The sequence below is a fragment of the Winogradskyella ludwigii genome (assembly GCF_013403985.1).
Lineage (GTDB): Bacteria > Bacteroidota > Bacteroidia > Flavobacteriales > Flavobacteriaceae > Winogradskyella > Winogradskyella ludwigii.
The window spans coordinates 57672-173014 of record NZ_JABFDF010000004.1 but is presented as its reverse complement, the minus strand read 5'-3'; the positions used below and the strand labels follow the sequence as shown (position 1 = coordinate 173014).

Annotated in this window: 99 protein-coding genes (2 of these 99 cut by a window edge); 43 read left to right on the top strand and 56 right to left on the bottom strand. The window is 31.7% G+C overall.

Translation table 11 applies throughout. From position 1 onward, the window contains the following. The 4 genes from HM981_RS11260 to HM981_RS11245 all read right to left on the bottom strand — a co-directional run. Positions 1–1156: the 5' portion of an HlyD family secretion protein gene (locus tag HM981_RS11260; RefSeq protein WP_179338903.1), read on the bottom strand. Its footprint begins 194 nt before the window's first position; the window shows 1156 of its 1350 coding nt (coding positions 1–1156); it begins with the start codon at positions 1154–1156; its stop codon lies beyond the left edge, outside the window. Positions 1157–1172: 16 nt separating this feature from the next. Further along, positions 1173–2831 (bottom strand): peptidase domain-containing ABC transporter, encoded by a 1659-nt coding sequence (locus HM981_RS11255; RefSeq protein ID WP_179338902.1) that lies wholly within the window; start codon positions 2829–2831, stop codon positions 1173–1175. Between the two features lie 5 nt (positions 2832–2836). Beyond that, entirely contained in the window at positions 2837–3511 is a 675-nt protein-coding gene (locus tag HM981_RS11250; protein WP_179338901.1) for a TetR/AcrR family transcriptional regulator, read from the bottom strand. 260 nt (positions 3512–3771) lie between these two features. Next, on the bottom strand, positions 3772–4362 hold the full coding sequence (locus HM981_RS11245; RefSeq protein ID WP_179338900.1) for a hypothetical protein: 591 nt from the start codon (positions 4360–4362) through the stop codon (positions 3772–3774). 297 nt (positions 4363–4659) lie between these two features. On the opposite strand from HM981_RS11245, the gene HM981_RS11240 reads away from it, so the two are divergent. From HM981_RS11240 to HM981_RS11230, 3 genes are all read left to right on the top strand, one after another. After that, complete coding sequence (locus HM981_RS11240) at positions 4660–5064, top strand: DUF2721 domain-containing protein (protein WP_179338899.1); 405 nt, start codon at positions 4660–4662, stop codon at positions 5062–5064. Positions 5065–5147: 83 nt separating this feature from the next. Next, positions 5148–5741, top strand: a complete 594-nt coding sequence (locus tag HM981_RS11235; RefSeq protein WP_179338898.1) for an RNA polymerase sigma factor — start codon at positions 5148–5150, stop codon at positions 5739–5741. 196 nt (positions 5742–5937) lie between these two features. After that, a complete protein-coding gene (locus HM981_RS11230) occupies positions 5938–6750 on the top strand; it encodes a mechanosensitive ion channel family protein (protein ID WP_179338897.1) in 813 nt (270 codons plus the stop codon). Between the two features lie 114 nt (positions 6751–6864). Here the strand turns inward: HM981_RS11230 and HM981_RS11225 are convergent, their stop codons facing one another. After that, positions 6865–7887, bottom strand: coding sequence for a formimidoylglutamase (locus HM981_RS11225; protein WP_179338896.1), 1023 nt, complete (start codon positions 7885–7887; stop codon positions 6865–6867). A 110-nt stretch (positions 7888–7997) separates the two neighbouring features. On the opposite strand from HM981_RS11225, the gene HM981_RS11220 reads away from it, so the two are divergent. Beyond that, positions 7998–8885 carry a chromosome partitioning protein ParA gene (locus HM981_RS11220; RefSeq protein WP_179338895.1) on the top strand — a complete coding sequence of 296 codons (888 nt, stop codon included), beginning with the start codon at positions 7998–8000 and terminating at the stop codon, positions 8883–8885. 59 nt (positions 8886–8944) lie between these two features. Here the strand turns inward: HM981_RS11220 and hutI are convergent, their stop codons facing one another. The 3 genes from hutI to fumC all read right to left on the bottom strand — a co-directional run bounded on the left by hutI (position 8945) and on the right by fumC (position 13169). Beyond that, on the bottom strand, positions 8945–10180 hold the full coding sequence (hutI, locus tag HM981_RS11215) for an imidazolonepropionase (RefSeq protein ID WP_179338894.1): 1236 nt from the start codon (positions 10178–10180) through the stop codon (positions 8945–8947). A gap of 98 nt (positions 10181–10278) precedes the next feature. Continuing rightward, the gene (locus HM981_RS11210) at positions 10279–11694 is read right to left on the bottom strand and encodes a T9SS type A sorting domain-containing protein (RefSeq protein ID WP_179338893.1); all 1416 of its coding nucleotides are present in this window, start codon (positions 11692–11694) and stop codon (positions 10279–10281) included. Positions 11695–11771: 77 nt separating this feature from the next. Then, a complete protein-coding gene (gene fumC, locus HM981_RS11205) occupies positions 11772–13169 on the bottom strand; it encodes a class II fumarate hydratase (RefSeq protein WP_179338892.1) in 1398 nt (465 codons plus the stop codon). A gap of 449 nt (positions 13170–13618) precedes the next feature. On the opposite strand from fumC, the gene HM981_RS11200 reads away from it, so the two are divergent. The 5 genes from HM981_RS11200 (at position 13619) to HM981_RS11180 (ending at position 18773) form a co-directional block, all read left to right on the top strand. Beyond that, positions 13619–14323, top strand: a complete 705-nt coding sequence (locus HM981_RS11200) for an esterase family protein (protein ID WP_179338891.1) — start codon at positions 13619–13621, stop codon at positions 14321–14323. 121 nt (positions 14324–14444) lie between these two features. Continuing rightward, positions 14445–15527: an ATP-grasp domain-containing protein gene (locus HM981_RS11195; RefSeq protein ID WP_179338890.1), complete on the top strand. Its 1083-nt coding sequence runs from the start codon at positions 14445–14447 to the stop codon at positions 15525–15527. 60 nt (positions 15528–15587) lie between these two features. Further along, positions 15588–16682, top strand: a complete 1095-nt coding sequence (locus HM981_RS11190) for a carboxylate-amine ligase (protein WP_179338889.1) — start codon at positions 15588–15590, stop codon at positions 16680–16682. 63 nt (positions 16683–16745) lie between these two features. Further along, entirely contained in the window at positions 16746–17564 is an 819-nt protein-coding gene (locus HM981_RS11185) for a type 1 glutamine amidotransferase (RefSeq protein WP_179338888.1), read from the top strand. A 6-nt stretch (positions 17565–17570) separates the two neighbouring features. Further along, on the top strand, positions 17571–18773 hold the full coding sequence (locus HM981_RS11180) for a hypothetical protein (protein ID WP_179338887.1): 1203 nt from the start codon (positions 17571–17573) through the stop codon (positions 18771–18773). A 102-nt stretch (positions 18774–18875) separates the two neighbouring features. On the opposite strand, the gene HM981_RS11175 is transcribed toward HM981_RS11180, so the two are convergent. The 6 genes from HM981_RS11175 to HM981_RS11150 all read right to left on the bottom strand — a co-directional run bounded on the left by HM981_RS11175 (position 18876) and on the right by HM981_RS11150 (position 25104). Beyond that, on the bottom strand, positions 18876–19640 hold the full coding sequence (locus HM981_RS11175) for an RDD family protein (protein ID WP_179338886.1): 765 nt from the start codon (positions 19638–19640) through the stop codon (positions 18876–18878). Between the two features lie 14 nt (positions 19641–19654). Then, the gene (locus tag HM981_RS11170; RefSeq protein ID WP_179338885.1) at positions 19655–20263 is read right to left on the bottom strand and encodes a hypothetical protein; all 609 of its coding nucleotides are present in this window, start codon (positions 20261–20263) and stop codon (positions 19655–19657) included. 51 nt (positions 20264–20314) lie between these two features. Next, the gene (locus tag HM981_RS11165; RefSeq protein ID WP_179338884.1) at positions 20315–21514 is read right to left on the bottom strand and encodes an ATP-grasp domain-containing protein; all 1200 of its coding nucleotides are present in this window, start codon (positions 21512–21514) and stop codon (positions 20315–20317) included. A gap of 146 nt (positions 21515–21660) precedes the next feature. Then, a complete protein-coding gene (locus HM981_RS11160; protein ID WP_179338883.1) occupies positions 21661–23073 on the bottom strand; it encodes a leucyl aminopeptidase family protein in 1413 nt (470 codons plus the stop codon). Positions 23074–23075: 2 nt separating this feature from the next. Next, the gene (locus HM981_RS11155) at positions 23076–23876 is read right to left on the bottom strand and encodes an alpha/beta hydrolase (protein ID WP_179338882.1); all 801 of its coding nucleotides are present in this window, start codon (positions 23874–23876) and stop codon (positions 23076–23078) included. A 187-nt stretch (positions 23877–24063) separates the two neighbouring features. Continuing rightward, the gene (locus HM981_RS11150; RefSeq protein ID WP_179338881.1) at positions 24064–25104 is read right to left on the bottom strand and encodes a hypothetical protein; all 1041 of its coding nucleotides are present in this window, start codon (positions 25102–25104) and stop codon (positions 24064–24066) included. Positions 25105–25264: 160 nt separating this feature from the next. On the opposite strand from HM981_RS11150, the gene HM981_RS11145 reads away from it, so the two are divergent. Together HM981_RS11145 and HM981_RS11140 are read left to right on the top strand one after the other, a co-directional pair. Further along, a complete protein-coding gene (locus HM981_RS11145; protein ID WP_179338880.1) occupies positions 25265–27661 on the top strand; it encodes a DUF2339 domain-containing protein in 2397 nt (798 codons plus the stop codon). Next, positions 27645–28886: a DUF3999 family protein gene (locus HM981_RS11140; protein ID WP_218846412.1), complete on the top strand. Its 1242-nt coding sequence runs from the start codon at positions 27645–27647 to the stop codon at positions 28884–28886. The genes HM981_RS11145 and HM981_RS11140 overlap by 17 nt, the downstream gene beginning before the upstream one ends. 2 nt (positions 28887–28888) lie before the next feature. Here HM981_RS11140 and HM981_RS11135 read toward each other — a convergent pair whose 3' ends face one another. Both HM981_RS11135 and HM981_RS11130 read right to left on the bottom strand, forming a co-directional pair. Beyond that, complete coding sequence (locus tag HM981_RS11135) at positions 28889–29566, bottom strand: ABC transporter ATP-binding protein (RefSeq protein ID WP_179338879.1); 678 nt, start codon at positions 29564–29566, stop codon at positions 28889–28891. 40 nt (positions 29567–29606) lie between these two features. Beyond that, positions 29607–32048 carry a DUF5916 domain-containing protein gene (locus tag HM981_RS11130; RefSeq protein WP_179338878.1) on the bottom strand — a complete coding sequence of 814 codons (2442 nt, stop codon included), beginning with the start codon at positions 32046–32048 and terminating at the stop codon, positions 29607–29609. A gap of 220 nt (positions 32049–32268) precedes the next feature. On the opposite strand from HM981_RS11130, the gene HM981_RS11125 reads away from it, so the two are divergent. Continuing rightward, the gene (locus HM981_RS11125; RefSeq protein ID WP_179338877.1) at positions 32269–32547 is read left to right on the top strand and encodes a hypothetical protein; all 279 of its coding nucleotides are present in this window, start codon (positions 32269–32271) and stop codon (positions 32545–32547) included. A 46-nt stretch (positions 32548–32593) separates the two neighbouring features. On the opposite strand, the gene HM981_RS11120 is transcribed toward HM981_RS11125, so the two are convergent. The 9 genes from HM981_RS11120 to HM981_RS11080 form a co-directional block, all read right to left on the bottom strand. Further along, a complete protein-coding gene (locus HM981_RS11120) occupies positions 32594–33166 on the bottom strand; it encodes a type 1 periplasmic binding fold superfamily protein (RefSeq protein ID WP_179338876.1) in 573 nt (190 codons plus the stop codon). Positions 33167–33179: 13 nt separating this feature from the next. Then, positions 33180–35576 carry a TonB-dependent receptor gene (locus HM981_RS11115; protein WP_179338875.1) on the bottom strand — a complete coding sequence of 799 codons (2397 nt, stop codon included), beginning with the start codon at positions 35574–35576 and terminating at the stop codon, positions 33180–33182. A 39-nt stretch (positions 35577–35615) separates the two neighbouring features. Further along, positions 35616–35957: a hypothetical protein gene (locus tag HM981_RS11110; protein WP_179338874.1), complete on the bottom strand. Its 342-nt coding sequence runs from the start codon at positions 35955–35957 to the stop codon at positions 35616–35618. After that, entirely contained in the window at positions 35954–36448 is a 495-nt protein-coding gene (locus HM981_RS11105; RefSeq protein ID WP_179338873.1) for a DUF6787 family protein, read from the bottom strand. Before HM981_RS11105 ends, HM981_RS11110 begins: the two co-directional genes overlap by 4 nt. A gap of 49 nt (positions 36449–36497) precedes the next feature. After that, positions 36498–36935 carry a DUF6146 family protein gene (locus HM981_RS11100; protein WP_179338872.1) on the bottom strand — a complete coding sequence of 146 codons (438 nt, stop codon included), beginning with the start codon at positions 36933–36935 and terminating at the stop codon, positions 36498–36500. A 297-nt stretch (positions 36936–37232) separates the two neighbouring features. Then, on the bottom strand, positions 37233–37868 hold the full coding sequence (locus HM981_RS11095; protein ID WP_179338871.1) for a DUF937 domain-containing protein: 636 nt from the start codon (positions 37866–37868) through the stop codon (positions 37233–37235). 106 nt (positions 37869–37974) lie between these two features. After that, positions 37975–38925: a D-2-hydroxyacid dehydrogenase gene (locus HM981_RS11090; protein WP_179338870.1), complete on the bottom strand. Its 951-nt coding sequence runs from the start codon at positions 38923–38925 to the stop codon at positions 37975–37977. A 130-nt stretch (positions 38926–39055) separates the two neighbouring features. Continuing rightward, entirely contained in the window at positions 39056–40117 is a 1062-nt protein-coding gene (gene serC, locus HM981_RS11085) for a 3-phosphoserine/phosphohydroxythreonine transaminase (protein ID WP_179338869.1), read from the bottom strand. Between the two features lie 296 nt (positions 40118–40413). Then, the gene (locus tag HM981_RS11080; protein WP_179338868.1) at positions 40414–41475 is read right to left on the bottom strand and encodes an aldehyde dehydrogenase family protein; all 1062 of its coding nucleotides are present in this window, start codon (positions 41473–41475) and stop codon (positions 40414–40416) included. 82 nt (positions 41476–41557) lie between these two features. Here HM981_RS11080 and HM981_RS11075 point away from each other — a divergent pair, with 82 nt between their 5' ends. The 5 genes from HM981_RS11075 (at position 41558) to HM981_RS11055 (ending at position 45180) form a co-directional block, all read left to right on the top strand. Then, on the top strand, positions 41558–41914 hold the full coding sequence (locus tag HM981_RS11075; protein ID WP_179338867.1) for a 4Fe-4S dicluster domain-containing protein: 357 nt from the start codon (positions 41558–41560) through the stop codon (positions 41912–41914). Positions 41915–42134: 220 nt separating this feature from the next. Beyond that, the gene (locus HM981_RS11070) at positions 42135–42806 is read left to right on the top strand and encodes a phosphoglycolate phosphatase (protein ID WP_179338866.1); all 672 of its coding nucleotides are present in this window, start codon (positions 42135–42137) and stop codon (positions 42804–42806) included. A 1-nt stretch (position 42807) separates the two neighbouring features. After that, a complete protein-coding gene (locus HM981_RS11065; protein WP_179338865.1) occupies positions 42808–44241 on the top strand; it encodes an FAD-dependent oxidoreductase in 1434 nt (477 codons plus the stop codon). A gap of 56 nt (positions 44242–44297) precedes the next feature. Next, entirely contained in the window at positions 44298–44675 is a 378-nt protein-coding gene (locus tag HM981_RS11060) for a hypothetical protein (protein ID WP_179338864.1), read from the top strand. A 175-nt stretch (positions 44676–44850) separates the two neighbouring features. Continuing rightward, a complete protein-coding gene (locus tag HM981_RS11055; RefSeq protein ID WP_179338863.1) occupies positions 44851–45180 on the top strand; it encodes a hypothetical protein in 330 nt (109 codons plus the stop codon). Between the two features lie 117 nt (positions 45181–45297). Here HM981_RS11055 and HM981_RS11050 read toward each other — a convergent pair whose 3' ends face one another. Further along, positions 45298–46179, bottom strand: coding sequence for an NAD(P)-dependent oxidoreductase (locus tag HM981_RS11050; RefSeq protein WP_179338862.1), 882 nt, complete (start codon positions 46177–46179; stop codon positions 45298–45300). 338 nt (positions 46180–46517) lie between these two features. Here HM981_RS11050 and ychF point away from each other — a divergent pair, with 338 nt between their 5' ends. The 7 genes from ychF (at position 46518) to HM981_RS11015 (ending at position 55681) form a co-directional block, all read left to right on the top strand. Continuing rightward, on the top strand, positions 46518–47612 hold the full coding sequence (ychF, locus tag HM981_RS11045; protein ID WP_179338861.1) for a redox-regulated ATPase YchF: 1095 nt from the start codon (positions 46518–46520) through the stop codon (positions 47610–47612). A gap of 9 nt (positions 47613–47621) precedes the next feature. Beyond that, on the top strand, positions 47622–49034 hold the full coding sequence (locus HM981_RS11040) for a glycosyltransferase family 39 protein (RefSeq protein WP_179338860.1): 1413 nt from the start codon (positions 47622–47624) through the stop codon (positions 49032–49034). A gap of 29 nt (positions 49035–49063) precedes the next feature. Next, positions 49064–49537: an SRPBCC family protein gene (locus HM981_RS11035; protein WP_179338859.1), complete on the top strand. Its 474-nt coding sequence runs from the start codon at positions 49064–49066 to the stop codon at positions 49535–49537. A gap of 47 nt (positions 49538–49584) precedes the next feature. Next, positions 49585–50481: a DMT family transporter gene (locus HM981_RS11030; protein WP_179338858.1), complete on the top strand. Its 897-nt coding sequence runs from the start codon at positions 49585–49587 to the stop codon at positions 50479–50481. Between the two features lie 212 nt (positions 50482–50693). Further along, entirely contained in the window at positions 50694–52553 is a 1860-nt protein-coding gene (locus HM981_RS11025; RefSeq protein WP_179338857.1) for a DNA topoisomerase IV subunit B, read from the top strand. Further along, positions 52550–53020 carry a hypothetical protein gene (locus tag HM981_RS11020; RefSeq protein ID WP_179338856.1) on the top strand — a complete coding sequence of 157 codons (471 nt, stop codon included), beginning with the start codon at positions 52550–52552 and terminating at the stop codon, positions 53018–53020. Before HM981_RS11025 ends, HM981_RS11020 begins: the two co-directional genes overlap by 4 nt. A 6-nt stretch (positions 53021–53026) precedes the next feature. Continuing rightward, on the top strand, positions 53027–55681 hold the full coding sequence (locus HM981_RS11015; protein ID WP_179338855.1) for a DNA gyrase/topoisomerase IV subunit A: 2655 nt from the start codon (positions 53027–53029) through the stop codon (positions 55679–55681). A gap of 323 nt (positions 55682–56004) precedes the next feature. Here HM981_RS11015 and HM981_RS11010 read toward each other — a convergent pair whose 3' ends face one another. Genes HM981_RS11010 through HM981_RS11000 form a run of 3 tightly spaced genes read right to left on the bottom strand, consistent with a single transcriptional unit; the run spans position 56005 to position 57664 of the window. Then, complete coding sequence (locus HM981_RS11010) at positions 56005–56832, bottom strand: sialate O-acetylesterase (RefSeq protein ID WP_179338854.1); 828 nt, start codon at positions 56830–56832, stop codon at positions 56005–56007. Positions 56833–56850: 18 nt separating this feature from the next. Next, the gene (locus HM981_RS11005; protein WP_179338853.1) at positions 56851–57237 is read right to left on the bottom strand and encodes a hypothetical protein; all 387 of its coding nucleotides are present in this window, start codon (positions 57235–57237) and stop codon (positions 56851–56853) included. 40 nt (positions 57238–57277) lie between these two features. Then, the gene (locus tag HM981_RS11000) at positions 57278–57664 is read right to left on the bottom strand and encodes a helix-turn-helix domain-containing protein (protein ID WP_179338852.1); all 387 of its coding nucleotides are present in this window, start codon (positions 57662–57664) and stop codon (positions 57278–57280) included. Between the two features lie 303 nt (positions 57665–57967). On the opposite strand from HM981_RS11000, the gene HM981_RS10995 reads away from it, so the two are divergent. The 3 genes from HM981_RS10995 (at position 57968) to HM981_RS10985 (ending at position 60249) form a co-directional block, all read left to right on the top strand. Beyond that, entirely contained in the window at positions 57968–59110 is a 1143-nt protein-coding gene (locus HM981_RS10995) for a M14 family zinc carboxypeptidase (RefSeq protein WP_179338851.1), read from the top strand. Positions 59111–59184: 74 nt separating this feature from the next. Further along, complete coding sequence (locus tag HM981_RS10990) at positions 59185–59664, top strand: Lrp/AsnC family transcriptional regulator (protein WP_179338850.1); 480 nt, start codon at positions 59185–59187, stop codon at positions 59662–59664. A gap of 72 nt (positions 59665–59736) precedes the next feature. Continuing rightward, positions 59737–60249, top strand: coding sequence for a DinB family protein (locus tag HM981_RS10985; protein WP_179338849.1), 513 nt, complete (start codon positions 59737–59739; stop codon positions 60247–60249). Here the strand turns inward: HM981_RS10985 and aroB are convergent. Further along, the gene (gene aroB / locus HM981_RS10980; RefSeq protein WP_179338848.1) at positions 60246–61316 is read right to left on the bottom strand and encodes a 3-dehydroquinate synthase; all 1071 of its coding nucleotides are present in this window, start codon (positions 61314–61316) and stop codon (positions 60246–60248) included. The genes HM981_RS10985 and aroB overlap by 4 nt on opposite strands. A 100-nt stretch (positions 61317–61416) precedes the next feature. Between aroB and HM981_RS10975 the strand changes: the two genes are divergently transcribed. Continuing rightward, on the top strand, positions 61417–62589 hold the full coding sequence (locus HM981_RS10975) for a proline dehydrogenase family protein (RefSeq protein ID WP_179338847.1): 1173 nt from the start codon (positions 61417–61419) through the stop codon (positions 62587–62589). Between the two features lie 108 nt (positions 62590–62697). Here HM981_RS10975 and HM981_RS10970 read toward each other — a convergent pair whose 3' ends face one another. From HM981_RS10970 to HM981_RS10955, 4 genes are read right to left on the bottom strand one after another with little or no spacing between them, the layout of a single operon-like run. Continuing rightward, complete coding sequence (locus HM981_RS10970; protein ID WP_179338846.1) at positions 62698–65073, bottom strand: GumC family protein; 2376 nt, start codon at positions 65071–65073, stop codon at positions 62698–62700. A gap of 19 nt (positions 65074–65092) precedes the next feature. Next, a complete protein-coding gene (locus HM981_RS10965; RefSeq protein ID WP_179338845.1) occupies positions 65093–65869 on the bottom strand; it encodes a polysaccharide biosynthesis/export family protein in 777 nt (258 codons plus the stop codon). Positions 65870–65905: 36 nt separating this feature from the next. Next, on the bottom strand, positions 65906–67801 hold the full coding sequence (locus tag HM981_RS10960; protein WP_179338844.1) for a polysaccharide biosynthesis protein: 1896 nt from the start codon (positions 67799–67801) through the stop codon (positions 65906–65908). Continuing rightward, complete coding sequence (locus HM981_RS10955; protein WP_179338843.1) at positions 67795–68922, bottom strand: DegT/DnrJ/EryC1/StrS family aminotransferase; 1128 nt, start codon at positions 68920–68922, stop codon at positions 67795–67797. Before HM981_RS10955 ends, HM981_RS10960 begins: the two co-directional genes overlap by 7 nt. Before the next feature lie 408 nt (positions 68923–69330). On the opposite strand from HM981_RS10955, the gene HM981_RS10950 reads away from it, so the two are divergent. Both HM981_RS10950 and HM981_RS10945 read left to right on the top strand, forming a co-directional pair. Further along, positions 69331–70281, top strand: coding sequence for a glycosyltransferase family 2 protein (locus tag HM981_RS10950; RefSeq protein ID WP_179338842.1), 951 nt, complete (start codon positions 69331–69333; stop codon positions 70279–70281). 66 nt (positions 70282–70347) lie between these two features. Next, the gene (locus HM981_RS10945) at positions 70348–70698 is read left to right on the top strand and encodes a hypothetical protein (RefSeq protein ID WP_179338841.1); all 351 of its coding nucleotides are present in this window, start codon (positions 70348–70350) and stop codon (positions 70696–70698) included. 109 nt (positions 70699–70807) lie between these two features. On the opposite strand, the gene HM981_RS10940 is transcribed toward HM981_RS10945, so the two are convergent. Continuing rightward, positions 70808–71806, bottom strand: a complete 999-nt coding sequence (locus tag HM981_RS10940) for an endonuclease/exonuclease/phosphatase family protein (protein ID WP_179338840.1) — start codon at positions 71804–71806, stop codon at positions 70808–70810. A 321-nt stretch (positions 71807–72127) separates the two neighbouring features. On the opposite strand from HM981_RS10940, the gene HM981_RS10935 reads away from it, so the two are divergent. Together HM981_RS10935 and HM981_RS10930 are read left to right on the top strand one after the other, a co-directional pair. Continuing rightward, complete coding sequence (locus HM981_RS10935) at positions 72128–73099, top strand: ATP-grasp domain-containing protein (RefSeq protein WP_179338839.1); 972 nt, start codon at positions 72128–72130, stop codon at positions 73097–73099. Continuing rightward, positions 73083–73739, top strand: a complete 657-nt coding sequence (locus HM981_RS10930; protein WP_179338838.1) for an HAD family hydrolase — start codon at positions 73083–73085, stop codon at positions 73737–73739. The genes HM981_RS10935 and HM981_RS10930 overlap by 17 nt, the downstream gene beginning before the upstream one ends. A 19-nt stretch (positions 73740–73758) precedes the next feature. Here HM981_RS10930 and HM981_RS10925 read toward each other — a convergent pair whose 3' ends face one another. From HM981_RS10925 to murJ, 12 genes are all read right to left on the bottom strand, one after another. Further along, positions 73759–74373 carry a sugar transferase gene (locus HM981_RS10925; RefSeq protein WP_179338837.1) on the bottom strand — a complete coding sequence of 205 codons (615 nt, stop codon included), beginning with the start codon at positions 74371–74373 and terminating at the stop codon, positions 73759–73761. Positions 74374–74377: 4 nt separating this feature from the next. Further along, positions 74378–75514, bottom strand: coding sequence for a glycosyltransferase family 4 protein (locus tag HM981_RS10920; protein WP_179338836.1), 1137 nt, complete (start codon positions 75512–75514; stop codon positions 74378–74380). Between the two features lie 5 nt (positions 75515–75519). Then, a complete protein-coding gene (gene asnB / locus HM981_RS10915; RefSeq protein WP_179338835.1) occupies positions 75520–77424 on the bottom strand; it encodes an asparagine synthase (glutamine-hydrolyzing) in 1905 nt (634 codons plus the stop codon). A gap of 26 nt (positions 77425–77450) precedes the next feature. Next, positions 77451–78596 carry a glycosyltransferase gene (locus tag HM981_RS10910; RefSeq protein ID WP_179338834.1) on the bottom strand — a complete coding sequence of 382 codons (1146 nt, stop codon included), beginning with the start codon at positions 78594–78596 and terminating at the stop codon, positions 77451–77453. 1 nt (position 78597) lies between these two features. Next, entirely contained in the window at positions 78598–79689 is a 1092-nt protein-coding gene (locus HM981_RS10905; protein WP_179338833.1) for a glycosyltransferase, read from the bottom strand. A gap of 2 nt (positions 79690–79691) precedes the next feature. Further along, entirely contained in the window at positions 79692–80606 is a 915-nt protein-coding gene (locus tag HM981_RS10900) for a hypothetical protein (protein ID WP_179338832.1), read from the bottom strand. A gap of 2 nt (positions 80607–80608) precedes the next feature. Beyond that, positions 80609–82042, bottom strand: a complete 1434-nt coding sequence (locus HM981_RS10895) for an MBOAT family O-acyltransferase (protein WP_179338831.1) — start codon at positions 82040–82042, stop codon at positions 80609–80611. Between the two features lies 1 nt (position 82043). Then, complete coding sequence (locus HM981_RS10890) at positions 82044–83030, bottom strand: hypothetical protein (RefSeq protein ID WP_179338830.1); 987 nt, start codon at positions 83028–83030, stop codon at positions 82044–82046. Between the two features lie 8 nt (positions 83031–83038). Further along, entirely contained in the window at positions 83039–84472 is a 1434-nt protein-coding gene (locus tag HM981_RS10885) for an MBOAT family O-acyltransferase (protein WP_179338829.1), read from the bottom strand. 209 nt (positions 84473–84681) lie between these two features. Next, the gene (locus HM981_RS10880; protein WP_179338828.1) at positions 84682–85911 is read right to left on the bottom strand and encodes an O-antigen ligase family protein; all 1230 of its coding nucleotides are present in this window, start codon (positions 85909–85911) and stop codon (positions 84682–84684) included. Positions 85912–85914: 3 nt separating this feature from the next. Continuing rightward, entirely contained in the window at positions 85915–86976 is a 1062-nt protein-coding gene (locus HM981_RS10875; protein ID WP_179338827.1) for a glycosyltransferase family 4 protein, read from the bottom strand. Next, entirely contained in the window at positions 86976–88244 is a 1269-nt protein-coding gene (murJ, locus tag HM981_RS10870) for a murein biosynthesis integral membrane protein MurJ (RefSeq protein WP_246286221.1), read from the bottom strand. The genes HM981_RS10875 and murJ overlap by 1 nt, the downstream gene beginning before the upstream one ends. A 592-nt stretch (positions 88245–88836) precedes the next feature. Between murJ and HM981_RS10865 the strand changes: the two genes are divergently transcribed. Next, positions 88837–94473, top strand: a complete 5637-nt coding sequence (locus tag HM981_RS10865; protein ID WP_179338825.1) for a T9SS type A sorting domain-containing protein — start codon at positions 88837–88839, stop codon at positions 94471–94473. Positions 94474–94614: 141 nt separating this feature from the next. Here HM981_RS10865 and asnB (HM981_RS10860) read toward each other — a convergent pair whose 3' ends face one another. From asnB (HM981_RS10860) to porX, 9 genes are all read right to left on the bottom strand, one after another. Then, positions 94615–96420 carry an asparagine synthase (glutamine-hydrolyzing) gene (asnB, locus tag HM981_RS10860; protein ID WP_179338824.1) on the bottom strand — a complete coding sequence of 602 codons (1806 nt, stop codon included), beginning with the start codon at positions 96418–96420 and terminating at the stop codon, positions 94615–94617. Positions 96421–96607: 187 nt separating this feature from the next. Then, a complete protein-coding gene (locus tag HM981_RS10855) occupies positions 96608–97987 on the bottom strand; it encodes a nucleotide sugar dehydrogenase (protein WP_179338823.1) in 1380 nt (459 codons plus the stop codon). Between the two features lie 159 nt (positions 97988–98146). Beyond that, positions 98147–99166: an NAD-dependent epimerase gene (locus HM981_RS10850; protein ID WP_179338822.1), complete on the bottom strand. Its 1020-nt coding sequence runs from the start codon at positions 99164–99166 to the stop codon at positions 98147–98149. 89 nt (positions 99167–99255) lie between these two features. After that, positions 99256–99633, bottom strand: coding sequence for a hypothetical protein (locus HM981_RS10845; protein WP_179338821.1), 378 nt, complete (start codon positions 99631–99633; stop codon positions 99256–99258). Positions 99634–99673: 40 nt separating this feature from the next. Next, a complete protein-coding gene (locus HM981_RS10840; protein ID WP_179338820.1) occupies positions 99674–100867 on the bottom strand; it encodes an alanine dehydrogenase in 1194 nt (397 codons plus the stop codon). Between the two features lie 106 nt (positions 100868–100973). Beyond that, positions 100974–101507 (bottom strand): hypothetical protein, encoded by a 534-nt coding sequence (locus HM981_RS10835; protein ID WP_246286220.1) that lies wholly within the window; start codon positions 101505–101507, stop codon positions 100974–100976. After that, positions 101470–101616, bottom strand: coding sequence for a hypothetical protein (locus HM981_RS10830; protein ID WP_179338819.1), 147 nt, complete (start codon positions 101614–101616; stop codon positions 101470–101472). The genes HM981_RS10835 and HM981_RS10830 overlap by 38 nt, the downstream gene beginning before the upstream one ends. A 158-nt stretch (positions 101617–101774) precedes the next feature. After that, a complete protein-coding gene (tsaE, locus tag HM981_RS10825; RefSeq protein ID WP_317167175.1) occupies positions 101775–102239 on the bottom strand; it encodes a tRNA (adenosine(37)-N6)-threonylcarbamoyltransferase complex ATPase subunit type 1 TsaE in 465 nt (154 codons plus the stop codon). 339 nt (positions 102240–102578) lie between these two features. Further along, positions 102579–104126: a T9SS response regulator signal transducer PorX gene (gene porX / locus HM981_RS10820; RefSeq protein WP_179338817.1), complete on the bottom strand. Its 1548-nt coding sequence runs from the start codon at positions 104124–104126 to the stop codon at positions 102579–102581. Between the two features lie 41 nt (positions 104127–104167). Between porX and HM981_RS10815 the strand changes: the two genes are divergently transcribed. The 10 genes from HM981_RS10815 to HM981_RS10770 all read left to right on the top strand — a co-directional run. Then, positions 104168–105397 (top strand): HD domain-containing protein, encoded by a 1230-nt coding sequence (locus HM981_RS10815; protein ID WP_179338816.1) that lies wholly within the window; start codon positions 104168–104170, stop codon positions 105395–105397. A gap of 51 nt (positions 105398–105448) precedes the next feature. Further along, positions 105449–106477 carry a UDP-3-O-(3-hydroxymyristoyl)glucosamine N-acyltransferase gene (lpxD, locus tag HM981_RS10810; protein ID WP_179338815.1) on the top strand — a complete coding sequence of 343 codons (1029 nt, stop codon included), beginning with the start codon at positions 105449–105451 and terminating at the stop codon, positions 106475–106477. Next, positions 106464–107870: a bifunctional UDP-3-O-[3-hydroxymyristoyl] N-acetylglucosamine deacetylase/3-hydroxyacyl-ACP dehydratase gene (locus tag HM981_RS10805; protein WP_179338814.1), complete on the top strand. Its 1407-nt coding sequence runs from the start codon at positions 106464–106466 to the stop codon at positions 107868–107870. The genes lpxD and HM981_RS10805 overlap by 14 nt, the downstream gene beginning before the upstream one ends. A gap of 325 nt (positions 107871–108195) precedes the next feature. Next, positions 108196–108981: an acyl-ACP--UDP-N-acetylglucosamine O-acyltransferase gene (gene lpxA, locus HM981_RS10800; protein ID WP_179338813.1), complete on the top strand. Its 786-nt coding sequence runs from the start codon at positions 108196–108198 to the stop codon at positions 108979–108981. Between the two features lie 109 nt (positions 108982–109090). Next, positions 109091–109657, top strand: a complete 567-nt coding sequence (efp, locus tag HM981_RS10795; protein ID WP_179338812.1) for an elongation factor P — start codon at positions 109091–109093, stop codon at positions 109655–109657. Positions 109658–109734: 77 nt separating this feature from the next. Then, positions 109735–110670, top strand: a complete 936-nt coding sequence (locus HM981_RS10790) for a UDP-3-O-(3-hydroxymyristoyl)glucosamine N-acyltransferase (RefSeq protein ID WP_179338811.1) — start codon at positions 109735–109737, stop codon at positions 110668–110670. 134 nt (positions 110671–110804) lie between these two features. Beyond that, positions 110805–111677, top strand: a complete 873-nt coding sequence (gene sucD, locus HM981_RS10785) for a succinate--CoA ligase subunit alpha (RefSeq protein ID WP_179338810.1) — start codon at positions 110805–110807, stop codon at positions 111675–111677. A 217-nt stretch (positions 111678–111894) separates the two neighbouring features. After that, positions 111895–112641, top strand: coding sequence for a 3-oxoacyl-[acyl-carrier-protein] reductase (fabG, locus tag HM981_RS10780; RefSeq protein WP_179338809.1), 747 nt, complete (start codon positions 111895–111897; stop codon positions 112639–112641). 28 nt (positions 112642–112669) lie between these two features. After that, a complete protein-coding gene (locus HM981_RS10775; RefSeq protein WP_179338808.1) occupies positions 112670–114703 on the top strand; it encodes a VWA domain-containing protein in 2034 nt (677 codons plus the stop codon). A 7-nt stretch (positions 114704–114710) separates the two neighbouring features. Further along, a protein-coding gene (locus tag HM981_RS10770; RefSeq protein WP_179338807.1) for a prohibitin family protein crosses the window boundary here: on the top strand, positions 114711–115343 show its 5' portion. It continues 180 nt past the right edge of the window; the window shows 633 of its 813 coding nt (coding positions 1–633); it begins with the start codon at positions 114711–114713; the stop codon falls past the right edge of the window.

Sequence of the window (115343 nt, the reverse complement as noted above, 5' to 3'; positions counted from 1 at the left end):
CGTTAGGACTAATAAAATTCTCAACAGCAACAATCTTAGCACCATAGGTTCCGTAAGTGATATCTGGCCAACCACTAAATACAATTGCTGGCCAACCATCGAACTGTACGCGTACTTTTTCGCCAATGTTTATTAATGGTAAATCTATAGGTTCTACAAAGGTTTCTACAGCTAAATCTACTTGAGCAGGCATCATACCAACTAAGGCTTCTCCTTCTTTAAACGTTTGCCCAACACCACCTCTAATAGCTTTATTTATATAACCATCAAAAGGTGCTTTAATATATTGTAAATCGCTTCGCATTTGATAATTAGAATATTGATTATCTAATTTTGAAACTTGCGCTTCTGTATCAAATTGCCTCGATTGCGCTGTGTATTTATCACTTTGCGCTTTTGAGATTTTATCTGCATAAGCTGCATTAACTCTAGAAATTTCTACCTGAGCGTTTATAATTTCGTTTTTACTAGATAACAATTTATTTTGTTGCGATATTAATTTAGCTTCAGTTTCTTGTAGTTTTAAGCGTTTATCTTCTACATCTTTTGTAGCCTTAAAACCTTCTTCTTGCAAGGTTACTGTTCTATCAAACTGAAGTTTTGCAATTTTTTTATTGGTAATAGCCGCTTCTAAATCAATACTATCACTTTGCACTTTGTAACGTGACTGAATGAGTTTGTTTCTTGCTTGTTCTAATTTTAAGCCACGTTCATTAGACAAAGCACCTATTTGACGGTTTAGCGCTTTTACTTTTTCGCCATAAGAACCAACAGATTGTGCTTTGGCATCACGTTGTTGCGCTGTACGTTCTACTAAATTTGGGTCAAAATATTCGCTCTTAATTTCTGAAACTTTCATTATAGTATCGCCTTTGGCCACAAAATCACCTTCGCGAACAAACCATTGTTCAATACGACCAGGAATTGGTGATTGTATGGTTTGTGGTCTTTGGTCTGGTGTTAAGGTGGTTACATTACCACGACTTGTGATATTCTGCGTCCAGGGCAAGAATAAAACGATAATACCAATGATGGTAAAGACCAATAATAAGCGATTAAAACTCTTATAATAACGGTTGTGAAATACGCGTTTTCCGGATTTGGATTCGTTAAGGTTTACCGATTTATGTAATTGATTATTAGATATATTTAACATAGTAGTCTTGTCTTTTTTAAATAATTTCGCCGTCTTTTAATGTTACCACTTGCGTGCAACTCTGCGACCATTCGTTTGCTCTACTCACTACAACTAAAGCCCAAGGATTAGCCTCGTCAGTTAAAAATGAAATGATTCTTTTGACCTCTCTTTCAGCAAAATAATCTAATGGATCTTCTAAAATGAGGACTTTTGGTTTGCCTACAATAGCTCTTGCTAAAATTATTTTTTTAGCTATGGTGAAAGAAATTTGTTTTCCTTCTGGATATAAAATAGTGTTTAAACCATGAGCACTTTCTTTTACAAACTGATAAAGTCCAGCAATATCAATAGCCCACATTAATTGGTCGTCTGAGATATCTTTGTTTCCAAAAGTGATATTTTCTCTAATTGTGCCTTCAAAAGGTGTTTCATCAACTAAAGACATGCCTAAATTTGCTCTGTAATGATTAAGATTTATATTATTGAGCATAAATTTATCGAGATACACTTTACCTTTAGAAGGTTCTAAAATACCACCAATTAAACGCAATAAACTCGATTTTCCAGACCCGCTTTCACCTCTAATTAAAAGTCTGCTTTTAGGTTTAATAGTTAGCGAAACATTTTTAATAATATGCGCTTCTCTACCTGGCACATTAAACGAAACGTTGTCTAATTCTATGCTAAAGTCCTCTTTAAACTCAGGTTTTTCACCCTGTTGGTTTTCTAACTCTTTATCTACTATTTGTCCCATTTTTTCTAAAGACGTCAATACATCGTAAAAGGATTCTAAACCTAAAATTAATTTCTCTACAGAAGTAATTACGAGTAAAATAATAATCTCTGCAGCAACAAACTGACCAATATTCATTTCTTGATTTAAAACGAGTAGTCCACCAATAAGTAAAAGTCCAGCAGTAACTATGACTTTAAAACCAATCATTTGTATAAATTGAATTACCAACACATTAAAGTGGCTTTCTCTTGCTTTTAAATACTCGTTAACCAATTCGTCATTTTTATCAATGGCTAAACTTGTTTTTCCAGAAAGTTTAAAGCTTATAACGGCTCTTGCAACCTCTTGTATCCAATGTGCCACTTTATATTTATGTTTAGATTCCATAAGACTCGTTTGCATTCCCTTTTGAGCTGTAAACTTAAAAACGATGTAAATTAATAGGAGTAATAAAAATCCAAAAGCAATAAAAAACGGATGGTAAAATGATAGTAGAATGAGGGCAAAAACAATTTGAAGTAAAGCAGCTGGAATATCTACTAATATTTTTGATAAGCCTTTTTGAATATTTAAAGTATCGAAAAATCGATTGGCTAATTCTGGAGGATAATTATCGCGTAATTCGTCCATTTTTATTTTAGGAAAACGATACGTAAATTCAAAAGACGCTCTGGTAAAAATACGTTGTTGGATAGTTTCTATAATTCGCATTTGCATCAGTTGCAGAATACCAACAAACGTGACACCTGTAGTCACTAAAATTACTAAAACAATCCAAGAGGTACTCACTTGAGCACTTTGAAGTAGGTTAATAATGGCTTGAATTCCTAAAGGTAATGTTAGTGCTAGTATTCCGGAAAAAATGGCATAATAGATAACTTGCATTAAGTCTCGTTTCTCTAATTTTAAAAGGCCAACAAGACGTTGCCATGGAGACATGATTTCTTTTTTATTCATAATATTTACTTACTAATAGCATTTATGGTGAGTTCTTTAAAAAAATCTGTAGGAGTAACATGGTCATTACAATCTGTGATTGATATGAAGTGTTCCTTTAAAAAATGTTGATGCAGTGCTCCCTCGACAACTGTACTGGCAAGACTTGAAGCAAATTTATAATTAGGATTAATAGCAATAATCATATCACGTAAACGCTGAATCATACGTTTATAAATTATAAAATAGCCGTCTTTGTTTTCACTGTCTACTTCTTTTGTTAAGTACGATTTAGAGTTTTCATTAATAATAATTTTATTGAGCACTATTTCGTTAATATGTGAAAAGGTGACGTCTTCTTCAATACTTTTTGTGATAACCTCTATAGCTTTTAATAATTTATCTTTTGGATCTGGCATATTAAATGTTGCAAATACCATTTGATATTCTATCCAAGCCCAATACCAAGAGGTGAGGTATAATAGTAACTTATGCTTACTTTCAAAATAACGGTAAATAGAACTTTCATTAGAACCGATTTTTACGCCTAATTTCTTAAAAGTGAAACTGTCAAAACCTATGTCATCTATTAAAAGAATACTGTTTTCAATAATACGTTTCCCTAATTTTGAAGATTCTGGATCTTTAAGATAGATTTTATCTGGTACAGAAATTTTTAGGTTCGAAAGTAAATTTATCATATTTGAATAATTTGATTGCAAATATAATAGTAATACTATTAAAAATGAATTATTAACAAAAATTTAATGGTTAATCCTATTAAATAAAGAGGGCACAATTCCATATTATATAGTTAGAAAGATGGGAACGCTAAATTTTAAAGAGAAATGCTTAGACGACTTAACTGTTAAAAGAAACCTAGGAAAGGGTTGAAGTCGTTTAACTAAATATTTAGGGTATGTAAAGCGATAAAGAAGTCATTGGTTTCAGTGATTGAGGATCACAATTCCCTAATTAAATCTTCAATGCGCATACGTTTGCTGTAATCATATTCATTAACATCTTTTACAAAACAATAGGCGCTAATCTCACCAGATTTTACTTTTTCGGCGAGTTCTTCAACTTTAAAAGGACCAAATTGTTTGGATTGTTCTATGTAATAGAACTCGTGATCATAGATAATAGTACTCACTTTCTTTTTATACTTTTCTCTTAAAAAGGTATTGATGTCTTCAATAGAATTTAGTTCGTCTTTGTACGTTGTAGTATTAATATAAAGCGCAAACTCTTCTTTTGCTTGGTTATTGAGTACCAAGATATCATCATCTTTAAAATAAGCTTCTACAGTTATGGAACCATCTTCGGTTTCGATCGTAAATGTATTTTGAATATTAATGTTCCAAGACGTTATAATTTCATTGTCTTTGGTAGATATTTCAAGAACATTATCTGCTTTAAACGTGTAAACCGATTTTTTATTAGAAATACCATTCACCAAAACCCATTGCTGATTTATTAAAAGCGCGTCATGATGATGCTCAAAATTAAAAGGCTTTAAATTAGGAATAGTGTTGTGAAGGTAATCGTTCATTCAGCGGTTTTTCAATCAGTTGTATGTGTAAAGCTGTTGCTAATATAACGTAAGGTTTAGGGTTTTAATTATCTAAAGTTAATAATTTTCTAATTGTTTTAAAATTTATTTTTGTTATTATTCTTGTAATAACTCCTCATAGGAATAAGGTAAGATAAGTTCTGATTTTCAGATGGTGTTTAAATGATGAAAAGAAGGGATAAAATTTAGATTAAAAATATATGACTTGAACGCTTTAAAATGTTCGCTTTTCTTATGTCTAGTCGTTTAATTCTTTAATTTTGCACAAACTCTAATATGGAAGAATTAACTCTAACAACACCAGCACTTCTGTTTTCGGCGATATCTTTAATTATGTTGGCATATACTAACCGATTTTTAGCCTATGCTGCTATAATTCGGAATTTAAGAGATCAATATCTAGAGCGTCAAGATAATTCTATTCTTAAGCAAATTAAGAATTTAAGATTGCGCGTAAAATTAACTAGGTACATGCAAATTTCTGGTATTAGTAGTTTGTTGTTTTGTGTTGTAACCATGTTTTTAATTTATGTGAATTTTAATATTATTGCCGTTTGGGCCTTTGGATTAGGCTTGGTTTTACTCATCGTGTCTTTATTATTTCTTATCTGGGAAATACAAATATCTGCACGCTCATTACAACACCATTTAGGCGATATAGAAGATCATTTAAATAAATAATTATTTTTTAATAAATATTGTGACCTATTCAAATGTTTAGTGTCTTAAAACTGAAAACCAATTAATAAAGCTTAAAAATTACCTTGACAAAAGACGCTATTCATAACCTAACCGATGAAGCGCTTGTAGAAGCAATCGTAAAAACTAACGACACTATGTTGTTCGAGGTTTTGTATGATAGATATTCAAGCATGGTTTATAACAAATGTTATGGCTTTGCAAATGGAGTGGATGAAGCTAAGGATTTAACTCAAGATGTATTTTTAAAAGTATTTATCAAATTAGCGAGTTTTAAAGGCAAATCTAAATTTTCCACATGGTTATATGCATTTACGTATAATCATTGTGTAAATTATGTGACCAGAAATACGGCTAAGAAGTTTGAAAAAAAATCTATAAGTTCTGAGATTGTTGATATAGAGAATATAGGAGAAGATATAGATTCTACTGTAGAGTTTGAAAACATGAGAGTAGAGCACTTGAAGAAAGTAATGGAGTTGATTTCTCCAGACGAGAAAATGATTTTATTACTAAAATACCAAGATAATTTATCAATAAAAGAATTAGCTGAAGCTTTAGAATTAGGAGAAAGCGCAGTTAAAATGCGATTAAAAAGAGCAAAAGAAAAACTAGTACTTAAGTACACAAATTATACGAAAGATGGAAAATCCATTTAAACAAATAGACCAGCCTTTAAAGGAAGTTCCAGCGGAACTGAAGAGCAGAGTTATGCATGATATTGCTATGGCTAAGTTATTTATGGAGTTAGCTGAGCTGTTTTCGTATAATCTAAGTTATATAATTGAAAGTGTAAGTAGTAAAAGAAAAAAGTAAACCAATATTTATAAAACCCTAAAATAAACCTTATTATAAATGGAAGATTCTAAAGAATTTATAACAGATATTATGTCATCATCTTGGCCAGTTTTATTAAAAATTGTGTTTGGTTTTATTGGTATAATCGTAGCGTTATATCTTATCAAAGTGATCGTTAAAATAATTATAAAGCTTTTAAATTTAGCCAAAATTTATAAGCTAGACGCTAAGCTAAACGATATAGAAATAATAGAAGGTAAAAAATTGAAAATCGATTCAATTAAAATTATTTCAACCTTTATTAAATACATTTTATATGTTCTTTTAGTAATGATAGCTTCTGAGACATTAGGCTTAGAGATCATATCAAATCAAATTAGTGATTTAATTTCTTATGCACCAAAGTTAATTTCTGCTGTATTAGTATTTGTTTTTGGTTTGCTTTTTGCAAATTTTGTAAAAAATGGTTTAAAGTCATTATTTGAATCCATGGATATGTCTGGTGGAAAAGCCATCAGCCAAGTAGTGTTTTTCTTATTGCTAACATTTATTTCTGTTACAGCTTTAAATCAAGCAGGGATAGATACAGAGATCATTACTAATAATATTAATATGATTATTGCTGCTTTTTTACTTGCATTCGCTATCGCGTTTGGGTTAGGAGCAAGGGAAGTAGTAGGTAAATTATTGAATACATTCTATGCTCGTAAGATTTATGAAGTAGGACAAAAGATTGTTTTTAATGATGAAATATATACAGTAGAAGCTGTACAAAGTATTTCAGTGATACTAAAAAATTCAAAAGGAAAACTTATTGTTCCTATTAAAGATATCGTAGAAAATCAAGTACAAATGCAGGATCAGCTATAATGTTAGGGTTATAGATTTATGGTTAAATAAAGTTTGATACTGCATGTACTTGATGTATTTAAAACCCTTTTCAATTTGATAAGGGTTTTTTTGTTGTTTAGAATAAATAACGGATTATTTATTCATATTTGATCTCATAAAATCTGTAATTAAATACGTGATTAGTTTTCCTATTTTAGTTTCAGTTCCTTTGGTTGGTGCAGCTTCACAAATGTGAAGGTATGAAGCATTGGGATGCTTACCAAAGTAATTTACAAATTGTCTAGCTTTTTTTACACTAAAACCACTAGGTGTCTTAGCGCTACTTGGTATATTTTTAATAGCATCGCAATCTATTTCAATTCCAAAGTGTCTATTAGAAACATGGTCTAAGGCTATTTTCATTTCAGATTTAAAAACAAGTTCATTTCTAACTTCAATAGCTTCGTAAGTATTAAACTTAATAGATTTTACTTTTTTAATCTTTTGAAATAACGCTTCAGATGTATAATTTTCATGTAAACCGAAGATAAAATAATACTTTAAAAAACCTTCAGCATAAGCGTAACTAAAACCATTTCCGCTATGTCTGCCTTCTTCTCTTCTAAAATCAGAATGTGCATCGAAGTTTACTACGTTAATTCTTTCGTTATTTGCTAAAGCACAACCTTTAATATTTCCGTAGGCATTATTATGTCCACCTCCAATAATTATCGGGATTTTACCTGCTTTTACAATTAAAGAAACTAAGTGCGTAACATCTTTATCAATTGTACCTACGATTTCTCTAACTTTAGAAATTTGTTTATTTTTTGATAAATCGAAGTTCTTTATGGTATTACGTTGCTTTTCATACTCTAAATGACCTAAAACTAAAACACGTTTAGCAGGTGTTAAATTGTTGCTTTGTATATTTAACAAAACTTTTAGAGTGGCATCCCAAGCCTTGTTTGTACCTGTGTTTCCGTAGTTTGCAGTAACTCCAATGTCTTCATTAACACCTATAATTACATAATCAACGTCTAAATTAACAATATCATCGTATATGTTAATGAGGTTGGGCAATAACTGAATATGCTCACCAAATTTAGTTTCACCTTTTCGTTTCTTTAGAAGATGTTGTTTTTCTTTTTCTGTAAATAAAATAAGATGCTCCATTTGGATAAATAATTACAATAATAAATTTAAAAGTACAGTTTTATTTAATTACTTTGACCTCAAATAGGCATTAATAAACTAGAATTAACAATACTAAATATTAAACATTTATGGAAGGTTCACAAAACTCAAACACAGGATTAAAAGTAGGCTTAGGCATACTAGTCGTATTATTTTTAGGAACAGCGTTCTACACTTCTAAGCTTTATAGCGAAAAGCAAGAGAATGAAAAAACTTTGATGAGTGAAAAGCAACAAGTCATGTCTGATCTTAATAATATGGCCAAAGATTATGATGAAGCTATAGCAGAAAGTGACGTTAAGAATCAAGATTTAGTAATGGCGAGAGCGCGTATCCAAGGTTTAATGGATTCTTTAAAAGTTTCTCAGAATAGCGTTGGTAATTTGTGGAGTTATAAAAAGAAATATATGGCTATGCAAGAGGAAATGGATGTGCTGTTAACAGAAAATGATCGTCTTAAAGGGGAAAATCAATATTTGGCAACATCTTTAGATAGTACACAAATTCAGTTGGCTGAACGTACCATGTTTACAGATTCACTTCTTGTACAAAATACACAACTAACTACAGTTGTTAAAGATGCAGCAGCATTGCAGACTGTTGGATTATTAGGTATGGGTGTAATAGAAAGAAGTAGTGGTAAGCAAATACCAACAGAACGTGCAAAACGAAGTGATAAAATTAAAGTATGCTTTACAGTTGCTAAAAATATGCTTGCTGAAGGTGGTGATAAAGAATTATATGTTCAAGTAATCGATCCTAAAAATAATGTCTTAGGCGCTAATGCACAAATTGCATTTGATGATCAAGTCTTAAACTACAGTTTAATTAGTAGATTTAATTACGAGAATAGAAACTTAAATATCTGTGAATATATTAATGAATTGGAAGATTCTAATTTTGAAAAAGGACGTTATAAAATTAATGTTTTTAATGATAAAGCATTAATCTCTTCTTCAGAGTTTGAATTGAAATAAGAAAATTAATACGTTAATTTATAAAGAAAATCCAGAAGTTCGCTTCTGGATTTTCTTGTTTATAATAATCGGCCGTTTATAATAACTTGCTCAACAGGGTTATGAGCAAAGGCGTATGGAATTTCACTATAATGATCCATTGGTTTGGTTATAATGAGATTTGCTTTTTTTCCTCGAGTAATACTTCCATACATATTACTAATTCCCATGGCATAAGCACCATTTACAGTAGCTGCGTTTATAGCTTCTTCTGGAGTTAACCTTAATTTTACGCAAGCAGCGCTAACTACAAAATTCATATTTCCACTAGGTGAAGATCCAGGATTATAATCTGTAGCGATTGCTAAAGGTAAACCTGCATCAATAATTTTACGAGCTTGTGTATATGGAATACTTAAAAAATAAGAGCAACCTGGCAAAGCAACAGCAATGGTGTCACTTCCTTTTAATGCTTCAATGTCATCGTCATTTAGTTCTTCTAAATGATCTACAGATAAAGCATTGTGTTTTACGCCAAGTGCAATACCGCCTAGAATATTAAATTGGTTAACATGAATTTTTGGTCGTAAATTAAATTTTTCTCCAGCTTCTAATATCGCTTCAGTATCTTTTATGTCAAAATAACCTTCTTCACAAAACACATCAATATAATTTGTGATGTGTAACGCTGCCGCTTTAGGAATCAATTCTTCTGTGATATAGTTTATATAGTCTTCCTTTTTTGTTTTGAATTCTTCAGGAATAGCATGAGCGGCTAATAATGTTGGAATGATTATCGCTAAACTTTCCTGTTTCATACGTTTTATAACACGAAGCATTTTTAATTCTGCTTCAACGGTTAACCCATAGCCTGTTTTTATTTCTACAGCACCAGTTCCCATGGCTATAAGTTGGTTCAGTCGTTTTATGGATTGTTCAAATAGTTCCTCTTCCGAGGTCTCTTGAAGTGTTTTAGCGGAATTTAAAATACCACCACCTTTGTTGGCAATTTCAGCATAAGAAAGGCCATTTATTCTGTCTACAAATTCAGAAGTTCGATCACCTGCATATACAATATGAGTATGAGAATCACACCAAGAAGGTAAAACTAATTTACCAGTTGCATCAATTATGGTTTCTGCATCAAAGCCCTCGCAGTCATTCATATCTCCAAATTCAATTATAGTGTCATTCTCTATATAGAGGTAAGCATTTTCTATAATTGGTAATTTTTTCATATCACTACCTTTAATAATAGTGGTATTGTAATCATGCACTTGAATGAGCTGTTTAATATTGGTAATTAGTAGAGACATATTGGTTGTTGTTTTTGTAAAGATTGCTATTTTTTTGAACAAAAAAAAACGCTAGTAACAATTTACTAGCGTTTTTATATATTTTGTAGTGTGAAATTTTATTCTTTTATGAATTTGGAAGTCACTTCATTATTTATTTTAATAGTATAAATACCAGTTGCTAATTCTGAAACATCTAGAGTCTCACCATTAGTTAAGGTTTGTTTTATGATGCTTTTACCAATAGCATCATATACAGCAACGTTAATTGAGGCTAAATTATAACCTTCTATACGTAAAACATCTGAAGCTGGGTTTGGATATATGCTTAAAGTTGTTAACTCAGTATTGGTAATGCTTAATACATTAAGTCTGTTGTCTATCCAATCTACGGTATCACTAGAATTACCTACAATAGCGATATCAATATCTGAATCTCCATCAAAATCTGCAGCAGTAATATCTTGCATTTGATAATTATTTTCAATTATTAATTGCGCTGTAGTGCTTGGAGATGCATTTGCCGCACCTTTGAACCAAATAATCGCATTATCTGCAGCTCCAAAATCAGTTAAGATAAAATCGTTTAAACCATCTTCATCAATATCAGTAATGAGCATTGCTCCAGGATGATCGATAATACTAGCATCTGAAATTGTATTAGCCGTAGAGGTACCGTTTTTTACTTTATTGAACCATTCTACGTCTCCAGAGCTGTAGTCTAATTTAACTACATCCATTGTACCATCATTATTTACATCAGCAAAGGCAATAGCTAATATTAAATTAGCGCCGCTATCAACAGTCTGTGTATCTTTAATCCATGATACAGTAGTAGCAGGATCTGGATCACTACCATCATATTGGTTATAGTAGATCTCTATGGCTCCGTCATTATAATATCCAACTAATACATCTAGATCTCCATCCGCATCAAAATCCGCAATATCAACATAATAAGGACCGTTAAGAATAGTGTTCTCTACATCAGGTTGTGCAACGAAATTACCAGAACCATCACCAGAATACCATTGTGTTCTATTGTTATCGTAAGCTGCTACAACTAAATCTACATGGCCGTCATTATTGATGTCTCCAGAAACAACTTGTCCTGGTCCTGCAATAGCACCATCAATTATCGTTTCTGTATACATATAAGAGGCATCCATACTTGTTGCACTTAAATAATATACTAACTTACTTTGTGTAGATGCTGTTGCAATAATATCAAAGGCTCCATCTTCATTAACATCAGCAAGAATTAAACCATCTACATTTTCCATAGTTGTAGAGACTATTATTTCTATAGGGAAGTTTCCACTACCATCATTAAGGTAACATTTAATAAAAGGGGCTGTAGAATCATAAGTTGCCATTACGATATCTATATCACCATCTCCGTCAATATCACCAGAATCGATTTCGTAAGGCTCTTCACCAGTGTTTGGATCTATGTTATTTAATACCCAATCTTGAGCGTAGTTTAAATTGCTAATTGCAACAATAATTAAAAATGCGAGTAGTTTTTTTTTCATAATGTTTTGATTTATATGCTAATATACTAAAAAATCGACAAAACATGTATTTCGTCGATTTTTTAGTCATTTCAGCGTTATTTTAAGTTTCCAACCATATTTTCTGGTTTTACCCATTCGTCATAATCCTCTGCAGAAACATAACCTAAGTTTACAGCTTCTTCTTTTAAAGTGGTTCCATTTTTATGTGCCGTATTTGCAATTTCAGCAGCTTTATAATAACCAATTTTAGTGTTTAAAGCCGTTACTAACATTAATGAGTTGTTTAATAACTCTTTAATGACTTGGTGATTAGGTTCTATTCCAATGACACAGTGCTCTTCAAAACTAACACAAGCATCACCAATTAATTGTGCTGACTGTAAAATGTTTGCAGCCATCATTGGCTTAAATACATTAAGCTCATAGTGACCTTGAGTACCACCAACAGAAATAGCAACATCGTTACCCATTACTTGTGCACAAACCATAGTCAGTGCTTCACATTGCGTAGGATTTACTTTTCCAGGCATAATTGAACTTCCTGGCTCATTTGCAGGAATTATAATTTCACCTATTCCAGAACGAGGACCAGAAGCCATCATTCTAACATCATTAGCAATTTTATTTAAAGATACCGCTAATTGTTTTAAAGCACCATGAGTTTCAACTATGGCATCGTGAGCCGCTAAAGCTTCAAATTTATTTTCTGCAGTTATAAAAGGTAATTCAGTGAATTCAGCGATGTATTTAGCAACAAGCACATCGTAACCTTTAGGTGTGTTCATTCCTGTACCAACAGCTGTTCCTCCTAAAGCTAATTCGCTTAAGTGCGCTAACGTATTTTGTAAAGCTTTTAAGCCGTGATCTAATTGAGATACATAACCAGAAAATTCTTGTCCTAAGGTTAAAGGTGTAGCATCCATTAAGTGTGTACGACCAATTTTTACAACATCTTTAAATTCTAATGCTTTTTTATGTAATGCATTACGTAACTTAATGACTCCCGGAATCGTTGTTTCTGCAACTTTTTTGTAAGCTGCAATATGCATTCCTGTAGGAAACGTATCGTTAGATGATTGAGATTTATTGACATCATCATTGGGTTGAATTGTTTTTTCTCCTTCACCAATAACTTTACCTGCAATTTGATGCGCTCTGTTAGCAACAACCTCATTCACGTTCATGTTACTTTGTGTACCAGAACCTGTTTGCCAAATCACTAAAGGAAATTGGTCATCGTATTTTTTTTCTAAAATTTCATCGCAGGCCTGAGCTATTAAATCACGTTTTTCTTTAGATAAAACGTCTAAATCACAATTAGCGTAAGCAGCTGCTTTTTTTAAGTATGCAAAACCATAAACAATCTCTAAAGGCATTGATGCCGGAGCTCCAATTTTAAAATTATTACGAGAGCGTTCTGTTTGCGCTCCCCAAAGTTTGTCGGCAGGTACTTTAACCTCACCCATTGTGTCTTTTTCTATTCTGTAATTCATGAGTATTGTATTTTATGTACTACAAATTTAAAGGTTTTGTTAGTCTAATAGGATATTAAAGAGGGATTTATTTGAACAGTTTTTTATTTAAAGAATTACTAAGTTTTAATCTTCATTTTTGAGCATTGTAGATTGTATTGTTTTTAAGAATATGATAAATAATAGTCTATTTTTATACTTATTCATTAAAAAGCAACAGAACGACGACGCGTGTTAGTTTAAATAATATAAAATAACGATATTTAAAGACAGTATTGCTTTGATTTGTAGGTGTTAGTGCGACTATAAAACTTAAGCAAATTGATGTAAACAGTGTAATTTTTTTTAACTTATTTTTTAATTAACTGACTAAAAATTAAGCAATTGGATTATTCGTCTTTAAATACGAATCCTCTAATTTTTGAGGTGTTATGATTGCTTTTACGCTGTAAAATTATAGATAAAAATACATGAAAGAAGAACATTTTAAATGGTACTCACCAACACTAAGCATGGATATTGAAATGCTTGTCTTTGGGCATGCAGGCTATCCTGTAGTTCTGTTTCCTACAACTAACGGAAAGCATAACGAATGCAGAGATATGCAACTTATAGAATCTGTAAGATGGTTTGTAGAGCAAGGTTTGGTACAAATATATTGTCCAGACAGTATTAACGAATTAAGTTGGTATAATAAAGGTATTCATCCTGCAAACCGTGCTAAAAATCATGCTTGGTATGATGAGTTTATAATGAACGAAGTTGTCAATAAAATCTGTGATGAAAAAGGCCTGCAAAAAGTAGCTGTAGCAGGACCGAGTTTTGGAGGTTATCATGCGGCAAATTTTGCATTTAAACATCCAGAGCGTGTAAGCCATATGTTTAGTATGAGTGGTGCATTTGATATTAAATCTTTTGTCGGAGATCATTACGATGATAATGTGTTTTATAATAATCCAGTAGATTTTTTACCAGGAGCTAATCATCCAGATCTATGGAACATGAAAATAGTTCTTGGAGTAGGAGAGTGGGATATTTGTCTAGAGGCTAACAAAAATCTAGCTAGCATTTTAACAGAAAAAAACATACCTTTCTGGTATGATGAACATAAGTGGGCAGAACACGATTGGCCATTATGGAACAAAATGTTTCCACATTACTTATCAAAACTATAAAATTAATTAAACCATAAAATTTACTTTCAAATGAAACAAACATGCTAAAAATATAAATGGTCAAATGACTGATTGATAATTAATAGCATGTGCTAATTAAAATAACAATAAACACAAACACATGAAAAAAATAGGCATTTTATTCGGTCAAGAAAATACCTTCCCTTGGGCATTTATTGATAGAGTTAACGAAAAAATTAAGGAGCAAGGCATCAAAGATATGATTGCAGAAGCGGTCTCTATTGATACTGTAGAACAAGCAAAATCTGATGAATATGTTGTAATAATTGACCGAATATCTCAAGATGTTCCTTTTTACAGAGCGTATTTAAAAAATGCTGCAATTACAGGAACAGCTGTAATTAATAATCCGTTTTGGTGGAGTGCAGACGAAAAGTTTTTTAATAATGCACTCGCTGAATCTATTGGAGTTCCAGTGCCTAAAACGTTTATTTTACCATCATCTCATCGTCCACCAGATACAGATGCCAATTCTTTTAGAAACATGAAATTTCCATTTGATTGGGAGAAAATGTTTTCTACTATTGGTTTTCCTGCATATATGAAACCACATGATGGTGGTGGTTGGAAAAGTGTTTATCGTGTAGAGAGTCCGGAAGATTTATGGGCAAAGCATGGCGAAACTGAGCATCTGGTGATGATGCTTCAGGAAGAAATTAATTTTACGCATTATTTTAGATGTTATGCTTTAGGTACTGACCAGATTCATATTATGCAATATGAACCTAGAAATCCTCATCACCTGCGTTATGTTATTGACGGACCACCTGTTGACCAAAAATTATTAGATTTAGTTGAATCTTATTGTATTAAATTAAACACCGCTTTAGGTTACGATTTTAATACGGTTGAATTTGCCGTGAGAGATGGTATTCCTTACGCTATTGATTTTTGTAATCCTGCACCAGATGCCGATATTAATTCTGTAGGACAAGAAAACTTTGATTGGATTGTAGAAAACGCTGCTAATATGGCACTAGAAAAAGCAAAACAATATAAGAAAGGTCAAATGAACCTGACCTGGGGAAGTTTTGTTAGAGATCAAATTGAAAGTCCAAAAGCACCAAAAAAGAAAACTGTTGCTAAAAAAGCACCTGTAAAAAAAGCCGTTACAAAGAAAACCGTTGCTAAAAAAACAACAGCTAAAAAGCCGATAGTAAAGAAGAAAGCAGCAAAAAAATAGATATTTCAAATACCTGACTGTTTTTTTAATAGTCAGGTTTAATCTAATCACCTCACTTATATGAAGTTTACTTTAGGTATTGAAGAAGAATATCAAATTATAGATCCTGTTTCGCGTGAATTAATTTCACACGATCAACAAATTGTATCTGAAGCTGCTAAGGTTCTCAATGATCAAGTTAAGGCAGAAATGCATCAAGCTGTTGTAGAAGTTGGTACTAATATTTGCCAAGATATTACTGACGCAAGAGAACAGATTACACATTTACGAAAATCAATCTCAGGTATTGCTAATGATTTGGGTTTTAAAATAGGTGCAGCAGGTACGCATCCATTTTCAAAATGGGAACATCAACTTATTACACCGAATCCACGTTATGATGAAATTATAACAGAATTACAAGACACAGCACGTTCTAACTTAATTTTTGGGTTGCACGTGCACGTTGGTATGGAAGATAAAGAAATGGCCATACATCTTGTAAATGCTATGCGTTATTTTTTACCGCATTTGTATGCTTTATCTACAAACTCACCATTTTGGGAAGGTAGAAATACAGGATTTAAATCTTTTAGGTCTAAAGTTTTTGATAAATTTCCTAGAACCGGAATTCCTAGTATTTTCGATAATTATGCGCAATACGAGAATTACGTTAAGATTCTTGTAAAAACAAATTGTATAGACAATCCAAAGAAAATATGGTGGGATATTAGAGTACATCCCTTTTTTCCAACTTTAGAGGTGCGTATTTGTGACGTGCCATTAACGGTTAATGAAACCATTTGTATCACAGCAATAATACAAGCTTTGGTGGCTAAGTTATATGATTTAAGAACTCATAATCTTAACTTTATGAATTATCATCGTGCTTTAATTAACGAGAATAAATGGAGAGCAGGACGTTACGGTATTGATGGTAAAATGATTGATTTTGGAAAAGAAGCTGAAGTAGAAACGAAGTTGTTAATGTTAGAATTGCTAGATTTTATTGATGATGTCGTTGATGATTTAGGATCACGTAAAGAAATAGAATACATTCACGAAATTCTTAAAAACGGTACAGGAGCAGATAGGCAATTAGAAATTTTTAAACAAACTAAGGACCTTACTAAAGTCGTTGATTATATTACAGAACAGACTATTTTAGGATTATAAAAACCTATTTAATATATTATCACTTAAGTTTATCTTAAGCGAAGTCGAAAGGCGAAGATTATTATGACAAAAAATAAATTGAAATTAGCCATTTTAGACATGAACAATGACCAACCTAATCAAGGGTTACGTTGTATCAAAGAAATTGTTAGCACCTTTAATACTGATGTTGATTACCAAATTTTTAACGTTAGAGCCAATAATGAATTGCCTGATATGTCATTCGATATCTTTATTTCAAGTGGTGGACCAGGAAGTCCATTAGATGAAGGTACATGGAGAAAGCCTTATTTAAAGTTGATGCAAAATCTTTGGGATCATAATAAAACAACATTTGGAGCCAAGAAGTCGGTATTCTTTATTTGTTATTCGTTTCAAGTTATTTGCGATTATTTTCAATTAGGCGAATTAAAACCAAGGCGTAGTACTTCTTTCGGGATTCTGCGTGTGCATAAAACAAAAGCAGGTAAAAAAGATTTAATTTTAGAAGGACTTAATGATCCGTTTTTTGCTGTAGATTCTCGCGATTGGCAATTAATTCAACCAGATTTAAAAGTGTTTAAAAAGCATGGTGCAAAAATATTAAGCAAAGAAAAAATTAGAACACATGTAGAATTAGAACGTGCTATTATGGCTGTTCGTTTTTCTAATGAGTTTGTTGGTACACAATTTCATCCTGAAGCAGAACCAGTGAGTATGGAAGCGTATTTTGGCGAGGAAGAAAATAAAAAGAAGGTTATTGATAGTTTTGGTGAAGAAAAGTATGCTCAAATGATGGATCGTATGGATGATCCTGAAAAGATTGAATTAACATACAATACCATTCTACCCAAGTTTATTAAGAATGCAATTATTCAAATTAAGGAACCTGTAATGTCATAAATTATCATGATTAAAAAAATAAGAGACGTCTATAATACCAATTTTTCAGAAGAAAAATATACTGCGTTTTTAAAGGACATTGATACTTCTTTTGATTATAAGGTGAAGTTTAAAATTGCAGAAACACCAGTTTTTTTGCCTAAAGCATTAAAAATGAAATTGGTTGAAGCTTGTAGCGATGTCATGAAGGTTATTAATCAACCTAATTTTAAGGAATTAACCAATGGTGCTTTTTTTGATAAGAATACCATTGTACCAAATGAAGATGAACACTCTAAGTTTATTCAATTAGATTTTGGGATATGTAAAGATGATGTGGGGAATTTAACACCAAAGTTAATTGAGCTTCAGGGCTTTCCTTCGTTATATTATTTTCAAGAATTTTTAGGTGGTAAATACAAAGAACATTTTGGAAATGTAATTCCTAAGGGTTTTTCTCAGCATTTAAACGGTATGACCTCAGATAATTATTTAGGTTTACTCCAACAAGAAATTGTTGGAGATACAGATCCTAAACAGGTTATTTTATTAGAAATTGAACCAGAATTACAAGCAACAGCTATAGATTTTTATGCAACAGCAGCAAAACTTGGTATAAAAGTGCTTTGTATTACCGATTTAATGAAAAGAGGAAAAACGCTCTTTTATAATGATGACAATGGAAGTGAAGTTGAAGTCTTAAAAATATACAATCGTATTATTTTTGATGAGCTACACCAACGTACAGATCTTAAAACTGAATTTAGCTTTCAAGATGAGATTGATGCGGAATGGATTGGTCACCCAAACTGGTTTTACAGAATTAGTAAATACACCATGCCTTTATTAAAAGGAGATTACGTACCAAAATCCTATTATTTAAATGCATTAGAAATCATTCCAGAAGATTTAGAAAATTACGTTTTAAAACCGTTGTATTCTTTCGCTGGAGCAGGAGTAGAGATTCATGTCACAAAAGATATGATTGATAAGGTTACAAATAAAGCCAACTACTTATTACAAGAAAAAGTGGCTTATGCACCTGTGATAGAAACCATGGATGATCCTGCAAAATGTGAAATTAGAATGATGCTACTTCACAATTCTAAAACGAACAAAACAGAAATCGTGAGTAACTTAATGCGATTAAGTAAAGGCGAAATGGTAGGAGTAAAGTACAATAAGGATAAAACTTGGGTTGGAGGAAGTACTGGTTTTTTTGAGGAATAAATGTTTAGTTGCCATTGTTGATGTTTTCGAGCCACAAGTTATTGTTATATTGATGATTAAGCATATTAACAGTGGTAAGGTTACTATTCGAATAAAGATTAACTATTCTTTAGAAAGGTTTATCAATTCCCATTCACCATTTGGTTGCTTAGTTAAGTATGCACCAACACTGACATCATTATTGTTTCCTAGAACTTTAATTTCTAATTGAGCCTCGCCATAGCCATTACTAATATTTATACTGCCAGTTGGCATCATGCCGTAACCTGTTATTCCTCCTGTTTCCTCTAATATTTTTTCATTTTGTTCTATGTTTTGAACGGCCACTTTATAAGCATCAGAATTTTTCATTGCAGAACCTGTAAATAAAACCATAAAGGTTATAAAAACGATTCCAATGGCAATTAAAGCAAGGACTCGAGGTGTTTTACTAGGTTTGTTAGGATTTTGAACTACGATAGTTTTAGCAACTTTGTCGCCTAATCGTTTTTTCTCATTACTTGCCGCTAGAACAATAAACTCAACAGGCCAAATGATTAGAAACAAATTACGAAATAAAAGTTTTCCAAAAGAAGGCACATGTTCAGGATTGGCCTCATCTCTTACCATGATTCCCATAATCCATTTCCCAATACTAATGCCTTTTATGGCATCTTTTCCAAAATAGACAACAAAACCAGGAAGCAAAACCACTAGCATCGTTGCTGTGATGGTAGTAAAATCGGGTTCATTTAAAAAATCTGATCCAAGTGCCAAAAATGCAATTGAAACGATTAAAAAACTCATCGCAAAATGATCAATCATATACGCTGCGATTCTTCTTTTTCTACTTGCTAATGCAAATTGGTTATTCGTTTCTGTGTTCATTCTATAATTGTCTTTTATTTCTGTCTAATTAAAAACTCTGTTTCACTACGTGATTTTAATTTTCCAAATAGTGATATTGATATTATTCCAAGTAATATAATATAACCTATAATATTTTTGAAAACACCTAAATTTGCTATGGCTAGGACTATACTGGTAATACTTCTTCCTCCTCCAATAATTTCGTATTCAGTACCATTTTCAATTTGAATGGCTAAATATAAAGACCAAATAAATAATACGGTCATAAATAATAAGGCGAAAAATTGAGGTTTAGCATATCTCAATACACTTGGAAATTCAGAGCTATATTTAAAATGGGGAATATCTTGTTTCAGGAAATCAAAAATTTCTTTTTTTGTGTTTTTATCTTTTATAATTAGTTCATCTTCTGAGCCATTACCAAAATATATTTTAATTTCATTCTTTCCGTCTTGATTCTGAATACTCGTGATATATGAATATGGAATACTAAAGAGGCGATTTAAAAATGCGAGATCAGACGAATCTGAATTCAGTTTATTTAATTCATCTGGTTTTGGGTTTCCTTTATAAATACAGTTGTCTTTTACTAAAATTAATTTATTGGTTTTAGAATCACTTAATTTCCAAAATTTCAGCATATTATTTTCCAATTTTAGATAAAGATCTATTAAAAAAGATTGATTTAAAAATTATTCAGATTTATCAGGTGCAGGTAAACTCGCATGAAACTCTTGTCCAATACGTTCTGTATATTGATCTAATAATTCTAAAACACGTTCACTTGAGTCAGAAACTACAATTAGTCCAATATGCCAAGGTTTGTCCATTCTCCAAGCAATTTCTTTATCTGAAAAACTTGAGGTGTCAGGATGTTCAAAACGGCTTAGCGACACCACGATTCCTGCATATTGATTGTTTATTTTTGGAAGCTTATAGACTGTTTTTCTTAGGTTGGCAGTTTCCACTTTTGCCCATTCTCCCCAAAGATTTACTCCAGAGGCATATTCTACCATTTCGGCTAAATTAGCTCCCCCAACTCTAGAGGAAGTTTCTAAAAAGAATAATTCTCCTGTGGCTTTCGATTGTATAAACTCTGTATGTGATGCTCCAAATTGCATTCCGAAGGCATTCATCACTTCAGCATTCATTTTTTGTAAGCCTTTTTCAATTTTAGATCCAATTTTAGAACTCGCAGATCTAAAAATTCCACCTCCATGAGCGACTTCAAAGGGAGTGTCTAGGTATTTACTTACTCTAGAGAAAACCACTTTACCATCAACGTTTAAACCATCTACATGATATACATCTCCTGGTGCAAATTGCTCTACTAAATAATTATCGCGTTCATCACCTAATTCATTCACAACTTGCCATAATTCATCTTTACTATGAATCTTTTTAATCCCAGTTGCAGAGGCTTCCATTCTTGGTTTTATTAACCAAGGTGGACTTACGCGATCTGCATAATCGTTAATTGTATCGTTATTAAATAAATCGGTAAATTCTGGGACATTAACACCCTCTTCTAAAGCTTTCATGCGCATGGCAAGCTTATCTCTAAAATAATGTGCTGTGGTTCTTCCCATACCTGGCATTCTAAAATGCTCACGGAGTAGTGCTACTTTTTCTACATCAAAATCATCTAGTGCTACAAAACGATCAAATTTTATAGTTCTAAATTTATAAGCAATACCTTTTGCAACATCTTCTTGATTCCATTCTTCTATATAGTAAGTATCATCAATAAATTCCCATGGCCAAGCATCATGCTCCAGCTTTTTCTTGGTTAATAAATAGACGTTGTTACCTTCTGCTTTTACACTTTTCAGAAAATCTTCACCTTTAAAATAGGTAGATACGCAGAGGAAATTAAGCGGTTGCTTTGGCATGGTTGGTTTTTGTAAATTATACTAGAATGTCAATTTGAACGCGGTCAAAAATCTCTTAAAATGAATGATTAAAGCATTTTAACAGCGCTCAACGTGACAGTTGTTCTTAACTTAAATATTGAAGAATCAATTTACAAAACTCAATTTTATTTTGAAGCTTTTTTCTTAATAAATTCAGTAATTAATTGAATGCCATAACCTGAGGCACTTTTCATTTTAGCATAAGGCGATGCGCCAAAAGAAACACCTGCAATATCTAAATGCATCCAGTTTTTATGATCTTCAATAAACGATTCTAAAAACTGAGCAGCATTGGTGGCTCCTGTTAAAGGCGAACCACTAAAATTTCTTAAGTCTGCAATATCGCTATGCAAATCACTTTTGTATTCGTCAAACATTGGTAATTGCCAAACGCGCTCATGCACTTTGTAACCAATTTCAGACATGTCGCATGCCATTTCTGTATTGTGTGTAAACATTCCAGCAGCTTCGTAACCTAACGTTCTTACCACACTTCCTGTTAAAGTCGCTAAATCAATTAAATATTCTGGTTTTATGTTTTTTACAGCATAACTTAAGCCATCTGCTAAAACCAAACGGCCTTCTGCATCTGTGTCAATAATTTCAATAGTTTTCCCAGAGTAAGAGTTAATCACATCTCCTGGTCTGTAACTTTTTGCATCCACAGCATTTTCTGCAGAACAAACAATACCAACAATATTAATATTAAGTTTTAATTTTGCAGCTAATTCTACCACACCCAAAACCACAGCAGCTCCTCCCATATCACTTTTCATGTAATGTAAGTTGGTCGATGGTTTAATAGATAATCCGCCAGAATCAAAAGTAATTCCTTTACCAACTAAAGCGATATCTACTTTTTTATCTGTTTTTGGTGTGTACTCCGTAATGATTACTACAGGTTTATTTACACTGCCTTTTCCAACCGATAAAACGGCATCAAAACCTTGTTTTTTAAGTTCTTTATGTTTTAAAACGGTACATTTATAATCGGCTTTTTTTGCTGATTTTTCTGCCCATTTCCCTAAGAATTCAGGGGTTTTAATATTTGGTGGAGCATCAACTAATCCTTTAATTTTATTGATGGTTTTTCCTGTATGTTTTCCTTCGTCTATTATACTTGTAATGTTTTTAGACGTGGTAATAGCAACCGAAGTTTTACAGGGTTTTTCTTTTTTAGATTTGAATTCACCAATTTCATATTGTGCCATTTCTAGACCAATAACTGCTTTTTTTATCTCGTCTTCTGTTAAATCTTCAGCATAAACTTGAATAGATGTATCCCAATATTTTTGTGTCTCAAAGGCTAGCTTTTGAAAGGTGTTTTCTAACTGTGCACTATGCTTTTCTTCGCCCAATCCTACAAGATAAATTCTGTTGCCAGCTTTACCATAAAGTTGTTGATAGGTGGAAAAACTACCATCAAAATCGGGTTTTGCAATTGGTAAGAAATCTTTGATAGCCTCTAGTTGATCTTTTCTACAAGGTAGAATAAAATCTTTTGTTGTATCTAATGTTTTACTGTGCTTGTACGTCATAATTAAGATTTAAAATAAAGCCATTTTACGGCTTTCGGAAATTCTTCTCGCCAATGTGCTTCAGCATGATTTCCGTGTTCGTTAATTGAAAAATGAAAATCGATATGATACCCTTTTATCATTTTTTCTTTAATAATACTTCCTAGTCGTTGTGCGTTAGGTAAATGCTCTACACTTTCTTTTCCGCCAGAATATAAATATATTTTAGATTCTTCTAAAGGTTGAAAAGTTTTAGTGTTTTTAAAAATTTTATTAGAAATCCATAAGCTTGGAGAGAAAATCATCATTTTACCAAAAACTTTTGGGTTTTTAAGTCCTGCATGAAGACTAATTAAACCTCCCATTGAGCTGCCTCCAATTCCTGTATTTTCAAAATCGGTTAAAGTTCTGTAATGGCTATTGATGTATGGAATCAATTTTTCGATCATAAACTGGATGTAGAAATTACCTTTTCCTTCCCCAAAACGTGGATGGAAATAAGGTAAATATTCACTGATGCGTTCTTCATTTCCATGATCTACAGCAATAATTATAAGGTCGCCAAAACCTTCTTTTGCGAGTTGCGCCATAGATTTATCAATAGCCCAATCTCCATAAGGAGCAGAAGGGTTAAATAAATTTTGGCCATCTTGTAAGTATAGTACAGGATAGCGCTTATCTGTTTCGTAATAATTATGTGGTAATAATGCAGAGATTTTTCTGGTTGCATTAAGATGTGGAATTTCGTAAGCTTCTTCTAAAACTTCTATTATAGGTTCGAACTCCGTCACTGTCATAAATTTAAATTTAGGTGCTGAATTCATTTTATCATTTTCAAAAATCTAAGAAATGAGTAAAATTTGATGATATTTAAACCGTTCTATAACTGCTTCCAAAGCTTCAGAAATAGCTCATTTTTACTTGAAAATATAGTTTAAATGAATTCTAAGCGAAAATACTATTTTATGGCAAGTGACGCCCTAAAAAGTTGAACAGATATCAACAAAGATTTTAGAATTTAATTCCGAATTTAAAACCTAGAGCAAAATTAAATTGCTTCCTATCATCGCTACCTTCTAAATAATCTTCATCTAAAATAATAAAATGAGAATCATCATCATAATTGCTTAAGTAATCTGTTTCAGGATTAAATTGTGCATTGGGATTTGTAATGTGTTTGTTTCTAAATCCAATACCAGAATATAGATCTATAAATAAATGCTTACCAATTGGAAAATTTAGACCGTATTTTAAGTTGAAAATATCAACTGACTTATGTACGGCAATAGGTTCGCTAATAACATAATTAATATCTTGATTAGATCTGTAATAATTAATGTTTTTACTATAAAGTTGTCTAATAAAACGGGCTTCAAGACCGATATATTCGTTTATTTTAGGGTTATCAGTAATGCTTATTAGATTATAATATTTGAGTTCAAATCTAAAGGAACGTCCTTTATTTTTAGCTTGACTTAATGCTGAATTTACTCTTAACTTTTCAGTATAAATTGATGCATACTCTGCACTAATGCTAAAATTTTTAATAAGGAAATATTCTGCACCAAGAGATATCATAGGTTGCGAGAATACATCTATGGCAAGTAACGGAGATGTATAAATAAATGTGGTATGTTGATTAATAGGCATTTTTGTGCCTTTAAAAATTTTGAATTCACTAGTTGTTGAGTCAATTTCAAAATGCATATTCCGTTTATAGGTGAATCGTCTTTGGTTGGTTAGATCTATTAGAAACCCAAGACCTAAAGCAGAAGGGAAGAAGAGGTTGCCATATATGGTACCTGAAACTTTTCGTCTAAATTTAAAATCTGTAGAAATACTGTCATTTATTAATGTAAAGCTTAAGGAATCCTTTGAGCGCTCTGGACGTAATTTTGCTCTTCCCTCATTTAAAGGTGTCGTGCTATTTTTATATACGACTATAGTATTTTCTGGAGCGTAAACATTTACTTTAGTTCGTTTTCCATTAAAAAGGGTAGCACACGAATTGAGCATTAAAGCTACTAAAACAACAATGATAATATTTTTCAAAAGTGATGATAACAATGGTTATTTTAAAGATGAGAAATGTACAAAAGGGTTGCGTTAATTTTTAAGATTAAAATTTTCAAATCCCTATATAGTTGACCATTCTAAATATATAAAGTATTTTAGCCTAGTCTTTGTTAAAAGATGACCAAATCTACTGTATATGGCACCAAATGATGAGCTTATCAATAAACTAATTGAAAAATTAGAACTTCTTTTTAAAAAGCAAGCTGAGTTTTCGTCTGAAATTAATAGCCTTAAAGACGAATTGTACCGTTTACAGTCTGGTACAATTCAAGAAAAACCTATAGAGGTTAAACAGGAAATAACACAACAACCATTGCCAATACAAGCTAAAGAAATCTCTGAAGAGATTTTACCTGTTGTAGAAGATGGTGTAAATAAAGAAACAGCTCCTGTTTTAGAAACTGAACATAAATCTGATTTTGTTACAGCAGAGACACCAAAAGAAGTTATAGAGGAGCCAAAACAAAAATCGAGTTTAGAAAAATTTATTGGAGAAAACTTATTAAATAAAATAGGAATCCTTATTACTATTATTGGTGTTGCCATTGGCGCAAAATATTCGATTGAAAATGATTTAATAAGTCCGCTTACTCGAATTGTTTTGGGTTATTTAACTGCGATTGGTTTATTAGGATTTGGAATTAAACTCAAAGAAAAATACGAATCTTATAGTGCCGTATTAGTCAGTGGTTCTATTGTTATTTTATACTTTATTACCTTTTTTGCTTACAGTTTTTATGGTTTAATTGAGCAGATTCCCACATTTGCTTTGATGGTAATTTTTACAACTTTTACAGTTGTTGCAGCGATAAGTTATAATAAACAAATTATTGCACATCTTGGTTTGGTTGGCGCTTACGCAGTACCATTTTTGTTGAGTAGTGGCTCAGGTCAGGTAGAAGTATTATTTGGTTATATGGCCATAATTAATATTGGAATTTTAGTGCTTTCCTTTAAAAAATATTGGAAATCCCTTTATTATTCAGCCTTCATATTTACTTGGCTCATTTTTGGATCGTGGTACTTTTTTGAATATTATGAAGACGAACATTTTAGTCTGGCATTGAGTTTTCTGAGTATTTTCTTCTTTATATTTTATATCACATTTTTAGCCTATAAAATGTTGAAAAAAGAAATTTTTAAAACGAGCGATGTTGTTTTATTGCTTCTTAATTCCTTCTTGTTCTATGGTTTTGGTTTAGCAATTTTAGAGCATCATGATTATGGAACGCATTTATTAGGTTTGTTTACCCTTGGTAATGCAGTGATTCATTTTATAGTGAGCGTTATATTTTACAAGAAAAAATTAGGAGATAAAAACCTGTTTTATTTAGCTTCAGCAATGGTGTTGGTGTTTATTACCATTACAATTCCTGTGCAATTAAATGGTAATTGGGTGACGCTTTTATGGGTAAGTGAAGCGGCTTTATTATTTTGGTTGGGAAGAACAAAAGGTATTAAAGTTTACGAAAAACTATCGTATCCATTGATGCTGTTAGCTTTTGTGAGTCTTCTAGATGACTGGTCTGATGGTTATAGCTTATATTATACTATTGATGCTGAAAATAATGTAAGCTCTATTTTTAATGTCTACTTTTTAACTTCAATGTTATTTGTAGTTGCATTTGGTATTATAGTTTGGCTCTCTAGAAAAGAAAATTATGTCTCTGCTTTAAAGCCAAATTCTATTTGGAACCGTTTATTCACTTACGCCATTCCAGCAATTTTATTGTTTAGTGGTTATTATGCGTTTAGATTAGAAATTGAAATGTATTGGGATCAGATATTTTATAATTCTCAATTGATAATTCCTACAGAAGACAATTATGATGAAACGTTTAGTAATTATGATTTAATAGACTTTAAAATTATTTGGGTTCTTAATTATTCTTTATTGTTTACGACATTGTTATCTATGATTAATTTCAAGATTATTAAACATAAATTATTTGAGAAAATCGCTTTAGGATTAACCGTTATTAGCATTTTTGTATTCTTAACACAAGGTTTGCTTATTATAAGTGAATTAAGAGAAAGCTACTTAAACCCTTCAGAATATTTTGCAGAGAATAGTTTCTATTTGTGGATTCGCTATGTGTCTTTTCTATTCTTAGCAGGTGCTTTATATACGTGTTATAAGGTTATTAAACGCGACGACATAGTTAAAGGGTTTAAAATTGCTTACGATATTGTATTACACGTCTCAATTATTTGGGTTTTAAGTAGCGAACTTATTCATTGGATGGACATGTCAGATTCTTCACAGTCTTATAAACTAGGTTTAAGCATACTTTGGGGAGTGTATTCGTTCTTGTTAATTGCATTTGGGATTTGGAAAAATAAAGTATATCTGAGAATTGGCGGTATGGCTTTCTTTGGTATTACCTTAATAAAACTATTCTTTTACGATATTGTACATCTTAATACCATTGCAAAAACAATTGTATTTGTATCGCTAGGTCTGCTGCTTTTAATCATTTCATTTTTATATAATAAATACAAAAATCATATTACAGATGATGTTAACAACTAGGCTATTTATAGGTTTTCTTATAGGTTGTAGCACTTTATGCTCTGCTCAAATAGAGCATTATAATTACAAAAGAGCATTAAAGAATGTCAATGAAGGTTGGCACCAACTCAGCATACCGGATGCTGTTTTTGGAAAAGTAAAATACGATTTATCAGACTTTAGAATTTACGGAGTAACAGCAGAAAAAGATACCATTGAAGCACCTTATTTATTGAAAATTCTTTCAGAAAAAACAATTAATAAAACGATTGATTTTGATATTATAAATAGAGCAAAAGGTAGTAACGGTTATTATTTTACATTTCAGTTGAATGCTGATGCTGTAGTAAATCAAATCAATTTAAATTTTAAAGAACAAAATTTTGATTGGAAAGTAGAATTGCAAGGCAGTCAAAATCAGCAAGAATGGTTTACAATACTTGAAGATTACAGGATTTTGTCAATTAAAAACGAAACAACTAATTTTAAATTTACCAAGCTGTCGTTTCCCGATGCGAAATATCGATTTTTTAGACTTGTTGTAAAACAAGCTGAACAACCACAACTAGTTTCTGCTCAGTTGTCTAAATATGAAACGTCTGGCGGAAGTTATATTAACCACACTATAAAAACGATTGAGACCAAAGAGGATAAAAACAGCAAGACCACAGCGATTAATTTAGAGTTAGAACAATCTGTGTCTATAAGTAATTTAGCTATTAACGTCAATGATACGTTTGACTATTACAGACCTATTAAAATTGAATTTAAAAATGATAGCGTTAAAACAGAAAAAGGTTGGAAATATTATTACAGAACAATTACTGATGGGACATTAAATTCTCTAGAAGCTAATAGTTTTAGTTTTGATAATACTATTGCGAAGCATTTGAGGTTAACGATATATAATGGGGATAATCAGCCATTATCTATTGAAGATGTATCTGTAAAAGGTTATAAGTATCAATTAATTGGACGATTTACAGAATCAGCAGACTATATGTTGGTTTATGGTAATCCTTCAGCAGTGCGACCAAATTACGATATTGCTAAATTCACCTCTAAAATCCCAAAATTATTAAAAGACTTAAGTTTAGGTGACGAAGTAACAATCGTAAAAAAGGAAAAAATTAAAGCAAAACCACTATTTGAAAATGCGTATTGGCTTTGGGCTATGATTGGAGTTATTATTTTGCTTCTTGGTGGTTTTACATTAAAGATGTTGAAGAAACCATTACCAGAGTAAGTTTATTGGTTAACAATCTTCCCATCGACCATAGTTAGTTTTCTGTGAGCCATATTAGCCAATTCTTGGTTGTGCGTTACAATTACAAATGTTTGATTAAATTCTTCACTCAATTTAAAGAATAGATTGTGTAATTGATCTGCAGATTCACTATCTAAATTTCCTGATGGTTCATCTGCAAAAATAATATTAGGTTTATTAATTAATGCTCGAGCCACTGCAACACGTTGCTGCTCTCCACCAGACATGCTGTTTGGTTTATGATGTATACGGTCTTTTAGACCTAAATAATCTAATAATTCTATAGCGCGTTTTTCGGCATCTGCTTTTGGTGTATTATTAATAAAGGCAGGAATGCAAACATTTTCTAAGGCAGAAAATTCTGGTAATAATTGATGAAATTGAAATATAAAACCAATATTCTTATTTCTAAATTTAGCTAAGGCTTTTTCATTTAAGGTTTTTATAGACTGGCCGTTTATTATTAATTCTGTTTCAGATTTATAATCGGGTTTATCTAACGTACCTAAAATTTGAAGTAATGTCGTTTTACCAGCACCAGAGGCACCAACAATAGATATTACTTCACCTTCTAAAATAGTTAAATCTACACCTTTTAAGACCTGAAGATCTTTGTAGGCTTTCTTAATTTGCTTTGCGGAAATAACAGTTTTACTCATATGCTGTGAAAATAATACTTAATGCCTAAATCTACACTATTTAAGAGGTCGTTTTATTGCTTCCAAAGAGAGATTTAATACCATTAAAGTCAATAAAATACTGAACACGTACAGAAAATGTATGCTGACTAGGTTGATCAAATAAGTTATCTAAACTTTGCGAATAGTTATTTTCTGCCATTTCGTTAAGATTAAATAATTGATTTCTATACAATGCTGTTAAGAAACTGCCTGGAGCAAATTGCCATGAGTAACTTAAATCAATATTCCATGTGCTAAAATTAATATCAGGATCGTCCTCAATAGTTTCTGTAGTATAACCAGAGTCTGTTGTTAAACGTCCCGAATCTAATAATGTAAATAAATTATTGTCATAATTTACAGTATCCCAATAATGTCTAAAACTTAAGGCTATAGAATTATAAGGGTTAAAGGCGTAGTTCGCAGATAAGCTATTGGTTACAACTTGTCTGTTGCGCTCTCCAAAAACAGCTTGGTTGTCTACTTCTGTGGCATAACCTCGGCCACCATTTGTGAAATCATAGTATAATTGATAGATCAGTAATAATTTATCATTAAGACGTACACGAGGTTCAACGTTAATATCATAAGAAAATAAGTCTCTTCCGTTTTCAAATAAAGCATCTGCATTCACACTAAAATCTAATGCAAATTTTCGGTTGTAATTAGAAGAAATCCAACCACCTGTGCTTACAGCATTTTCATAAATAAATGGTCTACCATCTCTAGATTCAAAGTAATCTTTTTGTTCTCCTGGTTCTATATTTAATCTAAAACCAAAACCGTCCAATTGTTTTGTAGTAGCTCTATATGTCGCACCAAAATTGGTTTGCGAAAACACACTAGGTTCTACTAATCTGTTATAATTAAAGAAAGCATTGATTCTGTAGCTGTTTAAATTACCACTAGGTTCAAAGGTTTCATAAGAAATGTCCGAGCTAAAATTGTTGTAGTTATTTCTTAATAATAGCCCTAAATCATTGATGTTAAAATTTGTATCTGCAAAATTGTGCTCTATACTATAACGTAAATTTCCATGAATTTTGGCTAGTTTTAGGTAGCTACTAAATCCTGTTTCGTTAGTTGTGTTTTGGTAATTTACATTACTCATTTTTAAGTCTGTAGCAACACTATACGTATTACGCTTGTTAATTATGTTAGCGACTAAAGCAGTAGCATTGGCATCTCTAAAATTACCTTCTCTAAGCACATTAGTATTAATTAAACTCACAGAAGAATTACCATTAAATTGTTGGTCTACAACTAATATATTATAATTAGTAAACGGTTCTACTATCTCAGTGCGTTGGTCTCCAGTGATTGTATTTTTTATTTTAGCAGTTGTTTTTTCTGTGATGGCATTAAAGAAACCAACACCTAATCCGCTTTTGGTTCTTCCTGAAACTTTAAGTGCATTTAATACTTTAACCTCATTTGGAATATTTACGTCTTCATTTTCATTGAGACTCACATTACCACTTGGTCTGTTTCCAATACGTCTAGAAAAAAACAAGCCTCCTTTTGAAAATAAATCGACTCCTTCCGTGAAAAATTGGCGTTGTTCTGAGAAAGTTTGTTCAAAAGGCCCCAGGTTTAAAACCACATTATCAAATCCGGCTTGACTAAAATCTGGAACTAAAGTGGCATCTAATGTAAAATTATCGGTAAGTCCATATTTAACATCCAGTCCAAATTTTAAATCTGTATCTGTTTTTCCGTCATAATCATTAACTATTCCTGTAGTAAAAGGGTAGAGGTTAAGCCTTACAGGAGGTTTTATATTTTTTAGACCTTTAACTTCAGCATGATATAATCCAGAATAACCTTGCGTTGGATCTATAGGATTCCAAGTGTAACGGGATCTAGATCGTCTAAATTCTCTATGAAATTGAACTCCCCAAGTTGGTTCTTCTTGATCTGCGAAACGCAACGTTCTATAAGGAATTTTCATTTCTACAACCCAACCATCGTCCATTATTTTAACAGCACTGTCCCAAACAGCATTCCACCCAAAATCTTCTCCAATAGTTGGGTTTTGAATTGCATCTGCTTGCTGACCAGAACTAAAAACATAAAAGGCAGTGTCGTTTTGGGCATCATTATTAGGGTTTAAAACTAAAATAAAATAATCTGTTTGTCCAAAATTATCTCTACTAGTCAGTTGTTTCATGATTTTGGTAGGATCGTCATAAAGATAAGCGGAAACGTAAATGGCCTTATCATCATAAGTCATTTTTACTTCTGTACGCTGATCCTGTGGTGCTACTTTACCAATTTCTGGTCTGTTAGAAACAAAACCTGTGGCAATCTCTGCATTTTTCCAAATAGTATCATCTAGGATACCATCTATTTTTGGAGCAAGTTCTGTACGCTGAATATTTAAAGGTTTTTTATCTTGAGAAAAGGCAATGGTAATAGAGCAAAGCAAGCTAAGCAAAAGACATATAGAACGTGTGTTCATAATTAGTTTTGGTCGTTTAAAATAGGGTATAGATGCAATTATTTAGCGGTTATGACATCTGTATGTTTACAAAGCTAAGTTCTCATGTTCAGCAAAACTCTTAATTAAACGTTAAAAAATGAAGTTTGAAGTCTCGCTATGAAGCGGAAATACAAAAGTGACAGTGTTAATTTTTTTGGAATAATTATTGCTTTAAATAAAGTAGTAATTAATACATTATATGAATAAATACAAAAAATTAGGAATAGGTATTCTTTTTGATGCCTTAGGTTTAGTCTCATTTATAATTCCTGGAATTGGTGAGTTTTCAGATGTTGTTTGGGCACCAATTTCAGCTTGGTTAATGACACGTCTATATGCAGGAAAGGCTGGGAAAATTGCAGGAGTTATTACTTTTGTCGAAGAAGCTTTACCTGGTTTTGATGTGATACCAACATTTACAATGATGTGGTTTTATACTTACGTTATTAAAAAAGTGACACCAGAAATAAAAGCATAAAAAAAGCACTCAAATTGAGTGCTTTTTTTAATTTTAAAAAGATACTTTAGTTAACATCATATGTAAACGTCACATTAGCATCTATAGATCCATTTGCATTAGTTACGTCTCCGTTACTTACACCGTCTCCAGTTTTGTTTGGCTCATGTATTAATTGAACAACTAATGTATTACCTGTTGAAACAGAACCAGAATTAAATGTCGTAGCTACACCAATTGGGTTGCCATCACTATCCAGGTCAGTATAAGTTACAGTACTACCAGCATTATTTGTAGTATATATATAAAACACTTGGTGATCTAAAGCTTCTTCTAAAACTTCTAAGGTAATATCTTCAGCAGGACTTTCAAGTTCGTTTAAAAATTGAATTTCACCAACATATTCTGTGTTAGCTAAAATACTTCCTTCAATAGTATAAACAGGTTCATCAGGTCCTTCTCCATCCAAATCTTGACTTTGAAGTACTACAATATCACCACTAGTTGCTGTTAATTCTAAACGAACGGTTGTAATTACTTCTTCTTCATTTACAACTTCTGGTGTGTCGTCATCAGATGAACAAGATACTAAAGCAGATAAACTTAATATAGATAAAAATAGGTATTTAATTGTTTTCATGTTTTTGATTTTTTTAATAGTTATATTGTAATTGTAACATTATATTTCTTCCCATGTCATCAGCAAAATAACGAAGGCGGTTTAAGTAAGCTCTGTAGTTAGTGTCTAATAAATTGTTCACGCTAAGAGCAATATTTAGATTGGTTTTAGCTGAAGTTTCTAAGGTAACTTCAGAATAAAAGTTTAACAATTGATAAGCACTTGGAGGTGTACTTACATCCACTAAAACTGTTTCGTCTATAGCTGCAATGTACGTTTCAAAGTTATTATCTGGATATCTGGTTTGTTCAAAAGTCCAATCACTTGTCAATGACGCTGAAAATTGTTTCCAATCATTAGTGTAAGTTATACTGTTTCGAGTATTAAAAGCAGGTATATTTATAAGCGGTCTATCATTTTCAATATCATTTCCTACGGTGTAAGAAGATTTATTTGAAAAATTAAAATGCGCATTATAATTATAGTTTGCACTTAAATCGATACCGTATAACTCGGCATTAGTTTGTAAATATTCCCAAACAGGAAAAGCACCTCTTATGGTTTGCTCTATACCTGTTGGTTCTATATACATATAATCATTAATGTGATTATAAAAAGCTTCTGCTGTTAAGTTAAATTGAGTTGAATTATAGTTATAACTTGCAGAAACTCTATTAGAAGTTTCTTTAGTTAAATTTAAATCACCCAGCTCTATTCTTGCGGCAGAGTGGTGTAAGCCATCACTAAATAATTCTGAAGGATTTGGTGGTCTACTAGATAAGCTATAGTTTCCGATAAAACTATTATGCTCATTAAGTTGATAGTTAAATCCTGCAGAAACAGAAAAATTATGATAATCAAACACAGGGTTTACTAGTAATTGTGTTCCTAAATCATCAATAATAAGATCCGAAAAATCTTCATCATAACCACGTTCTTCCCAACGTGATGTAAAATAAAATTTCTTAGCATCAATACGATTGAAATCATAACGCAAACCAAAATCTAAAGTCATTTTAGAATTTAAATTATGTTCTGCTGTAGCATAAATACCAAAATCATACTTGTCATAATCCGGAATTAAGCGTCTTACACCAGTATCTGGATTGGCAAAATTATTTTGATATCTGCCCATAATTCCAAACTTCAATTTATAGTCAGAAAAGGCATCTAGCACAATATCTGAAGATAGGGTATGGGTTTGAAGCTTGAGATCTAAAGCGGCTTTATCTCTATCATCGCCTACACGAATATCATATTCAAAACGTTGATTATTTTGGTAATCGTATTGCAAATTTACTTTTCCAAAATTATTAAAACGTTTGTAATACATGACCTTAGCAAGTTGATGCGTTACATCTTGTTTAGGTGCGTTTATATCATAACTAAAATCTTCTATTACTAAAGGTTCTAAACTATTGATAGCGCTTACTAAATCTTCAATGTTACCAATATGAGAAGCTTTAAGAATACCTATTTCATTATTGAGATAACTATAAAAAACTTCAAATCCAGACTCAAAATTTTGCTTTCCACCACGAAAAGTAAAACCTTTAGAATTAGATCCAGTATTGGTTAATACATAATCTGGAGTTTCAAAATCACCATTTTGTTTTAGTGACGCTTGTACAGATGCAAACCAACCTTTTTTAGTGTACTTACTTAATTTTGTATTAGCCGAATAGCCTCTACCATTAGATTGACCACTCAATGTTGTTTTTCCAAATAATGTATCTTTTAAAAATACACGAGCGGGATTTACAACAACAACTCCTCCTATGGCATCACCTCCATAGGCGAGTGCTCCAGCACCTTTTATAACAGAGATTTGAGATGCTGCATTAACATCAATGTTAGGTGCATGCTCAATTCCCCAATCTTGGTCTTGTAGTCTTACATTATTATTTAACATAATTAATCTACTACTGTGCATACCGTTAATCATAGGTTTAACGATAGAACTCCCCGTATTAATAGAAGAAACTCCAGCAACCTCCTTCAACGCATCTCCAATACTTAAAGCAGAATACTTTTTTAGAGTAAGCTCCTTAAGTACGGTTTCTTGGGCTGTTTTGGTTTCCTTTTTATCAACATGTGCTGTGACTGAAACTTCCATGAGTTCCTCAATGTGATGTTCTATTAAAATGGTTTTAAAAGTATCACCAATGATTTCAAAACTCACTGTTTTAGTTTCACAATTGGCATGAGAAATAGTTAATGTTAAAGTTCCTGCACATAAATTTTCAATTTTGAATTTACCATCCAAATCCGAAAAAGCATAGCTATCATTTTCTTTTTGATAGATAGTTGCAGATTCGATAGCTGACCCATCATGAAAATCTTTTAATTCGCTTAAAAAGGTGTAAGTGCAATTTTGACCATAGCTAAAGCTGGATATAGCTATAACTAGACCAATAATTAATCGTTTCATTAAGAATAGATTTATTAATGTAATTAGAAAATTAAAACTCTAACTTACTTGAGGCGGACCTCTAACAAACCTTGTTAATTGCTGATAATTTTTAAAAGAAATATAATGCGTAGAAAATGTCTTGGTCGTTTTGTTACGAGCTATTGTATCATAGTCATAGACAACCAAGAACTGTGTGTTTGTGAGTTTAAATTTATAAAAATCACAAGCGTAATCAGATTCGTGAAAGTGAGTATTATGCTCATTATCAGAGTCACAAACTTTATGAGAATGATGTGTAAAAGCATGTGAAAATTTTACAGCAGAAGGAAATAGCACAGCGAGCACTAGCACTAATGCTAATGTTTTAAATAAAGATGTAATTGCTGTTTTTATATTCAATCTAAAAAACGTTTAAGTCCAAATCTCCTTAGCATTTTCTTCTCAAATTCCCAGAAAAATTTGAATTGACCAAAAAGCCATCCAAAGCTAACTAAAAGGATTTGATAAAAAATAAGACCAATGATAATGAATAAAAACCAGTAGAGAACAGGATTTAAGTTTTCTTTAGTAATTCCTATAAGTTTTATTATTGGTCGTCCAACAAACAAAGAAGATGAGCCTGTGAAGGCAAATACCATAAATACACGGATCATTTCCCATTTATAGTCTAAAATCCATTTCTTTTCTAGTTTTTTAAAAGTGAATAAAACGAATTTGAGCAGACCAGCAAATATGACGATTGAAATTATTATAGTAACTAATAAACCATAATCTTTTACAATAGCATTTGCAATTTTAAAAGCTGAATATCCCAGAATAAGCAAACCAAAAAAGGGAAATAACAACTGCCAATTGTGTTGAATTTCCCATTGTTTTTTAAATTTTTCCATAACACATTTAACGTGCTGCAAAATTAGTGAATAAAGATGTATTAATTCTTTAAATTCTTGCTGTAAAAGAGGAAAGCTTTTGTTTGTATTTTAATTGAAAATATACAAAGTAATTATAGAGCTTGTAATTAACGTCATATCCATAATCTGAATTAGTATCATAATCAATACGGATTTCATAAAGATTAGGATCGTATGTTAAAGGTTGAAGATTTCTTTGATTCCATCCTTGCACAAGTATAGCATTCCTAGATTCTAACCATTCTTGAGAATAATAGCCTTCTGGTCGTGCTGTGCTCATTAGCCAAGAATTAAAGCCTGGTTCTATGATAATAATTTCATAATCGGTTTCGTCACTACTAATAGAAACAGTGTCGCCTTGTGTAAAGCTGTAGTCGTTATCATTATTAATTGTAGGTGTATTATTGTAAGATTTACAACTCGCAATTAAAATGAGGATGATAATAAAAGGGATTGTCTTTTTCATGTAATTGTTTTTTAGTTCTATATATTGTTTATTTACTAATCATTCTTTAGATTAAATACTATTAAACATATACGTTTCAAAAGTATTAAAGGTATTAAAAAAATGTTGTTACCAAATTAAGCTTATATGGTTTTAACACTTCAAAGTAACCACTTGTTTTAAGATTATAAAATAAGGAATACGTAAACTTACCTTTTGAATGCGTGAAGCCGTTCTTTTTGAAAGTTTATACATTTTATAAAAAAAAAAGCAGCTCGCTATTAACGAACTGCTTATATCTATATAAAAATGGAATTATTATTTTCCGAAGATTCCTCCTAAAAGACCACCAATTCCTCCAGAACTTTTGCTATCTCCTCCTAGTACCATACCAGCAACATCGTCTATAACGCTTCCGTCACCATCTGCATCTAATATTTTTTCTAAGAAATTTTGTTCATTTGCACTATCATTTCCACCAAGTAAACCTCCTAAAAGACCGCTAATGTCAGATTGAGAACTCACGTTGTTTTGACTTGCTTGTTTTCCTAAAACACCCATTAATATTGGAGCTGCTACTTTAAGAATATTTGCTACAGAACCCGCATCTAAACCAGATTTTTGACCAATAACTTGTTCTACACCTTGCTGCTTACTTCCTAATACGTGACCAAGAATTTTTGATCCGTCATTTTTTACGCTTTCATCTACACCACCATCAAATAAACCACCAAGGTTGTCAAGTATACTTCCGCTATTCCCGCTTAAAGCACCCATAAGTCCTGCTGCACCTTCTGGTGTAGAGGCGTTACGTTGCATTGCTTTCATTAATACAGGTAACGCCATAGTTAATACGCTACTTGTTTTAGCTTCATCAGTTCCTGTAGAACCAGATACTCCACTAATAATATTCTTTCCTAAATCGCTGTTTAATAAGTCTAATATTCCTGCCATTTTTTTTATTTAATTAAAGGTTAATAAATTGAAACATTTCAAGTTACAAAAAAAGTCCCACAATAGTAGGACTCATTTTTTGTTGTTTGGTCACATAATTTTAAAATTATCCTAAAATAGATATAATTTGTTGTGCTAATTCTGTTCCAATTCTGTCTTGCGCTTCATTAGTTGCAGCACCAATATGTGGTGTTAATGATAATGCAGAATTCATTAATAACTGAATTTCTGGTTTTGGTTCTTTTTCAAAAACATCTAATGCAGCTCCTGTAACTTTTCCGCTTTCTATAGCATTTACAAGTGCAATTTCGTTTATAACTCCACCACGTGCAGCATTTGCGATAATTACACCATCTTTCATTAAATTGAATTCTGCTTCGTCAATAACGTAATCTTTTTGTGCTGGTACGTGAAGTGTTAAAAAGTCGGATTGTTTTAAAACCTCTTCTTTAGAAATTGTTTTGATTTCAAAATTTACTTTCTGACCATCAAAGAAATCCAATTCTAAATCTGCTTTTTCTAAAAAGGGATCGAAAGCAATAACTTTCATTCCTGCACCTAAAGCCACTTTTGCCGTCGCTTGGCCAATACGTCCAAAACCTAAAACACCTAAAGTTTTTCCTTTTAACTCAATACCTTTTGCGTAAGATTTTTTTAAACCTTTAAAGTTAGCATCACCTTCTAATGGCATATCACGATTAGAGTTGTGTAAAAAACGTGCTAAGCCATAAAAATGACCAAATACTAATTCTGCCACTGAATGTGAAGAAGCTGCAGGAGTATTAATAACGTTTAAACCTTTACTTCTTGCGTATTCAACATCGATATTATCCATGCCAACTCCACCACGACCAATAATCTTTAGGTTAGGGCAGTTGTCTATTAAATCTTTTCTTACTGTTGTTGCACTTCTTACTAATAACACAGAAATATCTTTCTCGTTAATGTAGTTTTCTAATTGTTCTTGTGCTACTGTGGTTGTAATTACTTCGTAACCTGCAGCTTCTAAAGCGTTAATTCCACTTTGAGAAACTCCATCGTTTGCTAATACTTTCATTATATGTTTTTAAAGTTTAAAAGATTAACCATCTTTCAATAGTTAATCTTTAAATTATAATTATTTTTAATTGGAGTTGGTAATGGCTTTGATGAACCATTTAAAAGGTAACGACCTACTACAAATTTTATTATGCTTTGCTTTCTAATTCGCTCATGATTTCAACCAATGCTTTTACACTATCTAAAGACAACGCATTATACATAGATGCTCTATAACCACCAACACTTCTGTGACCGTTAATACCATTAATACCAGCTTCTGTACACATAGCATCAAAAGTTTCTTTTAGATTTTCGTTTTCTAATGTGAATGTAGCATTCATTATAGAACGATCTTCTTTTGCTGCGTAACCTTTAAATAATGGGTTTAAATCTATTTCAGAATAAATTAAACTCGCTTTCTTTTCATTGATTTCTTCGATAGCTTTTATACCACCTAAGTTTTTTAACCATTCCATAGTTAACATAGATACGTAAACCGCAAACACAGGAGGCGTATTAAACATACTTCCTTTGCTAATGTGCGTTTTGTAATCCATCATAGAAGGGATTTTACGAGATACTTTCCCTAAAATATCTTCTTTAATCACAACTAAAGTTGTTCCTGCAGGTCCCATGTTTTTTTGAGCTCCAGCGTAGATTAAATCAAATTGAGAAAAATCTAACTGACGTGAAAAAATATCACTACTCATATCGCAAACCGTTGGAATCGATGTTTTTGGGAAACTTTTCATTTGAGTTCCAAAAATAGTGTTGTTAGAAGTACAATGAAAATAATCGTAATCTTCAGGGATATCGTAACCTTTTGGAATATAATTGTAATTAGCACTTTTTGAAGAACCAACTTCATAAATGTCATCGTAGATTTTACCTTCTTTAATAGCTTTATCTGCCCAAGTTCCCGAGTTTAAGTAACCAGCTCTTTTTTCTAAAAGATTTAAAGCTACCATTAAAAACTGAGTGCTTGCGCCACCTTGAAGGAATAAGGCTTTATAACCTTTTCCTTCTAATCCTAGTAATTCTAAGGCTAAGGATCTTGCATTTTCCATTACATCTACAAATGGCTTACTACGATGTGAGATTTCTAAAAGAGATAACCCATCATCAAAGTTTAAAACTGCTGCTGCTGCTTGCTCCATTACTGATTTTGGTAATACGCATGGACCTGCACTAAAATTATGTATTTTCATGAAAATTATGTTTATTTTTTCTGTTCTTATGACTGCGTTTAGTGTAAAACCAGAAATTTATTTTATTAATTTTAAAACCGATACAAAGGTGCTAATTTCTAATTTATTATGTATTACGAATTCAATAATTTTTAAGCTATATTTTTATAGATTCTACCTCAGTATTCTGTTTTAACAACAGATTTTTTATAATACACTTTAACTTTGTCTTTTTTTACTAATTCTGTAATTAAGAAAATTTGTAATAACTCGAGATAAAAATCGTATAAGTTTTAGCTTTAATTTGAATAAGTAACTTAGACTAAGTTCACTAAGAAGTCTATCGTATCTACATCGTCTGCATAATCCCAAAGATTCGGTTTTTGAGTCTGTCCAAAATCTATTTCTGTATCGCTAAAACCTTTAGCAACCACACATTGTATGTTGTTGGCTTCAGTTTCTAGTTTAGACTGTAATTCAGAGATGCTTTGATATTTTTCGTAAAATAGCGTTGCAATAGGCGAGGAGTAGCTTTCGTCTTCTTTAATCATAAGAAAACCATTTTCTAACATTTCAAACTCACTCATTAAATAGACCGCTTTATTATAATCGTAATTATTGGCGTATTTAGATTCGTTTATAATAGGATGCCATTTGTAAACCGCATTAAAAAAGGCATCAAAATTATAGTCTTCAGGAATAAAGAATTTAGAGACGTTTCTGCAACCTAAACCATAGTAAATGAAAATATCATCAGATAAAGCTGCTAATTGCTCGTCGGTTTCATTGCCTGTAAGTATGGCAACGGAATTTCTGTTTTTTCTAATAATTGACGGTTTATTTTTAAAATAGAATTCAAAATAACGCGCTGTATTATCACTTCCTGTGGCAATAACAGCATTAAAATTGTCTAGTTTTCCTTCCGTGAATTTTATTTTTCCTTTAAGACCTGGTTCCACAACCTCTAAGTATTTTGCTAAAAAAGGCAACAAATGTTTATCATTAGAAGACTGCTTAACTAGTACGTTATGACCTGAAATAAGCACACATAAAAAATCGTGAAAACCAACCAAAGGAATGTTTCCTGCCATAATTATGGCAACAGTCTGAGGATTAGTATTATTAATCTTATAATTTGATAACCATTGGTTAATGTTGTTTTCTGTCAGTGATTTAGACCAGTTTTCTAAAGTGAAAAATACATTTTCATTTGTAAACCAACCATTATGTTCTTGAGCTAGTTTTAGTTGGTGTTTAAAACCATCAAAAAATAAATCATTAGCTTCTATAGTAGCATCTTTACTGATTTTTTTTTGTTGAAATTGATTTAAAAAGTGACCTAATTTTACAAATGCGTTAATTCTTTGTTGTAAATCCATATATGGTTTGGTTATACGATGTTTTGGCTTTATTTTTGCACTTGCAAATTTACGGAAAGTAAAAAGAAAAAGATAAAATACTATGGCAATTATAATCACAGACGAATGTATAAATTGTGGAGCATGTGAGCCAGAATGTCCAAATACCGCTATTTACGAAGGTGCTGATGATTGGCGCTATGCTGATGGTACAAGCTTAGACGGTAAAGTTGTTTTACCAAATGGTAAAGAAGTAGATTCTGATGAAACACAAGAACCTATTAGTGACGAAGTTTACTATATAGCACCAGATAAATGTACAGAATGTATGGGCTTTCATGAAGAACCTCAATGTGCAGCGGTTTGTCCAGTAGATTGTTGTGTTCCGGATGAGGATCATGTTGAAACTAAAGAACAATTACTAGGAAAACAGCGTTTTATGCATCCTGAAGGCCACTAAAAAGCTTTATACAGTTATAATATTTGAAAATCCTGAGTCTTTGGCTTGGGATTTTTTTGTTTAAAATAAAAAAATAGAATTTAAATTAAAATAAACAGAAAATACCCCTTATTTACATTACAATAATTCAAAAAAAAGAAGGGTGTTAAGGTCTCAAAATTATCATAATTGCTTACTATTTGATTAAAACTTCCGCATCTTTGCATTAAAATTGAGCATCGTGAATTTTAAAGACAAAGAACTGATTATATTCGACTTCGATGGAACGCTAATTAATAGTATTCCAGACTTAACGTTGGCTGTAAACAAAATGTTAGCACACTATAATTTATCTCCATTAACCGTTGATCAAGTAACTCCTTTTATTGGTAATGGAGCAAAACCTTTGGTAAGACGCTCTTTAGAGCATTACATGCCTAAACAAGATATATCTGTAGATTTATTTGATGAAGCTTTTGACCTGTATTTAACGGCTTATAAATCCGAAACATGTAAAGATACTTTTATGTATCCTGGTGTATTAGAAACATTAAATTATTTAGATAAAGCAGGTTATAAAATGGCGATTTGCACCAATAAACCATTTGGTTTTATTGAGCCTATTCTAGATAAATTAGAGATCAAAACATTTTTTAAATGTTGGATTGGAGAAGACTCTTTATCAGAAAAAAAACCTAATGCAGCTCCGCTTTTTTATTTAGTTGAAACGCTTCATGCTACTATAGAAAAAAGCATCATGATTGGAGATTCTAAAAATGATATTCTTGCTGCTCAAAATGCAGATATGGAAAGTGTTGGTGTGAGTTATGGTTACAATTACAACGAAAATATTTCGGATTACAATCCTACACAAGTAGTCGATCATTTTTCAGATCTACAAGGCTTATTTTAATATGAGTAAAATTTACAACGTTGGTATTATTGGAGGTGGAGTATCTGGTGTGGTTACAGCCTTAGAAATGGTTAAATATGGTATAGACTCTATTTTGTTTGAACAAGAAGAAAGTGTAGTTAATGGTCCGCCGTTTTGTCATTTACACGCTGGAGGTAATTTGTATCCCGATATTTCCGATGAGCAATGCAGAGTGCTCATGAAGCAATCCATAGATATGGCACGCTTATTTCCGCAATCTATAGACGAAAGACCTACTTTTATTAGTGTACCTAAATCGGAAAATTACGAAGTCAATCAAATTACAGATCGGCTAGAAATGTTAGTGGCTTATTACAAGGAATTAATAGCTGAAGATGCTTTAAACGAAATTCTAGGTGATCCAAGTTCATATTATAAAACCTATAACAAAGCCGATTTAATAACGTTAGAAAATAACCCAACGGTTAAGCATCCAAATACAGCAGATGAATGGATGACCAATGCCATTCAATTAATTGATTACAAAAAATTAAAAACACCAATTATTTTAGTTCAAGAGTACGGATGGAATTTGTTTAGGTTAGCAGCTCAAGCACAACTCGCTTTGCAGAGAACTGAAAAATGCCAACTGAAACTAAATACTAGTGTAACCACGATAAAAGATGTTCGCTATCAAAATTTAGAACACAATTGGGAAATACACACCAATAGCGATGTATATAAAGTTAATTATTTGGTGAATTCATCAGGTTATAAGACAGGCGTTATTGATGCCTCTTTAGATATTACTGCAGAACGCCTAATTGAATTTAAAGCCGCTTATGTGTCTAAATGGCAACCTATTTTAGGATTAATACCAGAACTTATTTTTCATGGCATGCGTGGTACACCTCATGGTATGATGCAACTCACTCCTTATTGCGATAATTATTATCAGATTCATGGAATGACGGAAGGGATTACATTATTCAAAAACGGATTAATACAGTCTAAAAGCAATGAATCTCAACCTGAATTTGAAGCTGCTATTAATAAAAAATTAAATAGTGGTTGGGAACCAGGAGATATTGAGACACGAACGGAAAGTGCCATCGATTATGTGACTAAGTTTGTACCATCGTTTAAATCTGCAACCGTTGGTGGACCTCCATTTTATGGAGCGCAACAAATTCATGGAGACGATCCGAGCTTAAGAGTGGGAGAGGTTAGTTTTCCTAGTGCATCTTATGCACGAAGTGAGATTATTAAAGCCTCATCTGCTTTAACTGTGGCAAATCAAATTATAAATAACATTCAGGAAGCGCATAATATGCCTTCAATTTTAGAGAAAATTAATCAAAATGTAGTGTTAGATAGTATTTCTAAAAATGAAATTGATAAATTGGCTAGTGCATTAGCTATTCAGCGCGGCTATCCTGAAGCACTTTCTCGATTGGTTATAGAGAAAGCTTAATTACAATAGCTAAGCGCTTAATCGAAAATTTAGTATCATTATATTTAAATAAATTTATGACATATCAAGATGTTTTTACGGAGTTCTGGAAACAGGTTACAGAAAGTATAGACGAAGGGACTTTTGCAAAATTAACCATGGCTAAAACCATTGGTAAACCTGAATTAAAAAATATTTTTCTGAGACCTATCTATGTAGATGACGACTTTAGAGTGATGCTGAAATACAGTTTTAGACCAAGAGAGACGGAAGATGTCGAGGAAGAAATGGATTTGGAAGATGCTTTAGTGATTATAGAATCACATTTAAAAACGGCTTTTTTATCGGTTATATTATTTAGCACTACAAAAGATGTGGTGTTTAAAGTGAATAAAAAAGGTATTGGTACAATTACGGAAGGTACACCAACCTTTAAAAACATAATACAAGCATAACGAGGTCTATTCAGTTTATATAAGACGCTATATTTTTATTTTGTAAATAAATAGCTTCCGTTTATCACTATAAACTAAAGAACAACTAACTTTGCCAATGCTTACTGAAGACGTTTCAGTACGGTTTGGTTTTAGATCTTAAAACAGACCATTATCACTTAAGTTACTTTACACTATGGAACAAAAAGAGTTTTTAGAAAAAAATATATTTACAGGTTTAGAAAATATTAATGATGGCTTTGATAAGGTAGATACATTCTATTTTTCAGAATCAGATTTTGCAACCGTTTTAGAACGTGCAGAATATTTTGGTCTTAGTATTTATACTATCCAAGCCCGATTAGAAGGTGAAGTTTTTGGTGCTTCAGGACATGAAAAAGCGAAAAAGAAAGCTACAGATGCCAAATGGTATACCAAAACATTTGCAGATTTTAAGAAAGGCCAAGAAGGCTTAGCGTATACTGCAACTTACAAAGTGTCTAAAAAACTTTTAGAGCGCGAGTAAAAAAATAGAATTAGTTTGCTAATTATCACATAAAAAAAATCCTAAGCCAAAAGCTTAGGATTTTTTTATATAAATAGTATTCTGCGTATTTTGTGTTATCTTAAAAGAAGAGATGACTTATTTCTTAAGAGATACAAAATAATCAAAGATTTCAGGAACGTTACCACTTCCCATATCTTCACTTACAGCAGCCTTAAGGTTGCCAGAAGTTGCTTCAGCAATATCCGAAGTTGTACCAAGATCATTCATCATTTGCACAAAATAACCTAAATCTTTATTAGCATTTGCAATAGAGAAACCTAAATCACTTACGTTATCTACAGCGTAGTTTTTACAGAATTTCATGAAAGGCGAATTTGATGGTCCAGAAGACATAATATCAAATAATTGTTGTTTATCTACACCTGCAAGTTCCGCCGCAGCGAAAGCTTGAGACATAGCAACAACAGTTGTCATTCCCATAAAATTATTAATAAGCTTAGTTGTGTGTCCAGCACCAAGAGCACCAAGATAGAATACATTTTCACCTTGCTCATCAAGAACTGGTTTTACTTTTGCGTAGGTTTCTTCATTACCAGCAGCCATAATATTAAGTAGTCCATCTTTTGCATGCGCAGGAGTACGTCCAAGTGGAGCGTCAATCATTCCAGCACCTTTTTCAGCTAAAGCTTTTCCTATTTTAATTGTAGATGCAGGAATAGATGTTCCAAAATCAATTAAAACAGCACCTTCTTTAATACCAGCTAAGACTCCGTCTTCACCGTAAACAATCTTTTCAACAACAGCAGAAGTTGTAAGACAAAACATTACGATATCGCTCTTTTCAGCTAATTCTTTTGGAGAAGCCGCTTCAGTAGCATTACCACGTGCAATAACTTTTGCAACTTCGTCCTTGTTAAGGTCCATAACGGTTAGTTCGAATCCTCTTTTTTGTAGATTTTCAACCATGTTTCCGCCCATAAGGCCAAGTCCGATAAATCCAATAGTTGGTTTTTTCATATTTAATTTTAGATTATAAACACAAAGATATGCATCTGTTAGCTAAAATAAATGACTGAGCAAAAAAAAGTGAAATCCCTAAAAATTGAATAAAAAAGTCTTAATTTTTTAAAAAAAGTAAAAATTATTGCGGAATAATGACTTTATAAAACGAAAAAATGTAATTCCGTATTTTGGAAATTTGAAAAGCCACAAACTACACCAACTGTAATTTCTGTTTGCTGATATAAATTATTATTCCTAAAACTTTTAAATAAACTATTCCACAAATAACTTACATTTGCACTCGCAAAAAAGAGATTTCCGTTGTATAGGAAACCACTAAATAAATTTACTCAATGAAAGCTGGAATTGTAGGATTACCAAACGTAGGAAAATCAACCTTATTTAACTGTTTATCTAACGCTAAAGCGCAAAGTGCTAACTTTCCGTTTTGTACTATAGAACCTAATATTGGTGTGGTAAATGTACCAGACCCAAGATTAGAGAAATTAGAAGAATTGGTAAATCCAGAACGTGTTTTGCCAGCAACTGTAGAGATTGTAGATATAGCAGGTTTAGTAAAAGGAGCTTCTAAAGGGGAAGGTTTAGGAAATCAGTTTTTAGCTAACATTAGAGAAACCGATGCTATTTTACATGTATTGCGTTGTTTTGATGATCCAAATATTATTCATGTTGATGGTTCTGTAGATCCTATTAGAGATAAGGAAACCATTGATATGGAATTGCAGTTAAAAGATTTAGATACTGTAGATAAGAAATTAGATAAAGTAAAGCGTGCTGCAAAAACGGGTAATAAAGAAGCACAGAAAGAAGAAGCAGTGCTTTTAAAAATAAAAGCAGGCTTGGAAGCAGGTGTTTCTGTTAGAGCTTTAGAATTTTCAGAAGAAGATTACGAAGATTTCGTGGTGCCTTCTCAGTTTATTACAGATAAGCCGGTAATGTATGTGTGTAACGTAGATGAAGCGGCTGCAAATACAGGAAATGCTTATGTAGATAAAGTTAAAGAAGCGGTTAAAGACGAAAATGCAGAGGTTCTAGTATTAGCTGTTGGTACAGAAGCAGATATTAACGAATTAGACGATTACGAAGAGCGCCAAATGTTCTTAGCAGATATCGGATTAGAGGAGCCAGGTTCGGCAAAATTAATTAGATCAGCTTACAAACTGTTAAAGCAACAAACCTATTTTACAGCTGGTGTAAAAGAAGTAAGAGCTTGGACGGTAAATATTGGTGCAACCGGACCACAAGCAGCAGGAGTGATTCATACCGATTTTGAAAAAGGATTTATTAGAGCAGAAGTTATTGCTTATAATGATTTTGTAGAATACGGAAGTGAAGCTAAAGTAAAAGAAGCTGGTAAAATGAAAGTAGAAGGGAAGAATTACATTGTTAAAGATGGTGATGTTATGCATTTCTTGTTTAATGTGTAACTTGCATAAATGATTGAATTTTTAAAAAGAATAAGCTTTAAGCAGATTTTATTTTTTTTGGTGTGTGTTTTAGTAGTTGAATTTTTACTACTAAGACACACACCTTTTTTTTGGGATGGTATTAGTAAATCGCGTCGTGCCAATTGGATTTATAATAATGGGCTTTCAGAATTTATATTGCCAACAGATAATAATTCGGGCCATCCACCATTATGGATTGGTTTATTAGCTAGCTTTTGGACGGTTTTTCAGAAAACACTTTGGTCGTCACGATTGTTGTTGCTTATCGTAAATATTGGAGTGGTGTGGCAAATTGTACTGTTCTGTAAGCAGAATTTTGTAAAATCAGTCGCTGCAGTTGCGGTGCTTTTGGTGTGTTTAGAGCCTACTTTTGTTGCGCAAACGACCAACTTAAACAACGATATGCTATTGTTGTTTTTTACACTACTGAGTTTTAATGCGCTAATGAAATCAAAACCAGCACTTTTTGCTTTGGCATTAATAGGTTTGGTGTTTGCTAACCTTAGAGGTCTGCATGTGATTTTGGCTATTGCCATAATTCATGGAATTTACACGCGACTTAAATTAATAGAAAACAATAAGAGAATTTATTTTGGGTATGCAGTAGCTTTAGTGAGTTTTGCTGTGTTTTGTTATTTTCAATATGATAAACTCGGTTGGTTTATTGTCAGTAAAAATCAAAATTACAATGCACACAGACAATCTGTTGGATTAAAGCAAATTGCTATAAATACTATTGTGTATGCTAAATGCTTTTTAGAATACGGACGCTTTATTATCGCGATTATTTTATTGCCATTACTCGTAAAATACCTAAAAGATAAAACCAATAGAAATCCTAAGATCGACAGGGTTGCAATTGCCTTTTTTGTTTTAGCCTTTGTCTATTTTATAGGTATGGTACCTTTTTCTAATCCGTTTAGCGATCGGTATTTTATGACCTGTTATTTATTGGCAACCCTATTGCTCATTAATTTGTTAGCGCATTTTAAGGTGGCTAAACAGCCTATGATTTATGGAGTAGTGCTATTGATGTTTCTTTCTGGTCATTTTTGGATTTATCCTGCGACAATATCACAATCTTGGGACAGTTCTTTAGCCTATTTAAATAGTTATACCGTTGAGGAACAAATGGAACAGTATATAGATTCCCAAGGAATAAAGCGTTCTGAGATCGGAACTAGAATTAGGTTAAATGAACGCGGAGACTCAGAATTTAGAGCCTTATCAGATACAGAGCATTATACGAGTTTTAATTTAAAAACCAATAGTTATATACTGCTTTCAAATATTGAAAACCAAACTAAAGATGACGAGTTGAATTTGATCACTAATCATTGGAAACTGGTAAAACGGTATTCGCAATTAGGCGTCTTTATGTCGTTGTATAAAAAGGACTAAACCATTGTGATTTTTTAATTTATTGAAGTATGGCAACCATAGAAATTAAAACAATTATCAAAGCAGATATTAAAACCTGTTTCGATTTGTCTCGAAATATTGATTTCCATAAAGATTCAATGATACATTCTAATGAAAGTGCTGTTGCCGGAAAAACTTCAGGATTAATAGAATTAGGTGAATCTGTGACTTGGGAAGCTAAACACTTCGGGATTACTCAACGTCTCACTTCAAAAATTACTAAATTTGAAAGTCCACATTATTTTGCAGATGAAATGACGTCTGGTGCTTTTAAGTCTTTTAAACACGAGCATATTTTTAAATCTGAAGAAGGTAAAACGATAATGATTGATAAATTTCAATTTCAATCACCTTTAGGGATTTTCGGTAAACTAGCTAATAGTTTATTTCTAAAACGTTATATGAAAAATCTGTTAACGACTAGAAATGAGTATCTCAGAATAAAAGCCGAAGAGGTTACAACGCTTGAGCATCGTAATTAATCTATTACACATTTCTAACTACGAAAAATCCACTGTAATTTTACGAAATGAAATCAAAGCAAACTTTTGTTTATGGTATTTTAATTGGTGTTTTAGGAATTATTTTGTTTTCCTCAAAAGCAGTGATGGTAAAATTAGCCTATCGTTATAACATAGATGCCATTAGTGTTTTATTGTTAAGAATGCTATTTTCATTTCCCTTTTATATCGTCATAGCCTATTTATACCGAAAAGAAAAAAAAGAAACTACAGTACCTAAAGATTATGCTTGGATCGCGTTTTTTGGAATTGTAGGTTACTATTTGGCAAGCTATTTCGATTTTGTAGGTTTAACATATATAAAAGCAAGTTTAGAGCGAATTATTCTTTTTGTATATCCAACTATCGTGCTGTTGTTTAATAAGTTATTTCTTAAGAAAGCCATAACTAAAGTTCAGAAATTAGCAATATTAATTACGTATGTTGGCATTATAATCACCTTTGGGAGCGAGGTTTCGGTTTCTGGTAAAGAGGCTTATTTAGGAGGGTTCTTTGTGTTGTTAAGTGCCATAACTTATGCGTCTTATTTAGTAGGTAGTGGTTGGTTGATTCCAAAATTTGGAGTCATGCGATTTACAGCTTATGCGATGTTGGTATCTTGTGTTTGTGTTTTTATACATTTCGGTATTTTTTCTGATGTAAATATTTTCAACTTTCCTACGCAAGTCTATGTTTTGGGTTTGTGTATTGCCGTTTTTGCGACTGTTATTCCGTCGTTTTTAGTATCAATTTCTATAAAATTAATCAGTTCGTCTAACTTTGCAGTAGTTGCAGGAGTTGGTCCTATTTCAACAATTATTCTAGCTGTAATTTTTCTGAATGAAAGTTTATCGTTTCTTCAAATTATAGGAACTGTCGTTGTTATTTTAGGAATTCTTTTGGTTTCAAAAAGTAAAAAAAAATAATTCATTTTATTAATAAGAAAATTTGGTGTCATCTTTCCAAAATAATAGCAACAAATTGGTGTCAAAAGTGTCAATTTCTGTCAGTTTAGGGTTAATTTTCGACTTCAACTTCAATTTCTCATAACTTGTTAATTACTTTACGCCAACGATATTTCATTTTTTACGCTATAGTCTTATATTAGCGTTCCATCAATAAATTCGTCCTAAATACTATGGCAGAACAGTCAAATTATACTGAAGATAATATACGCTCACTCGATTGGAAAGAACATATCCGAATGCGACCAGGTATGTATATCGGTAAGTTGGGTGATGGCTCGTCTCCAGATGATGGTATTTATATTTTACTTAAAGAAGTTTTAGATAATTCTATTGACGAGTACGTCATGGGAGCAGGTAAAACTATTGAAATTTCCATTCAAGGTGAACGTGTTATTGTTCGCGATTACGGTCGTGGTATTCCTTTAGGAAAAGTGGTAGATGTAGTTTCTAAGATGAATACAGGTGGAAAGTATGATTCTAAAGCCTTTAAAAAATCAGTAGGATTAAATGGTGTTGGTACTAAAGCTGTAAATGCTTTGTCGTCTTATTTTAGAGTAGAATCTACAAGAGATGGACGGTCTGCTTCAGCAGAGTTTGCACAAGGAAATCTTACCAATCAAGATTTATTAGACGATACATCACGACGAAAAGGAACTAAGGTTAGTTTTATTCCAGATGAAATCATATTTAAAAAATATAAGTACAGAAGCGAGTATATCGTTAAGATGCTTAAGAATTATGTCTATCTAAATCCTGGATTAACCATTGTTTTTAATGGTGAAAAATACTACAGTGAAAACGGTTTAAAGGATTTATTATCTGAAAATATTAATGAAGCAGATATGCTTTATCCTATTATTCATCTTAAAGGTGAAGATATAGAAATTGCTATTACACATAGTAAAACGCAGTATAGTGAAGAATATCATTCGTTTGTAAACGGTCAGAATACTACACAAGGTGGAACACATTTAGCAGCGTACAGAGAATCTATAGTGAAAACCATAAGAGAATTTTATGGTAAGAGTTACGAAGCTTCAGATATAAGAAAGTCTGTGGTTACTGCTATTGCGATTAAAGTTATGGAGCCTGTCTTTGAGAGTCAGACTAAAACCAAATTAGGATCTACTGATATGGGAGGCGAACTGCCAACCGTGAGAACCTATATTAACGATTTTGTAAAGAAGTATCTTGATAACTTCTTGCATAAGAATCCAGATTCTGCAGAGAAAATTCAACGTAAGATTCTGCAAGCCGAACGTGAGCGTAAAGAGTTATCAGGAATTCGGAAATTAGCAAAAGACAGAGCGAAGAAGGCGAGTCTACATAATAAGAAATTACGCGATTGTCGTGTGCATTTTGGAGATATTAAAAATGAACGCTATTTAGATACAACGTTGTTTATTACAGAGGGAGATTCGGCATCAGGAAGTATTACAAAATCTCGGGATGTTAATACGCAAGCTGTTTTTAGTTTAAAGGGGAAGCCTTTAAACTGTTATGGTTTAAGTAAGAAGATTGTTTATGAGAATGAAGAATTCAACTTGCTACAAGCGGCTTTAAATATAGAAGAATCGCTTGAGGATTTGCGTTATAACAATGTTGTAATTGCAACTGATGCCGATGTCGATGGTATGCATATTCGTTTATTGTTAATTACATTTTTCTTACAATTCTTTCCGGAAGTCATCAAAGATGGTCATTTATATATTTTACAAACCCCATTATTTAGAGTCCGAAATAAAAAAGAAACCATCTATTGTTATTCTGAGCAAGAACGACGTGATGCGATGGAAAAATTAAAACCAAAACCAGAGATTACTCGATTTAAAGGTTTGGGTGAAATTTCGCCAGATGAATTTGTTCACTTTATTGGTGAAGATATTCGTTTAGATCCTGTAATGCTAGATAAGGATATGTCTATTGAAGAATTATTATCCTTCTATATGGGGAAAAACACACCAACACGTCAAGAATTTATAATTGACAATCTTAAAGTTGAATTAGATGTTATTGAAGATACAGTATGAGAACAGATAATAGAGAAATAAAAAACACTATAATTTCTATCTATTTTATATTAATAATCTTGGCGATCTTATTGGCAACGGTTTTTAAATCTTATAATTTAGTTGAAGGTAGCACACTCTATGCGCTAATAGGTTTAGTTGTCGCTGTAGTTATTGTTCATTTTATTGCAAGATTTTTTGAGTATGATAGCGACGGGTCAAACGTGATTATTACAAATAGTGGATTAATTCTTACTGATGTTTTTAATTATAGAGAAACTAAAGTTGAAGTTGCAAGAGAGCAATTATCAGGTTACAAGATTACAAATTATTTTTTCTATAGAAACTTAGTCGTTTATGTTAAACATAGCAACGGAAAAGTTACAAAGGAAAATTTCAATGTCACGCTTTTAAAACGTAAAAAGATAAAGTATGTAAGGCAGTCTTTGAAGAAGATTATAAAGGAAAATAAAAGCATAAAGTTGTAAAGATAGATGGCAGAAGAACATGACGAGTTGTTAAATGAAGACAATGGTAACCAAGAAACAATTACTAAGGTTACCGGAATGTATAAAGAATGGTTCTTAGATTACGCATCTTATGTAATCTTAGAGCGTGCTGTACCTGCTATTGAAGATGGTTTTAAACCTGTTCAGCGTCGTATCATGCATTCTATGAAAGATTTAGATGATGGTCGCTATAATAAAGTAGCAAACATTGTTGGTCATACCATGCAGTATCATCCGCATGGAGATGCAAGTATTGCAGATGCTATGGTACAAATTGGTCAAAAAGATTTGCTGATAGATACGCAGGGAAACTGGGGAAATATATTAACAGGAGATCGTGCTGCAGCTTCTCGTTATATTGAAGCGCGTCTGTCTAAATTTGCAATGGATGTTGTTTATAATCCTAAGATTACAGAATGGCAATCTTCTTATGATGGTAGACGAAAAGAGCCTATAAATTTGCCAGTGATGTTTCCTTTGCTATTGGCGCAAGGTGGAGAAGGAATTGCAGTAGGTTTGTCTACAAAAATATTACCACACAATTTTATTGAACTGATAGATGCTTCTGTAAAACACCTCAAAGGGAAACGTTTTACCATATTGCCAGATTTCCCAACAGCTGGTATTGCAGACTTTACTAATTATAATGATGGTCTTCGAGGTGGGAAAGTTAGAGTTAGAGCTTTAATCTCTCAGCGCGATAAAAATAGTTTGGTAATTACTGAGATTCCGTTCGCTACAACCACGACGTCACTTATAGATTCAATACTTAAAGCCAATGATAAAGGCAAAATAAAAATTAAGAAAATTGAAGATAATACAGCTGCTAAAGTCGAAATATTAATTCATTTACCTTCTGGCTTATCTCCAGATAAAACAATTGATGCGCTTTATGCCTTTACAAGTTGTGAAACTTCAATTTCACCATTAGGTTGTGTAATTGAGGATAACAAGCCATACTTTGTTGGTGTAACAGAAATGTTACGTCGCTCAACAGATAATACTGTCCAACTTTTAAAAAGTGAATTAGAAATAAAACTTGGTGAGTTTCAAGAACAATGGCATTTTGCGTCTTTAGAGCGTATTTTTATTGAAAAAAGAATTTATCGCGATATTGAAGAAGAAGAAACTTGGGATGGAGTTATTAGTGCTATTGATAAAGGGCTTCAGCCACACATAAAACATTTAAAACGTGCTATCACAGTTGAAGATATTACACGCTTAACAGAGATTAGAATTAAGCGTATCTCTAAGTTTGATATCGATAAAGCACAACAAAAGATAGACGCTTTAGAAGATCAGATAGCTGAAGTAAAACATCACTTAGCAAATCTAATCGATTATGCTATAGCGTTTTTCGAAAGATTAAAACGTGATTACGGAGAGGGGAAAGAACGTAAAACCGAAATTAGAATCTTTGAAGATGTAGATGCTACTAAGGTTGTCATTAGAAATACAAAACTCTATGTTAATAGAGAAGAAGGATTTATTGGTACGTCGTTAAGACGAGATGAATATGTTTGTGATTGCAGTGATATTGATGATATTATTGTGTTTACAAATCAAGGCACTATGATGGTGACTAAAGTAGATTCTAAAACCTTTATAGGTAAAAATATTATCCATGTGGCTGTTTTTAAGAAAAGAGACAAGCGTACAGTGTATAATATGATATATCGTGATGGAAAAGTTGGTCCTTCTTATGTAAAACGATTTGCTGTTACTAGTATGACGCGAGATCGTGAGTACGATTTAACTAATGGGAACAAAGGTTCTGCGTTATGGTATTTCTCTGCAAATCCTAATGGAGAGGCAGAAGTCGTGTCTATTCTATTGCGTCAAGTAGGAAGTGTTAAGAAGTTGAAATGGGATTTAGATTTTGCTGAAGTTCTTATAAAAGGTAGAGCTTCAAAAGGTAATCGTGTGACAAAGTATGCGATTAAACGTATCGAATTAAAAGAAAGAGGTGTCTCAACTTTAAAACCTCGTAGAATTTGGTTCGATGATACTGTTCAACGTTTAAATGTTGATGAAAGAGGTGAGTTAATTGGTGAGTTTAAAGGTGAAGATCGCTTACTAATTATTAATCAGTCTGGTATTGTAAAAACGATCATTCCGGAATTAACTACGCATTTTGATAGTGATATGATTGTCATGGAAAAATGGATTCCAAAAAAACCTATTTCAGCCATTTATTATGATGGTGAAAAAGAACGGTATTATGTAAAGCGTTTTTTAATTGAGCAAGAAGGTAAGGAAGAAGATTTTATTTCGGATCATCCAAATTCTCAATTAGAGATTGTTTCCACGGATTGGAGGCCAATTGCAGATGTAGAATTTACTAAAGAGCGTGGTAAAGACCGTAAGCCTAACATGGAAGTTAATCTTGAAGAGTTTATTTCGGTAAAAGGTATTAGTGCACTAGGAAATCAGTTAACTAAAGATAAAATAAACCAAATAAATCTATTGGATTCTTTGCCTTATGAAGCGTCAGAAGATACTCCTGCTGATGAGATGGAGGTTGTAGATGAAGAATTAATTGCGTCATCAAATAATACGTCATTGTCAGATTCGGATTCAGATAAAAAGGAAGATGATAAGTCAGGAATGGATGACAAGGGTCAAGCGACGCTTTTTTAATCTTTTTTGTTATTATAAATTGTATTTAGCAATACTTTTCTCTATTTGTGTTTTATAATAAGAATTACTTAATAGATTATTATCTGCTAGGTTTTGGCTATTTAAATGCGAATTTTTAAATTCCATATTATGTATTTCGACCAATCTATTCTGTAATAGTTGGAAAGCACATTAGTAGCAGTGTTTTAATAGTTAATTGTCTATTCTTTAATTCGGGTATAGAAAATAGGCTTTTAGTAAAGATGGATTTCTGGTAACAGTGGGTTTTTAGTTTAGCAGAATAAAAACAGCGATCTATAGTTTTTACGTTTAGTGTGTTATGGTTATTTTGCTTGCCCCTTTTGTGTGATTATTTTATTTATGGTGTTTCCGAAATCATCGCCAAGTTTTAATAAACCTAATGAAGAATAATGTACACTATCTCTAAATTTTTCGAGCGTGTTGGTTTTTATCAAATAAGTGTTTGGGACTGATTCATTTATTCTATGCTGCGCATTCTGTACAGTTTGTACGTATTTGTATTGTTCAGATTTTGGATTTATTTCACCAATTATAACAGGTAAGTTTGGATCGTTAAAATCTCTTCGTATGTTTCTTATTAAAAGTTTAAGGTGAGTTCCGTAAGGCTTCGCGGTGGAGTTGGAGGCGGTGTCTGTTTCTCCTTGCATCCAGAGAAAAGCTAGATTTGTAGTGTTGTGGTTTTTTAATGTGGTGTTTGAGAATTCTAGAAATTTCCCATAGATATTACCGAAATCAGTAGGTCTTTCAATCTTAGATTCAACAGTTGGTAGCCATTCATTTATGGAAGAGCCACCTATGGCGTATTTAATAAGTATAAAATTGGTGTCTGGAAATTCTTTATTCAACCGTCTTGCTAAGCCTACTTCAGGGCCAAAATTATAAGGTAATTGATGTAGGTCAGTGTCTGCGCTATAGTCAAATAAACTAATATTTTCGGGTAGATTAAAGTTGTTGAGTTGTTTAATCTCTCCAAGGCCAACCATGTTAGATTGTCCTGCCATTAGAATCACCTGATACTCTTTGCTGTGGTCTAATTCTTGGTTGTAGATGAGTTTTTGCTGGTTAAAGTCGCAACTAGTAAAAAGCAAAAGAGTAATTATGAGGTGTGCGACTAGCTTGCTTTTTGTCATCTGGTTATTTTGAATTCATTAGTCTATTCTTTTCGCAACTCCTTTTTCTATGTGTAAAGGTCTATTAGGACGTTTTACAGCGAGTTTATATTCAAAAGCATATGAATCCTTGGTTGTAGATAATATCTTCATGTGAATAGCGTCTTTTTCAGAATTGCTAATTGGATGTAGCTTTTTAAGAATGAACTCGCAATCGTTAATCCAGCGAATGGTTGAAGAATCCGCTTTTTCTTCGTGATAATCTATATTAAATTCTTCTGTGCGTTTGAATCGTGATGTTGTTTCAACGCCATCTATGTTATAGGTGAATTCAAAAGTCCCTGTTTTAAAATCGGAACATTCGCGCTCTATTGAGTAGCAGCTCGTTAATAGAATGAGTAAAAAAATAGAAAGAAATGGTTTCATGGTGATTTTTCTGTAAAGATAATAAATAGAACCATGAAACTTAAGGCTTATAACTCTTAAAAGTGCCGTCTTTGTAGAATATAACTATTTTTTCAATTTCAGAATTTGAGTCAGAATCTGAGTCCGGAATTGGGACTTGTGGTTGAGTTGTTTTTTCTGGAGCATTAGAGTTTGGTGATTCTGAAATTTTAAGTTGTGCTTGGTGTGGAAAAGTTCCTTTTCCATTCATTAGCCAATACAATTCTACTTCAGGATAGGAGTGTAGTACTTTCATAACAAAGTCTAAACTAGGTTTGTTTCTTCCGCTTAAAACATGCGATATACTAGAACGTTGTACTCCGATTTTTTCTGCAAAACCAGAGGCTGATTCTCCATAAAAATCGATCACCTTTTGTAAACGTTCCGTGAAATTGACTGAGTTGATCATTGTAAACTTATACTTTGTGAATGTAACGTTACAAAAGTAAACAATAGTATGTTTGTATTGCTATTGTCTGCTAATATATTTTTAGTTATGTTAAATTATTAGTTTGATAAATGATGTTATTTACCTGAATAATAACATATTATGTTTGTTTTTTAATTTGTATTGTGAAATTACTCTTGTGTTCAGTCTATTCTTGAGTTTTGCGAGTTCGCTTTGTTTACTTTTGTAACAAATTGTTTAGAATTATTTGTTTACAAATGTAAAAAATCAAATGATTACATTTGTAAACTTAAAATAAGTGGTATGACATTAGAGTTTTTAAATAGAATATTTCCTGAGGTAAAAACAGCAGAATTACATGGTCGTTATATCACCAATGCTCATATAGAAAAGTGCTTCGATAAATTATCAAAACCCATAATTTCAACCGTTGGACTCTCTGTTGAGAAACGACCAATTTATAGTTTTACATTTGGTAATGGACCCATCAAAATTTTATTATGGTCTCAAATGCATGGCAACGAATCGACATCAACAAAGGCGCTTTTTGATTGTTTTAATTGGTTTGAAACCGATCATGAGATCTCAAAACATATTTTAGAACAATGTACTTTAGTTGTGGTTCCTATTTTAAATCCAGATGGTGCTCAGCGTTACACGCGTATTAATGCTAACGATGTTGATCTTAATAGAGATGCACAAGATTTATCGCAGCCCGAAAGTCATGTGCTACGACAATTATATAATGATTTTAAGCCTGATTACTGTTTTAATCTTCATGGGCAACGTACTATATTCAGTGCAGGAAACACAAATAACGTTGCGACGCTATCATTTTTATCTCCAGCTCAGGATCCAGAACGGCTGTTAACATCGAATAGAAAAGCAGCTATGGTTATTATTTCTGAAATTAATGAACTTTTGCAGGCAGAGATTCCAAACGGAATTGGACGTTACGATGATGGTTTTAATCTCAATTGTGTTGGAGATACGTTTCAAAATTTTGGTGTGCCTACAGTATTATATGAAGCTGGTCATTATAAAGATGATTACGAAAGGGAAGAAGTGAGGCGTTTTATGTTTATAGCTATTCTAAAAGGCATAGATGCTGTTGTGAAGACGATTTCTATTGATAAGTATAACGCTTACTTTGATATTCCTGAAAACGCAAAATGTTTCAATGATATTATTATAAGGAATGCAAAATGTAATCATTTAGAGGAAGTGGTGGATATTGCCATTCAATATAGGGAAGTATTAGTTGAAAATCACTTACATTTTATTCCGGTTATAGCTGAATTAAGCAAATTACCAGACAAATTTGGACATAAAGAAATAGAGGCTAACGGATTTTTGGTAGAGGAAATAGAAGGTTCTGACTTGGTTGTGGGTTCCGAAATCGATTTCGTGATGTTAAATACTGAAAGAATATCATTAAAACCTTAAGATAATTCAGTTTTAATGCAGAATTGTTATTTTAATTGTCTTATTTTTGCGGTTACTTTAAATATGAAGCAATTATGGCAAAGTTCAAATTAGACGAAGTTGATCACCAAATACTCGATATGCTTATCGACAATACGCGTATTCCTTTTACAGATATCGCAAAGAAATTATTAATATCAGCAGGTACAGTTCATGTGCGTGTTAAAAAAATGGAAGAAGCAGGGATTATTAAAGGATCTTCTCTAACATTAGATTATCAAAAACTCGATTATTCATTTATAGCTTATGTAGGTGTTTTTCTAAATAATACATCTCAGACGAAATTTGTTTTAGAACGAATTACTGAAATCCCTTATGTGACAGTTGCTCACATCACTACAGGTAAATTCAATATTTTCTGTAAAATAAGAGCAAAGAATACCATGCATGCAAAAGAAATTATTTTTATGCTAGATGATATTGATGGGGTTTACCGAACCGAAACGATGATTTCGTTAGAAGAGAGTCTTAACGATAAAAAACGATTGATGCATACCATTTTTAATGAGTTGTAATTCAATTAAATAATATTATAAAAAGCCCTTAGTACTTAACTTGGGGCTTTTTTATTGAAAATTCACATATATATGAAATCTATAACTGCAGCAGAGTATAACGCGTATTATCAACCTTATATTGATAATGTGAATTACGATTTAAGTATTGTTGAAGGTTTAAAACAAAACCAAGACGTTGTGGTATCTTTTTATTCAAACATTCCGGAAGAAAAGCATGATTATGCTTATGCTGTTGGAAAATGGACTGTTAAGGATGTTTTACTTCATATTATTGATACAGAACGTGTTTTTGCTTACAGAGCATTACGAATTGCTAGGCGAGACAATACGCCTTTAGCAGGTTATGAGCAGGATGATTATGTGTTAAACGCATTTGCAGAAAATAGAACAATGAAAAGTCTAATAGCAGAGTATAAGTCTGTAAGACAAGCGACTATTACGCTTTTTGAATCATTTAGTCCAGATACATTACTTTTAATTGGTGAAGCATCAGGTTTTCCTATTTCAGTTAGAGCAATTGGTTATGTTATTGTTGGTCATGAAAATCATCATAGTAAAATTATAAGCGAACGCTATCTTTAGTTCGCGTAATAATCAAAGGCCTCTGAGATAAGCTCATTGCTAACTACACAATCAATTTTTGGTTTTCCAATAGCTTCAAGAAGTACAAATTTTACAACTCCGTGACTGTTTTTCTTATCGTATTTTAATAAATCTATAATGTGTTTTTGATCTGCTTTAGTGATTTCAACTTTAGAGAATGTCTTTAAAATTCCCTCGTTTATTGTTTCTAATTCACTGTCGCTTAATCCGCAGATTTCAGTAGATAAATAGGTTTCAAGTATCATACCAATGGCAACAGCTTCGCCATGAAGAAGTGGAGTCTTATCTGCGTTTTCTAAAAAGTAACTTTCTATAGCATGACCTAAGGTATGTCCGAAATTTAAAATTTTTCTAAGCCCTTGTTCTTTTGGGTCAGACATTACAATATTGTTTTTAATTACAATAGAATCGTAAATTAATTGATCTAAATCCTCAAGGTTTAACTCTTCAAGGTGAGTTAAAGTATTCCAATAAGCTTTGTCGTATATTAGTCCGTGTTTCAGCATCTCAGCAAATCCTGAAACCATTTCGTTTTGCGGAAGCGTATCTAGATAAGAGGTGTCAATTCCAACTATAGCCCCTTCATTAATAACTCCGATTTGATTTTTTAAAACGCCTAAATCAACTCCAGTTTTTCCTCCAACAGAAGCATCTACCATGGCTAATAATGACGTCGGAATATTGATATAAGCAATACCTCTCATATATGTGCTTGCTACAAAACCACCTAAATCAGTAACAACTCCGCCACCTAAATTAATTAATAAACTTTTTCGGTCGGCGTTATATTCTGATAATGCTTCCCAAACTCCAGAGCAAATATCTATGGTTTTGTGTTCTTCTCCATTAGGCATTTCCATCACTTCAATAGTGATATCTTCAGATTCTAAACGCTCTAAAAATTTAGGTAAACAATAATCGTGAGTGTTAGTGTCCACAAAAATGAAAATAGAGGATGGTTTTGACGTTTTTATATAATTGTTTAGTTCGGTGTAAACTTCAGAATTAAAGTGAACTACGGCATTTTTTGTTGTTATAGAATCCATAATAGAAATTAGATGCAAAATTAAGATGTGAAAATACTTCCTTTTTAGAAAAAAAGTAAACCTATTAATAAATATATTTGCAAAATATATTATTCAACTAATGACAAATCGTTCACTCTTTGATAACACAAGTACAGCGTTTACGTTAAAATCTGATTCAGAATTAGATCGTGCTTATTTTTTGTTTAAAATGATTTCTTCAGAGCCTTTAGTTAGGATTGGTACAATAGCCACAAACTTTGCATTAAAAGCGCATTTGCCAGTAGAAAAACTGATACGCGCTACTGTGTTTGACCATTTTTGTGGTGGTGTTAATGAGGAAGATTGCTTGCCTGTAATAGATAAACTATATACTGAAGGAGTAAGCTCTGTTTTGGATTATTCGGTAGAAGGAAAAGCAGAAGAAAATCAATTTGATAATGCTTTAGAAAAAATATTAAAAATCATTCAGTTTTGTGATGATAGAGAAGCGATGCCAATTGTTGTGTTTAAACCTTCTGGTTTTGGCCGTTTTCTCTTGTATCAGAAAAAGACTCAAGGCATAGAATTGTCTCAAGAAGAAACTGAGGAATGGAATAGAATAGTAGGAAGATTTGATGCGGTTTGTAAGAAAGCTAAAGAGAAAGATGTTGAAGTTCTTATAGATGGTGAGGAGAGTTGGATGCAGGATGCTGCTGATGATTTGGTAGAAGAGATGATGCGTCGCTATAATAAAGAGGTAACTGTTGTTTATAATACATTACAATTGTATCGTTGGGATCGTTTTGATTATTTAAAAGATTTACACAAACGTGCTAAATCAGATGGTTTTAAGATTGGTATGAAAATAGTTCGTGGTGCTTATATGGAAAAAGAGCGCGATAGAGCTTTAGAAAAAGGATACGATTCTCCGATCTGTGAAAATAAAAAAGCTACTGACGATAATTTTAATACAACACTGAATTATATACTCAAAAATTTAAAAGACATCTCTGTTTTTATAGGAACCCATAATGAAGCGAGTTGCTATTTAGCGATGGAACTCATGGAGGAACACTCTGTGGAAAAACAAGATAATAATGTGTGGTTTGGACAACTTTACGGAATGAGTGATCACATAAGTTTTAATCTGGCTGCTCAAGGCTATAATGTTGCCAAGTATATTCCTTTTGGTCCTGTAAAAGATGTGATGCCTTATTTAATTAGAAGAGCAGAGGAGAATACTTCTGTTGCTGGGCAAACCACAAGGGAATTAGCTTTATTAAAAACAGAAAGAGAGCGTCGTAAACATTAATCTCTTTAATTTAGTTTTAGCAAAAGATAAAGCCACTGCGTATGTAGTGGCTTTATCTTTTTTATTTTCTTGTATTTATAATTTTAGAAAAACGAGAAAGGTTTAGTATTAGGATTTACCAAATTGATACCATTTTTTGTTTTTCTGAGGATTGTTTCCATAACCGTAGCCATAACCATAGCTACCATAGCCTTTTTTACCAAGGACAACTCCGTTTAGTAACATGGTCATTTTAGGTAATCTTTTCTCTGTGTATAAGGGTTGTGCCACATGTTGTAATAACCTACTGTCTATTTTATCTACACTTACTACATAAATAAACATATCTGCTAATCTAGAAATAAGTAGTGTATCACTTACAATACCCACAGCAGAGGTGTCCACAATAATATAGTCATACTTGGTTTCAAAATATGTAAATAATTCTTCAACTCTATCATCCATTAATAGTTCAGAAGGATTTGGAGGTATTGTACCTGAAGGAATTATATCTAAAAATTCATTTTCCGGATGCTTAAGCACAACATCTATTGGTTTTATAGATTTATCTGCAATAAAATCTGAAAGTCCTTGTGTTGGTTTTTCTTTAATCTCGAGGTATTCGAGGGTTTTTGGAACTCTAATATCGGTTTCTATTAAAAGCACCGATTTTCCTGAATAAGCAATAGACATTGCTAAATTTATGCTTGTATGTGATTTTCCTTCTTGTGGAATTGTAGAGGTAACAAATAATTTCTTAGAACGTCCTTTGATGTCTCTTAACATGAAATCTAAATTAGATTTTATAATTCTAAACGATTCTGCTTTAGGCGAATAATCGACCTTTTTTACAAGTTTATGTTTTTTAGAACTCTTAGGAATATCACCTAAATATGGAATATCTAAGATATCTACTAAATCTTGCTTTCTATAAATTTTTGTGTTTATTAAATCAGAAATGTATATAAATGCAATTGGTATACCCATTCCAAATAATAATGCAGCAATGTAGACTATCATTTTATTTGGCGCTGTTGGCACATGTGAAGAGAATGCACGATCTACAATTTTAGCGTTAGGTGCATACATACCCAATCTAATTGCAGATTCTTCTCGTTTTTCTAACAGGTAGAGGTAAAGGGACTCCTTAATATCTTGTTGCCTTTTTATATCTCTAAATTTTCTTTCTTTTGTAGGTGCTGAGTAAAGTCTACCTTGAATTCTTGAGTTTTCTCTAGTTAGATTATTTAAGGTTAACTGAGAGGTTTGCTTCATGCTAGCGATAGAAGTCTGAAGATTCACTTTTAATGATGAAATCTGATTATTTAATTGAATAACAACCGGATTTTGTTCACTTGAATTTTTTAAGATTCTATCACGTTGTGCAACTAATTCATTATGATTTTTTATAACTAAAGCAGTATTAGAATCACCGATGACATTGGCTGGTAATAAATCACTGCTTCTGTTTTGACTTTTTATTTCTTCATCTAAAAAAGATAGCATTTCAATTTCATTAGATGTAGACGATATTTGTGATTGTAATTGTTGTCCGCTTTGAAGGTTGAGATCTGCTTGAGAGCTTAAAGCTGTTAAATTATTTTTTTGCTGCAATTCTTCAGCCGTATAATCTACCTTTTCTAATTCAATTGAAACTTGTTTAAGTCTATTATTAATAAAATCAGAGGTTGTTTTTACAACAGCTTCTTTATCTAACAGAACATCTGTATTGTACTCTGCAATAAGTTGATTAAGAATATCAACAGCCTTATAAGAATTAGTTTCTGTTAAGTCTAATTTAAGAACACTTGAACCAGGCTCTGTAGTGACTTTGATACTTCGTTGGTAGCTATTTACTACACGACTCACTGGTGATATTAGTATTTTTAAATTACTACCAATTGTTGGAGAGTAATCGCCAACATTTGGAGTTAATATCATATCTCCGAAGCTTGTTTTAATTCGTTCTCCAAAATTATAAGATTTACCTTCCTGGTCATTTCTATCGATTAATGATTTCCCTTCGTTTTTAAAAGCTAAAAATTGAGTAGGGGATTTTACTTTAATGTACAATATGGTATCTACATGATGTATAACAGAGTCACTTGCAAAAAAGCTTAATTTTACAGGCGGATTACGATAAATTTCTTTCTGTTTTATACTTCCTTCTGTAAAACATGAAATATTTAGATTTAGTTGTTTTACTACATTCTCTATTAATGTTCTAGATTGAAGTGTTTCAATTTCATCCTTTATCTTATTGGTGCCATCAGTAAAAAGACCTTCGCTAGAAACATCTCCAGCTGTGGTTAATTTTTTAGATTCTTTTTCATCTATTATTTTTATAGTGGCACTTGCGCTATACTTATAGGTGGTGTAACGTAGGTATGTGAAACCAAGAAATACTGAAACGACAATACAGAAAAGTAATATTTTCCAGTGAGAGAGAAATAATTCTAAACTCTGTCTGATTTCATGAGAGGTTGAAATGGGTTTGGATGCCATAAACTTATATAATTAAAAGCTATTTTATAATAAATATTGCTAAAATGGTCGTTAACGTACCAATTGCAGAGAGCAAAACGCCATTATTCTGGTTGTAACTAGACGATCTAACCTTTGCATTATTGGGTTCAACGTAGATGATGTCATTTTGTTGTAAATAATACAAGTCTGAATTTACTGTATTTATAGAGGTTAAATCAATATTAGCAAATTTCTTTTTCCCATCCACTTCTCTAATTAATTTTACAGTTTTACGTTGTCCGTAAATGGTTAAATCATTAGCATAGCCTAGTGCTTCAACAAGAGAAACCCTTTCGTCTTGCATGGTAAAAGTTCCTGGTGAGGATACTTCTCCGATAACGGTTATGGTAAAATTCACCAATCTAATGTTTACAATTGGATTATTAGCCATGGTTTTTATGCGATCAACAAGAAACGTGGTTAGCTCTGTCCGTGTTAAACCTGCTACTTTTATGGTTCCTAGGACAGGAAATTCAATATTTCCGTCATAATCTATTAAGTATGATTGTTGTTGTAATGTTCCTTGAGCATTTATTAAATCGTTAGTGCTATTTGATACCAAAGGTAGATTAAATGGTCTAACGGTGTCAGGATCTGTAGCTGATATGTTTATGGTTAAAATATCGTCTGGTTTATATTTTAATTGAACAGGATCGGATACTAATTGAGCTTCTTCTAAGGTTTCGTCTTGAAAGTAAACAATAGATTTTCTTGACACACAAGATGTAGTGGTTGCAATCGTTAATATAGCAATGATTAAAGTGCGTATTTTCATGTGATTCGTTGTTATAGGTTGATTTAATGAAAACCTTTATTTCTTTTTATCTAAAACTTCGTAAGTGGAGTTGTTAGAAATATATTCAGGTATTAAATGTTTTATCGAAGATACTATTTCTAGTGGTTGTGTTAAAGAGTTAATGGCTGTAAGTTTATTGATCTGTCTTTCAACATTAACAATATCTACATGTCTAGATTTTGCAATCATAATCTTATCATGATACGTTTTCTTTGTGTTCTCACCATCTGCTAATAGTTCTTCATATATTTTTTCACCAGGTCTTAGTCCTGTGATTTTAATATCAATATCTTCAGGATAGCGTAAACCAGAGAGAATAATCATATTGGTGGCTAGATTAAATATTTTAATAGGTTCTCCCATGTCAAAAACAAAGATTTCGCCACCATTACCCATGGCAGCAGCTTCAATAACTAGCTGACACGCTTCTGGTATGGTCATAAAATATCGTGTAATTTCTCTATGTGTAACAGTCAAAGGACCACCTTTTTCTATTTGTTTTTTAAATAGTGGAATTACAGAACCATTAGATCCTAAAACATTACCAAATCTTGTGGTTATAAATTTGGTGCTACCTTTTCCTTTAAGACAAGTGACATATAGTTCTGCAATACGTTTAGTTGCACCCATTACGTTTGTTGGGTTTACCGCTTTATCTGTGGAGATAAATACAAATTTATCTACTCCATGTTTTACTGCAATATCTGCGACATTTTTTGTGCCACCTATATTAACGTTAACCGCTTCAAAAGGATTGTTTTCCATTAAGGGCACATGTTTGTATGCTGCAGCATGAAAGACAATTTTAGGTTTGTATTGGTTAAATATTTGATCTATTCGCGTTCTGTTTCTTACATCTGAAACAATCGCATCTATGTTTTCTAAACCTTGTTGCCTAAATTCTTGCTGAATATCATACAGCGCAGATTCAGCATTATCTATAAGTATTAGTTTTTTGTACTTATATAAGCTGACTTTTCTGCAAATTTCACTTCCAATTGAGCCTGCCGCACCAGTAATTAAAATAACTTCATTATCGTATTGATCTTCTAAATCTGGATTTTTTATATTAATAGGGTCTCTACCTAAAAGATCTTCAATTTTAACCTCTTTAATTTGTCCGACACTTAAATCTCCATCAATCCAACTTTGTACAGGAGGTACAATCTTTACTTTGAGACCTAAAGCAAAAAGATTGCCTGTAATTTGAAGTAATCTGGTTGGGTCTATATTTTGAATTGAAATAATAACGTCTTCAACATTATACTTTTTAATAAATTCAGCATCAATAGACTCTAATTTATAAACTTTTAAGAGATTTATTTTTTTTCCTATTTTTCGTTCGTCATCATCAATAAAAGCAACTATACTTAAACCACTTTTAGTATCATTTTGAATGGCATCATAGGTGAGCATTCCCGAATTTCCAGCACCAAATATCAAAACATTAGATAATGATTGAAAATCTTGGGTTATATGATTGTATATGGATTTTATAAATAATTTGGCACCTATAAGGAATAAGATGTTTAGTAATAAGTGTATATAAATAATTGAGCCAGGTAAATTGAATAGGCTGTATTCTCCTATATATTTTCTGCTAAAAAAAGTGCAACAGATAAGAATAGTCGCTAAAATATTGGCACCAATAATAATATTTACAATATCTCTGAAACCCGTAAAACGGACTACACCTTTATGAGCTCCAACTGCAATTAGACTAACTAAAGCAACACCAAAAACGTATGGTGTTTGTAGAAAAAGTTCTCTGACATCAAACTCAATTTGGAAGTTAAATCTAATTAAGTATGCCATGAAAAATGTGGCCACAACAATTAATCCATCAAATAATAAGACCAACCATTTTGAGGCATATTTCTCAGAAATTTTATTTAGAAAATTAACTAACATGTTACAAAATACGAATTTATACTTGAAACAACTCTTTCTAGTTCATTATCAGTTAGGTTAGAGCCGCTAGGTAAGCATAAACCCTTCTCAAATAACTCATCAGAAACACCGTTAAGATAGCTCGGGTATTTTGAAAAAACGGGCTGTTGGTGCATTGGTTTCCATAATGGTCTTGATTCAATATTTTCTTTTTCTAATGCTAATCTTAAAGCTTCTCGTGTTTGTTCAGAATCTAAAAGTATACAGGATAGCCAACGGTTAGAAAAATGACCTTCTGGTTCTTGTAGAAATGTGATGTTTTCAATATGTTTAAAAGCATTGACGTAGAACTCATGATTTGAGCGACGTTTTGCTACGTGGCTATCTAAAATTGTCATTTGGCCACGACCAATTCCTGCAACGATATTAGACATTCTGTAATTATAACCAATTTCAGAATGTAAATAATGAGGTGCATTATCTCTTGCTTGCGTTGCTAAAAATACAGCTTTGTCTTTGCGTTCTTTAGTTTTGGTAACTAAAGCTCCGCCTCCAGAAGTGGTAATAATTTTATTGCCATTAAAAGATAAGATTGAAAGATCACCAAAAGTTCCGCAGTTTATACCTTTGTAGTAACTGCCTAATGATTCTGCACTATCTTCTACAACAGGAATATCATATTTTAAAGCAACAGCGTTAATTTCATCTACTTTGTATGGCATACCATATAAGTGTACTGGAATTATAGCCTTAGGTTTGTTTCCTTTAGAAATTCTATCTTTAATAGCTATTTCTAATTGTATAGGACACATATTCCAAGTATCTCTTTCACTATCTACAAAAACAGGTGTTGCTCCTTGGTAAACGATAGGGTTTGCAGAAGCAGAGAATGTTTTACTTTGACAAATAACTTCATCTCCGCGACCAACGCCTAATAAAATTAAACTTAAGTGCAGGGCAGACGTGCCAGATACCAGTGCTGCAACATGTCTGTCTTCTTTTAGGTAAGATTGTAAATCGCTTTCGAAGCCATTTACGTTTGGTCCTAAGGGCGCAACCCAATTAGAATCGAATGCTTCTTTTATGTAATTGAGTTCATTACCACTCATGTGTGGTGATGATAACCATATTTTAGATTTCATAGGTAAAATTGTTAAGTAATTATCAGTATTACTATTCAATTTCATGTCAATAGTTAGGTCTGGGACACGATTAAAATATAGGTTAAATATCCGTTATTCTGTTGAGAATCTATGGAATAAAACGACAAACAGCAAATAATGACGTTCTGAATAATAATCATTAGATAAACGGTAGTTTTTATCACTTTAGGGTTTAATTGTAAGATATCATTGCAAATGTAAAATGGATATATTTCACTTCGTTTTAGATGAATTAATGTTGGTTTTAATTTACGGATTATTGTTATGACCTAAATATTGGTTTTATATCGTTTCTATGTAAAGGATTGTTTCAACAATATTATATTTATACACTTTTAATGATATCATCTCATTTTAGACTAAGGCTTATTATTAATAGAAATTATTATGAATTTTAAGGATTTAATGCCGTTTTATAAAAAGCAGAAACCTGGGTTGTATACTTATAAATTCACGGTGTTTACTCCTGTTTTTAATTGTGAAAAATCTATTCTTAAAGTGCATGAATCTTTACTGAATCAGACTTATAAGGATTTTGAGTGGCTTGTAATAAACGACGCATCTACTGATAATTCACATGACGTTATTACCAAATTAATTGAAACCTCTCCGCTTAAAATTCATTATGTAAACAATTTAGAGAATAAGCATAAAATGAGTTGCTTTATTCAGGCTATAGGACTAGCACAAGGAGAATTTTTATTGCCATTTGATGGTGATGATGAATGTTATCCGTATACACTTGAAGTATTTAATAATGAATATGAGAACATTTTAGAAGAATTGAAACCTAAAGTTGCTGCAGTAACGGGGCTTTGCGATGATCAGTATGGTGAACTTATTGGTGAACCATTTCCTGAAAATCCTCTATTTTGCAATACGTTTGAAGCCAAGTTAAAAAATCAAATTATCGGAGAAAAATGGGGTTTTACAAAAACAGATGTTTTAAAAGATATTATTGTAAACCCAAATATGTTACAGAAAGGTTTTATGCCTGAAAATCTTATCTGGAACACTGTAGCGAGAAATGGTTTTTTAACCAAATGTATTAATAAGAGTCTTCGTATTTATAATGTTGGTGTAGAAGGTTCTATAATGAATACTGCTATGACATCAAAGAGCGCTTTTGGTGCTGTGCTTAATGGTTTAGCACAGATTAATTGGTTTTTTAAAGGTTATTTTTTAAAGTCTCCGGTTTTATTTTTGAAAACACTATATGTTACGCTTCGTTCTTCAAAATATTTGGATTACCCGTTAAAAGATTATTTGAAAGCTGTAGATTCTTACTTGATTAAGTTTATAATTTTAATAGTTTGGCCATTTAGGAAAATCATGTAATAAATTCCTGTAAGAGCGGTTGTTTATTGTCGTATATTAATTTCATTGAAGAATGGTAAATAGAACTTGAAGAAAGCCGCGATAAATATTAAAACTGAAACTTGGAATGAAATAATCTCTAAATTGAAAAGTAGAGGTTGGATTGTAACTGCAAAATATTATGGTTTTGATGCAGGAATTGACGATGACTTTTTAATTCTACGAAAAGGATTAAAAAAAATAACATTTGGTTGGACTAACTGGTTTGAAGGTGAAATAAAGTGTAGTAATGAACTTTTTGAATATTTGAAAACCGAATTTAACATCGAATTTGAATTTGGAAAACCGACTTGTTTAGATTCGTTTGTAATTTTAACATATAGACTTCAATCTCTTCCTTTGTTTATAATTAAAAAATTAGATTTATTAAAAGACTAAGCAATACAAGATTCCTACATTGTTTTTAAACAAAAGCTTGTGTTCTGTTTAAAAATATTTTTTTATATAGTTCTGTTTAACTTATTTAAATATAGGTTTTTAAATGTTTTTATTTAATTCTAAACTTCATGACGATAGGTTCGTGGTCCGATAAATTTAAATCATAATTAAAGTGATTCAATACACTAATTTTATCACTATTAAGAAAATAATCTAAACGCAACGGATAATTAAATAGGGAGTATGTTTCTCCAAAACCGTTACCATTACTTAAGTAAGAGTCATTTAGCCCTTTTTCTAATATTCTGTAAGTTTGGCTATATGGTGTCGCATTAAAGTCTCCACAAATAATTACTTTTTTCATGGATTTGTTAGCATGATTTTTAATGAGTTTGGCTTGTTCTATCTGTTTTTTAATTTTAGTATTTAAACCTTTCCAATACGAATAATCGTTGTATTTGTTGGCTAAAATGTGTGGAGCAACAACAAAAGACTGTAGGTGTGCGTTGTAAACCCTTATGGTGTCTGCTTTTATTATGATATCAGCATAAATGGCATTATTCTTTGAATTAGGGAAGTCTATATAGCCTTTATTTATAATTGGATATTTTGAATAAATGGTAAGTAATGATTTCTCTATGTTTTCTCTGTAACCTAGAAAATGATAAGGATAGCCTGTTATTTCCCGACCTTCTTTATATGAGGATTCTTGAAAAACGACGATATCTGCACTTACAGAATCAATGAATTTTATAATCTCAGTAGTTGCATTTTTATTTGGATTATCTGCTAAAGGTTGCAGAAACGCTCTTACGTTATAAGTTAGAATACTAATAGCATCCTTATTTTCTAGTTTTGTGACTTTTGAAAATTGAAAAAAGAAATTATAACAAAGTAAAAAGATAAATACACCAATACTATAGATGTATTTTCTTTTAAATAAGCCGTAAATCGCTAAAAGAAGATTCAGTACAAACAGGAGCGGCATTATTACACTAAAAAAAACAGATAGCATTCCTAAGTTCACATAAGAGCTTATTATGCCTAGAACCATCGCTACAATGCAACTAATTGATAATTTGTCTATTCTGCTGAATTTAGATTTCATTTAAATAATTAGTAATTGTTTGATTTTTAGAACTTTATTTTTAGTTGAAGAATGAAATAAATAGATATGTCATTTGTGTAAATTCTGAATTAAGAAGTAAACATAATACTTTTTTAATAAATTGAAAATAGACTATTTAAGCTAAACCTAGAGTATTTATTCTTCATTCTAATGACATGCTTTTCTTAAAATCCATAACTGTAATATTGTGATTTTACAACCCAATTATATGTTTTATATCGTTACTATATTATGGATTGTTTTAACAATGTTATATTTATAACTTTTTAAGTTGTCTTTGACAAAAACTAAACTAGAAGCATGAATATATTAATAACTTCTGCAGGAAGACGAGTTTCTCTTGTAAGGTCATTTCAAAAGGAGCTGAAAAATATATACCCAAAAGGTAAAGTATTTGCTACAGACGCTAGTCCTGTATTATCAGCAGCTTGTCAAATTGCAGATGGTTTTTTCAAAGTCGCACGATTAGATGATCCTAATTATATTAACGATTTAATAGGTTTCTGTAAAACTTACGACATCAAATTAGTAATTCCAACAATTGATACTGAACTTCTTGAACTCGCAAAAAATAAAGAACGTTTTCAATCTGAAGGCATTATTGTTGTTATTTCTTCGGTAGATTTTGTGTCTAAATGTAGAGATAAACGCGTCATTCATGAGTTCTTTAAAAATCATAATGTAAACGTTGCTAAAGAGTACGCTAAGGATAATTATAAATTACCACTATTTATTAAGCCCATGGATGGCAGTAGAAGTGTAGATACTTATTTGATAAAATCAGAAGATGATTTAACAGATTACCATTTTAGTAATGATAAATTAATGTTCTTAGAGTATTTAGATCATGACCATTATGATGAATTTACTTGTGATTTATATTTTAGCAAAGACCATAAATTAAAGTGCGCAGTACCACGAAAACGATTAGAAGTTAGAGATGGTGAAGTTTATAAAGCCTTGACTTCTAATAATGCTTTGGTGCCTTATATAAAGAAAAACTTGAAGTTTATTGATGGAGCAGTAGGATGCTTAACAGCTCAGTTTTTTGTTCATAAAAGTGATAATGAAAAAATTTATGCCATAGAAATTAATCCACGATTTGGTGGTGGCTATCCATTATCTTATTTGTCTGGAGCTAATTATTCTAAATGGATTATAGAAGAATATGCTTTAGGAAATACCATTGAAGAGCAATTTGATACTTGGGAAAGTGATTTGTTAATGATTCGTTATGATGATGAAATTTTAGTACATGGATATAAAGGTTAATGAAAATACCGTTATTGTCTTTGACTTAGACGATACATTATATAACGAGTTAGACTATTTAAAATCGGCTTACAAGGCTATCGCTAAATCTTTAGAACCGAACAATTGGAAACCTTTATATTCAAAGATGTTTTCGTTGTATAGATGTAAAATTAACGTTTTTGGATTTCTTGCAGATACTTATAAAACAGAAATTGGTCCATTAGTAGATATGTATAGAAATCACCAACCAGATATTTTCTTGTTTGATGGTGTTATTGCTGTTTTTGATGCTATAAAAGCTAAAAACGGTAAAATAGGAATTGTTACAGATGGTAGATCTAAAACCCAAAGAGCCAAACTTAAAAGTTTAAATATTCTAAGCTATTTAGATACAATTATAGTTTCTGAAGAAATAGGTACTGAAAAACCAAGTGAAGTCAATTTTAAAGCTATTGAAAAAGCATTACCAGCAACTGAGTATTACTATATTGCAGACAACTTAAAAAAGGATTTTGTGGCACCAAATGTTTTAGGCTGGAAAAGTGTAGCTTTAATAGATAATGGTAAGAATATACATTTTGAATCTCATGCGTATATGAATCCTGAAAATTCAGCTCAATATTTTATTATAGACTTCAACGATTTTAATATTATTTAATAGTCTGAAATTAGTAGAGTTATTCTTTAGTACCAATAAATTCAGGCATGTCTAGAGTTTCTGAACTGCTAATATCCTTTCTATTAATTACTTTGTCTATTGTTTTTAGAAAAATTTTAAGATCTAAAGCAAAAGATTGATTCTTTACGTAATACACATCAAATTCAAATTTTTGTTCCCAACTAATGGTATTTCTACCGTTTACCTGAGCCCAACCAGTAATACCTGGAATAACGTCGTGTCTTCTGTATTGTCTTTTATTATATCGTTCTAGGTATTCTGGTAATAAAGGTCGCGGACCAATTAAGCTCATATCGCCTTTTAGAATATTTATAAGTTGTGGTAACTCGTCTAAAGAAAGTTTTCTGCAAAAGTTGCCAATCTTAGTCACACGCTCTGATGCAGGTAATAAATCCCCATCTTTATCAGTTTTGTCTGTCATCGTTTTAAACTTAATAATGGTAAAAATTCTACCATTTTTACCCGTTCGAGCCTGGTAGAAAAACGGTTTTCCATTATTGAGTATAAATAGACAGATGATTAGAACTATAAATAGTGGCGAAATAATTAAGAGTCCAAAAAATGCGACTAAAAAATCAAAAATCCGTTTTATAAAATTGCCGTATAGTTTCATTTCGTTAAATTTTAAGAACACTTTTTATTAATTGTACTAAATCATTATTTATAATATTAACATCAAAACGTTCTTCTGCATATTTTCTACTGTTTGTTCCCATGTCTTTTATTTTATCAGGATGTGTAATAAAATATTCCATAGGTTTAACTAAAGCTTCTAAATTTTGAGGTTCAATTAAAAAGCCATTTTCACCTACTTTTACAGCTTCTCTGCAACCAACAGAATCAGTTGTAATAATTGGATTACCGCAAGCACAGGCTTCTAGCGTTGTTCTAGGTAAACCTTCTCTATAGTAACTTGGCAATACGAAGATGTCATTTTTGTGCAAGTGTTCTTCTATATTATTTTGTTTTCCATGAAAAACAATAATACCTTCTTTGTGCATTTCATTAAGTTCATCTTCACTAATAGCAGAAGGAGAAGTTTCAGGTGCACCAATTAAATTAAAGACGGCTTTAGGATATTTCGCTTTTAATAATTTTGCGGCTTGCATGTAAAGTGCAATGCCTTTTTCTTCAATTAATCTAGCGACTAATAGAAAGCTTACTTTATCTGAAGCATGCTTCTCTTTAAATGTAAATTGATTGAGATTAACACCAGATCCGCTTACAAAATCTACACGTTGTTGTTTAGAAATTACTTTTCGGTCTAAGAATAATTGATAATCATCTTTGTTTTGAAATACAATGATTTTATTCTTTCTAATGGAAAGTTTATACAATATTTCATTAAAACGTTGTAACGTTCGCGCTTTTGCAGAGAGACCAGTAAATGCATAACCAAGTCCTGTAATTAGAGAAATAACTGGTATTTTACAACTGTTAGCAGCCATAGATCCGTAAATCACTGGTTTTACAGTGTATGGAAATACTAAATCAATCTTGTTGTCTTTCATTATAGACTTTAATTCTTTAATAGATTTTAAATCATTTAAAGGATTTAGTCCTGTGCGTTGCAAATTAAACTCAATAGGAATCGCTCCCATAGCTTTAATTATTTCAGTATCACTTTCTGTATATTCTGGTGCTGCAGTAAAGACTTCAAAGTTGTTAGCGATTAAACTTTTAATAAAATCACCTCTAAAACGTATTAAAGAGCCAGCAAAAGATGCAATAAGTAATATTCTTTTTTTATCCATCTTTTTTAGTTTTGTTTCAGGAAATTATATTTATACCATTTTTGGAAACAGTAATAAGACCACACTCTAAACGTGCTATCTTTTTTACTATCTAAATGGTCTTTTACTAATTTGGTAATAACTTCAGTGTTAAATATGCCTTGAGATTTAAGTAATTGAGGTTCAATATAACTTTCTAATTCTTTTCCTAGGCTTTGTCTTAACCAATCTCCAGTTGGGCTTCCAAAACCGCTTTTTCCTTTTTCTAAAAACTCTGCAGGAAACTGATCTCTAAAAGCTTCTTTTAAGATATACTTTTTGTTCCAGCCTTTCATTAAATAATTCTCGGGTAAGGTATTGGTAAATTCCCATAACTCTCTGTTTAAGAAAGGAGCTCTACATTCTAACGAGGTCATCATGCTCGTCCTATCTACTTTTGCTAACATACCTCCTTCTAAACTTAACACTTTATCTACAAGTCTAAAATCTGTGAGCGTTTCTATTTTTTGTTTTCCTAAAACAGCTTTGTATTCTTGGAAAATATCAGCATCGAAATAATCTGGAGACATAATTTCAGCTAATTGATGACTTGTATTCGCTAAAGAAATTATATTCCAATAAAACTCACCGTTGTAGTCTATAGAATTTAAGAGTTTATTAATTTGAAATTTTTTACCACGCGTATCATCTTTATTAATTAGATACTTATTACTCAATTTTGAAATACTTTTATGAAGCCCTTTAGGAACAACACTTGTGTATTTTTTATTCATTTTACCAATGTAATACTTGTTGTAACCACCAAATACTTCATCTCCACCATCTCCCGTTAAAGCAACGGTTACATGCTCTCTAGTTTTCTCGGATAATAGGTGAGTAGGTAAGGCTGCTGTATCTGAGAAAGGTTCATCGAAATTGACTAAAATTTCATGTATGTTATTTTTAAGATCGTTTTCATCAATAATAAACTCATGATGATTGCTGTTTAGCATTTTTGCAACGACTCTAGATTTATCAGTCTCGTCGTAAGATGCTTTTTTAAACCCAATAGAAAATGTATCTATTTTTTTGTCTGTGGTTTGCGCTAAACACAACGAAATTATAGAAGAATCAACACCTCCAGATAAAAAAGTTCCTAAACCAACATCTGCAATAGATCTGCTATCTACACTTTTATAAACGAGATCCTTTGTTTTTGACTTGGCATCATCAAAAGAAATGTTGATTGCCTTTGGTTTTGGTTCGGTATTTATTTTATGAATTGTAGTACTGTGTGAAGCTAAATCATATGCAATATAATGATTGGCTTGTAACTTAAAAATGTTGTCGTAAATAGTATGTGGTGCAGGAATATATGTGAGTCTAAAATAAAGATTTAACCCTTTTTTTGAAATGTTAGGAGTAAAATCGATGGTGTTTATAATGGATTTTAATTCTGAAGCCCAAATAAATTCTGTATCAGTATGTGTATAGTAAAGTGGTTTTTCTCCAAAGAAATCACGAGCAATAAATAGCTTGTTAATTTTTTTGTCGTAGATACTAAATCCGTACATACCATCTAGCCACTGAAAGGATTCTGTACCATATTTCTCATAGGCTTTTAAGATAACTTCGGTATCACTAGAAGTTTTAAAAGTAACACCTTCTGCTTCTAATTTTGATTTTAGGACTTTATAATTATAGATTTCGCCATTAAAAACAATAACGATTTGTTTATCGTCCGAAAATATAGGTTGCTTACCTGAAGATAAATCAATAATAGATAATCTTCTCATTCCCATACCAACCGTAAATTGGTCAGTTTCTTCAGAAAATAAACCGTCCTGATCTGGTCCTCTATGAATAATGAGATTATTCATTGTATTAAGGACAGCTGTTATATCGTCTTTATTTCTATTGGTTTTGGTTATGATACCGTTTATTCCACACATAATTTAATTCGTTTTGGATAAAAGATTTAGGCTGTAGTTTTTATAATATCTAAATATTCTTTTAAGATATTATTTTTTTCAAAGTCTTTTATTCGTCTTTGACCATTTGTTTTACATGCTTCAATAAAAGTGTTATTATTTACAAAATAACCAATACCTTTTGTCATAAGGTCGGTATTTTTTATTGGAACTAAAATTCCGTAATCGGTTATCATTATATCTTCTTTTGGTGAGGATAACTCCATAATTTCACTCGGACCAGACTGACAATTAGTAGTTAAAATTGGTAAGCCGCACGCCATGGCTTCTAACACCACATTTGGAAACCCTTCATGATTAGAACCAAAAATAAATAAATTTGCAGCTTTTAAATATTTGTAAGGGTTTGGATCAAATCCCATTAAAAACACCTGATCACTAATATTAAGTTTTTCAATGAGTTGTTCTAATTGATCTTGCATATCACCGACACCAAAAATATATAATCTTACTAAGGGATTCTGTAATTGATGAATGGCTTCTATGAGCATAATATGGTTTTTACCAATATCTAATCTACCAAGTGTGATTATATTAAATTTTTCATCATCAAAAAATGAATCTATTGGTTCTATACTATCAATTTTAGCTAAATCGATAGGATTATGAACAACACGCATGATGCTAGAAGGCACTTTGAAATTTTCGATTAAATCTTCAGCATTTCCTTTGGAATTTCCAATAACAATATCCGATTTTTTATATAATAATTTAATCAAGGTTTTATTGAAGTTAGACTGAAAACCCTTGTAGCTATATTGTAGAGTAGGGAAGGCTAGTTCGTTTGTTATAATTTTAAAAGGATGCTTTGTTAATTTACTAGCAATAATATTTATAAAATTAGGTCTAGTAAGAAGGCTTACACTATGTGTGATTTCTAGCTTCTTTAATAATTTTGAATACTTATAAGCAAGATATGGTATTTTCAAAGCTTTTAATATACCATTCTCAAAACCATCAGACTTTTCAATATAATGTATTGGTAAGCCTTCTGGTAATTCGTATTTTATTAATGTATTCATTAAAATTAAATGCACATCAATATTATTTTTTACGCAATAATCTAGTATATATGAAGCTTGTCTTTCTGCTCCACCTCCTGATAACGAGTATATGAATAGTCCTAATTTCATCTTATTTCAATCTTTTTTGGTGAACTTTAATGAATAGGTCTTCGTATTTAGGTAAAATAATTTCACTGCTATACCTACTACTTACTGATGTACTAACATCTACAGGATTATAAGTGTAATTAGAATTAATTTTTTCTAGCTCTGCTACAAACTCTTTTACATCGGTAACTATTTTACCATTTACATCTGTGTATATAATTTCATTTATTCCTCCTGGTGCATCAATGGCAAGTACAGGTGTACCAACCATACAACTTTCAATTATAGCATTTGGAAATCCTTCTGTATAGGAACCTTGAAGGTATAAATCGCTTTCAGATAAATATTTAGAAACTTCTTTAGTGAAGGGAATATAGGTGATTTTATCGCTTAAATTACAACGCTCTATTTGATCGAAGATGTCCTTTTCTAGAACTCCTTTTCCAATTATAGTATAATGAAAATCGAAACTAACTTGTGATAGAGCTTCAATAATTCTATGATGCCCTTTCTGTGGATCTAATCTTGCAACTGTGATAAAACGAATAGGATTATTTCTAGTTTGTCTTTCTTTAACTTGAAAATTAGAAGTAATAGGATTATTAATAACAACGAGTTTATCCGCTTTTATATTGAAATTTTTATGAAAGTCATCCAGCATATCTTGAGATTGACAAATTACTTTATCAAAAAAAGCGAATCGCTTATCGACTAAAAAAGCTAAAGGTGACTTTTTTTCTTCTCTCTCGTAGTTGGCTAATACGCTTAAAACATTAACCTCTCTGGCAATAAATGCCGTTTTAGGAAATAAAACAGACATAAAACCAGTAACTGTGTTAAGGTGTTCTATAGCACTTACAAGAATATCTGGTTTAGATGTTTTGATATATTTAAATAATGAAACGAGGCTTTTTGAAACTTTTGGTTTTTCTAAATAAACAACATTGATATTTTTTATATCATAGGAAGCATCCTTAGAATAACCTATAATGAGTAACGTTGAATTAAACCTTGTAGAATCTATGTTTTCTGCTACATATGACATAACGCGCTCTGCACCACCTGGTAATAGGTTGGGAAGTGCGAATGTGATATTAATTTTATTTGATGCCATAGTTAATTATTTTTTCTAAGGTAACCTTCAACTTGTTTTGCAGCTCTTTTATGACCATAACACGTCCAGTGACCATCATAATCAAACGTCCAAGTACTATCATTACTAGAATCTAGCAGTAATGTATTAAACCCAATATTTTGACACATTTTTATAATATAGTCACTAGAATTGGGATGAAAAACCAAAGTTTTATTTTGAACAGCGTAATTAGCTTTTACAAAATCTAATAGTTTTGAGACTTCCGTCTTGTATTCAGGCTTATTAGAAATTTCAATCGTATTTAATATAGGTTCAGCTTCTTCATTATTTATATTTAACGGAAACCTATTATAGAGATAGTATAATAGTTTCCAGTTATATAATATTTTTTTTAAGCCAGGTGCTTTCATTTCACCATATTCTATAGTATTAGTTTCTATATTTAATTGGGTAATGTCTTTCATTAATTTGACTTGCGTAATACTTTCGTAAAAATCGTCGTCAGTAACATAAATCAATGAATTTATGGGCTTTAAGGAGTCCATTTGTTTACTAATTTCCATAGCTTCAATCATCGAGATGCCAGAACGGCCAACTTCCATAAAGTTGTAGTCTTTTATGTTAGAACTTAGAAACGCAGATTGATGACACTCATTGGGATTCATGAAGTTTTCTATAAAAGAATCTCCAATAATCATAATAAGGTTGTCGTAGCTTTTTGGTAATTCGCCAGGCCATCCCAATTTATTTATAGTCCACTGATGATCGCCACCTTTCCAGTAACCATCTTGGTTTGGAAAATATTTTTGAATACCATGATCATCAATAGTTCTTTGAGGTATGTCTGATGTCGCATGTGTTAACCTCACAACGACTTCTCCAACAACTATTGTTATTAGTAAAAACACGATTATATTTATTAATAGTTTTTTCATAATTAAAACTGAAAATATATAAATTGTTGTTCTTCACCTGTAAAACTAAACATCAATACAATGAGTAATATATAAAAAGCCCAACGTACTGGTTTTTTCATAAAGTCTACTTTTTCAATGGCATATTCGCCACTTCGTCCCAGCCATTCTGTAATAATAAAAAACAGCACTAACGATAATATGGTAATCGGTAATACTTCAATCTTAGAGAACATAGATGGTGTAAACATGTGTTGTAGATAAGACAACGCGTGAGCTACAGAATCTGCTCTAAAAAACACCCAAGCAATTAATGTAATAAAGAATGTAAATGCTATTTGTCCAAATTCTTTTAGACTTGGAAAATATTTTCCTTCTGCTACTAAATCAGTGTTTACTCTATTCTTTTTGGCTAATAATAAAGGTAAAAAGTAGAGTGCGTTTAACGCTCCCCAAATTACAAAGGTCCAATTGGCTCCATGCCAAAATCCGCTGACGATAAAAATAATAAAGGTGTTTCTAATTTTCATTTTAAGACCACCTCTGCTTCCTCCTAAAGGAATATAAAGGTAATCTCTAAACCATGTAGAAAGCGAAATGTGCCAACGTCTCCAAAATTCTGCTATATCTCTAGAGAAATAGGGGAATGCAAAGTTTCTTTTTAAATTAAAACCAAATAATCTTGAGATACCAATAGCAATATCCGAGTACCCAGAAAAATCTCCATAAATCTGAAAAGCAAAGAAGAACGCACCGAGTAGGAGAGTGCTCCCATTATATTCCGTGTGATTATTAAATATAATGTTGGCATATTTAGCACAATTATCTGCAATAACAATTTTTTTGAATAATCCCCAAAGTACTTGTCGTAAACCATCAACGGCATTTCTATAATCGAACTTTCGTTCAATAGAAAATTGTGGTAATAAATTGGTTGCTCTTTCTATTGGGCCAGCTACTAATTGAGGAAAAAAGCTTACAAATGCCATAAAACCTACAAAATCTTTAGTCGGTTCTAGCTTTTTATTATAAACATCAATAGTATAACTTAAGGTTTGAAACGTGTAGAAACTAATACCTACTGGAAGTACAATATTTAAGGTATTGATGCTTAATTGTGAGCCAAAAAATGAAAATGAGTCTATTAAACTATTTACAAAGAAGTTGTAATATTTAAAGAAACCTAAAAAACCAAGATTTACACAAATGCTTATCCATAATAAAATCTTTCTGTTTTTTGGTTTTTCGTTTTTTCCTAATGCAATACCTATTGAATAATCTACTAAAGAGCTAAATAGTATTAACGCAAGAAATCTCCAATCCCACCAACCATAAAACACATAACTTGCAATTGCTATTAGCAGGTTTTGAGTCTTAATGTTTTTACCACCAATAAGCCAATAGAGCCCGAAAACTATTGGAAGAAATATAAAAAATTCTAAGGAATTAAATAGCATACTATTGCTTTAGTGGTTGTTTCTTGTTAATTTGTTTAAAGATATCTGTAAGCTGTAAACTTGCTTTTTTAGCACCTTTATAGTTAGCATGGTGGTAATCTGCAAAATCTTGATCTTTGTAAATGTATTGATCACTTTTAAAGCTGTTAAGATCAAAAAACGGCACTTTTTCTTCTGTTAAATAAGATGTAAAATAGGTTGCTTCATCATCAGTTTCTGTTAATTCAATCCTTGTTGGTGGATACGCTGTTCTAACACATATTAATTCTGCATTATGAGACTTTACGAGGTCTTTTATTTTGTTGAAATAGTTATTAAATCGGTCTTTGCTAAACGTAGAGGTTTCAAAATTTTCAATAGGTTGAAAATTAGAAATATCATCATCACTTACTATTTGCGTATCGTACAAATAACCTTTGATCCAAGTATCTTCATTTCTAACTAATTTGTTGTTAGAAAATAGACTAGCCAAATCTTGCTTTATATAATTATTGAACTTAAAAACAGGAATGCTATAGTTTAAAATCCCAGTAGTTCCGTAACCATCATATACTAAATTCAATTTTCTTTCAGTAGAATTAAAGAATGATGAATTAGAAAATGTTTGAAAGTAATCGTAAGACGTATCTGAAGCTTCAAAAAACATATCTATAACGACATATTTAGGGGATTGGTAATCAAAAATTTCTTGTAAAGAATAATACGTCTCTGCAATATCTTGTGCAGAGGTAGCCATATTATAAGAGTTTGTATGTAATACAGAATCTATAATTTTTGGATTAAAAGCAGCATAACATCTACTAGTACCAATAATTATAAGGTCTAAAGAATTTTTGTTTTTATGAATAGCTTCCCATTTAAGATAATTTCTATTTGTTTTATTCTGTACAGATTTATACGTAGGATATTCATAGATACCAGCGATTATAGCATTTACTATAATAAAAGCTAATAGACCTAAGGCAAACTGTTTTAAGAATTTTTTCATATTTTAATTTAAAACTGAAAATAAATAAATGCTTGTTCTTCTCCTGCAAATAGGAACATGAGCATAATTAACACTAAATAAAAAGACCATCTTAAAGGTTTATTTATTTTATCTATTCGTTCCAACGCATATTGTCCGTGTCTTCCAAGCCATTCTATGGTTATAAAAACGGCAACTAAAAATAAAACCGTATAAGGTATAAGTGCGGGTTTTGAAAACAATGAGAAGTTTAGCATGTCTCTTAAATAACTAAAGGCATGACTAACGGAATCTGCTCTGAAAAATACCCAAGCGACTAAGGTTATAAAAAAGGTCGCTAGCATTTGTAGGGTTTCTCTAAAACTTGGAAGCATTTTGTTTTGTGCAACTACATCTGTATTTACTCTGTTTTTGTTAGTTAGTAATAATGGTAAAAAATAAAGCGCATTTAAGCCTCCCCAAATTATAAAAGTCCAATTGGCTCCATGCCAAAACCCACTGACAAGAAATATGATAAAAACGTTTCGGATTTTTTTATTTAAACTTCCACGACTTCCACCTAAAGGAATATAAATATAGTCTCTAAACCACGTTGATAAAGACATATGCCAACGTCTCCAAAATTCTGCAATATCACGAGAGAAGTAAGGGAAAGCAAAATTTTGTTTTAAGTTAAACCCAAAGAATCTAGAAATACCAATAGCAATATCTGAGTAACCAGAGAAATCACCATAAATCTGAAAGGCAAATAAGAAAGCTCCTAAAAGCAGTGTGCTACCAGAATAGTCGTCTGAGTTATTAAATATAATGTTGGCATACTTTGCACAGTTATCTGCAATAACAACTTTTTTAAACAAACCCCAAATTACCTGACGCATGCCATCTACTGCATTAGCATAATGAAATTCTCGTTTTTTATAAAATTGAGGTAATAAATTGGTTGCTCTTTCAATAGGACCTGCAACTAATTGAGGAAAGAAGCTTACAAAAGCAAAAAAGGCGACTATATCGTTAGTAGGCTCTAAGCGTTTGTTATAAACATCTATGGTATAGCTTAAGGTTTGAAATGTGTAAAAACTTATACCAACAGGAAGCACAATATTTAGTGTATTGATACTTAATTCTGATCCAAAAAATGAAAACGAATCTACAAAGCTTTCAATAAAGAAATTATAGTATTTAAAGAAACCTAGAAAACCAATGTTAATACAGATACTAGTCCATAATAAGATTTTACGTTTATGTTGTTTCGTTTCTTTACTAAGTAAAACACCAATGCCGTAATCTACAAACGAACTAAAAATAATTAGAGAGAGGAATCTCCAGTCCCACCAGCCATAAAACACATAACTAGCAATGACTATCAGTAGGTTTTGTAACTTTAGTTTTTTGCCTAAAACAAACCAATAGAGTATAAAAACTATGGGCAGGAATACAAAAAACTCTAGCGAATTAAAAAGCATATATACTTAAGTTTTAGCCGTTTTATATGACATTACATACTTTCGGAGAGTAAATATGTTATATAATAATTGAAACATCAAAATTAATCTTTGAATTGGTACTTTAATACTTTTATCGGCATGATTAATTTAGGCGCGCTGCTTATTGTTAAAGCTGATATTAAAAGAATTAAGTGTAATACAAGGTTTGAGATAGTACTACTTTTAGATTAAGTAGAGACTTCCTCTTCAAGTTCTTTGACTTCGTCTGATTTTTTCTTTGGGTTAAAATCTAAAAGGTAGCCTAGGTAAACAAACAAGGCCATTAAGTAGGGCTGATTAATTATACTCTGTAAGCTTAACATAAATATGCATAGTGCAATTAAAACAGGAAGTACAAAATACCGAACATGTGGAGGACTAGATATGGCTCTGAGGAAATATTTTCCTAACATAAATAAAAAGAATAAGAGAACAAATATTCCAGCATCTGCCCAAACACCTAAAACCGTATTATGCGCATGATGAGAGTTTGCAAAATCTAATCCGTTACCAAATAAAGGATTTTTAAATATATAGTACAATAGTTCATTGACTAATTGGCTTCTTCCAGAGTCGTCTACTTTATCAAAATTAAATGATAACATGTTAACAATATTATTTATTTTATCCCGTTGTTGTCCAACCAAATTTAGGTTTGCTGTAATATGGTTTAGGTTTAATAGAACAACATAAAAAACGGGTAATAATATAATACCAAATATGATTCTAATACCACTGAAAAACTTATAATTAAGCATAACTAAAGAAATAACAAAGACCATAAAGCCTGTGTTAGAGAAGGTAATAAATAGACAATAGGCCACTACAGCTAAAAGAATTAATCTAATAATTTTCAGAAATTTATTTTCAGGCTTAAAATTTTTATAGAGGAAAACAAAGGAAATAATAGAGACTAATGCCATTTGATTAGCATCTCCATAAACTCCAGAAGCTCTGTCAATAATAAATATATTTACACCCGCTAATTTATCTAAATCAAAGTTGATACTTTTCCAATAAATACAAATAAAACACGATATAGCAAATGCCATAAGTGCTACTTTTTCAAATAAAACTCTATGATCAGATACACTTAAGTAATAGTAAAACCCTAAAACATAGAAAAAGGGAATTGTGCTCAATAAAATGCTAGAAGGATTGTTATGAATAGCTCCTGCCATAATAGCGAAGACAAAATACATAAGAAAAAATATTATCCACAACCTGGAGGTTTTAGAAAGCTCATCTTTATGTTTTAACATAAGTACAGTTCCTAATAAAATAAGTCCCAGATTCACATATGCTATAATCTGAGCAAGCGTAGTAGATAATAAATACGTAACTAATACTTGTAAATTTAATAGCGTAATTACAAAGGGAACTAGAAAACAAAGATGTATGAATGCTTTATTTTTCATTCTTTAAAGTGTTTCAAAAATATCTAAATACTTAGCGTAAATAGTTTCCATTTTATATTTATCTAAAGAATTGATACCATTTTTAGCTAATTTTTTTCGTTTTTCAGGGTTTTTAATTAATACATCTAATTTTTCGCACATCTGTTTTGAATTTTGATCTTCGACTAAAATACCATTTACGTTATGTGTAATTATTTCAGCAGGTCCAGAAATACAATTGTAAGAAATACAAGCCATGCCTTGTGACATAGCTTCTAATAATACTAATGGTAAACCTTCAAAACGTGACGTCATAATGTAGATCTCAGCATCTTTCATAAGATCTGAGACTTTAGAAGAAAACCCTTCAAAGATTACTTTGTCCGTTAAATTTTCTTTTTGAACTAGGGTTTTTAAGAATTTTGTGCCTTCATCGCCACCACCAACAAGTTTCAATTTCCAATCTGGATTATTTGCTAAAACCGGTCCAATCATTTCTATTAAGCTATCAAAACCTTTATGATGATATCTGTCTAGAGCACCTACGGCTAAAATTGTTTTCGTTCTATTTCGGTGTTCTTCTTGATAAACGTCAAATGAACACGGATTTGGCATTACAGAAACATTGATATTTCTCTTTTTATAAAACTCTTTGTCAAAATTGGTAAGTACAGTTAATGCATTACTAAATTTATAACCATACTTACGAGTGAATCTACCAATAAAATCAGTTTCTTCTAAATGATTATTGTGTTCTGAAGCAATAAGTTTAATACCATAAAATTTACTTACTAATATACCTATCAAGTTGGTCTGAATCATAAAACTGATAAGAACATCTGGTCTATTTTTTTTATGATAATAATATTGAGTTAAGTTTTTGAAGCTTCGTATCATGTGATTTTTGATACTTCCATGATGCAGCTTAATACGTTTAATGCCTTCGTTTGGTTGCCATACATCGGGCTCATTAAATGTTATAATTGAAACATCATGTCCTTTCTCATTAAAATAATTTGCTAATGAAACTAAAACACGTTCTGCTCCTCCAGAAATAAGTGAATTTACAAGAAAATCAATTTTCATTAGTCAAGTTTTTTATATTGTTTATACGTGTACCCGAAATAAAAGCAACTACTTATAATAAAGACTAAAGAGGTACTTAGCGCTAATCCATAAACACCATAATATTTAATCAATATCGTATTTAAAATGATGTTTATGGCTAAATTGGCTAAAGAAATCCAAGCCATAAAACTATTCTTATTAATACTAGTTAAAAACTTTACGGTTATTAATGTACAAAGATAGAAAGGAACATTTAGAAATAAAATTTGTTGAATAGCCGAAACCTTTATAGTGTCTTCATGTGTAAACTGATCTCTTTCTAACCATAATTCTACAATCCAATCAGAGAGAAAAACACCAATAAGTACAGCAACTAGAACACCAATAAATACTAATTTTAAAATTTTAAACAAATATTGATATGCAGATTTAAGATCTTCATTAACTAGTCTCGAAAAATGAGGTAATAATACATTTCCTAAAGACATAATAACTATAGCAACTCCAAAGGCAGGCAATCTATTGGCATAGTCTAAGGCGGCTAAAGAGCCAACTACAAGTTGACCAGCGAAAAATTTATCTACTATAATATTCATTTCAGAAAGAAAGCCAGATGATATTTTTGGTGGTAGTTGTTGTATCATTAATCGGGAATTAGCATTCAAAATTGGTTTTCCCAAAGAAAATATATTGTATTTAAGTACAAAGATTAATATAAATAAAAAGCTAACAATTGAACCCGCTAGAGCACCATAGGCTAAAACCATAGATCCTAAAGTATCAGTTAAGTAGAAAAGAAAAAGGATCATGGTTACTATAGGTAAGAATCCAACAACAGTAGATATTAAAAACCGATTGTCAATTTCTAATAATCCTGAAAGTACAGATCCAATTCCCCAAATAAAGACACAAGGTAAAAGCACATAGAATTGATCTTTTACGAGTTGATAATTTGCATCTGGATTATTTTTATAAATAAAATCTAAAAAGATATCTATAGAAAAGTAAGAAATAATCATAGAGATTACAGAAATACCAATGACCATTAAAAAAACAACACTTTGAAAACTAGACTTATTTCCATGGTTTTTTAATTCAGTAATATAATTAGGTATAAATAGGTTATTAAGTGAGCTAATAAAAACACTATTTATAAGTGTAGGAATTAAAGATGCAATTATAAAGGCATCTATGACTTCATTTAGGCCAAAAGTCCCTGCAATAATGGTCTCTTTATAGAACGCTAATCCTTTTACAAGAAAAGTGATAACAGCGACAATAATCATGCTTTTTATAACAGGATTCTTGAGCGCACTGTTTGCTTTTTCTATAAGTTTTTTTATGTGGTTTATTAGCATTATCTCCTAATCAAGGGTGTTGTATTATTGAAAATTGAATTATTATAATTAAGTGAAAATAATTGCATTAACCCTTGTTGTAGACCTTTTTAAACTACGTTATGCTTTTAATTATTGTCGCAACACTTAAAAAGCAAAGATGTAATTTTTTTTTTAAACACAGATTAATATTAGACCAAGTCCTATAGATTTAGGCTCAGTTATCGATTATTAGATAAACCGTTAATATTTATCGATATATGATATGCTATTTCAATAATTTTGGTTTTTTTTGTAAAAAAATCCGTTAAAGTGTTAAATGTTAGGTTTTGTAACGTCCGAGAAGATAAGTTAAAGCGTATATAATTGTAATGTTAAAAAATCAATTTACAACTATAGAATTTTACTTACAATTTTATTCTTTTTATCGAATAATTACGCTATTTAGTGTATTTTGTCGATTAAATTAGTCTTTAAACAATAAAACCTCTAATAATTTAATAAATTGCTCCTCTACTTATAAAATATTTCAATAGCCCCTATGAAATTTTCAAAATATCCCCTAGTATATCTCGTCACGTTAATATTTGTTTGTCTTTCATTTTGTAACCTTAATGCTCAGCAACCAGCTTTTCCTTCAGCTAAAGGTGCTGGTGGTTATGCATCTGGTGGTCGAGGCGGAGAAGTCATACATGTAACCACGTTAGATTGGGAAGCTGAAGGTGGATTAAAACAAGCGTTATTAACTACAGGTCCAAGAACAATTGTTTTTGATGTCAGTGGTGAGATTGATGCGTCTACAGAACCACAATGGGAATACCTTTTAGATGGCTCTAATTATGATAATTTAACCATTGCAGGACAAACGGCTCCATTAGGAGGAATTACAATTAAAACGTCTCAATTCTTTATACATAATCTAGATAATGTAATTATTAGATATATTAGATTTAGAAGGTCAGCTTCATCAGGATTTAATTCTTCAGCACTTTGGTTGAGAGGTTGTACCAACGTTATTGTAGATCATTGTTCTTTAAGTCATGGTGGTGACGAAACTTTTGATTTATCTTCTAGTGATGGAACGAGTGCTAATACAACGATTCAAAACTGTTTTTTTCAGGATAGTCAAAAGGGAATGATTTTAGGTACAGATACTAGAAACGAAGCTACAGTATTAGATGATTTGGGTAATTTTACATTAGTAGATAATGTGTTTATGAATATAGATCATAGGTTTCCAAATCCACAAGGGAATGGACAATATGATATTATAAACAACATCGTTTATAATTGGAAAAATAGATTAATTAGAATTACACAAGAGGGAACTTATAATATTTTGAATAATTATTATAAAACGGCAGACGATGGTTTAAGAAGACCAGGTTGGTTTGTGGGTGATGCAGTTATCGTTAATCAACTACAGAAAATACAGGCACAACCAGAAGATAACCCCTTAATATATACCGCAGGTAATATTATCACAGGCCAGAGAGAAACACCACAAACGGATGATAGAGATATGTGGACTTATTTTGCTGGTTCTCATGCGTCGTTTCCGGAAAATGATCTTGCTGCAGATAATTTCTTTACTACAACTCAATTTCCTTTAATAGGTAAGAGTTATACTATTAAAACAGCACAAGAAACCTACGACGATTTATTAACAGATGTAGGAACTAATAAAACGCTAAATGCAGATGGTACTATTAATAATTACTTAGACAGTAAGGATGAGTCTGATATATTAGTTATTAAGAACGATGAATTTGTAAGTGTAGATGCTAACTTTACGTATCCATCTGCTAGTGACGTACCATATCCAGTAATTCCAGAAAATCTTAGACCATCAGATTTTTATGTTTCTAATCCACATATTCCAGAAGCATACTTTCTAGCTAACGTACCAAGTGGAGAAGATCATAATGATTTTGCCCCAAGTGGTTACACATGGTTAGAAGAATATTTAAATGGAGTAGATCAATCATCATTACCACCAGTTAGTGTAGAGAGCGTAGTTGTAACTCCAAATCCCTCAGAAATTTTAATATCAGAAACGCTTCAATTAACAAAAACAATTTCACCTGCAAATGCTAATAATCAAAACGGAACATGGAGTTCTAGTGATGAAGATATTGCTACTGTAGATGAAAATGGTCTTGTTACACCAATTTCTGTAGGCGTTGTTGTAATAACATTTACAACAAGTGATGGATCATTCACAGATACCTCCCAGATAACAGTTTTTCCTGATGCGCTCCTAGCGAGCGCAGGTGCAGACCAACAAATTTGTGAAGGAGAATCTACCACGTTAACAGCAACAGGTGGTACAAGTTATCTTTGGAGTACAGGTGAAACTACAAGTAGTATAGAAGTGTCTCCATTAACATTAACCTCTTATTCAGTTATAGTATCTGACGATTATAGTCAATCTGAAGATGTAAGTGTAACAGTTACTGTAAATGCTTTGCCGTCAGTAGATTTAGGTGAAGATCAAATAATATGTGAAGGAGAATCAATTACATTAACAGCTAGTGGTGGAACTTCATATTTATGGAGTACAGGTGAAACAACAGCTTCAATTGAAGTAAGCCCAACATCAGATACCATTTATAGCGTAGAAGTCAGTGAAAATAATTGTTCTTCAACAGATGAAGTTATTATAACAGTAAATACAGCACCAGTAATAAGTGTTTCAGAAGATATAGTTATTGTAACAGGAGAATCAACAACACTTACAGCAAGTGGAAGTACGACTTACGATTGGAGCACAGGCGAAACATCTGCATCTATTATAGTAAGTCCATTAGTTACCACAACATACAGTGTTAGTTCTACAGCTGTTGGTGGATGTGTGAGTAATACAGAAACAATTACAGTAACTGTAATACCAGAAATTATAGCTGATGTTAATGAAGACAAAACTATTTGTAGTGGAGACACTGTAACATTAACAGCAACCGGAGGAACATCTTATTTATGGAATACAGGAGAAACTACAGCGACTATAGAGGTGAGCCCAAATGTAACAACAACTTATACAGTTACAGTAGAAGATGATTATGGTTATACGGATACTTCAGAAGTTACTATTACTGTAAATACAGCACCAACATTAGCGGTTTCAGAAGATATAGTTATTGTAACAGGAGAATCAACAACACTTACAGCAAGTGGAAGTACGACTTACGATTGGAGCACAGGCGAAACATCTGCATCTATTATAGTAAGTCCATTAGTTACCACAACATACAGTGTGAATTCAACAGTTGTTGGTGGATGTGTGAGTAATACAGAAACAATTACAGTGACTGTAATACCCGAAATTATCGCTGATGTTAATGAAGACGAAACTATTTGTAGTGGTGAAACTGTAACATTAACAGCAACAGGCGGAACGTCATACTTATGGAATACAGGAGAAACTACAGCGACTATAGAGGTGAGTCCAACTGTAACAACAACTTATACAGTTACGGCTGAAGATGATTATGGTTATACAGATTCAGTAGAGGTAACTGTTAATGTAAATGAAATGCCAAATATTACAGTTAACGACGATGTTTTTGTAATGATTGGAAACGCTATTACACTTACAGCAAATGGTGGCAATACTTATGCTTGGAATACAGGTGATACAACAAGTCAAATTACAGTAAATCCAGTTGTAACGACTACATATACTGTAACAGGTACTTCTGTAGGAGGTTGTCAAAATACAGATGAAGTTACAGTAACTGTTGTTGATGAATTGACAGCAAATGCAGGAGAGGATACTTCAATTTGTTTAGGGGAGAGTATTATGCTAAATGCTTCTGGTGGTCTAACTTATACTTGGAATACAGGAGGTACTGGTGCGTCACCAGTTGTTAGTCCGCTAGAAACTACAACTTATAGTGTTACAGTTACTGATGGTTTTGGAAATTCTGCTACAGATGATGTAGTTATAACAGTAAATTCTATGCCAACTGCCAATGCAGGAAACGATGAAGTTATTTGTGAAGGAGAGTCTGTTGTTTTAACCGCTGAAGGTGGTGATTCATATTTATGGAGTACAGGAGCTACCACAGCATCGATAACAGTAAATCCAGTTTTAGATATCACGTACAGTGTTGAGGTTTTTAGTAACGCTTGTTCAGATATTGATGAGGTAAGTGTATTTGTTCAACCAACACCAGAAATTACTTTAACTCAAGATTTAGTTATTATGAATGGGAATTCGGCAACATTAGAGGTTTCAGGTGCCGAATCTTACTTATGGAATACAGGAGATACTTCAAATTCAATAGTAGTAAATCCAACGGTAACCACAACATATAATGTTACAGGTTTTTCAGCAAGTAATTGTGAAGCTTCAGCAGAAGTAACAATAACGGTTGTGCCAGAAGTGAATGCAAATGCAGGAAATGATGTTGCTATTTGTTTAGGAGAGAGTGTTAGTTTAACGGCTTCAGGCGGAATTAATTATTCTTGGAATACAGGCGAGACTAATACATCAATGATAGTTAGTCCAATTGAAACTACAACTTATACAGTTACAGTAACTGACGATTTAGGAAATTCAGATTCCGATAGTGTAACAGTAACGGTTAATGAATTACCAACTTTAATATTAACTGAAGATGTTACTATTTTTGAAGGAGAGAGTATCAATTTAACAGTAAATGGTGCCGAATCTTATTTGTGGAATACAGGAGACACTTCAAACTCAATAGTAGTGAATCCAACGATTACTTCAACTTATAGTGTTACAGGTTTTTCATCAAGTAATTGTGAAACTTCAGCAGAAGTAACAGTAACGGTTGTACCAGAAGTGAATGCAAATGCAGGAAATGATGTTGCTATTTGTTTAGGAGAGAGTATTGCTTTGAACGCTTCAGGCGGAATTAATTATTCTTGGAATACAGGCGAGACTAATACATCAATTATAGTTAGTCCAATTGAAACTACAACTTATACAGTTACAGTAACTGACGATTTAGGAAATTCAGATTCAGATAATGTAACAGTAACGGTTAATGAATTACCTCTAATTAGTACAAGTGAAAACATTACAATAATAGAAGGGGAGAGTACTGAATTAATAGTAAATGGTGCTGTAGCATATTTATGGAACACAGGTGATACCTCAAGTTCTATAACAGTAAATCCTACTCAAACAACCATATATAGCGTTGTTGGGATATCAAATACGTGTACAAGTGAGCCATCGGAAATAATTGTTACTGTTATTCCGTTATTTCAAGCCTCAGCAGGTACAGATTCACGCGTTTGTGATAATGAGAGTTACGAAGTTATTTTAACAGCAACTGAAGGCGATAGTTATTTGTGGAGTACAGGAGAAACAACTCAAAGTATTGTAGTAAACCCTTTATCTACAACATCCTATTCAGTTACGGTTTCAGAAGGAATTCAGGAAGCCTCAGATGAGGTTATGGTTTATGTGGATCCGAGTCCTAATGTTGTAATAGCTAATGGTGAAAGTGTTGAAATTTTAAGTGGAGACTTTATAACATTATCTGCTTCTGGTGCTAATACTTATGAATGGAATAATGGAGCGTCACAACCTAATATAGCTGTGAGTCCTTCTGTAACAACAACCTACGTTGTAAAAGGATATATTGGGCAATGTTTGGATGAACAACAGATAATTGTTAATGTAATACCTAAAGTAGTTGCTGATGCTGGTGAAGATGTGTTAATCTGTGTAGATGACTTGGTTACTTTGACAGCAACTGGTGGAGATGAGTATGTTTGGAATACAGGTGAAACCACATCATCTATTTCGGTGTCACCGATAGAAACAACAGATTATACTGTTACAGTATTTAATGCTTTAGATTTTGATGAAGCTACAGTAAGAGTAGAAGTGGACTTAAATTGTACAACTGATACAATAGATAATCCAAATGAAGAAACACTAGAGGTGGCTTTAGATATTTATCCAAATCCAGCAAATGGCTTTGTAAATATCAAATTATCAGGTTCGCTAATAGTTTCAGATGTTCATATTTTTGATGTTACAGGAAAGCGAGTTAAACAAATTAGAATCACTAATGACGATTCAAACTTAACCACAACAGCACAAGTAGATATTAGTGCTCTTCAATCTGGAATATACTTTGTTAAGTTAATTGATGAAAATAATAATATCACAAAAAAACTTATTGTAAATTAATTTTAGCATTATATATGTAATTCAAAAAAGCATCAACGGTTAAACGTTGATGCTTTTTAAATTTTGCTTATTAGATAAGTTAAATATAAATCTTCGGTTTATAGATGTTTAATTTTTGAATAGTCTTTTCATAGTATTAATTTATCTCAAACCAAATTCATCATACCATTTACTTAAAACGTAAAGTTTCCAAACATGTGGTGTATGATCTTCTTTAAGTTCCATGTGTTCTGATAAAAGACGTTTAAATTTAGGCACATTTAGATTGGGTACTCTATTTAAGAAGTCATCATTAAGAGCTTGCATAAATTCCTCTTTAAGTTCGGTACGCATCCAATCACCAATTGGGACTGCAAATCCTCTTTTGGGTTGATTAAAAACATCTTCTGGAATATATTCTTTTAAGATATCCCGTAATATTTTTTTCTGTCGCCCTTTTTCATATTTAAAATGCATTGGTAGCGATCTTGCGTATTCTATAATTCTGTAATCTAAGAACGGACTTCTTACTTCAACAGAAAACGCCATACTCGCTCTATCTACTTTTACATTACTATCATTTTCTAGCCATAATTTTATGTTTAAATCTGCAGCTTTTTGTAAGAAAATGTTAGACCAAGTTTTGTAACCTTGGTAATGCTTCATGTAATCTTGTTTCTTTTCCTTTAAAAGAAATCCTTTTCTAGAAAAAATATTTTCAATAAAATCGTTTCTTCCTTTTGTAGTTAATGCATTTATAATTCTATGAGAATCCATACCAAAAAGCTTTAAGATTCCTGATTTAGCTATAAATTTTCTGAAGACATATGGAATGTCCATTATTCTCTTATTCTGCACTAAAGAGTCAAAATGCTCATAACCTATGAAACTTTCATCACCACCATCTCCAGAAAGCGCAACAGTTACATATTGTTTGGTAACATCATTTAATAATAACGAGGGTAGGGCAGAACTGTCTGCAAAAGGCTCGTCATAGACATCTGTTAGCTTTGGTATAAGTTTTAAAATATCACTAGGATTACAAATTGTAGTTTTATGATTTGTGTTTATAATCTCAGCGTATTGTTCTGCTATTTTACTTTCGTCATAATCAGGATCATCAAACCCTATTGAGAAAGTGTTTATTTGCTTATCAGATACTTTTGCTGCAATACTAGATATTAAAGCTGAATCAATACCACCAGATAAAAATGATCCAATTGGCACATCTGATTGTAATCTTATCTTAACAGCATCTAATAATAACTTATGAAGTTCTCGTTTTGCATCTTCATATGAAATATCTATTATTTTAACCGGTTTTAAGTTCCAATATTCCTCAATAGTTAGATTATTGTTATTTAAATCAATTTCCATTGAGTTACCAGGCGGAAGTTTAAATACGGTTTCAACAATTGTATATGGACTTGGAATAAACATGCAGTCCAAATACATTGAAATGGCATCATCGCTTACTTTTTTACCAGAAAGCATTGGTTTAATTTGACTACATATTTCAAATTTACCATCCTCCCAATAATAATAAAATGGTTTTACACCAAGCCTATCTCTAGCAGAGAACAGTTTATTCGTTTCGGCATCATAAATTGAAAACGCAAACATGCCATTTATTTTATCGAGAATTTTTTTTCCCCAATGTTTGTAGCCAATTAAAAGTACTTCTGTATCACTTTCAGTCTTAAAAATGTATCCTAAATCTTGAAGTTCTTTCTTTATGGTTTTATAATTGTAGATTTCACCATTGAAAACTATGGTGAAATTTTCATAACCCATAGGTTGGTTAGAGCGAGGGTCTAAGTCTAATATAGAGAGACGCAAGTGTCCAAACGTAATATTATTTATTTTTTCTATTCCAGTGAAATCTGGACCTCTAAATGAGATAGAATCAAGTTTTTCTCTTACTTCCGCTTCTTCAAATGGAATATTTGTTAAATAAATGCCACACATCGTACTTGGTTTTTGTAAAACATATTATTCTATAATCATCATTGTTGATTTTATGTAAACTATAAATCAAGATAGTCCTTAAAATAAAATGTTGATTTCTAAATTAATAATTTTATTCTATAATTGATAAAAGGCACTAAAATATGTATTTAAGTGCCTTTTTCGATATAATTAATATATTAAAATTTTATTTTCCTATTGAAGAGTATTCAAAACCAATCGCTTCCATCTCTTCTTTATCTAGTATATTTCTACCATCAAAGATAAATGCAGGTTTTTTCATTTGATTAAAGATCTTCGTCCAATCATAAGTTTTAAACTCATCCCATTCGGTCATGATAGCAATTGCATGCGCATCTTTTGAAGTTTCATAAGGATCCTCATAAGATTTTACTAAATCATTATTTTCTTCTTCAGATCTTGTATTTAAGTAATTAAGATCTGCTTGTACTTTTTTGCTTGTTACTTTTGGATCGTATACAGCAATATTTGCTTGTTCATTTAATAAATGATCTGCAACATAAATCGCCGCAGATTCTCTAGTATCATTTGTATCTTTCTTAAATGCCCATCCTAACATTGCAATTTTCTTACCAGAGACAGTATTATATAATGTGCTGATTAAATTATTAGAAAAGCGACGTTTTTGATGATCATTTAAAATAATAACTTGTTCCCAATAATCTGCAACAGCTGTAAGACCGTAACTTCTAGCAATGTATACAAGGTTTAGTATATCTTTTTGAAAACAAGAACCACCAAAACCAATAGACGCATTTAAAAATTTCGATCCAATTCTAGAATCCATACCAATGGCCTTAGCAACTTCATTTACGTTTGCTTCTGTGTGCTCACATAATTCTGAAATAGCATTAATTGAAGAAATTCTTTGTGCTAAAAATGCATTAGCAGTTAATTTAGATAACTCTGAAGACCAAACATTGGTTCTTAATATTCTTTCTTGAGGTACCCAACTTCCGTAAACGTTAGCTAAACTTTCTATAGCATCTTCAGACTCACCACCAATTAATACACGGTCAGGATTTAATAAATCTTGAATTGCTGTACCTTCGGCTAAAAATTCAGGATTAGATAAAATTTCAAATTTAACATCACTTCCTGTATTGTGTAAAATACTTTTTATAGCTTGAGCTGTTCTTACAGGTAACGTAGATTTTTCAACAATAATCTTATCAGTAGTTGCCACTTCAGCAATATTTCTAGCACATAATTCTACGTATTTTAAATCAGCAGCCATACCTTTTCCAATACCATAAGTTTTGGTAGGTGTGTTTACAGATATAAAAATCATTTCAGATTCTTTAATAGCTTCATCTATTTCTGTTGTAAAAAACAAGTTTTTACCTCTTGTTTCTTCTACGATTTCTGCTAAACCAGGTTCGTAAATAGGTAATTGTGATACATCTTCATTATTCCAAGCTGCAATTCGCTCTGCGTTAATATCAACAATAGTAACTTTTATGTTTGGATTTTTCTTAGCTATAATAGCCATTGTTGGTCCTCCAACATAACCAGCACCAATACAACAAATTTTTGTAATCTTCATGTGTTTAAATTTTCTTTGCTATGACTCAAATTTTAAAATAATGACAAATTTGACTTAATTAATTTAATTTCTATAATTTTATTCTGTAAAAAACCTCTTTTTAAGTTAAATTTCATTCGTTTAAAATGAAAATAAAAGGTTTATTTAATTTTTAATTAGTTATTTGTAATAGGTTTTAAACCAGTCTACAAAAGATTTTACTCCATGTTTTATGGACGTATTAGGGCTGTAATTGTAATCTTTAATCAATTCATCTACATCTGCCCAAGTTCGTTCTACGTCTCCTGGCTGCATCTCCATCATATCTTTAGTGGCTACCTTGTTTAGGTTAAGTTCTATTTCCTTAATAAAGTCTAACAACTTAACTGAGCTATTGTTGCCTATATTATATAGTTTATAATAGTCATCTGCTTCAATGCGCTCTTTTGTCGGTTTTTCTATAACTCTAACAACACCTTCAACAATATCATCAATGTAAGTAAAATCACGCTCCATATTACCATGATTAAACACTTTAATAGGTCTATCGTTTGCGATGGCATCTGTAAATAAAAACATAGCCATATCCGGTCTTCCCCATGGACCGTAAACCGTAAAGAATCTAAGTCCGGTTGTTGGAATTTTAAATAAGTGGCTGTAGGTGTGCGACATTAATTCATTACTCTTTTTTGTCGCAGCATATAAACTAATCGGGTGATCTACATTGTCGTCGGTAGAAAATGGAATTTTTTTATTCATTCCATAAACACTAGAACTACTTGCATAAACTAAATGCTTAATAGCATTATGTCTACAGCATTCTAATAGATTTAAAAATCCAACAACATTAGCGTCGATATAAGTATCAGGATTATCTATACTGTTTCTTACACCAGCTTGTGCTGCAAGATTACAAACAATATCAAATTTTTCTTTTTTAAATAATCCAGGAAGTTCTTCTCTATCCTGTAAATTCATTCTTACAAAAGAGAAGTCATTAGATTTACTTGTACATACCTTATTAAATTCAGAGGCTTCGGCTTTATCAATTCCTAGTTCGTTAAGCCGTGCATACTTTAAGTTTACATCATAATAATCATTTAAATTGTCTAACCCTACAACTTGATGACCTTTAGATAAAAGAACTTTAGAGGTGTAAAAACCTATAAACCCTGCTGCTCCTGTTACTAATATTTTCATAATGTATCTTTTTATGTTTTATTAAGGAAATTCAAATATTAAAATTTAGTTTGTAATCTCTAAATTTAATATGCAACATTTTTGATTTATTAGATGTCTGTATAGTTTATATCGAGGAGTGTAACAATTGAATCACAGTTTTTTACCATTAGTTCAAGATCACGCTCTTTATAACTGTTTTCTATAAGGTAGACTTTACAAGAATCTATTTTGGTTTTACTTTTTGAAAAATCTACGCTACCAAATTTCACTAAGTTAATAACCACGGTTGAATCCAAGGATTGTTTTGCTATAAATTTAATAGCATTATCTGAATACTGAAAAGGCTTAGAACTGATGTTTTTTGTAGTTCTTGCATTTGGACTATAATCACAAGAAGCATCTTTTCCGTTTAAAAAAAACATAAGAAGAATTAACCCGATGCCAAAACCTCCAAGGTAATAGCCTAAACGATGTATAAATTTCATAATTAAAAATATGAGAGCTTATTAAGCTTTAAAAAATAGATTAGAAAATTAATAAATTAGCATCACTAAAATCCAAACCAAACCATTCTGCAACAGATTTATTGGTTAAAATGCCATGGTAAAAATACAATCCATTTTTTAAACCGCGATCAAATCTCAGGGCATTTTCTATGCCACCATATTCTCCAATTTCTAATAAATAGGGAGTGAAGATATTACTTATTGATACTGAGGCGGTTCTAGAGTATCGTGCTGGAATATTTGGTACACAATAATGAATAACTCCATTGTATTCAAAGGTTGGCTTATCATGTGAAGTAACTTCACTTGTTTCAAAACAGCCGCCCATATCAATACTAACGTCTATAACAACAGATCCATTTTTCATATGGCAGAGCATACTCTCTGTTACAACAACTGGCGCTCTATAAATACCACGAACAGCTCCAATGGCAACATCGCAGCGTTTTAGGGCTTTTAAAAGGTTTTTGGGTTGCATGGTAGAGGTGTAAATAGTACGTCCTAGGTTATTTTGAAGTCTACGAAGTTTGGTAATAGAACTGTCAAATACTTTAACGTTTGCTCCTAAACCAATAGCAGAACGTGCTGCAAATTCTCCAACTGTACCAGCTCCTAAAATTACAACTTCCGTTGGAGGAACACCATTGATGTTACCCATCATTAAACCATTACCACCATTAACATTAGAAAGTAATTCTGAGGCGATTAATATAGAAGCTGTTCCTGCGATTTCACTTAAAGAACTTACAGCAGGATAGGCACCATCATCGTCTTTAATATACTCAAAAGCTAAGGCTGTAATTCGTTTTTTTGCTAAAGCTTCAAAATAAGATTTTGATTGTGTTTTTATTTGTAACGCAGAAATTAAGAGCGTTTGCGGATTAATAAGTTTTATTTCATCTAAAGAAGGTGGTTCTACTTTAAGAATAATAGGGCAGGAGAATACTTTTGCTGTATCCTTTGTAACTTCTGCTCCAGCTTCACTATAGGTTTTGTCTTTGAAATTAGCTCCTTCTCCAGCGCCAGACTCAAACAATACGCGATGTCCATTAGCTGTTAATGCAGAGACTGCATCTGGTGTTAAACATACGCGACGTTCTTGAAAATGAGCTTCTTTAGGAATACCTATAAAAAGTTCTCCCTTCTGTTTAAGAATTTCTAAGGTTTCTTCTTGAGGTAGTAATTGGGCTTTTGTAAATGGAGATATACTCATTAGAAGTTACTGACTTTAGTTTGTCTTTGCAATATAGCGAATTAGTCCATATGTACAGAGATATTTATTTAACTTCAAATTAGTAATAAATAATGGTATAAAAATTTTAAAAATATTGTTTAATCCTTCCCCAAAGACTTTTAGGTTTTATCATAAACTCAGCTTCAAGCTCTTCAAGAGATTTATCTGAAGTATTTATTTTGTTAAACATTTTTGCTCTAATTAGATATATTGAAGGAACAACAATGACTAACACAGGCAATAAATATAAAAGTTGATTTTCGTCGGTACGTTTAAACTCGGCATTAAAACTAGTAATAATTTGAAAAGAATACATAATTATAGGTATTAATAGCACATGATGCCACCAATGTTTACAAGTTAAAAACCATATTAAAATTAACAATAATGGAACAATTTTCCCAGTATAAACCCACATAGCATATTGCGCTGATTCCCATAGACCACTTTCATAAGTACCAAAAAAAGTGTCCCAAACCACTTTGTCTGGAACACTTTCGTGTATTAAATATAATAGTGGAGTAGACGCGATTATTGTGGATACAATAGATCCTAAAATAGCACTTCTACTTAATCTACTATTATCCCCATTTAACGAGTTTTCTTTTTTTCTTTTCAATTTTTGTTGTTGTTTGTCCATCTAAGTCAATAATGTTAGTTGCTTGTACAGTAAATAACATTCCGCCAAAGATTGCAATTGCCAACACTAGATTTTTTTTGTTTTTCATAATTTAAAGGGATTTAATTAATTAACTGCAACAAATGTATACTCATTACTAAGTACTTACAAATGAAGAGTTGTTAAAACCCAACAAAGAATGAGATATACAGTACGGTTTTTCCGTAACACTAGTCTTATCTTGTAGGAATATTTCTATAGAATTCTCTAAAATTTTACTGTAGTCATATCTGTTTTCTCGATTAAATGCGTTCTATTAGTTGTTAATTTTAAGGATCTTTTATGGTCTCCTAGGTCTGTAATAGTAATGGTTTGGCTGTTTTCTGGTAATAATTCTTCTATGCGCTCTGACCATTCCATGAATAACCAATGGTTACTATTAAAATAATCTTCTATTCCAAAATTGTAAGCTTCGTCTATAGATTCTATTCTATAAAAATCAAAATGATAAATCTTATCTTCTGGTAACTCATATTCATTAACTATTGAAAAAGTTGGGCTAGTAGCTACATCTTTACTTTGCATTGCATTTAAGAGTGCATTAATAAATGTGGTTTTACCAGCTCCCATACTCCCATTGAATAAAACAGTTTTAGAATACAATTGTTCTAATACTTTATTTGCAATAGCATCAATATCATTTAAATGGTATGTAAATTCAATAGTTTTCACTGTTGTTTTCTTATATTTCAGGAGGCAATTATAATGAAAATAATTGATACAACCTAAATAAAAATGCATTTCGTCGATTATTTTTGCATTTTAAAGATGTTTATTAAAGTTTGTAAAATGTTTCTGTAGATAAATTTGTCATACCTAATGTAAGCAATAATTGTCTATAATACTTTTATTTTTATAATTCTAATATGTTATAGGACTAAAAAATGTTGAATTACATGTCTATTAATAAACAGTAATTCAACATTATATAAAATTGTTATTTATTTAAAACATCTTGTTTTTTTTAATATTGAAGATGTTCTTCGTAATAAATAAAATACGTCGTATATATTATTTAGGATCCATAACTACAAAGGGAATAACCATTTCCTCTAGTGAGACACCTCCGTGCTGATAAGTGTTTCTGTAATAACTGACATAATGATTAAAGTTATTAGGATAGGCCAAAAATAGATCTCCTTTAGCAAAAATAAATGAGCTACTCATTGTTAGCGTTGGTAAATGAACAGATTTCGGGTTTTTAATAGCTAAAACATCTTTATCCTGATAAGTTAAACTTCGGCCTGTTTTATAACGTAGATTTAAGCTCGTGTCTCTATCGCCAATAACTTTTGTTGGTGATTTTACATTTATAGTACCATGATCTGTTGTTAATATTAATTTAAAACCAAGTTGTTGAGACAACTGAATCATTTCTAATAAAGGCGAATTCTTAAACCAACTAACCGTTAATGAACGATAAGCTTTATCGTTAGACGCTAATTCTTTAACAACTTCCATTTCAGTTTTAGAATGAGATAACATGTCCACGAAATTATAAACGATAACATTAAGATCGTTATCTTTTAAAGATCTAAAGTTTTCAACTAATTTCTTACCAGCTCTAAGATTCGTAATTTTATGGTATTCATGCTTTAAGTGTCCTAATCCTAAACGTTTTAATTGCTCTCTTAAAAAATCACCTTCATGCATATTTTTTCCACCTTCATCTGTATCGTTTTTCCAATATTGAGGAAATAAACTTTCCATATCAGCAGGCATTAAACCTGAGAAAATTGCATTTCTCGCATATTGTGTTGCTGTTGGCAAGATGCTGTAGAAAGCTAGTTCTGAAGCTTTTTTGTAATAATTATTAACAATAGGCTCAAAGGCTTTCCATTGATCGTAGCGTAAATTATCAATTACCATTAATACTGTTGGTTGCTTATCACTTAATTCTGGTACTACCTTGTCTTTAAAGAGGGTATGCGACATTACAGGAGCATCAGTGTTAGGTTGAAACCAATCTTCGTAATTTTTCTCAATAAATTTACCAAATTGCATATTGGCTTCGGTTTTCTGAGACTCTAATATGTCAGTCATTCCAACATCTTCAATGTTTTCAAGTTGTAATTCCCAATAAATAAGTTTTTGATATAATTCTACCCATTCTTCATAAGAATTAACCATAGACAAGTCCATGGCTATCTTTCTAAACTCTTGTTGGTAGTTAGAAGTTGTTTTTTCAGACACTAATCTAGAGTGATCCAAATTCTTCTTTAAGCTCAAAAGAATCTGATGCGGATTTACAGGTTTTATTAAATAATCTGCAATCTTATTACCTATGGCTTCCTCCATGATATATTCTTCTTCACTTTTGGTAATCATTACCACAGGTAAATTGGCACGTCGTTCTTTAATTTCGTTTAAAGTTTCTAAACCTGTAAGACCAGGCATATTCTCATCTAAAAAAACAATATCAAAATTAGTATCTGTAATAATTTCTAAAGCCTCAGTACCACTTTGACACTTTGTAACGGTATAGCCTTTTTGCTCTAAAAAAATAATATGTGGCTTTAGTAAATCGATTTCATCGTCAACCCAAAGAATATTTATCATGTTGTGGTATATTTGTTTATTAATTATTGAATTCTAAAATTTTGCCTACAAAAAATAAGCTTAAAATCTTTAACGATCCAATTTACGGATTTATTACTATTCCGAATTCGTTAATATTCGATATTATTCAACATAAATATTTTCAGAGATTGCGTAGAATTACTCAAATGGGTTTATCCTATTTGGTTTATCCCGGAGCACATCACACGCGTTTTCATCATGCTTTAGGTTGTATGCATTTAATGCAAAAAGCCATCAATGTACTGCGTTTTAAGGGTGTTGAGATTTCTGAAGAAGAAGAAACGGGGTTATTAATAGCCATTCTTTTACATGATATTGGGCATGGTCCATTTTCTCATGCTATGGAGCATAGCATTGTAAATGATGTTTCTCACGAGGAAATTTCACTTCGTTTTATGGAAGAACTCAATATAGAGTTTAACGGAAGTTTAACGTTAGCCATCTCTATATTTAAAGGTGAATATCCAAGACCTTTTATGTGTCAACTTATTTCTAGTCAATTAGACATGGATAGAGCAGATTATTTAAAGCGCGATAGTTTTTACACAGGAGTTGCTGAGGGTAATATTAATAGTGAGCGCTTAATTACGATGCTTAATGTTGTAGATGACCAATTAGTAGTAGAAGAAAAAGGAATTTTAAGTGTAGAGAAATTTTTAATAGCGCGACGTTTCATGTATTGGCAAGTTTATATGCACAAAACAGGAGTAGTGGCAGAGCAATTATTGGTAGGTATTTTAAAACGCGCTAAAGAACTTGTGCATAAAGGTGTAAAATTAAAATGTAGTGATCCTTTATTTTATTTTCTTTCTTCTGAAATTAATGCTGAAAATTTTAATGCTGAAACTTTAGTTATTTTTTCAAAATTAGATGATTATGATATTATTGCGGCCTTAAAAGATTGGCAAAATCATGATGACTTTGTTTTGAGTAATCTTTGTCAAATGATTTTAGAAAGGAATCTATTAAAAATAAAGCTGAAGAATAAGCCTATAAAAGCTTTAGACCTAAAATCGCATGTTGATGCATTGATTAAAAAACATAATATATCAAAGCACGAAGCAGCCTATTTTGTGTTTCAAGGTGAATTAATAAACCAAGCTTATCAGAATAAAACACAAAAAATAAATGTCTTATTAAAGTCCGGGAAAATAAAGGATATTGTTAAAGCATCAGACCAATTAAATCTAAAAGCACTTATTAAACCGATCACTAAATATTATATGTGCTATCCTAAAAACAAATTGTAAACCTTTTTTTCTATTTTTGTGGAAACCAAGAATGACTCTAAAATCTATTCATTGAAATTTACAGCAGAACAAATCGCGGGTATTTTAGAAGGAACAGTTGTAGGTGATCCTAATATTGAGGTTTATAAACTTTCTAAAATTGAAGAAGGTACTCAAGGATCATTAACTTTTTTATCCAATCTAAAATATACTCCTTATATATATACAACAGAAGCATCTATAACTATAGTTAATGATGACTTTGAGCCAGAAAAACCAATTTCTACTACACTTATTAAAGTAGAGGATGCCTACGAAGGGTTTTCTAAATTATTAGAATATTACAATCAGGTGAAGTTAAATAAATCGGGAATTGAACAACCTTGTTTTATTTCAGAATCAACAAAAATACCTGAAGATATTTATTTAGGCGCTTTCTCTTACATAGGAAATAATGTAGAAATAGGAGTTAATGTTAAGATTTTTCCTAACGCTTATATAGGAGATAATGTAAAATTAGGAGACAATACTATCATTTTTTCGGGAGGAAAAGTTTATTCAGATTGTATTCTTGGAAAGAATTGTGTAATTAATTCAGGAGCTATTATTGGAGCAGATGGTTTTGGTTTCGCACCAAATAAAGATGGTGGTTATTCTAAAATTCCTCAAATAGGAAATGTAATTTTAGAAGATTATGTAGATGTTGGAGCAGGAACTACCATAGATCGTGCAACAATGGGTTCTACTATAATTAGATCTGGTGTAAAATTAGATAATCAAATACAAATTGCTCACAATGTAGAAGTTGGAAAAAATACAGTTATAGCAGCACAAACAGGTGTAGCAGGTTCAACTAAAATTGGAGAGCATTGTAAAATTGGTGGTCAAGTAGGTATTGCTGGCCATTTAGTTATTGGAAATAATGTTAGCGTACAAGCGCAATCTGGTATAGGAAGAAATGTTAAAGATGGAGAGATCTTACAAGGATCACCATCCTTTGGGTATACTGATTGGAATAAATCTTATGTTTATTTCAAAAACTTACCTAAACTTGCAAAAACTATTAATGAATTAGAAAAGAAAGTAGATGGCAATAATTAAGACGGAAACGAAACAAAAAACCATTGAAAAAGAGGTAACACTTACAGGTGTTGGTCTTCATACTGGAGCAGATGTAACTTTAGTGTTTAAGCCAGGGGCAGAAAATTCTGGATTTGTTTTTCAAAGAACGGATTTAGAAGGGTCTCCAAAGATTGAAGCAGATGCTAATTACGTTACAAGTACACAACGTGGTACTTGTATGGAAAAAAACGGAGTAACTATTCAGACATGTGAGCATGTATTGGCTGCTTTAGTAGGCTTAGATGTAGATAACGCTATTATTGAGTTAAATGCTTCAGAGCCACCAATAATGGATGGGTCTTCTAAGTTTTTTGTAGAAGCCATTGAAGAGGCTGGGATTGTAGAACAAGATGCTTTTAGAGAAGTATATGAAGTAACGCAAGTTGTGTCATATACAGATGAAGAGTCTGGAAGTGAAATTATTTTAATGCCCTCAAGTACATACCAAATTACTACAATGGTAGATTTTGGTACTAAAGTTTTAGGGACACAAAATGCGACACTTAACAAAGTGTCAGATTTTAAAGATGAAATAGCAAATGCTAGAACTTTTAGCTTTTTACATGAGATAGAAATGCTTTTAGAGCATGGCTTAATTAAAGGTGGTGATTTAAACAATGCTATAGTTTATGTAGATAAAGAATTATCTCCTGAAACTATGGAAAAGCTCAGAGTTGCTTTTAATAAAGATAGTATTGCTGTAAAACCTAATGGTATTTTAGATAACTTAACTTTGCACCATCCTAATGAAGCTGCACGTCACAAGTTGTTAGATGTGTTAGGAGATTTAACATTGATAGGTACGCGTATTAGAGGTAAAGTAATCGCTAATAAACCAGGACATTTTGTAAACACACAGTTTGCAAAAAAAATGTCTAAACTTATAAAAAATGAAAGACGTAATAACGTACCTCAAGTCGATTTAAATTCTGTGCCTTTAATGGACGTGAATCAAATCATGGATATGTTACCTCATAGACAACCGTTCTTATTAATTGATAAGGTTTATGAATTATCTGACAACCATGTTATTGGAATGAAAAACGTGACTATGAACGAAGAGTTCTTTAAAGGTCATTTTCCTGGAGCACCAGTAATGCCAGGTGTTTTAATAGTAGAAGCTATGGCACAAACAGGTGGTATTTTAGTATTGAGTACAGTTCCGGATCCAGAAAATTACTTAACATTCTTCATGAAAATGGATAAGGTTAAGTTTAAACAAAAAGTAGTACCTGGAGATACTTTAATCTTTAAATGCTCATTAATTACTCCAATTAGAAGAGGTATTTGTCATATGCAAGGTTATGCTTATGCTAATGGTAAACTATGTGCTGAAGCAGAATTAATGGCACAGATATCAAAAGTGAAGTAGACCATTTTTTTAGAAATGATTTCAGTCTATTCTAAAATAGATAAAAAACTAAACGCCTACTTCTAGAATTTAATAAGAAGTTTATAACGTATAGAAGTGAAGACATATTTACTGCTTTACTGGAATAAAAAATAGAAATATGAACAGAGCTGAAGTCTAAGTTAAATTTAGATTCAGTAACATTTAAAAGCGAACACATTTTTACCGCTTTATTAAAATAAATATTAGAAAAATGAACCGAGCTGAAGACGACATTAAATTTAGATTCAGTAACGTTTAAAAGCGAACACATTTTTACCGCTTTATTAAAATAAATATTAGAAAAATGAACCAACCGTTAGCATACGTACATCCTGGAGCAAAAATTGCCAAGAATGTAGTTATAGAACCTTTTACAACTATCCATAATAATGTAAAGATTGGAGAAGGCACTTGGATTGGAAGTAATGTGACCATTATGGAAGGTGCTCGAATTGGCAAAAATTGCAGTATTTTTCCTGGCGCAGTAATTTCTGCAGTTCCTCAAGATTTAAAGTATAACGATGAAGATACAACCGTAGAAATCGGTGATAATGTAACCATTAGAGAATGCGTTACCATTAATCGTGGTACTTCAGATAAAATGAAAACTGTTATTGGCGACAACTGTCTTATTATGGCATATTGCCATATTGCTCACGATTGTATTGTTGGTAATAATTGCATTTTTTCTAATAATAGTACACTTGCAGGACACATCACTGTTGGAGATTATGTGATTTTAGCAGGTATGACGGCTGTTCATCAATTCTGTTCTATAGGAAACCATGCGTTTGTAACTGGTGGTTCTTTAGTAAGAAAAGATGTGCCTCCTTTTGTAAAAGCTGGTAGAGAACCTTTATCTTATGTTGGAATTAATTCTGTAGGATTAAGACGAAGAGGCTATGAATCTGAAAAAATTAGAGAGATTCAGAATATATACAGAATGTTATATCAAAAAAATTATAATAATACGCAGGCTTCAGATTTAATTGAAGCTGAAATGGAAGCCACTCCAGAACGCGATGAGATTCTACAATTTATTAAGAATTCGCATCGAGGGATTATGAAAGGCTATTTCAAATCAAATTAAATTTTAAAAACTTTAGATTAAAAAGTAATAGTATAAATCGAAACCTCAGTTAGTTTCTATTTACTTCTAAAGTAGTACACATAAATAATTAAAGATAAACAACAAAATAATGGCAAGTACATCAGATATTAGAAACGGATTATGTATCAATTATAATAATGATATTTATAAAATCATAGAATTCCTTCATGTAAAACCAGGTAAAGGTCCTGCTTTTGTAAGAACTAAAATGAAAAGTGTAACAACTGGTAAAGTTTTAGATAACACGTTTTCTGCAGGTCATAAAATTGAAGATGTACGTGTAGAAACACATAAGTTTCAATATTTATATAATGATGGTGAATTTTATCATTTTATGAATGAAGCAGATTATACACAAATTCGTTTATTAGAAGCTGCTTTAGATAATCCTGGTCTTATGAAAGAAGGTCAAGTGGTTACGATTTTAATTAATACTGAAGATAACATGCCGCTTTCTGTAGATTTGCCTGCATCTGTTGTGTTAGAAGTAACCGCTACAGAACCTGGTGTTAAAGGAAATACAGCAACTAATGCAACTAAACCAGCAACTGTAGAGTCTGGAGCAGAAGTAAATGTTCCTTTATTTATTAATGAAGGTGATAAAATAAAAGTAGAGACAGCTAAAGGAACTTACAAAGAAAGAGTTAAAGAATAATGAATAAATTGGTAGTCTTCAGTATGCATTGCTTACTGTGATTTATATACTGAAGACTGCTAATTGAATATTGAATAATGAAATTTCCAAAACCGCATACATTAAAACAAATTGCATCTTTAATTGATTGCGAATTTAAAGGTTCAGAAGATTTTGAAATTCTAGGAATCAATGAAATTCATGTGGTAGAGCCAGGTGATATTGTTTTTGTAGATCATCCTAAATATTACGACAAAGCTTTAGAATCTGCGGCAACGATTGTTTTAATTAATAAAGATGTTGATTGTCCGGAAGGAAAAGCACTTCTAATTTCGGATGATCCGTTTAGAGATTTTAATAAAATCACAAAACATTTTAAACCCTTTAGATCTTCAAATAGTGCAGTAGCAGACGATGCTGTAATTGGAGAAGGCACTATCATTCAGCCTAATTGTTTTGTTGGTAATAATGTGAAGATTGGTAAAAATTGTTTAATTCATTCTAATGTTAGTATTTATGACGATGCTATAATTGGAGATAATGTAACCATTCACGCAGGTACAATTTTAGGTGCAAGTGCGTTTTACTATAAAAACCGACCAGAGGGTTATGATCAATTACTTTCAGGCGGAAGAGTTATTATTGAAGATAACGTAGATATTGGTGCGCTTTGTACTATAGATAGAGGAGTTACGGGCGATACAAGAATTGGAGAAGGTTCTAAACTCGACAATCAGATTCAAATTGGTCATGATACTGTTTTAGGAAAAAAATGTTTAATAGCATCACAAACAGGTATTGCTGGCTGTGTTGTTATAGAAGATAATGTAACGATTTGGGGACAAGTAGGCGTAAAGAGTGGTATTACAATAGCTAAAGGAACAGTTATTTATGCACAATCGGGATTAGGACAAACAACAGAAGAAGGAAAAACTTATTTTGGTTCTCCTGCAGTAGAGGCTAGATCATTTTTTAAGGAAAGAGCTTACATTAAGAAAATTCCTGAAATGCTTCAAAAGTTAAAAACTTTATAATAAACTAATTTTAGAGCAATAACAATTAGTCTATATTGTTACTAAAATAAATTACAAAAAGAGGTCGTTTTTGCGTATAAAATCGCTTATTTTTGCATAACAATTTACATAAAACTTAAAATCAACAATATCAAATGAGCGTTTTAGTTAATAAGAATTCTAAGATTATAGTTCAAGGTTTTACAGGTAGTGAAGGTACATTTCACGCTGAACAAATGATTGAATATGGTACTAACGTTGTTGGAGGTGTAACTCCAGGTAAAGGTGGTCAAACACATTTAGACAGACCAGTTTTTAATACAGTTCTAGAGGCTGTAGAAAAAGTAGCTGCAGATACAACAATTATTTTTGTACCACCAGCATTTGCTGCTGATGCTATAATGGAAGCTGCAGATGCAGGTATTAAAGTAATCATTACAATTACAGAAGGTATTCCTGTTGCTGATATGATTAAAGCTTCAGATTATATAAAAGGTAAAGACTGTCGTTTAGTAGGTCCTAACTGTCCTGGAGTTATTACTCCTGGTGAAGCTAAAGTTGGTATTATGCCAGGTTTTGTATTCAAAAAAGGTAATGTTGGTATCGTATCTAAATCAGGTACTTTAACTTACGAAGCTGCTGATCAAGTTGTAAAACAAGGTCTAGGTATTACTACTGCAATTGGTATTGGTGGAGATCCAATTATTGGAACTACAACTAAAGAAGCAGTAGAATTATTAATTAATGACCCAGAAACTGAAGCAGTTGTTATGATTGGTGAAATTGGAGGTCAATTAGAAGCAGATGCTGCACAATGGTATAAAGCAAGTGGAAGTAAAAAACCTGTAATTGGTTTTATTGCTGGTGAAACTGCTCCTGCTGGTCGTACAATGGGACATGCTGGTGCTATTGTTGGTGGTAGTGATGATACTGCTCAAGCTAAAAAGAAAATTATGGCAGAATGTGGAATCCACGTTGTAGATTCTCCTGCTGAAATAGGAAAGAAAGTAGCTGAAGTTTTAGGCTAATATCTTTTACATAAAACTGTTAAAAACCTTACAAAATCTTGTAAGGTTTTTTTATTTGATGCAAATTGTAATTATTATATTTGAATCACAGTGTTTATAAAATTGTCAATTATATTAAGTTTTAAATTATTTAAAAATTTAAAAAATAATCGAATACAATTAGTGATAAAATGAGCACTGTATAACTAAATAAGAACTAACTAACCGACAAATAAGTATGAAATTATTAGAAGGAAAAACGGCTATAATAACAGGTGCAAGTCGTGGCATAGGAAAAGGAATTGCAGAAGTTTTTGCACAACACGGAGCTAATGTAGCATTTACATACAGTTCTTCTGTAGAGGCAGCAAATGCTTTAGAAATAGAGTTAAATGCTAAAGGTATTAAAGCTAAAGGTTACCAAAGTAATGCCGCAAATTTTGATGAATCTCAGAAGTTAGCCGTAGATGTTTTAGCAGAATTCGGTTCTATTGATATTTTAGTGAATAACGCAGGTATCACAAAAGATAATCTTCTCATGCGTATGACAGAGGCAGATTTTGATAAAGTGATTGAAGTGAACTTAAAATCTGTTTTTAACATGACAAAAGCTGTACAGCGTACCATGTTAAAACAACGTAAAGGTTCAATTATTAATATGAGTTCTGTTGTTGGTGTAAAAGGAAACGCCGGACAAACTAATTATGCCGCTTCTAAAGCCGGAATCATTGGTTTTTCTAAATCTGTAGCTTTAGAATTAGGATCTCGTAATATTAGAAGCAACGTCATCGCACCTGGTTTTATTGAAACAGAAATGACAGCTAAATTAGACGAAGACACTGTAAAAAGTTGGAGAGCTGGTATTCCATTAAAACGTGGAGGTACAGCAGAAGATGTTGCTAATACTTGTGTGTTTTTAGCAAGTGATTTAAGTGCTTACGTAACAGGGCAGACTATTAACGTCGATGGTGGTATGCTAACATAATTAACAATTGTATTTTATAAACAGTTTAATGCAAACCGAAACCATATTATACATAACTATTGCTGCAATTACAGCGCTTTTATTAGCGCTGTTTCAGTATTTGTATAAATCGAAATTATCATCCAAACGTAAGTATGTTTTAGCTGCGCTTAGATTTGTTTCAATTTTCGGCTTGTTGTTATTGTTAATCAATCCCAAATTTGAATCCTTCACGTACACTAATGAAAAGCCAACTTTGGTTATCGCTGTAGATAACTCGGAATCGGTTTCTTATTTAAAACAAGAAGAAAAGGCTAGAGAAGTAGTACAAGCTTTAAGAAGCAATACTGAATTAAATAACCGTTTTGATATTCAGCCATATAGTTTTGGGAAATCGGTTAACAGCTTGGATACTCTGAATTTTAAGGAGCGTCAATCGAACTTGGCATTAGCGTTAAAACAATTTGGTGAAGTTTATGCGAACCAAACAGCACCAATTATAGTCTTAAGTGATGGAAATCAAACTTTTGGTTCAGATTATAGTTATATCGCAAAAAGTATTAAGCAGCCTATTTATCCTATTATTCTTGGAGATTCTACAGTACATTCAGATTTAAGTATAAAACAGCTTAATGTTAATCGTTATGTTTATCTAAAGAATAAGTTTCCTATTGAGATTATCGCGAATTATAGTGGTAATGAAACCATAAACACAGAACTTAAAATATGGTCTGGGAATTCTGTGGTGTTCAGTAAAAAAGTACAGTTTAGTGCATCCAAATCATCAGAGATTATAGCAACCACTTTAATAGCAAATAGTGTTGGTGTAAAGACCTATCGAGCTGAATTGGTTGCTTTAGAAAACGAAAAAAATAAAGTTAACAACTCTAAGAATTTTGGTGTAGAAGTCATTGATCAGAAAACAAACATTGCGTTGGTTTATGATCATTTACATCCAGATTTAGGGGCTTTAAAAAAGGCTATTGAAACCAATGAACAACGTGGTGTTTCAATATTAAAACCGAAAGAATTTTTAGATAAAAAAAATGATTTTCAGTTAGTTGTACTATATCAGCCTAATAATAAGTTTAAGTCAGTTTTAGAAGCGATTAATGATCAAAATCTGAATACTTTTGTGATAACAGGAGCGTCAACAGATTTCAATTTTTTAAATAGTGCTCAATTAAAGTTTAATCATATTATCACAAATCAGACTGAAGATTACCAACCAACTTTAAACAGAAACTATAATACATTTATAATAGATAATTTAGATTTTAATAATTATCCACCTTTAAAATCGGAGTTTGGAGCTATTGAATTTTTAGTGCCTAACGATATTATTTTTTATAAATCTGTCAATGGAATTACAACAGAACAACCTATGCTTTCAACTTTTGAGATCAATAACTCAAAGCATGCATTGTTAAGTGGAGAAGGTATTTGGAGATGGAGGGCTCAAACGTATTTAGAAACTGAGAGTTTTGTAGATTTTGATAATTTTATTGGTAAACTCGTTCAATACTTAAGTTCTAACAAAAAAAGAAAACGTATTAATGTCGATTATAAATCCTTTTATAACGGTAATGATAATATTGTTATTTCAGCGCAATACTTCAACAAAAATTATGAGTTCGATAATTCTGCGTCGTTAAGTATTACATTGAAAAATAAGGATGACGATAGTGTATTAGAAGTTCCTCTTTTACTTAATAATGGGAATTATACCGTAGATTTAAGTGGAATTAACGCTGGATTATATGACTTTACCATTAAACACGATTCTGAAGCCATTGCAACTTCTGGGAGCTTTCAAATACTAGAGTATAATGTAGAGCAGCAATTTTTAAATGCAGATATTACTAAATTAAAAGCGTTAGCAAAACAGAGTGAAGGTAATGCGTATTTTTCGTCGCAATCCACTGATTTAATTGATAATCTAATTAGTGATAATCGATACAAAACCATTCAGAAAGGCACTAAAAATATCGTACCTTTGATAGATTGGAAATATCTACTAGGTTTAATTGCATTATCTCTTTTTGCCGAGTGGTTTATTAGAAAATATAACGGATTAATTTAAAGAAACAATGGAAAAATTACCAAAGATTGGATTGCCTATTTTAATTGGAGTTGTAATAATAGTGATATTATTAGCAAAGTCATTAGTCACTATTGGACCTGGTGAAGGTGGTGTTTTATTTGAACCGCTAGGAAATGGTATTAATACAGAAAGAACTTATGGTGAAGGATTTCATATTGTAGCGCCTTGGAATAATATGATTGTGCAAAAAGTACGTCAGCAATCTATCTCAGAAAATATGAATGTATTATCTGTAAATGGTTTAGATATTACAGTAAGCGGAACAATTTGGTTTGAGCCAGAATTTAAGAATTTAGGTAAACTAATTCAGACAAAAGGTGAAGATTATATTAATGAATTATTGAATCCTTCAATTAATGCTGCTGCAAAAAGTGTTGTAGGGCGTTATACCCCAGAACAATTGTACTCTAGTAAAAGAGATATTATTGAGTTAGAAATTTTAGAAGAAGTAAGAAACGAGCTCGACGGACAATTTGTAAACGTAAAGCGTGTTTTAGTTGAAAATGTAAAACTTCCTACGACTATTAAGGATGCAATTGAGCGTAAATTAAAGCAAGAACAAGAATCTTTAGAGTATGAATTTAGACTTGAAAGTGCAAGAAAAGAAGCTGAAAAAGTA

Coding starts and splice junctions, on each gene's coding strand:
- HM981_RS11255 (WP_179338902.1), bottom strand. CDS start 2,831: ATGAATAAAAAAGAAATCATGTCTCCATGGCAACGTCTTGTTGGCCTT.
- HM981_RS11250 (WP_179338901.1), bottom strand. CDS start 3,511: ATGATAAATTTACTTTCGAACCTAAAAATTTCTGTACCAGATAAAATC.
- HM981_RS11245 (WP_179338900.1), bottom strand. CDS start 4,362: ATGAACGATTACCTTCACAACACTATTCCTAATTTAAAGCCTTTTAAT.
- HM981_RS11240 (WP_179338899.1), top strand. CDS start 4,660: ATGGAAGAATTAACTCTAACAACACCAGCACTTCTGTTTTCGGCGATA.
- HM981_RS11230 (WP_179338897.1), top strand. CDS start 5,938: ATGGAAGATTCTAAAGAATTTATAACAGATATTATGTCATCATCTTGG.
- HM981_RS11225 (WP_179338896.1), bottom strand. CDS start 7,887: ATGGAGCATCTTATTTTATTTACAGAAAAAGAAAAACAACATCTTCTA.
- HM981_RS11220 (WP_179338895.1), top strand. CDS start 7,998: ATGGAAGGTTCACAAAACTCAAACACAGGATTAAAAGTAGGCTTAGGC.
- hutI (WP_179338894.1), bottom strand. CDS start 10,180: ATGTCTCTACTAATTACCAATATTAAACAGCTCATTCAAGTGCATGAT.
- HM981_RS11210 (WP_179338893.1), bottom strand. CDS start 11,694: ATGAAAAAAAAACTACTCGCATTTTTAATTATTGTTGCAATTAGCAAT.
- fumC (WP_179338892.1), bottom strand. CDS start 13,169: ATGAATTACAGAATAGAAAAAGACACAATGGGTGAGGTTAAAGTACCT.
- HM981_RS11200 (WP_179338891.1), top strand. CDS start 13,619: ATGAAAGAAGAACATTTTAAATGGTACTCACCAACACTAAGCATGGAT.
- HM981_RS11195 (WP_179338890.1), top strand. CDS start 14,445: ATGAAAAAAATAGGCATTTTATTCGGTCAAGAAAATACCTTCCCTTGG.
- HM981_RS11190 (WP_179338889.1), top strand. CDS start 15,588: ATGAAGTTTACTTTAGGTATTGAAGAAGAATATCAAATTATAGATCCT.
- HM981_RS11185 (WP_179338888.1), top strand. CDS start 16,746: ATGACAAAAAATAAATTGAAATTAGCCATTTTAGACATGAACAATGAC.
- HM981_RS11180 (WP_179338887.1), top strand. CDS start 17,571: ATGATTAAAAAAATAAGAGACGTCTATAATACCAATTTTTCAGAAGAA.
- HM981_RS11175 (WP_179338886.1), bottom strand. CDS start 19,640: ATGAACACAGAAACGAATAACCAATTTGCATTAGCAAGTAGAAAAAGA.
- HM981_RS11170 (WP_179338885.1), bottom strand. CDS start 20,263: ATGCTGAAATTTTGGAAATTAAGTGATTCTAAAACCAATAAATTAATT.
- HM981_RS11165 (WP_179338884.1), bottom strand. CDS start 21,514: ATGCCAAAGCAACCGCTTAATTTCCTCTGCGTATCTACCTATTTTAAA.
- HM981_RS11160 (WP_179338883.1), bottom strand. CDS start 23,073: ATGACGTACAAGCACAGTAAAACATTAGATACAACAAAAGATTTTATT.
- HM981_RS11155 (WP_179338882.1), bottom strand. CDS start 23,876: ATGAATTCAGCACCTAAATTTAAATTTATGACAGTGACGGAGTTCGAA.
- HM981_RS11145 (WP_179338880.1), top strand. CDS start 25,265: ATGGCACCAAATGATGAGCTTATCAATAAACTAATTGAAAAATTAGAA.
- HM981_RS11140 (WP_218846412.1), top strand. CDS start 27,645: ATGATGTTAACAACTAGGCTATTTATAGGTTTTCTTATAGGTTGTAGC.
- HM981_RS11135 (WP_179338879.1), bottom strand. CDS start 29,566: ATGAGTAAAACTGTTATTTCCGCAAAGCAAATTAAGAAAGCCTACAAA.
- HM981_RS11130 (WP_179338878.1), bottom strand. CDS start 32,048: ATGAACACACGTTCTATATGTCTTTTGCTTAGCTTGCTTTGCTCTATT.
- HM981_RS11125 (WP_179338877.1), top strand. CDS start 32,269: ATGAATAAATACAAAAAATTAGGAATAGGTATTCTTTTTGATGCCTTA.
- HM981_RS11120 (WP_179338876.1), bottom strand. CDS start 33,166: ATGAAAACAATTAAATACCTATTTTTATCTATATTAAGTTTATCTGCT.
- HM981_RS11115 (WP_179338875.1), bottom strand. CDS start 35,576: ATGAAACGATTAATTATTGGTCTAGTTATAGCTATATCCAGCTTTAGC.
- HM981_RS11105 (WP_179338873.1), bottom strand. CDS start 36,448: ATGGAAAAATTTAAAAAACAATGGGAAATTCAACACAATTGGCAGTTG.
- HM981_RS11100 (WP_179338872.1), bottom strand. CDS start 36,935: ATGAAAAAGACAATCCCTTTTATTATCATCCTCATTTTAATTGCGAGT.
- HM981_RS11095 (WP_179338871.1), bottom strand. CDS start 37,868: ATGGCAGGAATATTAGACTTATTAAACAGCGATTTAGGAAAGAATATT.
- HM981_RS11090 (WP_179338870.1), bottom strand. CDS start 38,925: ATGAAAGTATTAGCAAACGATGGAGTTTCTCAAAGTGGAATTAACGCT.
- serC (WP_179338869.1), bottom strand. CDS start 40,117: ATGAAAATACATAATTTTAGTGCAGGTCCATGCGTATTACCAAAATCA.
- HM981_RS11080 (WP_179338868.1), bottom strand. CDS start 41,475: ATGGATTTACAACAAAGAATTAACGCATTTGTAAAATTAGGTCACTTT.
- HM981_RS11075 (WP_179338867.1), top strand. CDS start 41,558: ATGGCAATTATAATCACAGACGAATGTATAAATTGTGGAGCATGTGAG.
- HM981_RS11065 (WP_179338865.1), top strand. CDS start 42,808: ATGAGTAAAATTTACAACGTTGGTATTATTGGAGGTGGAGTATCTGGT.
- HM981_RS11060 (WP_179338864.1), top strand. CDS start 44,298: ATGACATATCAAGATGTTTTTACGGAGTTCTGGAAACAGGTTACAGAA.
- HM981_RS11055 (WP_179338863.1), top strand. CDS start 44,851: ATGGAACAAAAAGAGTTTTTAGAAAAAAATATATTTACAGGTTTAGAA.
- HM981_RS11050 (WP_179338862.1), bottom strand. CDS start 46,179: ATGAAAAAACCAACTATTGGATTTATCGGACTTGGCCTTATGGGCGGA.
- ychF (WP_179338861.1), top strand. CDS start 46,518: ATGAAAGCTGGAATTGTAGGATTACCAAACGTAGGAAAATCAACCTTA.
- HM981_RS11040 (WP_179338860.1), top strand. CDS start 47,622: ATGATTGAATTTTTAAAAAGAATAAGCTTTAAGCAGATTTTATTTTTT.
- HM981_RS11035 (WP_179338859.1), top strand. CDS start 49,064: ATGGCAACCATAGAAATTAAAACAATTATCAAAGCAGATATTAAAACC.
- HM981_RS11030 (WP_179338858.1), top strand. CDS start 49,585: ATGAAATCAAAGCAAACTTTTGTTTATGGTATTTTAATTGGTGTTTTA.
- HM981_RS11025 (WP_179338857.1), top strand. CDS start 50,694: ATGGCAGAACAGTCAAATTATACTGAAGATAATATACGCTCACTCGAT.
- HM981_RS11020 (WP_179338856.1), top strand. CDS start 52,550: ATGAGAACAGATAATAGAGAAATAAAAAACACTATAATTTCTATCTAT.
- HM981_RS11015 (WP_179338855.1), top strand. CDS start 53,027: ATGGCAGAAGAACATGACGAGTTGTTAAATGAAGACAATGGTAACCAA.
- HM981_RS11010 (WP_179338854.1), bottom strand. CDS start 56,832: ATGACAAAAAGCAAGCTAGTCGCACACCTCATAATTACTCTTTTGCTT.
- HM981_RS11005 (WP_179338853.1), bottom strand. CDS start 57,237: ATGAAACCATTTCTTTCTATTTTTTTACTCATTCTATTAACGAGCTGC.
- HM981_RS11000 (WP_179338852.1), bottom strand. CDS start 57,664: ATGATCAACTCAGTCAATTTCACGGAACGTTTACAAAAGGTGATCGAT.
- HM981_RS10995 (WP_179338851.1), top strand. CDS start 57,968: ATGACATTAGAGTTTTTAAATAGAATATTTCCTGAGGTAAAAACAGCA.
- HM981_RS10990 (WP_179338850.1), top strand. CDS start 59,185: ATGGCAAAGTTCAAATTAGACGAAGTTGATCACCAAATACTCGATATG.
- HM981_RS10985 (WP_179338849.1), top strand. CDS start 59,737: ATGAAATCTATAACTGCAGCAGAGTATAACGCGTATTATCAACCTTAT.
- aroB (WP_179338848.1), bottom strand. CDS start 61,316: ATGGATTCTATAACAACAAAAAATGCCGTAGTTCACTTTAATTCTGAA.
- HM981_RS10975 (WP_179338847.1), top strand. CDS start 61,417: ATGACAAATCGTTCACTCTTTGATAACACAAGTACAGCGTTTACGTTA.
- HM981_RS10970 (WP_179338846.1), bottom strand. CDS start 65,073: ATGGCATCCAAACCCATTTCAACCTCTCATGAAATCAGACAGAGTTTA.
- HM981_RS10965 (WP_179338845.1), bottom strand. CDS start 65,869: ATGAAAATACGCACTTTAATCATTGCTATATTAACGATTGCAACCACT.
- HM981_RS10960 (WP_179338844.1), bottom strand. CDS start 67,801: ATGTTAGTTAATTTTCTAAATAAAATTTCTGAGAAATATGCCTCAAAA.
- HM981_RS10955 (WP_179338843.1), bottom strand. CDS start 68,922: ATGAAATCTAAAATATGGTTATCATCACCACACATGAGTGGTAATGAA.
- HM981_RS10950 (WP_179338842.1), top strand. CDS start 69,331: ATGAATTTTAAGGATTTAATGCCGTTTTATAAAAAGCAGAAACCTGGG.
- HM981_RS10940 (WP_179338840.1), bottom strand. CDS start 71,806: ATGAAATCTAAATTCAGCAGAATAGACAAATTATCAATTAGTTGCATT.
- HM981_RS10935 (WP_179338839.1), top strand. CDS start 72,128: ATGAATATATTAATAACTTCTGCAGGAAGACGAGTTTCTCTTGTAAGG.
- HM981_RS10930 (WP_179338838.1), top strand. CDS start 73,083: ATGGATATAAAGGTTAATGAAAATACCGTTATTGTCTTTGACTTAGAC.
- HM981_RS10925 (WP_179338837.1), bottom strand. CDS start 74,373: ATGAAACTATACGGCAATTTTATAAAACGGATTTTTGATTTTTTAGTC.
- HM981_RS10920 (WP_179338836.1), bottom strand. CDS start 75,514: ATGGATAAAAAAAGAATATTACTTATTGCATCTTTTGCTGGCTCTTTA.
- asnB (WP_179338835.1), bottom strand. CDS start 77,424: ATGTGTGGAATAAACGGTATCATAACCAAAACCAATAGAAATAAAGAC.
- HM981_RS10910 (WP_179338834.1), bottom strand. CDS start 78,596: ATGAAATTAGGACTATTCATATACTCGTTATCAGGAGGTGGAGCAGAA.
- HM981_RS10905 (WP_179338833.1), bottom strand. CDS start 79,689: ATGGCATCAAATAAAATTAATATCACATTCGCACTTCCCAACCTATTA.
- HM981_RS10900 (WP_179338832.1), bottom strand. CDS start 80,606: ATGAAAAAACTATTAATAAATATAATCGTGTTTTTACTAATAACAATA.
- HM981_RS10895 (WP_179338831.1), bottom strand. CDS start 82,042: ATGCTATTTAATTCCTTAGAATTTTTTATATTTCTTCCAATAGTTTTC.
- HM981_RS10890 (WP_179338830.1), bottom strand. CDS start 83,030: ATGAAAAAATTCTTAAAACAGTTTGCCTTAGGTCTATTAGCTTTTATT.
- HM981_RS10885 (WP_179338829.1), bottom strand. CDS start 84,472: ATGCTTTTTAATTCGCTAGAGTTTTTTGTATTCCTGCCCATAGTTTTT.
- HM981_RS10880 (WP_179338828.1), bottom strand. CDS start 85,911: ATGAAAAATAAAGCATTCATACATCTTTGTTTTCTAGTTCCCTTTGTA.
- HM981_RS10875 (WP_179338827.1), bottom strand. CDS start 86,976: ATGAAAATTGATTTTCTTGTAAATTCACTTATTTCTGGAGGAGCAGAA.
- murJ (WP_246286221.1), bottom strand. CDS start 88,244: ATGATTATTGTCGCTGTTATCACTTTTCTTGTAAAAGGATTAGCGTTC.
- HM981_RS10865 (WP_179338825.1), top strand. CDS start 88,837: ATGAAATTTTCAAAATATCCCCTAGTATATCTCGTCACGTTAATATTT.
- asnB (WP_179338824.1), bottom strand. CDS start 96,420: ATGTGTGGCATTTATTTAACAAATATTCCATTTGAAGAAGCGGAAGTA.
- HM981_RS10855 (WP_179338823.1), bottom strand. CDS start 97,987: ATGAAGATTACAAAAATTTGTTGTATTGGTGCTGGTTATGTTGGAGGA.
- HM981_RS10850 (WP_179338822.1), bottom strand. CDS start 99,166: ATGAAAATATTAGTAACAGGAGCAGCAGGGTTTATAGGTTTTTACACC.
- HM981_RS10845 (WP_179338821.1), bottom strand. CDS start 99,633: ATGAAATTTATACATCGTTTAGGCTATTACCTTGGAGGTTTTGGCATC.
- HM981_RS10840 (WP_179338820.1), bottom strand. CDS start 100,867: ATGAGTATATCTCCATTTACAAAAGCCCAATTACTACCTCAAGAAGAA.
- HM981_RS10830 (WP_179338819.1), bottom strand. CDS start 101,616: ATGAAAAACAAAAAAAATCTAGTGTTGGCAATTGCAATCTTTGGCGGA.
- porX (WP_179338817.1), bottom strand. CDS start 104,126: ATGATAAATATTCTTTGGGTTGACGATGAAATCGATTTACTAAAGCCA.
- HM981_RS10805 (WP_179338814.1), top strand. CDS start 106,464: ATGGCAATAATTAAGACGGAAACGAAACAAAAAACCATTGAAAAAGAG.
- lpxA (WP_179338813.1), top strand. CDS start 108,196: ATGAACCAACCGTTAGCATACGTACATCCTGGAGCAAAAATTGCCAAG.
- efp (WP_179338812.1), top strand. CDS start 109,091: ATGGCAAGTACATCAGATATTAGAAACGGATTATGTATCAATTATAAT.
- HM981_RS10790 (WP_179338811.1), top strand. CDS start 109,735: ATGAAATTTCCAAAACCGCATACATTAAAACAAATTGCATCTTTAATT.
- sucD (WP_179338810.1), top strand. CDS start 110,805: ATGAGCGTTTTAGTTAATAAGAATTCTAAGATTATAGTTCAAGGTTTT.
- fabG (WP_179338809.1), top strand. CDS start 111,895: ATGAAATTATTAGAAGGAAAAACGGCTATAATAACAGGTGCAAGTCGT.
- HM981_RS10775 (WP_179338808.1), top strand. CDS start 112,670: ATGCAAACCGAAACCATATTATACATAACTATTGCTGCAATTACAGCG.